General features: G+C 65.4%; 89 protein-coding genes and 1 pseudogene. 58 read left to right on the forward strand and 32 right to left on the reverse strand.

The genetic code is table 11. The features are described from left to right. A pseudogene (locus GOSPT_RS12300) lies at nucleotides 1-1167 on the forward strand (DNA-directed RNA polymerase subunit beta'); the annotation flags it as partial. A gap of 130 nt (nucleotides 1168-1297) precedes the next feature. Here GOSPT_RS12300 and GOSPT_RS12305 read toward each other — a convergent pair. Together GOSPT_RS12305 and GOSPT_RS12310 are read right to left on the reverse strand one after the other, a co-directional pair. Next, on the reverse strand, nucleotides 1298-1669 hold the full coding sequence (locus GOSPT_RS12305) for a VOC family protein (protein WP_005206516.1): 372 nt from the start codon (nucleotides 1667-1669) through the stop codon (nucleotides 1298-1300). A 185-nt stretch (nucleotides 1670-1854) separates the two neighbouring features. Continuing rightward, entirely contained in the window at nucleotides 1855-2508 is a 654-nt protein-coding gene (locus tag GOSPT_RS12310) for a TetR/AcrR family transcriptional regulator (RefSeq protein WP_231894684.1), read from the reverse strand. 234 nt (nucleotides 2509-2742) lie between these two features. Here GOSPT_RS12310 and GOSPT_RS12315 point away from each other — a divergent pair, with 234 nt between their 5' ends. From GOSPT_RS12315 to GOSPT_RS12350, 8 genes are read left to right on the forward strand one after another with little or no spacing between them, the layout of a single operon-like run. Then, a complete protein-coding gene (locus GOSPT_RS12315) occupies nucleotides 2743-3522 on the forward strand; it encodes an ABC transporter permease (protein WP_005206518.1) in 780 nt (259 codons plus the stop codon). Between the two features lie 17 nt (nucleotides 3523-3539). After that, nucleotides 3540-4403, forward strand: coding sequence for an MlaE family ABC transporter permease (locus GOSPT_RS12320; protein ID WP_005206519.1), 864 nt, complete (start codon nucleotides 3540-3542; stop codon nucleotides 4401-4403). Continuing rightward, a complete protein-coding gene (locus tag GOSPT_RS12325) occupies nucleotides 4400-5422 on the forward strand; it encodes an MlaD family protein (protein ID WP_005206520.1) in 1023 nt (340 codons plus the stop codon). The genes GOSPT_RS12320 and GOSPT_RS12325 overlap by 4 nt, the downstream gene beginning before the upstream one ends. Further along, on the forward strand, nucleotides 5419-6531 hold the full coding sequence (locus tag GOSPT_RS12330; protein WP_005206521.1) for an MlaD family protein: 1113 nt from the start codon (nucleotides 5419-5421) through the stop codon (nucleotides 6529-6531). The genes GOSPT_RS12325 and GOSPT_RS12330 overlap by 4 nt, the downstream gene beginning before the upstream one ends. Further along, complete coding sequence (locus tag GOSPT_RS12335; RefSeq protein WP_005206522.1) at nucleotides 6519-7535, forward strand: MlaD family protein; 1017 nt, start codon at nucleotides 6519-6521, stop codon at nucleotides 7533-7535. Before GOSPT_RS12330 ends, GOSPT_RS12335 begins: the two co-directional genes overlap by 13 nt. Then, a complete protein-coding gene (locus GOSPT_RS12340; protein ID WP_005206523.1) occupies nucleotides 7529-8653 on the forward strand; it encodes an MlaD family protein in 1125 nt (374 codons plus the stop codon). Before GOSPT_RS12335 ends, GOSPT_RS12340 begins: the two co-directional genes overlap by 7 nt. Then, a complete protein-coding gene (locus GOSPT_RS12345) occupies nucleotides 8650-9681 on the forward strand; it encodes an MlaD family protein (protein ID WP_005206524.1) in 1032 nt (343 codons plus the stop codon). The genes GOSPT_RS12340 and GOSPT_RS12345 overlap by 4 nt, the downstream gene beginning before the upstream one ends. After that, complete coding sequence (locus GOSPT_RS12350; RefSeq protein ID WP_005206525.1) at nucleotides 9678-10637, forward strand: MlaD family protein; 960 nt, start codon at nucleotides 9678-9680, stop codon at nucleotides 10635-10637. Before GOSPT_RS12345 ends, GOSPT_RS12350 begins: the two co-directional genes overlap by 4 nt. Nucleotides 10638-10984: 347 nt before the next feature. Here the strand turns inward: GOSPT_RS12350 and GOSPT_RS23905 are convergent, their stop codons facing one another. Continuing rightward, nucleotides 10985-11158, reverse strand: a complete 174-nt coding sequence (locus GOSPT_RS23905) for a hypothetical protein (RefSeq protein WP_156527498.1) — start codon at nucleotides 11156-11158, stop codon at nucleotides 10985-10987. Nucleotides 11159-11538: 380 nt separating this feature from the next. Here GOSPT_RS23905 and GOSPT_RS23910 point away from each other — a divergent pair, with 380 nt between their 5' ends. Next, complete coding sequence (locus GOSPT_RS23910) at nucleotides 11539-12138, forward strand: hypothetical protein (RefSeq protein ID WP_064905557.1); 600 nt, start codon at nucleotides 11539-11541, stop codon at nucleotides 12136-12138. On the opposite strand, the gene GOSPT_RS12365 is transcribed toward GOSPT_RS23910, so the two are convergent. Continuing rightward, complete coding sequence (locus tag GOSPT_RS12365) at nucleotides 12128-12874, reverse strand: DUF5134 domain-containing protein (RefSeq protein ID WP_005206527.1); 747 nt, start codon at nucleotides 12872-12874, stop codon at nucleotides 12128-12130. The two genes, GOSPT_RS23910 and GOSPT_RS12365, sit on opposite strands and share 11 nt — an antisense overlap. Beyond that, nucleotides 12871-14412 carry a PepSY-associated TM helix domain-containing protein gene (locus GOSPT_RS12370; protein WP_141630879.1) on the reverse strand — a complete coding sequence of 514 codons (1542 nt, stop codon included), beginning with the start codon at nucleotides 14410-14412 and terminating at the stop codon, nucleotides 12871-12873. The genes GOSPT_RS12365 and GOSPT_RS12370 overlap by 4 nt, the downstream gene beginning before the upstream one ends. A gap of 241 nt (nucleotides 14413-14653) precedes the next feature. Here GOSPT_RS12370 and GOSPT_RS12375 point away from each other — a divergent pair, with 241 nt between their 5' ends. The 5 genes from GOSPT_RS12375 (at nucleotide 14654) to GOSPT_RS12395 (ending at nucleotide 20586) form a co-directional block, all read left to right on the forward strand. Continuing rightward, entirely contained in the window at nucleotides 14654-16315 is a 1662-nt protein-coding gene (locus GOSPT_RS12375; RefSeq protein ID WP_005206529.1) for a flavin monoamine oxidase family protein, read from the forward strand. Between the two features lie 48 nt (nucleotides 16316-16363). Further along, nucleotides 16364-17161, forward strand: coding sequence for a carbon-nitrogen hydrolase family protein (locus GOSPT_RS12380; protein ID WP_005206530.1), 798 nt, complete (start codon nucleotides 16364-16366; stop codon nucleotides 17159-17161). Between the two features lie 430 nt (nucleotides 17162-17591). Next, on the forward strand, nucleotides 17592-18287 hold the full coding sequence (locus GOSPT_RS12385) for a hypothetical protein (RefSeq protein ID WP_245548715.1): 696 nt from the start codon (nucleotides 17592-17594) through the stop codon (nucleotides 18285-18287). Nucleotides 18288-18361: 74 nt separating this feature from the next. Beyond that, nucleotides 18362-19618 carry a DNA polymerase IV gene (locus GOSPT_RS12390; protein WP_005206532.1) on the forward strand — a complete coding sequence of 419 codons (1257 nt, stop codon included), beginning with the start codon at nucleotides 18362-18364 and terminating at the stop codon, nucleotides 19616-19618. Then, on the forward strand, nucleotides 19618-20586 hold the full coding sequence (locus tag GOSPT_RS12395) for an esterase/lipase family protein (protein WP_005206533.1): 969 nt from the start codon (nucleotides 19618-19620) through the stop codon (nucleotides 20584-20586). Before GOSPT_RS12390 ends, GOSPT_RS12395 begins: the two co-directional genes overlap by 1 nt. On the opposite strand, the gene GOSPT_RS12400 is transcribed toward GOSPT_RS12395, so the two are convergent. The 4 genes from GOSPT_RS12400 to GOSPT_RS12415 form a co-directional block, all read right to left on the reverse strand. Continuing rightward, nucleotides 20583-22226, reverse strand: coding sequence for a SulP family inorganic anion transporter (locus GOSPT_RS12400; protein WP_005206534.1), 1644 nt, complete (start codon nucleotides 22224-22226; stop codon nucleotides 20583-20585). The two genes, GOSPT_RS12395 and GOSPT_RS12400, sit on opposite strands and share 4 nt — an antisense overlap. 65 nt (nucleotides 22227-22291) lie before the next feature. Further along, the gene (locus GOSPT_RS12405) at nucleotides 22292-22654 is read right to left on the reverse strand and encodes an ArsR/SmtB family transcription factor (RefSeq protein ID WP_005206535.1); all 363 of its coding nucleotides are present in this window, start codon (nucleotides 22652-22654) and stop codon (nucleotides 22292-22294) included. Nucleotides 22655-22767: 113 nt separating this feature from the next. Next, nucleotides 22768-23268 (reverse strand): SixA phosphatase family protein, encoded by a 501-nt coding sequence (locus GOSPT_RS12410; protein ID WP_005206536.1) that lies wholly within the window; start codon nucleotides 23266-23268, stop codon nucleotides 22768-22770. Then, nucleotides 23265-23615, reverse strand: coding sequence for a hypothetical protein (locus GOSPT_RS12415; RefSeq protein WP_005206537.1), 351 nt, complete (start codon nucleotides 23613-23615; stop codon nucleotides 23265-23267). Before GOSPT_RS12415 ends, GOSPT_RS12410 begins: the two co-directional genes overlap by 4 nt. Before the next feature lie 61 nt (nucleotides 23616-23676). On the opposite strand from GOSPT_RS12415, the gene GOSPT_RS12420 reads away from it, so the two are divergent. Beyond that, a complete protein-coding gene (locus tag GOSPT_RS12420; RefSeq protein WP_005206538.1) occupies nucleotides 23677-24546 on the forward strand; it encodes a DMT family transporter in 870 nt (289 codons plus the stop codon). 35 nt (nucleotides 24547-24581) lie between these two features. Here the strand turns inward: GOSPT_RS12420 and GOSPT_RS12425 are convergent, their stop codons facing one another. After that, nucleotides 24582-25040, reverse strand: coding sequence for a flavodoxin domain-containing protein (locus tag GOSPT_RS12425; protein WP_039855877.1), 459 nt, complete (start codon nucleotides 25038-25040; stop codon nucleotides 24582-24584). A 251-nt stretch (nucleotides 25041-25291) separates the two neighbouring features. On the opposite strand from GOSPT_RS12425, the gene GOSPT_RS12430 reads away from it, so the two are divergent. The 3 genes from GOSPT_RS12430 to mmsB are packed head-to-tail and all read left to right on the forward strand — an operon-like array spanning nucleotide 25292 to nucleotide 28926. Then, on the forward strand, nucleotides 25292-26827 hold the full coding sequence (locus GOSPT_RS12430) for a CoA-acylating methylmalonate-semialdehyde dehydrogenase (RefSeq protein ID WP_005206540.1): 1536 nt from the start codon (nucleotides 25292-25294) through the stop codon (nucleotides 26825-26827). A gap of 5 nt (nucleotides 26828-26832) precedes the next feature. Beyond that, nucleotides 26833-28011: an acyl-CoA dehydrogenase family protein gene (locus GOSPT_RS12435; protein WP_005206541.1), complete on the forward strand. Its 1179-nt coding sequence runs from the start codon at nucleotides 26833-26835 to the stop codon at nucleotides 28009-28011. Nucleotides 28012-28056: 45 nt separating this feature from the next. Continuing rightward, entirely contained in the window at nucleotides 28057-28926 is an 870-nt protein-coding gene (mmsB, locus tag GOSPT_RS12440; RefSeq protein ID WP_005206542.1) for a 3-hydroxyisobutyrate dehydrogenase, read from the forward strand. Between the two features lie 506 nt (nucleotides 28927-29432). Here the strand turns inward: mmsB and GOSPT_RS12445 are convergent. Together GOSPT_RS12445 and GOSPT_RS12450 are read right to left on the reverse strand one after the other, a co-directional pair. Further along, entirely contained in the window at nucleotides 29433-29936 is a 504-nt protein-coding gene (locus GOSPT_RS12445; protein WP_005206543.1) for a MarR family winged helix-turn-helix transcriptional regulator, read from the reverse strand. 70 nt (nucleotides 29937-30006) lie between these two features. Further along, entirely contained in the window at nucleotides 30007-30654 is a 648-nt protein-coding gene (locus GOSPT_RS12450) for a TetR/AcrR family transcriptional regulator (RefSeq protein WP_005206544.1), read from the reverse strand. 262 nt (nucleotides 30655-30916) lie between these two features. Here GOSPT_RS12450 and GOSPT_RS12455 point away from each other — a divergent pair, with 262 nt between their 5' ends. The 12 genes from GOSPT_RS12455 to GOSPT_RS12510 all read left to right on the forward strand — a co-directional run bounded on the left by GOSPT_RS12455 (nucleotide 30917) and on the right by GOSPT_RS12510 (nucleotide 43850). Beyond that, the gene (locus GOSPT_RS12455; protein ID WP_051993878.1) at nucleotides 30917-32482 is read left to right on the forward strand and encodes an amino acid permease; all 1566 of its coding nucleotides are present in this window, start codon (nucleotides 30917-30919) and stop codon (nucleotides 32480-32482) included. Nucleotides 32483-32615: 133 nt separating this feature from the next. Continuing rightward, entirely contained in the window at nucleotides 32616-33467 is an 852-nt protein-coding gene (locus GOSPT_RS12460) for an urea amidolyase associated protein UAAP1 (RefSeq protein WP_005206546.1), read from the forward strand. 384 nt (nucleotides 33468-33851) lie between these two features. Beyond that, the gene (locus GOSPT_RS12465; protein ID WP_005206547.1) at nucleotides 33852-34520 is read left to right on the forward strand and encodes an urea amidolyase associated protein UAAP2; all 669 of its coding nucleotides are present in this window, start codon (nucleotides 33852-33854) and stop codon (nucleotides 34518-34520) included. A gap of 26 nt (nucleotides 34521-34546) precedes the next feature. Continuing rightward, complete coding sequence (locus GOSPT_RS12470) at nucleotides 34547-36601, forward strand: 5-oxoprolinase/urea amidolyase family protein (protein WP_039855866.1); 2055 nt, start codon at nucleotides 34547-34549, stop codon at nucleotides 36599-36601. Further along, nucleotides 36598-38283 (forward strand): allophanate hydrolase, encoded by a 1686-nt coding sequence (gene atzF / locus GOSPT_RS12475; RefSeq protein ID WP_005206549.1) that lies wholly within the window; start codon nucleotides 36598-36600, stop codon nucleotides 38281-38283. The genes GOSPT_RS12470 and atzF overlap by 4 nt, the downstream gene beginning before the upstream one ends. Before the next feature lie 219 nt (nucleotides 38284-38502). Further along, a complete protein-coding gene (locus GOSPT_RS12480; RefSeq protein ID WP_005206550.1) occupies nucleotides 38503-40209 on the forward strand; it encodes a hypothetical protein in 1707 nt (568 codons plus the stop codon). Nucleotides 40210-40310: 101 nt separating this feature from the next. Next, complete coding sequence (locus tag GOSPT_RS12485; protein ID WP_005206551.1) at nucleotides 40311-40538, forward strand: hypothetical protein; 228 nt, start codon at nucleotides 40311-40313, stop codon at nucleotides 40536-40538. Nucleotides 40539-40673: 135 nt separating this feature from the next. Continuing rightward, nucleotides 40674-40868 (forward strand): hypothetical protein, encoded by a 195-nt coding sequence (locus tag GOSPT_RS12490; protein ID WP_005206552.1) that lies wholly within the window; start codon nucleotides 40674-40676, stop codon nucleotides 40866-40868. A 71-nt stretch (nucleotides 40869-40939) separates the two neighbouring features. Beyond that, nucleotides 40940-41842 (forward strand): DUF3558 family protein, encoded by a 903-nt coding sequence (locus GOSPT_RS12495; protein ID WP_005206553.1) that lies wholly within the window; start codon nucleotides 40940-40942, stop codon nucleotides 41840-41842. Continuing rightward, complete coding sequence (locus GOSPT_RS12500) at nucleotides 41839-42393, forward strand: DUF3558 domain-containing protein (protein ID WP_005206554.1); 555 nt, start codon at nucleotides 41839-41841, stop codon at nucleotides 42391-42393. Before GOSPT_RS12495 ends, GOSPT_RS12500 begins: the two co-directional genes overlap by 4 nt. 95 nt (nucleotides 42394-42488) lie before the next feature. Next, nucleotides 42489-43439, forward strand: coding sequence for an SMP-30/gluconolactonase/LRE family protein (locus GOSPT_RS12505; protein ID WP_005206555.1), 951 nt, complete (start codon nucleotides 42489-42491; stop codon nucleotides 43437-43439). A 54-nt stretch (nucleotides 43440-43493) separates the two neighbouring features. Then, nucleotides 43494-43850 carry a VOC family protein gene (locus GOSPT_RS12510; RefSeq protein ID WP_005206556.1) on the forward strand — a complete coding sequence of 119 codons (357 nt, stop codon included), beginning with the start codon at nucleotides 43494-43496 and terminating at the stop codon, nucleotides 43848-43850. Here GOSPT_RS12510 and GOSPT_RS12515 read toward each other — a convergent pair. Then, entirely contained in the window at nucleotides 43836-44726 is an 891-nt protein-coding gene (locus GOSPT_RS12515) for an acyl-[acyl-carrier-protein] thioesterase (protein ID WP_245548716.1), read from the reverse strand. The genes GOSPT_RS12510 and GOSPT_RS12515 overlap by 15 nt on opposite strands. 136 nt (nucleotides 44727-44862) lie before the next feature. Here GOSPT_RS12515 and GOSPT_RS12520 point away from each other — a divergent pair, with 136 nt between their 5' ends. The 5 genes from GOSPT_RS12520 (at nucleotide 44863) to GOSPT_RS12540 (ending at nucleotide 50695) form a co-directional block, all read left to right on the forward strand. After that, nucleotides 44863-46548, forward strand: coding sequence for an FAD-dependent oxidoreductase (locus GOSPT_RS12520; RefSeq protein WP_039855868.1), 1686 nt, complete (start codon nucleotides 44863-44865; stop codon nucleotides 46546-46548). A 114-nt stretch (nucleotides 46549-46662) separates the two neighbouring features. Further along, nucleotides 46663-47973 (forward strand): glycosyltransferase family 4 protein, encoded by a 1311-nt coding sequence (locus GOSPT_RS12525; protein ID WP_039855884.1) that lies wholly within the window; start codon nucleotides 46663-46665, stop codon nucleotides 47971-47973. Next, nucleotides 47960-48685 (forward strand): class I SAM-dependent methyltransferase, encoded by a 726-nt coding sequence (locus GOSPT_RS12530; RefSeq protein ID WP_005206560.1) that lies wholly within the window; start codon nucleotides 47960-47962, stop codon nucleotides 48683-48685. The genes GOSPT_RS12525 and GOSPT_RS12530 overlap by 14 nt, the downstream gene beginning before the upstream one ends. A gap of 37 nt (nucleotides 48686-48722) precedes the next feature. Next, nucleotides 48723-49760, forward strand: a complete 1038-nt coding sequence (locus GOSPT_RS12535) for a prenyltransferase/squalene oxidase repeat-containing protein (RefSeq protein ID WP_005206561.1) — start codon at nucleotides 48723-48725, stop codon at nucleotides 49758-49760. 74 nt (nucleotides 49761-49834) lie between these two features. Continuing rightward, nucleotides 49835-50695 carry an LLM class F420-dependent oxidoreductase gene (locus GOSPT_RS12540; RefSeq protein WP_005206562.1) on the forward strand — a complete coding sequence of 287 codons (861 nt, stop codon included), beginning with the start codon at nucleotides 49835-49837 and terminating at the stop codon, nucleotides 50693-50695. Nucleotides 50696-51109: 414 nt separating this feature from the next. Here the strand turns inward: GOSPT_RS12540 and GOSPT_RS12545 are convergent, their stop codons facing one another. The 3 genes from GOSPT_RS12545 to GOSPT_RS12555 all read right to left on the reverse strand — a co-directional run bounded on the left by GOSPT_RS12545 (nucleotide 51110) and on the right by GOSPT_RS12555 (nucleotide 53235). Continuing rightward, the gene (locus tag GOSPT_RS12545; RefSeq protein WP_005206563.1) at nucleotides 51110-51694 is read right to left on the reverse strand and encodes a peroxidase-related enzyme; all 585 of its coding nucleotides are present in this window, start codon (nucleotides 51692-51694) and stop codon (nucleotides 51110-51112) included. 57 nt (nucleotides 51695-51751) lie between these two features. Beyond that, nucleotides 51752-52318: a TetR/AcrR family transcriptional regulator gene (locus tag GOSPT_RS12550; RefSeq protein ID WP_051993880.1), complete on the reverse strand. Its 567-nt coding sequence runs from the start codon at nucleotides 52316-52318 to the stop codon at nucleotides 51752-51754. A 71-nt stretch (nucleotides 52319-52389) separates the two neighbouring features. Next, nucleotides 52390-53235, reverse strand: coding sequence for an SDR family oxidoreductase (locus GOSPT_RS12555; protein WP_005206565.1), 846 nt, complete (start codon nucleotides 53233-53235; stop codon nucleotides 52390-52392). A 210-nt stretch (nucleotides 53236-53445) separates the two neighbouring features. Here GOSPT_RS12555 and GOSPT_RS12560 point away from each other — a divergent pair, with 210 nt between their 5' ends. Both GOSPT_RS12560 and GOSPT_RS12565 read left to right on the forward strand, forming a co-directional pair. After that, nucleotides 53446-54885, forward strand: a complete 1440-nt coding sequence (locus GOSPT_RS12560) for a flavin-containing monooxygenase (protein WP_005206566.1) — start codon at nucleotides 53446-53448, stop codon at nucleotides 54883-54885. Continuing rightward, nucleotides 54882-55841 (forward strand): alpha/beta hydrolase, encoded by a 960-nt coding sequence (locus tag GOSPT_RS12565; protein WP_005206567.1) that lies wholly within the window; start codon nucleotides 54882-54884, stop codon nucleotides 55839-55841. Before GOSPT_RS12560 ends, GOSPT_RS12565 begins: the two co-directional genes overlap by 4 nt. Here the strand turns inward: GOSPT_RS12565 and GOSPT_RS12570 are convergent. Continuing rightward, nucleotides 55838-57364 carry a TLP1 C-terminal extension domain-containing protein gene (locus tag GOSPT_RS12570; RefSeq protein ID WP_005206568.1) on the reverse strand — a complete coding sequence of 509 codons (1527 nt, stop codon included), beginning with the start codon at nucleotides 57362-57364 and terminating at the stop codon, nucleotides 55838-55840. The two genes, GOSPT_RS12565 and GOSPT_RS12570, sit on opposite strands and share 4 nt — an antisense overlap. After that, entirely contained in the window at nucleotides 57364-58059 is a 696-nt protein-coding gene (locus tag GOSPT_RS12575; RefSeq protein ID WP_005206569.1) for a class I SAM-dependent methyltransferase, read from the reverse strand. The genes GOSPT_RS12570 and GOSPT_RS12575 overlap by 1 nt, the downstream gene beginning before the upstream one ends. Before the next feature lie 49 nt (nucleotides 58060-58108). Here GOSPT_RS12575 and GOSPT_RS12580 point away from each other — a divergent pair, with 49 nt between their 5' ends. Both GOSPT_RS12580 and GOSPT_RS12585 read left to right on the forward strand, forming a co-directional pair. After that, entirely contained in the window at nucleotides 58109-59077 is a 969-nt protein-coding gene (locus GOSPT_RS12580; protein ID WP_039855869.1) for an NADPH:quinone oxidoreductase family protein, read from the forward strand. A gap of 407 nt (nucleotides 59078-59484) precedes the next feature. After that, a complete protein-coding gene (locus GOSPT_RS12585; RefSeq protein WP_005206571.1) occupies nucleotides 59485-59760 on the forward strand; it encodes a DUF2277 domain-containing protein in 276 nt (91 codons plus the stop codon). Between the two features lie 14 nt (nucleotides 59761-59774). Here GOSPT_RS12585 and GOSPT_RS12590 read toward each other — a convergent pair whose 3' ends face one another. From GOSPT_RS12590 to GOSPT_RS12620, 7 genes are all read right to left on the reverse strand, one after another. Then, entirely contained in the window at nucleotides 59775-60725 is a 951-nt protein-coding gene (locus GOSPT_RS12590; RefSeq protein WP_005206572.1) for an amidohydrolase family protein, read from the reverse strand. Between the two features lie 33 nt (nucleotides 60726-60758). Further along, complete coding sequence (locus GOSPT_RS12595) at nucleotides 60759-61379, reverse strand: PaaI family thioesterase (RefSeq protein ID WP_005206573.1); 621 nt, start codon at nucleotides 61377-61379, stop codon at nucleotides 60759-60761. A 47-nt stretch (nucleotides 61380-61426) separates the two neighbouring features. Then, nucleotides 61427-62800, reverse strand: coding sequence for an alpha/beta hydrolase domain-containing protein (locus GOSPT_RS12600; protein WP_005206574.1), 1374 nt, complete (start codon nucleotides 62798-62800; stop codon nucleotides 61427-61429). Between the two features lie 9 nt (nucleotides 62801-62809). Further along, complete coding sequence (locus GOSPT_RS12605) at nucleotides 62810-63214, reverse strand: carboxymuconolactone decarboxylase family protein (RefSeq protein ID WP_005206575.1); 405 nt, start codon at nucleotides 63212-63214, stop codon at nucleotides 62810-62812. Then, nucleotides 63211-64080, reverse strand: coding sequence for an NAD(P)-dependent oxidoreductase (locus tag GOSPT_RS12610; protein WP_005206576.1), 870 nt, complete (start codon nucleotides 64078-64080; stop codon nucleotides 63211-63213). Before GOSPT_RS12610 ends, GOSPT_RS12605 begins: the two co-directional genes overlap by 4 nt. Beyond that, nucleotides 64077-64814, reverse strand: coding sequence for an SDR family oxidoreductase (locus GOSPT_RS12615; RefSeq protein ID WP_005206577.1), 738 nt, complete (start codon nucleotides 64812-64814; stop codon nucleotides 64077-64079). Before GOSPT_RS12615 ends, GOSPT_RS12610 begins: the two co-directional genes overlap by 4 nt. Before the next feature lie 223 nt (nucleotides 64815-65037). Beyond that, nucleotides 65038-66504 carry an aldehyde dehydrogenase gene (locus GOSPT_RS12620; protein WP_005206578.1) on the reverse strand — a complete coding sequence of 489 codons (1467 nt, stop codon included), beginning with the start codon at nucleotides 66502-66504 and terminating at the stop codon, nucleotides 65038-65040. A gap of 81 nt (nucleotides 66505-66585) precedes the next feature. Between GOSPT_RS12620 and GOSPT_RS12625 the strand changes: the two genes are divergently transcribed. The 8 genes from GOSPT_RS12625 to GOSPT_RS12660 all read left to right on the forward strand — a co-directional run bounded on the left by GOSPT_RS12625 (nucleotide 66586) and on the right by GOSPT_RS12660 (nucleotide 73702). Beyond that, nucleotides 66586-67173: a TetR/AcrR family transcriptional regulator gene (locus GOSPT_RS12625; RefSeq protein WP_005206579.1), complete on the forward strand. Its 588-nt coding sequence runs from the start codon at nucleotides 66586-66588 to the stop codon at nucleotides 67171-67173. A 77-nt stretch (nucleotides 67174-67250) separates the two neighbouring features. Then, nucleotides 67251-68489: a cytochrome P450 gene (locus GOSPT_RS12630; protein ID WP_005206580.1), complete on the forward strand. Its 1239-nt coding sequence runs from the start codon at nucleotides 67251-67253 to the stop codon at nucleotides 68487-68489. Next, a complete protein-coding gene (locus tag GOSPT_RS12635; protein ID WP_005206581.1) occupies nucleotides 68489-69319 on the forward strand; it encodes an SDR family oxidoreductase in 831 nt (276 codons plus the stop codon). Before GOSPT_RS12630 ends, GOSPT_RS12635 begins: the two co-directional genes overlap by 1 nt. After that, nucleotides 69316-70665: a cytochrome P450 gene (locus GOSPT_RS12640; RefSeq protein WP_005206582.1), complete on the forward strand. Its 1350-nt coding sequence runs from the start codon at nucleotides 69316-69318 to the stop codon at nucleotides 70663-70665. Before GOSPT_RS12635 ends, GOSPT_RS12640 begins: the two co-directional genes overlap by 4 nt. Before the next feature lie 9 nt (nucleotides 70666-70674). Next, entirely contained in the window at nucleotides 70675-70875 is a 201-nt protein-coding gene (locus tag GOSPT_RS12645) for a ferredoxin (protein ID WP_005206583.1), read from the forward strand. Between the two features lie 94 nt (nucleotides 70876-70969). Further along, nucleotides 70970-71512, forward strand: coding sequence for a Cif family virulence factor (locus GOSPT_RS12650; protein ID WP_005206584.1), 543 nt, complete (start codon nucleotides 70970-70972; stop codon nucleotides 71510-71512). Between the two features lie 8 nt (nucleotides 71513-71520). Further along, a complete protein-coding gene (locus GOSPT_RS12655) occupies nucleotides 71521-72786 on the forward strand; it encodes a hypothetical protein (protein WP_005206585.1) in 1266 nt (421 codons plus the stop codon). A 28-nt stretch (nucleotides 72787-72814) separates the two neighbouring features. Beyond that, complete coding sequence (locus GOSPT_RS12660) at nucleotides 72815-73702, forward strand: SDR family NAD(P)-dependent oxidoreductase (protein WP_005206586.1); 888 nt, start codon at nucleotides 72815-72817, stop codon at nucleotides 73700-73702. 74 nt (nucleotides 73703-73776) lie between these two features. On the opposite strand, the gene pgfA is transcribed toward GOSPT_RS12660, so the two are convergent. Beyond that, nucleotides 73777-74847 carry a cell envelope lipid trafficking protein PgfA gene (gene pgfA / locus GOSPT_RS22835; protein WP_005206587.1) on the reverse strand — a complete coding sequence of 357 codons (1071 nt, stop codon included), beginning with the start codon at nucleotides 74845-74847 and terminating at the stop codon, nucleotides 73777-73779. Between the two features lie 213 nt (nucleotides 74848-75060). Between pgfA and GOSPT_RS12670 the strand changes: the two genes are divergently transcribed. Beyond that, nucleotides 75061-75675 carry a TetR/AcrR family transcriptional regulator gene (locus GOSPT_RS12670; RefSeq protein ID WP_005206588.1) on the forward strand — a complete coding sequence of 205 codons (615 nt, stop codon included), beginning with the start codon at nucleotides 75061-75063 and terminating at the stop codon, nucleotides 75673-75675. 20 nt (nucleotides 75676-75695) lie between these two features. On the opposite strand, the gene GOSPT_RS12675 is transcribed toward GOSPT_RS12670, so the two are convergent. From GOSPT_RS12675 to GOSPT_RS12695, 5 genes are all read right to left on the reverse strand, one after another. Beyond that, a complete protein-coding gene (locus GOSPT_RS12675; protein WP_005206589.1) occupies nucleotides 75696-76721 on the reverse strand; it encodes an NAD-dependent epimerase/dehydratase family protein in 1026 nt (341 codons plus the stop codon). Further along, on the reverse strand, nucleotides 76718-77809 hold the full coding sequence (locus tag GOSPT_RS12680) for a phosphotransferase family protein (RefSeq protein WP_005206590.1): 1092 nt from the start codon (nucleotides 77807-77809) through the stop codon (nucleotides 76718-76720). The genes GOSPT_RS12675 and GOSPT_RS12680 overlap by 4 nt, the downstream gene beginning before the upstream one ends. Continuing rightward, a complete protein-coding gene (locus GOSPT_RS12685) occupies nucleotides 77806-78936 on the reverse strand; it encodes a TIGR03857 family LLM class F420-dependent oxidoreductase (protein ID WP_005206591.1) in 1131 nt (376 codons plus the stop codon). The genes GOSPT_RS12680 and GOSPT_RS12685 overlap by 4 nt, the downstream gene beginning before the upstream one ends. A 19-nt stretch (nucleotides 78937-78955) precedes the next feature. Then, the gene (gene fadD1 / locus GOSPT_RS12690) at nucleotides 78956-80545 is read right to left on the reverse strand and encodes a fatty-acid--CoA ligase FadD1 (RefSeq protein ID WP_005206592.1); all 1590 of its coding nucleotides are present in this window, start codon (nucleotides 80543-80545) and stop codon (nucleotides 78956-78958) included. Nucleotides 80546-80633: 88 nt separating this feature from the next. Beyond that, complete coding sequence (locus tag GOSPT_RS12695) at nucleotides 80634-81119, reverse strand: hypothetical protein (protein ID WP_210734262.1); 486 nt, start codon at nucleotides 81117-81119, stop codon at nucleotides 80634-80636. A gap of 912 nt (nucleotides 81120-82031) precedes the next feature. Between GOSPT_RS12695 and car the strand changes: the two genes are divergently transcribed. From car to GOSPT_RS12705, 3 genes are all read left to right on the forward strand, one after another. Beyond that, the gene (gene car / locus GOSPT_RS12700; RefSeq protein WP_005206594.1) at nucleotides 82032-85478 is read left to right on the forward strand and encodes a carboxylic acid reductase; all 3447 of its coding nucleotides are present in this window, start codon (nucleotides 82032-82034) and stop codon (nucleotides 85476-85478) included. A 69-nt stretch (nucleotides 85479-85547) separates the two neighbouring features. Continuing rightward, complete coding sequence (locus GOSPT_RS24320; protein WP_005206595.1) at nucleotides 85548-85874, forward strand: hypothetical protein; 327 nt, start codon at nucleotides 85548-85550, stop codon at nucleotides 85872-85874. Continuing rightward, nucleotides 85796-86488, forward strand: a complete 693-nt coding sequence (locus tag GOSPT_RS12705; protein ID WP_245548717.1) for a PaaI family thioesterase — start codon at nucleotides 85796-85798, stop codon at nucleotides 86486-86488. Before GOSPT_RS24320 ends, GOSPT_RS12705 begins: the two co-directional genes overlap by 79 nt. Nucleotides 86489-86495: 7 nt before the next feature. On the opposite strand, the gene GOSPT_RS12710 is transcribed toward GOSPT_RS12705, so the two are convergent. Then, a complete protein-coding gene (locus tag GOSPT_RS12710) occupies nucleotides 86496-87143 on the reverse strand; it encodes a pentapeptide repeat-containing protein (protein ID WP_039855871.1) in 648 nt (215 codons plus the stop codon). 106 nt (nucleotides 87144-87249) lie between these two features. Here GOSPT_RS12710 and GOSPT_RS12715 point away from each other — a divergent pair, with 106 nt between their 5' ends. From GOSPT_RS12715 to GOSPT_RS12740, 6 genes are read left to right on the forward strand one after another with little or no spacing between them, the layout of a single operon-like run. Then, complete coding sequence (locus GOSPT_RS12715; RefSeq protein WP_039855872.1) at nucleotides 87250-88056, forward strand: TIGR03084 family metal-binding protein; 807 nt, start codon at nucleotides 87250-87252, stop codon at nucleotides 88054-88056. Nucleotides 88057-88109: 53 nt separating this feature from the next. Continuing rightward, nucleotides 88110-89894 (forward strand): acyclic terpene utilization AtuA family protein, encoded by a 1785-nt coding sequence (locus GOSPT_RS12720; protein ID WP_005206599.1) that lies wholly within the window; start codon nucleotides 88110-88112, stop codon nucleotides 89892-89894. A 3-nt stretch (nucleotides 89895-89897) separates the two neighbouring features. Next, nucleotides 89898-91073, forward strand: coding sequence for an acyl-CoA dehydrogenase family protein (locus GOSPT_RS12725; protein ID WP_005206600.1), 1176 nt, complete (start codon nucleotides 89898-89900; stop codon nucleotides 91071-91073). Beyond that, nucleotides 91070-92668, forward strand: coding sequence for an acyl-CoA carboxylase subunit beta (locus tag GOSPT_RS12730; protein WP_005206601.1), 1599 nt, complete (start codon nucleotides 91070-91072; stop codon nucleotides 92666-92668). The genes GOSPT_RS12725 and GOSPT_RS12730 overlap by 4 nt, the downstream gene beginning before the upstream one ends. 8 nt (nucleotides 92669-92676) lie before the next feature. After that, entirely contained in the window at nucleotides 92677-94722 is a 2046-nt protein-coding gene (locus tag GOSPT_RS12735; protein WP_005206602.1) for an acetyl/propionyl/methylcrotonyl-CoA carboxylase subunit alpha, read from the forward strand. Beyond that, the gene (locus tag GOSPT_RS12740) at nucleotides 94719-95876 is read left to right on the forward strand and encodes an acyl-CoA dehydrogenase family protein (RefSeq protein ID WP_005206603.1); all 1158 of its coding nucleotides are present in this window, start codon (nucleotides 94719-94721) and stop codon (nucleotides 95874-95876) included. Before GOSPT_RS12735 ends, GOSPT_RS12740 begins: the two co-directional genes overlap by 4 nt. Nucleotides 95877-95979: the final 103 nt, after the last annotated feature.

A 95979-nucleotide genomic window follows, 5' to 3' on the forward strand; every position in this document is an offset into this window, starting at 1 on the left:
GAGAACGGCAACGTCATCGTCGAGCGCGGTCACGACCTCGGCGATCCGGCGATCGAGGCTCTGCTCGCAGCAGGCATCAACCAGGTCAAGGTCCGTTCGGTCCTGACCTGCGCGACCGGCACCGGCGTCTGCGCCATGTGCTACGGCCGTTCGATGGCGACCGGCAAGCTCGTCGACATCGGCGAGGCCGTCGGTATCATCGCCGCACAGTCGATCGGTGAGCCCGGTACCCAGCTGACGATGCGTACGTTCCACCAGGGTGGCGTCGGTGACGACATCACCGGTGGTCTGCCGCGTGTCCAGGAGCTCTTCGAGGCGCGTGTACCCAAGGGTGTCGCACCGATCGCGGAGGTCTCCGGACGGATTCGCCTGGAGGACGACGACCGCTTCTACAAGATCACGATCATCCCCGATGACGGATCGGAAGAGGTTGTCTACGACAAGATCTCGAAGCGTCAGCGTCTGCGTGTCTTCAAGCACGACGACGGCTCCGAGCGTCTTCTCGCCGACGGCGACCACGTCGAGGTGGGCCAGCAGCTCATGGAGGGTTCGGCGAACCCGCACGAGGTGCTGCGCGTGATGGGTCCGCGTCAGGTGCAGGTGCACCTGGTCAACGAGGTCCAGGAGGTCTACCGGAGCCAGGGTGTGTCGATCCACGACAAGCACATCGAGACCATCGTGCGTCAGATGCTGCGTCGCGTGACGATCATCGACTCGGGTTCGACGGAGTTCCTGCCCGGCTCGCTCACCGAGCGTGCCGAGTTCGAGGCCGCGAACCGTCAGGTCGTGTCCGAGGGTGGCGAGCCCGCCGCCGGACGTCCGGTCCTCATGGGTATCACCAAGGCCTCGCTGGCGACCGAGTCCTGGCTGTCGGCGGCGTCGTTCCAGGAGACCACGCGTGTCCTGACCGATGCGGCCATCAACAGCCGCAGCGACAAGCTGATCGGTCTGAAGGAGAACGTGATCATCGGTAAGTTGATCCCGGCCGGTACGGGTATCAACCGGTACCGCAACATCGAGGTTCAGCCGACCGAGGAGGCCCGCGCGGCCGCCTACGCGGTGCCGTCCTACGACGACACCTACTACAGCCCGGACGGCACCTTCGGTGCTCCCGCCGGCGCTGCGGTTCCGCTGGACGACTACGGGTTCGGCAGCGACTACCGCTGACGGTTACCCGCTGATCGAGCGGTGACCCGCCGATCGAGCAGCCGCTGATCGAGCTCGTCGAGATCACCGAAACGGCTCCGCACCTTACGAGGTGCGGAGCCGTTTCGCGTCGTGACGATGTGTCGGGAGCTCACTCGTACCGGTAGGGCAAATACTGAACATTCCAGTGGTTGCCGTCGGGATCGTTGAAGTAGACGAAGTGGCCCCACGACTGGACGTCAACCTCGCTGGCGTCGACGCCAGCGTCGAGCAGCTGCTTACGAGCAGCCTCGATGTCGGAGACGCAGAGCATCAGTGTCCCGGCGTTGGGCGGTGCGGCGTCGACGATGCCCTTGCCGAAAGCGATAGAGCAGTGCGAGCCGGGCGGTGTCATCTGCACGAACCTGATCTCGTCGGTGGGGGACGAGTCGTGGTCGGGATAGAACCCGATCCTGGTGTAGAAGTCTTTTGCTCGATCGACGTCGGAGACGGGCAGAAACGCGACTTCGAGTGTCCAATCCATGACTGTGACCTTTCGGATGGGGCGGCTTTTAGATAGGGCGTCGTTCAGGTGGGGCGCTGTTGGGTAGGGCGCTTCGAGGTTCGAGCCGAGTGCCGATCACCTGACAGACCGAGCATCGCAGCCATTGCGGCCATATCTGGTCCGCAATAGAAAGCCGACGCCGCCCAGCCGGCGCGATAAAGCGATCACCAGAACATCGGCGCGAGGAACTTCGACGCGTAGTCGCGCAGCGCGTCGGCGTCGTCGATGTCGACGGTGTGTGAGTCCGTGAGCGCGAACGACATGATCAGCCGGAACAGCGTCTCCGACGCGAGTCGCAGGTCGGCGTCGGGCATATTGGCGCCCGCGGCGCGCAGGGAGTCGACGATGCTCTGACTGAACTGGCCGACCATTTCCACCACGTAAGGGCCGTCGAATCCGATGATCAGGTCGGCGGCGCCCGGTTCGTCGGCGAGAATGCGGGTGACGAGTTCGTTGCTGCGTGCGCGCGTGATGGACACCTGAAACCCCTCGACCACCGCCTCGCGCGGGTCGAGGTCGCGCACGGCTTGCTGCATCTCGGAGAAGAAGTCTCGGCGCAGTTGCAGCACGACCTCGGCCAGCAACGCGTCCTTGCTGGGGAAACGCCGATACAGCGTGCTGCGGCTGACGCCCGCGTCGCGTGCGATGCGATCGATGTTGGCTCGACGGACCCCGGAGCGCACGAACTCCGACGACGCCGCGTCGATGATCCGACGCTCCTGTTCCTCGGCGCGTCGACGACGCGACGCACCGAGCATCGTCATCGCCGAACCCGCGTGGGTCGACGCCGCGGTCGAGGCTGAGCCTACTTCTGGCACTCGTGAACCATAACTCACTGCAACGTTTCACGATCGCAAACACTCGACACCGACGGTATCGAGCATCGAGCGAGCACCGAGCTTGTGTTTCCGCAGTTGAAAGCGCGCTCGTGGATAGGGGTGTGACAGCGGACACATGGATGTGTGATACTCGGCTCGGCGCGAAGAATGAAACCGGGATGTCTCATGCGTTCCAAAACCAAACAAATGCTTGATTGAGTATGGGGGTTGCGCGTGCCGATGGCGCAGAGTGTGCAGGGCTTCGGCCGCACGGTGAGGCTGGGCGTGCGCACCTCTGTCATCGCAACGACAGACATCGTTGGCGGCAGGTTCCCGATCCGCGAAGCGACCGTTCAGGCGTGGTTCCTGCTCAGCATCACTGTCTTGCCGGCCCTGCTGATGGCCGTACCGTTCGGAGTGATCATCGCCGTGCAGATCGGCGGCCTCACCAGCAACCTCGGTGCCACCTCCATGGCCGGAGCCGTCGGCGGTATGGGTGTCATCCAGCAGGGTGCGCCGATGGCCGCGGCCCTTCTGCTCGGCGGCGCAGGGGCGTCGGCGATCACTGCGGATCTGGGAGCACGAACGGTCCGCGAAGAAATCGACGCGATGCGAGTCCTCGGCATCGACCCCACGCGCCGGCTCGTCGCACCCCGCATGGTCGCGATGGTGCTGGTCGCTCCGGTTCTCTCGATCCTGATCATCGTGATCGCGGTGGCCGCGAGCTTCATCGTGGCGATCGTCGGACAGGGGGTCATCGCGGGGTCGTACTGGCAGTCGTTCGGCAGCTACGCGTCGACCACGGACCTGTGGATCTGTCTGGGTAAGTCAGTCATCTTCGGTTTTGTCGTCGTGGTCATCGCGAGTAGACGAGGGCTCGAGGCCGCCGGCGGTGCGCGCGGCGTCGCCGACGCGGTCAACGCGGCCGTCGTACTCGGCATCGTCGCGTCGATGGTGATCAACGTGATCATCACCCAGGTCACGACGCTCTTCATCCCGCCGCAGGTGATCTGAGATGGCGGTGATCTGAGATGGCGCAGCGCGCCGGGAGTTACATCCCGAGCACCAAGTTCCCGCGGTTGGAGAGGGCCGTCGACAACGCGGGCCGACCCTTCGAGCACATCGGCCGCCAGGTGACGTTCGTGCTCGACACCATCGCGGGTCTGCCGCACACGGTGCGCGCGTATCGCAACCAGATGCTCGCGGCGTTCGCCGAGACCACCTGGGGCAACGGCTCGATCCTCGTTGGCGGCGGGATCGCGAGTGTGCTTGCGATCCTTGGTGTTTCGGTCGGCGGCATGATCGGCATCCTCGGTGTCACCTCGCTCTCGTCGCTCAACCTGTCGCCGATGGCAGGCCTCATCACTGGGTACGCCGCCACGCGTGAGATGGCCCCGATCGTCGCGGCTGTGGGTTTCGCGGCCCAGGCGGGATGCCGGATGACCGCCGAGATCGGATCGATGCGCATCTCGGAGGAGATCGACGCACTCGAGGCGCAGGCGATCCGGCCGATCCCGTTCGTGGTGGGCACGCGCGTCATCGCGGGCGTCCTCGCCATCGTGCCGTTCTATCTGATCTCGCTCTGCCTGGCCTACCTCTCGTCGCGGCTCGTCGTCAGCGTCGTCTACGGCAATTCCGCAGGCGCCTACGATCGCTACGTCGAGGCGTTCGTGAGTCCGGTCGACGTCGTCTACTCGACGATCAAGGTCGTCGTCTTCGCGGTCCTGGTGATCATCGCGCACACCTACTACGGCTTCTTCGCGAGCGGCGGTCCCGAGGGCGTCGGCATCGCTTCCGGGCGGGCGATCCGCGCCAGTCTCGTGCTGATCGTCGCGGCCGACATGGTGATGTCGCTGATGTTCTGGGGCCTGAACTCGGGGCTGAACTTCGCATGAGCAGGGCACGCGAACTCTCCCCGGCCGCGCTGCGCAAGCGAGGCATCTTCGCCGTGCTCGTAGCCGCCGCAGTTGTCGCGCTCGTCGTCATCAAACCCTTCAGCGGAGGCGACGACGCCGTACGCTTCGCCATCGACGCACCGTCGCTTCCCGACGGCGTGCAGGAGGGCGTCCCGGTCGATATCCGCGGCGAGACCGTCGGACAGGTCTGCGGCCTCGACATTTCGCGCCGCGACGTCACGCGCATGGAGGTCTGCGTCAACCGTGATGCCGTGGGCGAGCTCACCGACAACACGGCGGTCAGCTTCGTGTCGCGCAACCTCTTCGGCTCCGACGCCGTGCGCCTGCATCCGACGGGTTCGGGCTCGTCGGTCACCAGTGGCAGCACCATCACGCTTGCACAGCCCCCGTCGGACTACACCGTGACGGCGACCGTGCGCAGTGCGGGCTCCTTCACCCTGCCCGTGCTGTCCCCACAACTCAGTGACCTGCTCAAGCAGGTGAGCGATACGACGATTCGTCTGTCACCGTTTCTGACTGCGGCAACCGTCACCCTGCAAACGGTGCAGCAGGGGCAGCGCACACGTCTGAATGCACTGTTGCCCACTGCCGCAGACGCTTTCAGCGGTGTCGGTGCCGCTGCGGCAGGTGGAATCAAGGGGCTCAACATCTTCAACTCCAACCCGCTCTTGCTCGACCACGGCTATGTGCTTCAGGTGGCGCAGATGATCGGCGACATCGGAGATCTGTTCGGCGGCATGGGATCACTGTTCAACGGCCTCGCGCCGTTCGGTGCGTTCATGGACCTCACCAACGCATTCACGACGCCGCTCGGGCAGGGGCTTTCGGGCGTCACCCCCGCCCAGGTCGGCACGCTGATCGATCATTTCGGCAATGCGTTCCACACCGATCCGACGACGGGCCGGACCACCCTGTCGGTAACGGCGCACCTCGACGTCGTGCCCGGCGCATCGGCGCCGCTGAACCAACTGCTGTCGAGAGTGGGTGGCGGTTCGTGAGAAACGCGTCGTCGGCGACGAAACGACTGCTGCTCGTGGCGGCCGTCGTGATCCTCGCCCTCTATGCGATCGTGCAGGCGATCAATCGGCCCGTCGGCGGCGACGTCGAGACCTACCGCGCTGAATTCTCCGACGTGTTCGGGCTGCACAAGAACGCCGACGTCCGCGTGCGCGGCGTCCAGGTGGGCAAGGTGACCGACATCGATCTCCAGCCCACCGGCGTCGCATTGGTGACTTTCACTGTGCGCGAGGAGAATCGACTCACCAATCGCGATCAGCTCGCGATTCGATTTCAGAACCTCGTCGGACAGCGCTACCTCGCGGTCACCAAAGCAGAAGTTGCCGAGAAGTCCGAAGTCACCGAGAAGTCAGAAGTCCCCGAGAAGTCAGACGACAGCGAGGAGTCAGGGGTCGCCGGCGCCGCCAGCTCGAGCGCGCCAACGGATGTGACGCCACTCGACCCCGATCAGGTGATCCCCGCGGCCAAGACGAGTGGCTCCTTCGACATCACCAAGCTGTTCAACGGATTACGGCCGCTGCTGCAGGGCGCCGACCCCGAGGTGTTCAACACCTTCGCGACCAACATGCTCCATCTGCTCCAGGGCGAGGATGGCGTGGGCCTCGGCGACGTCCTCGCCGACGTCGAACGTCTCACCCGTTTCGCCACCGACAAGAAGGCGCTGATCGCCACGATCGTCAACAACCTCGGCGTTGTCTCCGCCGCGTTGCAGGGCAAGTCAGAGATCATCGGGGTGCTGATGAAAGGCCTCGGCGTACTCTTCGACACTCTCGAGACCAAGCTCGATCTGCTGAAATCCGCATTCGGCAACGGCGCCAAGGTGTTTCCGCCGATCGTCGACCTGCTCTCGAACCTGTTCGACCTCACACTCGGCGGCCACGACAACGTCTCTGCGCGCATCATGCAACTCGTTCCCGACACCAACCAGTTCGCCGAGGTGCTCGGCGCATTGCCGACATTCCTGGCAACGGTGAACGCGTCGATGAGTCACCTGGGCTTCGACGCGACGTGCTCGCGCGGCGAGGTGTCGCTGCCGGAGATGGGGCAGGTCCTGCTCGGCGGAGGGAAGGTGACGTTGTGCAAGGCCTGAGCCGAGTGTCCGACTTCGCTGTCCGCGACCAGGTCTCCCGTAGAGCCGAGATCTCGTGGGCCGTCGGAGTTGTCGCCGTCGTGGCTGTGCTCGTGGTCGTCGTCGGCTTCCTCTACATGTCGCCTCCCGGGCGCGCGACCGTGCACGCGGTGATGTCGGAGAGCGGCGGCATCAAGGGCGGCACCGAGGTACGCATCGCAGGCGTGACAGTTGGCAAGGTCACCGACGTCGCATTGTCCGACGACAAAGTCGACGTCTCGCTCTCCGTCGACCGCAAGGTGTTCCTCGGCGACCAGACCTCCCTCGACGTCCGGATGCTGACGGTGGTCGGCGGAGCATACGTCGCACTGCTGCCCGCAGGAGATAAACCGTTGGGCGACTCAGTGATTCCCGTCTCGCGTACCTCCGTGCCCTACTCGATCTCCGAGGTGCTCGACTCCGCCGCCAAGACCACGTCGGGCATCGACGCGCCGACGATGCGCGGCACCGCGGTGGCGCTGACCAACAGCCTCGACGCCGCGCCAGGCGCCATCCGCGGCATCATGTCCGACGTCGACACCCTCACGGGCTTGCTCGACAAGCAGCAGGATCAGATCAAGAGCGTCGCCGACATCGGCGGCGAATACAGCACAGCCATGGCGGCACAACGAGCCACGCTCGTCGAGATGATCAAACGCATTCACGCCGTACTGCCGCTCATCATCGGCTACAAGGATCGCGGCATCATCACCTACGACGCCCTCGCGTCGCTCGTGCTCTACGTCGGCGACGTCCTCGGCGAGCCGTATCAGGCGCGCATCAAGCCGCCCCTGCGCAAGATCATCGCCTCCGCGGGCGAGACCAAAGACGTCGCGGCAAAGATGAGTGTCGCGATCACACAGTTGCGCGGCATCGCCGACAAGCTCAGTCGCACACTGCATCCCAATGGCGTGGCACTCGACTTCGGTGATCAGGTGATCGACGACTCGTCGATCTGTATACCCATCGCGGGCCGCACATGTTGACCGCACGGGCACGCCGAATCGACAGCAGGCTGATCGCACTGGTCGCCGCGATCCTCGTCGTCGCGCTGCTTGTCGGTGCGGTGGTCGTCTACCTGAGGTCGACGTCGAACAACGTGCGTGCACTCTGCGCCCAGCTACCCGACTCGGCCGGCCTCTATGCGGGAAATGCGGTCAACATCCGGGGCGTCAAGGTCGGAACAGTGACCTCGCTGAACCCCGAAAACGGTTTCGTGACAGTGCACATGAAGGTCGACGACCGGCCGCTCTCCTCCGAACTCAAAGTGGTCGCGATCAACAATTCCGTACTCGCCGACCGTCGTCTCGAACTCGTGGGCACCGACGCACGCGGCGGCGCCCAACTCGGCGCGCAGACATGCGTTCCGCTCTCTCGAACGTTCACTCCCATCTCGGTCAGCGATGCGTTCCAGTCGTTCACGACGATGTTCAATGAGGTCGGGGGAGTCGGTACCGATACGAAAAAACCGGTGGGCGAGCTGATCTCGGTCACCTCGAGGGAGATCAACGGGACCGGCGGCGATATCAACAAGTCCATCAAGAACATGTCGAGTCTGATGGCAGCACCCGACGAGTTTCTCGCGCAGATGCGTTCGATCTTCGACAATCTGGCGACGCTCACCGACGTCACCACGCAGAACTGGGATGATCTGCGCGATATCGGGACCAACTCGGCGTCGTTGACGTTCATGATGGGCAGGCTGATCGAAGACTTCGTCTACATCTTCAACGGATTGTCGGAGGCCGCCCCCGCGATCGACGACCTTCTCGGCGACCTCCTCCCGCCGCTGCTCGACCCGGCCGACGTCGCGAAACCGCTGATCGATCTCGGTGTCGCCAAAACCCCTGATCTACTTGTCCTTCTCCGCGAGATCCCGGGGATAGCGACGTCGGCGTCGGCCATGATGAGCCGGTCCGCGCACGGGGTTCCGGTGTCGGTGTCGGGGCCGAAGGTACTCACCAGGACTCCGAGTAGCGCGGCACTGTGCGGACTCCTCGACCGCAGCGGTGCCGGGCGCTGCGACGTCCGCACCGGACAGACGGCCGTCGTTGACCTCACCGGTCTGGTGGGCGCTGCGATCCAGGGAGGTCTCGGCCGATGATGCGTCGCGGAGTTTCGTTTGTCCTGTGTGTGCTGGCCGTCGTGGCAGCGCTCGTCGTCGTCGCGGTCGGACGTGGAACCAATCCCGCGAATCTGTTGCCGAGACTGACCTCGTCGTCGTCGAATTCGACGACGCTCTACGTCGACTTCGCGTCGGTCGTCAATCTCCCGCTGGGTGCACGGGTGCTCTCGCGCGGTACCCAGATCGGCACCCTGGAATCCATCGAACTCGTCCCCAACGCCGCGCGGCTGACCCTCGGCATCACTCCGGAAGCCCAGGTGTTGCGCGGATCGAAAGCCGAACTGCGACAGTCGACGATGCTCGGCGACATCTACGTCGCGTTGATACCGCCCGCCTCGCCGAGCGCGCCGCTCCTGCATGACGGCGACGTCATCGGCCTGCGCGACACAGACCCCGGCCCCCAGATCGAAGACATCATCACCAATCTCGCCGACTTCATGGCGGGTGGCTCGGTGATGCGGGTGCAGGATTCGATTCGAAAGGTCAACGAGTCCGTCGACATCAAGAACGGAGACCTCCCCGCGGGATCCCGGGTAGGCGCTCACGATATCCAGGATCTCGCACGCGGCACCGACGAGTTGAACTCGATGATCGACACACTCGACACAACAAGCCGCGAGATAGCCTCTGACCCAACTCTTCTCGCGATGTCGATGGGTCCACAGGGCCAGTTCACCCTGGGGTCTGTCATGGACGCGATCAGTGAGGGATTCAAACTCGTCGCGGGATCCAGTGCGCTCGCTATCGGCCTGAGCTGGCTCACGCCGAGGCTGGTCGAGCTCAACCCGTTCCTGGAGAAGATCACGCCCCTGCTGCGCAGCTACTCCGCGACGTCGACCGAATTCAACGGCAACATCGGCAAGGTCGTCGACGTGACGCAGACAAAGCTCCTCCCGTTCGCCAAGAACGGTGGGGTCTCCGTCGACAAGATCACCGTGGGTGCAGACCGTCGGGAAGCAACCCGATCGGTGACGGCGGTGCTGCGCATGATCGGAGCGGTCCGATGAAGGCGCGCTACATGTTCTCCATCGTGGCGACCATTGCGGTGCTCATCCTCGCGGTCGCCTACCTCTCGGTGGGCGTCCTGAAGATGCGGGTCATCTCCGACCAGACGACCGTCACCATCACCGCACCCAAATCCAACGGCCTGCATGCCGGTTCGGCTGTCTTGCTCCGCGGAGTGTCGATCGGGAGTGTGTCGTCGGTGACCTACACCGGCGGCAACGACATCGAGATCGAGATCTCCTACGACGCCGCGCATCAGATACCGTCGAACAGCAAACTCGTCATCGAGAACCAATCGATGATCGGGGAGTCGGGACTCTTCCTCATTCCCCCGAAAGACGATGCGGCCCAGACCATTCGTAGTGGTCAGACCCTGACCGCGACCGTGGTCGACGTCCCGGCGTCGGTGCCGGAGCTCCTCGGCTCGACGCAGACGTTGCTCGATCAGGTCGACCCGACGCTCGTCAACGATCTCGTCGACACTCTCGCGGCAGCACTCGCCGGAACCGAGTCCGACGTCGAACGCCTCACCCCGGCCGCGCAGGTACTTGCGGCGACGATGATCTACTCGCAGCCGGCCATCGAGAAGATCATCGGAAACTCGACGACGATGCTGCAGGACGGCGCCTGGATCGGCCCCTCGCTTCGTCCGACTGCTCCCCAACTTGTGTACGCGGGTACCAGCGTCCGCGACGTCGTGACCGCGGTCAAGCCGTTCGCCGTCTCCACCGACGGCGGAAAGAAGATCCGGGATCGCTGGAAACCGTCGTTGAATCGGTCCGCTGAGTTCGTGAACACCATCGCACCCCCATTGGGCAGCATCGCCGACACACTGCTCCCGGCCGCACGGCAGTCGGGTTCGGTGCTGGCCCAGATCAACATCGCGACGCTGCTGGAGCAGGCAATGAAGGTCCTGCCCGGCGACAGCCTGCAACTAACCGTGACACCGCCGAGATGACAGCCCGAGCCAATGAGGAGCCAGCCCATGACAACCGACCTGCACACCACGACCAACGACGTCGAGCCGGAGAACGATGGTACCGGCGCGACTGACACCACGAATCCGCCCGCCGAGAAAGCTGCTGCCGAGAAGGCTTCCGCGGAGAAAGCTGCCGCCGCAAAGACCCCTGTCGAAGAGCCAGCTGCCGAGAAGCCTTCTGCGCGAGCTCAGTTGACCGAGTACCTGTCGGTGCGTCGCCACCCGGTTGTCGCGGCGGTCAGCATGTTGTGCGTGGCCGCGCTGGTCGCGGTCGCCGTGCTCGCCTACCTCCTCGTGCAGCGATCCGACGACCTCGCTGCCGAACGTCAACTGACCGCCGACAAGCAGACGGCCGAGACCGTCGCCGGTAGGTACGCGGTCGGCGCGGCGACGTTCGACTTCAACAATCTGCAACCGTGGTCGGCGGCACTGAAGAATGGCACTGCGCCGGAACTCAATTCGCGCTTCGACGTCGCGGTGAATACGCTGACACCACTCATCCAGGAGGTCCAATGGGTGCAGACCGCGAAGCTGATAGCAGCGAAAACCGTTGACATCAGGGCTGATCGGCAGTTCATCGTGCAGGTCTTCGTCTCCACACACATGACGAGCACGCAGAATCCGAAGGGACTCAACACCGTCACCCCCTACACCATCACGCTCGACCGCGACAGCAACTGGCTGATCACCGACGTCGCCGGGATCGCAGGCGCGGCACAGGACGGCTCGTCGGGCAGCGGTACCCCGAATCTCACGCAGAGCGACGCGGGGTCTGGAAGCCAGGGCAGCAGTACTCAGGGAAACAGCAACCAGGGCAACAGCAACCAGGGGAGTGACGGCACGGGCGGTCAGGCCCCGGCCGCCCCGCGCAGCCGACACCATGACCACAGCCACCCCGGGCGGACACCGCTGGTCGGTAGTGCTGCTCGTCGTGGCAACGGTCGGAGGCGTTGCCACGACGATGACGTGGGTTCGGGCGCAGGGGTCGGTCATTCCGGCGTCGACCGATCTGACCGACCAGACCGTCACACGGTCGGGAGCACCCGAAGAGCTCGCCGCCCGCGGCGTCGTCGGTCTGGCCGGAGCAGTCGCACTGGTCGCAGCATCCCTCCTCGCCGCGTTCGCGCTGTGGGCCGTCAGCCCCGGCTATCGGCACGCCCGCGCGGGCTACGCCACGATCGGGGTGTCGGCGGTCGGTATCGCGGCGGTGGTGTGGTTCCTCATGGATGCGGCGGCCCGTTCGTCCGTCTTCGGCGCGGCCGTCGACGTCCAGACAGACACCGTCGAGGTGTCCGCGTGGCCCCCGATCACGCTGTACTGCTTCGTGATCACCTGTCTCGTTGGTGTGATGCTGGTGCCGCGAGCGGATCGAGACGATCACACTCCAGCCAACGACCGCGCACCAGCCAACGACGTTCCAGCAGAGCCCTCCACGCCGCCGCCTCACCCGAATTCTGGGAGCATGACGCTCAGAGCATGACGCCGAACATGATCGACATTCCCGCGGCCATGCAGATCTGCGAGATATCGCCCGCGAAGGCGAGTACGTCCGACGTCGTGCCCGCGCGTCGTCGTCGATCGAGGTAGCGGTACAACCACACCAGGGCGGCGATGGCGAAACCGATCGTGAGTATCCAGTTCACCGGGGTGACGTACGCAGGTTCGCTGCTGCCGATCATGTTCATTCCCGGCATGTCCATGCCGCCGGAACCGTGGTCGTGGGCGAGCACGAGCTCACCGAGCGCCGACGTGTATTCGACTGCGCCCGAAGCATTTGCCGAGGTGCTTTGCGGGAGCAGGCTCCCATTCATCACGGCGTACATCCACGCCATCGCGCCCATCATGACCGCGTGATACACGGCGACGGACCGCCCGAACACCGAATCGGTCGCAGGGACGCAACCACAGTTCGCGCCGCAGGTGCAGACATCGCCACACCCGCATTCCGGTTCGGCGAGAACAGAACTCGGGAGTGCGAGAGTCGCCAGAAACCAGAGGGCAGCGACAATGAAGAAGACTATCGGGCCTGTGGTCGGCCAGCTCATCGAGAAGGGCCACGCCATCACGATCATGGCGACCGCCATGATCAGGTGCAGCACGTGTCCGACGTAGGCGGGCCAGCGAAGCGGTTGGCGCACCATCGCGTACACGGTCAACGCCGCGGAGATCGCGAACAGGATCGTCACGACCGAGCGGAGTGCGAGATTGTCGATCATCGGGCACTCTCGGCTGCTGCACAAGGCTGTTGCTCATCGGAAGGGCCGTGCTCGTGTCCGTGCGGAGGGGTCCCCGAACCGCGGCGCGCAGCAACGATGCCCCACGCGGCGTCGACGATCACAAACAGCGCCAACGGAATTCCGAACCACGGCGCGAACCACCCGAGTACTGCGACCACGACGATGAGCGCCACCGCCTCGCCCGGCAGGAGCGAACTCAGCGATCCTCGCCCGGGCGCCTTGGGCAGGCCGCCACCAGTGGGCCGCCTCCGCCACCACATCAGGTAGCCGCGGATGATCACGCTTATCAGACCGATTCCCAAGAGCGCCAGGATGATCTGGTTGAGAATGCCGAAGAGTCCCATGTGCGCGCTGATGGCCCAGTCGGTCAACTTCGCCATGAACGGCCACTGCGCGAAGTTCACCCGATCGGTGACAGCAAATGTCTTGGGGTCCACCGCGATCGCGTCGTACCGGGTGGGAAACCCGCGGTTGTTCTCATTCACCAACCACGCCGCACCCTCCGCGGACGGCGGCGTGATGACCATCGGTGCGCGCAGACCCGCTCGCGTGGCGGTGTTGTCGACGGCGGTGAAATCCGACGGCGTGATCGTCGGCGGTGCGTCGACCATCGCGTTGCCGCCGTGGTGATGACCTTCGTTCGACGACGCGGGCGACGTCGAGACCGCGGGCGTCGTCCACGACAGTTCGGTGCGCAACTCACCGATGCTCGCGCCCGCATACCGCGACCAACTCAGTCCCGACGCCGACAGCGCGACGAGCCCGATGATGATCCACGTGCCGACGGCCCCGTGCCAGGTCAATGTTCGACGCCGCTTCGGCGCATCGCGATCGGGTACGAGGACGCGGTTCAGCTTGTGGGTCCGTCGTCGATAACCGATCCAGAGCACCAGCCCGCCCAGCGCCGTCACCCACAGCCAGCTCGCGGCGATCTCGCCGTAATTGCGACCGACGACACCCAGATGCAGGTTGCGGTGCAGGTCGTCGAACCATGTACGTACCGGCAACCATTCGCCCATCGTGGTCAGCGATCCGCGCACCTCGCCGGTGTAGGGATCGACGAAGACGGTGCGCGTTCGGTCCGACGGCAGGTCGTCGACACTCAGCGTGACCCGCGTGGTCGAGTCCGCCTTCGGCGCAGGCGTCACCGACGCGATGGTTCCCTCCGGATGAGCTCGACGCGCCGCAGCGACCTGATCGCCCAGCGGTAGCCGCTGTGCGCCGACATTGTCAACGGTGAGTTCATGGCTGTATACAGCCCGGTCGATCTGCGGGATCAGCGCGTACAGGGTGCCTGTCACGGCCGCGACCAGCAGGAACGGGCCGATCAGGATTCCCGCGTAAAAGTGCCAGCGCAGTAGGAGCGGACGCCACCGCTGCGCCGCCGACGGGGCGGTCCGTGCGACCCGCGGGCCGCGATCTGGTTCGTCGGTCTCGGACTCGGCCGGCTCGTCGGTCTCGGACTCGGCCGGCTTGTCGGTCTCGGACTCGGCTGGCTTGTCGGGCGCGGAATCCACGGGTGGAGTGCTGACCACGGCTTCGGTGACTTCCTTCTCGGGAGGCTGCACGGCTGCCGGTTCTCCGACAGCACTGTGAGGAGTAGTCGCCTGTGCCCCGCATACGGTTCCCGCGGATTTCAGGCGAGCTGGGTCACATCGCCTGCGCGCACGCGACCGCCGACTGTGCGCTCGAGCCAGTCGACCGTGCGCGCCACGCCGAAGTCACGCACGTCAGCGCGCCAGACCATAGGGTTGACACGTGCAGCCAGACGCACCTGTCACCATCTTCGGCCCCGACTTCCCGTTCGCATACGACGACTGGATCAGCAACCCCGCGGGTCTCGGTCGCGTGCCCGACGACGCGCTGGGCGCGGAGGTCGCGGTCATCGGTGCGGGGATGGCGGGTATGGTCGCCGCGTACGAGTTGATGCGGGTCGGTCTGCGGCCCGTCGTGTACGAGCCCGATCGCATCGGCGGACGACTGCGCTCCGAGCAGTTCGTGCCGGGCGAGCCCGAGGTCGCAGAGCTCGGCGGCATGCGGTTCCCCGTCTCGTCGAGCGCCTTCTTCCATTACGTCGACGCACTCGGTCTGCGTTCGCGCCCGTTCCCCAACCCGCTGACCGAGGCCGCGGGCAGCACCGTCATCGATCTCGGTGGTGAGACGTTCTACGCCAAGACGCTCGACGACCTGCCGCCGATCTACCGCGAGATCTCCGACGCCTGGGAATCGGCGCTCGAACGCATCGCGGGATTCTCGGCGCTGCAGGATGCGATCCGAGCTCGCGACACCGCGACGCTGAAATCGATGTGGAACGAACTCGTCCGTGAGTGGGACGACCGCAGCTTCTACGACTTCCTCGCGACGTCGAAGGAGTTCGGTAACGCGACCTTCCGGCATCGGGAGTTGTTCGGGCAGGTCGGATTCGGCACTGGTGGTTGGGATTCGGATTTCAGCAACTCGATGCTCGAGATCTTGCGCGTCGTCGTGACGAACTGCGACACCGACCAGAGGTTGATCGTCGGTGGGGCAGAACAGGTTCCGCATCGACTGTGGTCTGCAACGCCGCACCGCATCGCGCACTGGCCGGTCGGGACGAGTCTGTCGTCGCTGCACAGCGGCGCGCCACGCGCGGGTGTTGCCGCGATCCGACGACTCGGCCCCGATCGCATCGAGGTCACCGACCGCTGGGGTGACTCGCGGGTGTTCTCCGCCGTGGTCGCCACCTGCCAGGCGTGGCTGTTGTCGACCGAGATCGAGTGCGACGAATCGTTGTTCAGCCAGGACCTCTGGATGGCGCTCGACCGCACCCGCTACATGCAGTCGTCGAAGACGTTCGTCATGGTCGACCGTCCCTTCTGGACCGACACCGATCCGACGACCGGCCGTGACGTCTTGAGTATGACGCTCACCGATCGCCTCACCCGCGGCACCTACCTCTTCGACAACGGCCCCGACCGTCCCGGCGTCATCTGCCTCTCGTACACGTGGATGAGCGACGCGCTGAAAGTGCTGCCGCATCCGGTCGACCGACGCGTCGAACTCTCGCTCGCGGCACTGAAGAAGATCTACCCCGACCTCGACATCGCGTCGCACATCGTCGGCCGCCCGATCACCGTCTCGTGGGAGGACGATCCGAACTTTCTCGGCGCATTCAAGGGCGCGCTGCCCGGGCACTATCGCTACAACACCAGGATGTACAACCACTTTCACGGTCAAGAGCATCTGCCCGACGCCGAGCGCGGCATCTTCATCGCGGGCGACGACGTCTCGTTCACGCCCGCGTGGGTCGAAGGTGCGGTGCAGACCGGACTCAACGCGGTCTGGGGAGTGATCGCACACTTCGCCGGCGCCTCTCACCCGTCCAACCCTGGGCCCGGGGATGTGTTCGCCGAGCTCGGACCCATCGACATAGGCCCGTGACCCCTTTCCCACTCCTGGAGGACGTCCTGCCGCAGAAAGAGGATTCAGATGCCCGCTGATCGACTACGAATTGCGTTGTGGCAGTGTCGCTCTGTCGCCGATGACGTCGAGGGGAATCTCGACCGACTCGAGCAAGCGGCCTCCGAGGCGGCGGAGGCCGACGCCGACCTGTTGATCACGCCGGAGATGTACCTGACCGGCTACAACATCGCGCCGAGCACCGCACGACGCCTGGCCGACCCGGTTGACGGCAAACTCGGCGACGCCGTCGGCAACATCGCTCGACGCACCGGGATCGCGATCCTGTACGGATGCGCCGAACTCGACGGCTCGGGCGTCTACAACACCGTCAGACTCGTCGACGCCGACGGTATTTCCCTCGCTTCACACCGGAAGACGCATCTGTTCGGCGAGATCGATCGCGACGCCGTGGCCGTAGGTGTCTCACCACCTCCCGTGATCGACGTCGGCGGTTGGAGTCTCGGTCTGCTCATCTGCTACGAGGTCGAGTTCCCGGAGCTTGTGCGCGATCTCGCCGTCCGGGGCGCCGAGGTGATCTGCGTTCCCACCGCCAACATGCCCGAGTACGACGCCGTCCAGACGGTGCTGCTCCCGGCGCGTGCGTTGGAGAACACCGTGTACGTGGCCTACGCGAACTACTGCGGCGTCGAGGGCGATCTCGCGTACGGCGGCCTCAGCGAAGGCATCGGGCCGACTGGCCGGGTGCTCGCGCGTGCCGCGCGCGAACCAATACTGCTGATCGTCGACGTCGAGCGAAAAGTACTCGACGACGCTCGCGAGCGATTCACCTACCTCGCCGACCGTCGCACAGATTTGTTGTCGTAAACACGGGTTCGTGCGAACGTAACACACTATCCGCTGAAATCAATATGAAGTTTGGTTCAGCAACATAAAACTGTCGCATCGGTGCAGGTCGAAGGTACTTCCCGAGACGCATTGGCGAATGTGTCGACAGTCACGTTGGGGTGTGGACATGACGTGGGCACGTGTTCTACCGTTACCTACGGGTCAGTAAGCTACCGGCTGGTAGTCATGCTTTTTGGGGTCACTTTCACCACGATGGTGTTCGCGGGAGCGTGCGCTCAGTTCGGCGGTAGTGACCCCTTTTCGTGCTGATCTGTCATCCGATCAAGTGTCGACAAAGGGGGGCGGGTTCATGACCGAGGCGGCTACGGATATCGGAGTGTCCACGCATAGAGGACAAGCGCGTTCGAGGGGTTCGCGCTCGTCCGAATCGCAGCGGCAGGGGCGAGGTGTGCGGCGACAACAACGCGCGCGGACCTTCCTGCGGCCTGCGGTGTTGATCGAGGCGATCGAGGTCGAGAAGCTCATCGTCATACCGGGACTCGACGTCCTGCTCGCTGAGCCGGAACGCTTCGGCCTGATCGACGAGACGTCGGCAGCGCTGCGTCAGGCGGTCACTCGGCACGAGACCGCGGTGGACGTGCTGATCGGAATGCTGATCGATTCGATCGGCGAGGACGCGAGTGCCGCAGACCAGCTCAACAATGCTCCCGCAGTATTGCCGGTTCGGGCACTGCAGAGCATCGTCGAGGATTATCGGGACGGCAACGACGTCGCGAAGGTCGACATGGTGCGCCTGGCGTTCCTCTTCGTTGCGGTTCACGCACTCACCGATCCGACGAACTGCGCGACAGCCTCGCGCAACCTCAACCTCGTGCCGCCGCCGCTGCACCGCGACCGTGCTGTGCTCGGCAGGGTATTGGCGCACGCCCTGCCGACCTTCACCGCGCGCGACCGCGACCTGTTCGCCGTCTACGTCAGCAAAACGAGCGCGTTTTTCGCCGTTCCCGCACCGGCGTCGCAGACGCCCGAGGACGACGGTGCCACCGACCTCGCGATCGTTCGCTACAACCCGCACGCGCTGCGCACCAGTTGCCAGCACATCGGGTTGGGCGGCAGCGCCGTCCGCGTCGCCGGCCTGGGCTGACCAGCAGCGACCGCAAACCGCGTCGACGGTGGTTCTTGCGGCGCGGAGCGGCGCGCGACCGTAGGCTTTGACACGTGAGCACGGATCGGCCGCAACACTTCCGGTGGCTCCTGCACATCGATCTCGACCAATTCCAGGTCTCGGTCGAGCGTCTGCGGAGTCCCGAGCTCGCCGACGTCGCGCTCATCGTCGGTGGCAACGGCGATCCGGCCGAGCCACGCAAAGTCGTGACGTGCGCGTCCTACGAGGCTCGCGCACATGGCGTTCGCGCGGGCATGCCGCTGCGCGCCGCCCACCGCAAGCTTCCCGACGCCGTCTTCGTCCCCCTCGACACCGAGGCATACGACGCAGCGTCGGCAGAGGTCATGGACACGATCCGCGGACTCGGGTATCCGGTCGAGGTCTGGGGCTGGGACGAGGCATACGTGGGGGTCGAAAAAGAGGGCGTCGAACCAGTGGGCCCCGAAGCAGTTGGCCCCGAAACTCTGCACGACGCCGCATCCGTCGCGAACAACGCCGTCGACGACGCGGAGATCACCGAGATCGCGGCCCGCATGCGCACCGCGGTTCTCGGCGCAACCGGCCTCGATTCGTCGGTCGGGATCAGCGACAACAAGCAGCGCGCCAAGATGGCCACCGAGTTCGCCAAGAAGCCCGACAGGCTCCCACCACGAGACCCCGAAGCGGCCTCGGAGTCGTCGACCTTTCTGCCGGTGCAACCGTTGCCCGACAAGGTCTTTCTGCTCGACGACCGCAACTGGATAGAACTCATGGGGCAGCGTCCCACCAGAGAGCTGTGGAGCGTCGGACCCAAGACTGCGCAGAAACTCAGCGCCAACGACATCGACACCGTCGACGATCTGATCGCCACGCCGCGCGACGACCTCATCGCGACATTCGGTCCGCACCAGGGCAATTGGCTCTATGTGCTGTGCCGGGGCCACGGCGACTCGACGATCACCGCGGAACCGTGGGAGGCGCGCTCGCATTCGAAGTCGCGGACCTTCCCCGCTGATCTGACATCGGTGTCCGAGAAGCACTCCGCGGCAAAACAATTGACGATGGAACTGCTCGACCAGGTGATTGACGAGGACCGCGTGCCCTTCCGGGTTGCGGTCACAGTGCGCACGTCGTCCTTCTACACCAGGACCAAATCGCGCAAGCTCGCCGCGCCAACTGTCGACATCGCAGAGCTCACGCCGGTCGTCCTCGATCTCCTCGACCGATTCGACGCCGACCGCCCCGTGCGACTACTCGGAGTACGCATGGATCTCGTACCCCTCGACGCAGAGACGACCGCCGACACCGATCTGGACCTCGAGGTGACCTGATGCAGCAGAACAGAATTCGCGCAGTGTGGCCGGCGATCACGGTGACCATGGCGGCCGTGCTCGCACTCGCACTCGGCCCAGCATCGGCCGACGCTGCGCCCCGGCTCCCCGTCACCTACAACTTTCTCGACGGCGCACGCGCAGAACTCGCGCATCCGGGCGGCTCCCTGCCGGGCACCAACGACTTCTCCTGCCGTCCGACGCCGCGTCACCCTCGACCCGTCGTCCTCGTGCACGGCAGTGGCGGTGGACAGCAGACGAATTGGGCAACGCTCGCACCCGTGTTGGCCAACGAGGGCTACTGCGTCTTCGCGCCTACGTACGGAGCCCTGTCGACGCAGTGGCCCGCGTCGGCACTCGGTGGGCTCGGCCCCAAAGAAGACAGCGCATGGCAACTCGCGTCGTTCATGTCGAAGGTCATGGCTGCGACGCACACCGACCAGGTCGACGTCGTCGGGCATTCACTCGGTACCGAGATCCCCACCTATTGGATGAAGTACCTCGGTGGCCGCGGCCATGTTGCGCACTACATCTCACTCGCGCCGTACTGGCGCCAGGGACCCGACGACGACGATGCGCGCGGTGAGGCTGTCGCGGAATACCGACGCGCGCTGGGTGTTCCGACACCGAAACGCCCGAGCTGCCCGGACTGCGTTGCACCGCCGCGCGATCTGGACTTCAACCACGCTGTGCGACAGCCGACTCCTTACCTTCCCGGGGTGAGCTACACGAACATCGTCACCCGATTCGACGACATCGTCACGCCCTACTGGGTCGGTATTTTGCCCGGCAGTCCGGGAACGTCGGTGCGCAACATCGAGTTACAAGACGGATGCAACCACGACTTCGCCGACCATCTGTCGATCGTGGCCGACCGTCGAGCGGTCGCACACGTCCTCAACGCGCTCGACCCCGAACATCCGCGACCGGTGCCGTGCGTGTTCGTGCCGCCTGTCACAGGTGGTTAGCAGCCCGCAGGGGAGACGCTCTCGTTCGAGACATGTTCGCGGGCATGGGTGATCGCGTCGTCGAGGTTGGTCATCAAATGATTCTCGTGACGGAGTTCGTCGATCACTCCGACGCCTTCGAGCAGCTTGAGATGGTCGTCCTGCACACCCTTGATGATGACGGTGATGCCGCGGCCCTCGAGGTCGGAGACGATCTCAGCGAGCGTGTGCGCCCCCGTCGCGTCGAGCATCCCGAGGTGCGACATCCGGATGATCACAACACGCACCGTGGTGTCGGAGTGTGCGCCGGACGAGATCGCCGTCGAGATGCGTTCTGCCGCAACGAAGAACATCGCTCCGTCGAGTCGGAGCAGTGCGATCGCGTCGTCGCCCGGTTGTGCTGGACCGGGTAGCTCCTCACGCGTCACACTCGACCGCTTCGCGACCTGCCGCAGTGCGAAGAACGCTGCCACGACGATCCCGATCTGCACCGCCTCGATGAGGTCGAAGCAGACGGTGATGACTGCTGTCACCACGAAGATCACAGCGTCGGATCGTGTGGAACGCATGATCTTTCGGACGGTCGACGACGAGACCATCCGGAAGCAGGTCACCATCAGCACGCCCGACAGCGCAGCCAGCGGTATCTGTGAGACCGGGCCCGTCGCCAGGTAGACCACTCCGAGCAGGAAGATCGAGTGCACGATCGCGGACACGCGTGTGCGTGCTCCCGAGCGTACGTTGACCGCCGTCCGCGCGATCGCTCCGGTTGCGGGCATACCGCCGAACATCCCCGACGCCACGGACGCGAGTCCCTGGCCGGTGAGTTCGCGGTCGGGATCGTACGGTCCCGACCGCGACATCGTTGCGGCGACCCGCGCAGACAGCAGCGACTCGATTGCCGCGAGCGCAGCGATGGCAACAGCAGCTCCCGCAAGGGATTTCATGGTCGCGACGTCGAGGTGCGGTAGTGCGGGTGCAGGCAGGTGCGAGGGGAGTTCGCCGATTCGACGCACCCCGAGGTGTATGAACCCGACGACCACGGTCACGAGGATGACCGCGGTCAATGACTCGGGAATGCTCCGATGGATGCGCGGCAACCCGACCATCAGCACGGCGATCACGGCGACGATGCCGAGTGTCTGCAGCGCAACGCTCCAGTCGGCGTGTGTGACAACGTGAATGGCTGCCGGAAGGGTGCGTTCGCCCCTCGGGGCATCCGCGCCGAACGCGGCGGGAACCTGCTGCAGAAAGATGATGACGGCGATGCCGAGTGTGAACCCCTCGATCACCGGCCAGGGGATGAACGTGACGGCTCGTCCGAGACCTACGACTCCCGCGATCAGCACGATGATCCCGGCCATCACGGTGACCAACGCGATCGACGAGATCCCGTGCGCCGCAACGATGGGCGCGAGGATCACGGCCATCGCACCCGTCGGGCCGGAGACCTGTACGTGCGACCCGCCGAAGATCGCGGCGACGAGGCCCGCGACGACAGCGGTGATCAGACCGGCGGCTGCCCCGACACCCGAGCTGATGCCGAAGGCCAGTGCGAGCGGGAGGGCGACAACGCCCACGGTGACGCCTGCGATGATGTCGGCCTTCCACGACCGACGCAGCCCGGCGTAGTCGCCGGTGGTGGGGATGAGTCGCAGCATGCGGCGCGGGGTGATCGCATGCAGCCACGCTGAGCCTCGACGCCTCGACCCCGTGGCCGTTGCGCTCACTGTGCGACGACGGGCGGGAGCGCAGCCATCGAGTCGAGTTGGTCGCGTTCGGCACCCAGCGTGTCGGCGAGGAAACCGCGCGCGGTCACGAGAAGGTCCGCGACCTTCGGGTTCGCCAGGCTGTAGAAGACAGCGTTGCCGACGCGTTCGCTGTGCACCACACGGTGCCGCTTCAGAACCGCGAGGTGCTGCGACATCGTCGTCGGTTCGAGACCGGTGATCGTCAGCAGTTCGCTGACCGGCGTCGGCCCACCGTTGGAGCTGAGCACCTCGAGCACGCGGATCCGAACCGGGTGTGCGAGCCCCTTGAACAGGTTCGCCTTGATCTCGTAGAGCGGTTGCGGCCAGCTGGTCGTCATGTGCCCGACCTCCTCGGTGGTTGCTTTACGCGGGCGGTGAAATGATGGATTACGCAATTGCGCAATCCATTGATAGCACTTCTGCCCACGGGGGTCGAGTCGGGTGTGACGAACTACGCTTCGGCGCGCGGCACTCGCACGCCGAGGAGTTCGGCGTCGGGATCGGCGTCGAGGCCGAGGCGATCCCAGTCGAGGGTCACCGCCGCGACGGCGTATGCCGAGGTCGGGAACCGATCGATGTATCCATCCGGGTCGAGGGTGAGCGCCGTTTCCGGCATGCCCGGTTCGTGTCCGACGACCAGAACGGTCGACGCATCTGCCGGTGCATACACCCTTACGACCTCCAAGATGTCGAGAGGTGAGCCGCCGTAGATCTCGTCGAGGAAGGTCGTCGGTGCGCTGATCCCGCTGCGTTCGAGCGTTTCGCGTGTGCGTGTCGCAGTCGAGCAGAGCACGGCGTCGACGCGGAGATCTTCGGAGCGAATCCACTCGCCGGCGAGGGCCGCTTCTCGACGTCCCCGCTCGGCGAGCGGTCGGTCGTGGTCGGCGACGCCCGGCGGGTAGCCCGACTTACCGTGCCGCATCAGTACCAGTGTTCGGGGCGCTGCGCTCATGCGATGTTCCGTGAGCGGCCCGCGCGGTGATCGCCGCACTTGCGGGCGTCGGCGATACGCAGCACGGTGACGGTCGCCCGCCACGCCGCGGACTCCTGCCGGCAGAACTGCGCGTGGTCGTCATTGCCTGCCGCCGACGCCTCGTCGGCCTGGGCGTCGAACTCGTAGGCCTCGTCGAGGCAGTCGGCGATGATCGACAGCACAGTCGAATGGTCGGTGTGCGCCGTGTCGAGGACCTTGGTGATCGTCGCTGCGTCGAGGGTTGCGAGTTGTTCGAGTTCAGTCCGAAACCACGCGATGGCGCGTGCGTCGTCGTGCCCGGAAGTGCTGTGTTGTGTGCCCCGCATCTCTTCAGATTAGTGCGGCGGACCGACGCAAAGCCGCTGCGACACCATTAGCCTGGTTCCCGTGCACTCCTGGCTTCCCGCGCTGCTGGCTACTCTCGCAGCACTGTTGATCGCTGGAGGCACGGTGCTTCGGCAGCGTGCCTCCAGCGCATCGGGGGCCATCACTCCTGGCTGGTGGCTCGGTGCGGTGATCGCGATCATCGGGTTCGTGCTCCAGGCGTCGGCGCTCGGACTGGGTTCCATCCTGTTGGTCCAGCCCCTCGTAGTGCTCGCAGTGTTGTTCGCGTTGCCGCTCGAAGCGTGGGCCGACCACCGGCATCCGCAGCTCAAGGAATGGGCGTGGGGTGTGATCCTGGTCGGCTGTGTCGCGACATTCCTGCTGATCTCTCGCCCTGAGCCGTCGCTTCGACGACCCAACGACATGGTGGTGTGGGGGACCGTCGCGGTGGTCGCGGCTGTCGTCGTCGCGTGTGTCGTCCTTGCCGAGCGGTCGACCCCGCACTACCGGGCGCTGTTCTACGGACTGGCAGCGGGCACGCTGTTCGGAGTGTCGGCGCTTCTGGTCAAGACGGTCGTGTACCAGGCGACACACCACGGCATCCACACCTTCGCGAGGCCCGAGATCTACCTGCTGGTTCTGGTGGCGGCGGGAGCCGTGCTGGCCCAGCAGAGGGGGTTCGGCGCGGGCGACCTGCAGACGTCGTTCCCGGCCATGAACGTGATGGAGCCCGCCGTGGCGATGGCGCTCGGTGTGGTGCTCCTCGGTGAGAATCTCAAGGTGTCGGTGCCCACCGCGCTGTTCCTCGGGATCGTGCTCGCCGCGATGGTCCGCTCGGTCGTCGAACTCGCGAAGTCCTCGGCGGTGCGCGGCGAAGAACGCGACGCGCAACTGCATGAGTCGACGGTCTCACCGATCCGCAGGGTCGCCTGACGGAGTGTTCGACGCCGAGTGTCGTACGGGTGCGCTCAGGCGTCGACGCGCTCGATCACGTTCGCGATGCCGTGCGCCCATTCGGCAGCAGCCTTCGCCGGCTTGATCGCCGACGAGTTGTCGTGACGGAAATGCTCGCCGACCTGGGTTGCTCCGTGGCGGGTCAGGAGTTCGGCCATGAGCTCGCCGCCGCGGTTGAAGGTCTCGCCGTAGATGGTGTCGCCGAGTCCGAATACGCCGAATCGCACGCCGGAGAGATCTGGGGTGGTCTCGGTGATCTCCTCGGCGAACGGCTCGGCACCCGTCGGGAGTTCGCCCTCGCCGTAGGTAGAGCAGACGACGACGAGGAAGTCGTCGGGATCGAGATCCTCGACGGCGAACTCGCTCATGTCGTAGATCGACGGATCGTGCTCGGCAGCCAGGACATCGGCGATGGCGTCGGCCACGAGCTCTCCGTTGCCGGTCTCGGTGCCGTAGAGGATGACGACGGACACGATCTGCTCCCTTGTTCTCGCTTGATGGTTGCGCTTGGGTGGGTTCATGAGTGCGGTCGACACACGACCGCAACCAAACGAAGGCTACCCTAACTGGCTTCTGGGGTGCATCAGAGCCTTTGTCGGAGGCGTTTACGAAATTACTTGGATGTCCTAGTATGTGTGGGACAGGGGCCGATGGCTCACAACTCCGGGGCCCCGCAAACCTCCACGACTCTCGACAACCCACAACCCAGAACAGGTGATCACCGGTGACCGCTGCTGCATCCGTACCGTCCATTCCGCACTATCTCAACGGTGCGCGTGTCGAGGTGACAGACGGACGTCACGCCGACGTGTTCAACCCCAGCACCGGCGCGGTCCAGTCGTCCGTCCCACTCGCGAGCACCGACGACGTCGCCGCCGCTGTCGCAACCGCCGTCGAGGCGCAGAAGGAGTGGGCCGCGTGGAACCCGCAGCGTCGCGCCCGCGTGTTGATGCGCTTCGTCGACCTGGTCAATCAGAACGCCGACGAGATCGCGACGACGCTGTCGCTCGAACACGGCAAGACGCACGCCGACGCCCTCGGTGACATCCAGCGCGGCGTCGAGGTCATCGAGTTCGCCATCGGCATACCGCATTTGATCAAGGGTGAGTTCACCGAGGGCGCGGGCTCGGGCATCGACGTGCACTCGATCCGCCAGCCACTCGGCGTGGTCGCGGGCATCACCCCGTTCAACTTCCCGGCCATGATCCCGTTGTGGAAGGCCGGACCGGCACTCGCATGCGGCAACGCCTTCATCCTCAAGCCGAGCGAGCGCGACCCGTCGGTTCCGGTGCGTCTCGCCGAATTGTTCACGCAGGCAGGGCTTCCCGACGGCGTGTTCCAGGTGGTGCACGGCGACAAGGAGGCCGTCGACGCGCTGCTCAACCACCCGGAGGTGAAGGCGCTCGGCTTTGTCGGTAGCTCCGACATCGCGCAGTACATCTACTCGACCGCCGCGGCGAACGGCAAGCGCTCGCAGTGTTTCGGCGGCGCCAAGAACCACATGATCATCATGCCCGACGCCAATCTCGACCAAGCGGCCGACGCGCTGATCGGAGCAGGCTACGGCAGCGCAGGCGAGCGATGCATGGCGATCAGCGTCGCCGTACCGGTCGGGGAGCAGACCGCAGAACGGTTGCGCGCCAAGCTGATCGACAAGGTCAACGCGCTGCGCGTCGGCCACAGCCTCGATCCCAAGGCCGACTACGGCCCGCTGGTCACGGCCGCGGCACTCGAGCGCGTCAAGGGCTACATCGGCAAGGGCGTCGAGGAGGGTGCAGAGCTCGTCATCGACGGCCGTGACCGCAGCAGCGATGAACAGACGTATGGCGACGACGATCTGTCGAACGGCTTCTTCATCGGCCCGACGCTCTTCGATCACGTCACCAAGGACATGTCGATCTACACCGACGAGATCTTCGGGCCGGTGCTCTCGATCGTGCGCGCCGGTGACTACGAGGAGGCACTCGCTCTCGCGTCGGATCACCAGTACGGCAACGGTGTTGCGATCTTCACCCAGGACGGCGACGCCGCCCGCGACTTCACCGCGCGTGTCGACGTCGGCATGGTCGGCGTTAATGTGCCGATCCCGGTTCCGGTGGCCTACTACACCTTTGGCGGTTGGAAGCGTTCCGGATTCGGTGACCTCAACCAGCACGGACCGAGCTCGATCCAGTTCTACACCAAGACCAAGACGGTCACGTCGCGCTGGCCGTCGGGCGTCAAGGACGGGGCCGAGTTCGTCATCCCGACGATGGACTGAGGGCGATGACCACCACTGCTCCGGCCGGAACCGCGGGCGGTCTCGACGACGACGAGCGCGTCATCGTCGAGACCGCCGCGGCGTTCGCGGCCAAAAGGCTTGCGCCACATGCCCTCGAGTGGGACTCGACCAATCACTTCCCGGTCGAGGAGTTGCGTGAGGCGGCTCAACTCGGGATGGGCGCCATCTACTGCTCCGAGGATGTCGGCGGAAGCGGGCTGCGTCGACTCGACGGCGTGCGGATCTTCGAGCAGCTCGCCTACGCCGACCCCGCGGTCGCCGCATTCCTCTCGATCCACAACATGTGCACGTGGATGGTCGACAGCTATGGCACCGATGAGCAACGCGCGCACTGGATTCCGCGCCTGGCTAGCATGGAGACCATTGCGAGCTACTGTCTGACAGAGCCGGGCGCCGGTTCCGACGCCGCGGCGCTGTCGACCCGCGCGGAGAAGGTCGGCGACCATTATGTGCTGTCCGGTGTCAAGCAGTTCATCTCGGGAGCAGGGTCGTCGGATCTGTACGTAGTCATGGCGCGCACGGGTGGCGACGGTCCGAAGGGCATCTCGACGTTCCTCGTCGAAAAGGGTTCCGACGGGCTGAGTTTCGGCGCGCAGGAACACAAGATGGGGTGGCACGCGCAGCCGACGGCGCAGGTCATTCTCGACGAGGTGCGCGTGCCCGCCGGCAACCTGCTCGGTGAGCAGGAGGGCATCGGCTTCGGCATCGCGATGAACGGGCTCAACGGTGGAAGGCTCAACATCGCGGCGTCGTCTCTCGGTGGGGCCCAGGCTGCCTTCGACAAAGCGGCGTCGTACGTCGCGTCGCGAAAGGCGTTCGGGAACAACCTGATCGACGAGCCGACGATCCGCTTCACCCTTGCCGACATGGCCACCTCGCTGCAGACCTCCCGCCTGATGCTCTGGCACGCGGCGTCGTCTCTCGACGCGAATGCGCCGGACAAGGTGGAGCGGTGCGCAATGGCGAAGCGATATGTCACCGACGCCTGTTACACCGTCGCCGACCAGGCGCTGCAGCTCCACGGCGGCTACGGCTACCTCACCGAATACGGCATCGAGAAAATCGTCCGCGATCTGCGCGTGCACCGCATACTCGAGGGGACCAACGAGATCATGCGCGTCGTCGTGGGTCGGTCGGTGGCCGCACGGTTCCGCGAGGCCTGACCAATCCACTCGACCACACACACTTCAACACAGGGAGAATCGACAATGACGACGATCGCCTTTCTCGGACTCGGCAACATGGGCGGCCCCATGGCCGCCAACCTCGTCAAGGCCGGACACACGGTGCACGGGTACGACCCCGTCCCCGAAGCGGTCAAGACCGCCGAAGCCGCAGGTGTGCAGACCTTTCCGACGGCGGTCGAAGCGGTCGCCATCGCCGAGGTTGTGATCACGATGCTCCCGAGCGGAGCCATCGTCAAAAAGCTCTACGACGAGATCTTGCCCGCGACCGCCACGGGCGCGCTGCTCATCGACAGCTCGACGATCTCCGTCGCCGATGCACGCGAGATCAATTCGCGCGCAGCAGATCACGGTTTCGCACAGGTCGACGCCCCGGTCTCGGGCGGCGTGAAGGGCGCGGTCGCCGGCACGCTGGCGTTCATGGTCGGCGGCACCGAGGAAGCGTTCGTCGCCGCACGGCCGACGCTGGAACCGATGGCGGGCAAGATCATTCATTGCGGCGACTCCGGAGCGGGTCAGGCGGCCAAGGTGTGCAACAACATGCTGCTCGCCGTCCAGCAGATCGCGGTCGGCGAGGCGTTCGTGCTCGCGGAGAAGCTTGGCTTGTCCGACGACGCGCTCTACGACGTGGTCACCGGCGCGACCGGGAACTGCTGGGCGATCGAGACGAACTGCCCGGTCCCGGGCCCGCAGCCGACGTCGCCCGCGAACAACGACTTCAAGCCGGGCTTCGCCACCGCGCTGATGAACAAGGACCTCGGCCTCGCGCTCGACGCCATCGCCGACACCGGTTCGCGCGCGCCCCTGGGCGAGCACGCCGCCGCCCTCTACCGCGCCTTCGCCGAACAGCACTCCGACCAGGACTTCTCGGCGATCATCACGACGCTGCGCTGACCACCCTCGCTGGTCGAGCTGAACCCGCTGGTCGAGCTTGTCGAGACCACTCGCCGCCCGAGCCCTACCCGCTGGTCGAGCTGACCCTCGCTGGTCGAGCTGACCCTCGCTGGTCGAGCTAACCCGCTGGTCGAGCTTGTCGAGACCACGCCGTCGGCGGCGCAACCCGCTACGGCCGCGGATCAGTATGACGCGCAGCCCGAAATTTGTGTCGTATCGGAAGATGTGGGTGCTGCAGCACACAGATCCTTCGGTTCGACACATATCTAGCCTGGCCGGGCTGCTGCTGTGTATACGGGTCGCAAGGTCTAGCTGGAGCCGGGGTGCGTACACAATCGTGACGTGAGCGGGGGGCCGAGGAGATTATTGTCTTGGCGTCGCGCTGACGACCGAGTTGTGTACGCGCGCTGCGGGTGTGGTGGTTTGGTGGGCGTCGGGCAAGGTGTCGCGGGCCCCGAGGCGGCCGATCCAGTTCGGTCGGGCGCCCGGTCCGGGTCAATCCAGGCTCAGAAGTCGCCGGCGTTGTGGCGCAGTTCGTGGATCGCGTCGACGAGTCCTGCGATGTGTTCAGGGGGCATCCCGACGTCGGCGAACACCTCGCGATTGAGGGTCGACGTCGCGTCCTCGACCGTCGAGCGGCCCAGGTCGGTGATCTCGACGAGCGTGGTGCGACCGTCGGTGGGGTGGGGGAGGCGTCGAACGAGCTGTGCCTCCTCGAGGCGTCGGATCGCATGGGTGACGCTGGTGACGTGCACCTGCAGGCGGTCGCTGGCTTTGGTGATGGGCAGCGCGCCGTTGCGCGAAAAGGCAAGCAGCCGAAGCAATTCGTAGCGCGAGAAGGTGAGATCGTATGGGCGGAGCGCTGATTCGACGCGGGCCAGCAGGATCTGGTGGGCTCGCATCACGGACGTCACCGCGACCATCCCGTCTGCGACGTCGCCCCAGCCCGCCGACGTCCAATTGGCCTTCGCCTCGGCGATCGGGTCGAACTCCATGCTGTGCCCTGCCATGGATGTCAGCCTATCTGCCGCCGACAACCTCGGAAGCTGCCCGGTGTCCGCGCGGCGACACTTTCAAACCTCAGGCGCGGCTCTCGTGCGTGAGCAGCATCTCGATCGCGCCAACAATTGTGTCGACGAGGTCGGCGGCGGTGCGGCCGTCGAGTTCGTCGCGCTGTTCGTCGGAGCGGAGCATGATCATCGATTCGACGAGGCGGAAGGGGAGCAGGCTGCGGGTGTCTGCGGGGTCGTCGAGCACGGCGGCGGCAAGGGTTTCGTAGGCGGCGGCGAGTTCGCTTCGCGCTGTGCGGAATTGGGCGTAGCGGTCGTCGCCCACCTCCGGAAGTAGGTACAGCGAACCGAGGTTCCAGCGCTCGTCGACGAGTTGCGCGGCGTCGAACCGGGCAAGGTCGAGGAGTCGGTCGAGGGGGGCGCGGTCGTCGTCGAGCAGTTCTCTTGCGCGCTCGAGAGATCCGACGACGGTGGCGTCGAGCAGCGCGGCGAGGATGTCGTCCTTGTTCTTGAAGTAGTGATACATCGACGCCTGGCGGATGCCGACGGCCTCGGCGATCATGCGCGTCGACGTCCCCGTGTAACCGTGGCGGCAGAAGAGTTCGGCTGCGGCGTCGAGGATTTCCTCACGCGCGGTGGCTCCTCGTCTGCGTTGTTCGACGAGGCGCGGTCGGCCGGGGCCTGCCGCCACTCGGCCCGACCGGGACGCAGTACTCATTCGGAAGCTCTTTCATTCGTGCTGGGGCGTGGGTTGCGGCAAGTTCATCATCGAGTCTAGTCCGCCCAAATCGCCGGAATCTCGCGGTCAAAAGCGATCCGCGCTGCGCGGAAGTGGAGTGACCTGGGCTGCGTAACACGCTCGTAGCGTGAGTTTCCATCCCGGCAACATATCTGTCACTCGATAGAAAAAGCGCAGGCGTTATCTATCAACTGGCAGATAAACCCGCTCAATGTGGAGCCTCACCACGAAGGAACTGACGATGACCTCCACCGCACAACCCGACTCAAAGGCTCCCGACGGCACCTCGCCGACGAGCGACGTCGACGACGCCGACTCGCTCGCCCAACTCGGTTACAAGCAGGAGTTGCACCGCGGCATCGGAGGATATGCCGCCTTCGCCTCCGGCTTCTCGTTCGTCTCCATCCTCACCACCGTGTTCGCGCTCTTCGCGCTCGGCTTCGGTCTGGGCGGACCCGCGTTCTTCTGGACCTGGCCGATTGTCTTCGTATGCCAATTCTGCGTGTGCCTCGTCTTCGCGGAACTCTCCGGGAAGTTCCCCGTCGCCGGTGCCGTCTACCAATGGTCTCGACGCCTCGCCGGTGACGGAGTCGGCTGGTTTGCCGGCTGGTTCATGCTCGTCGGTTACATCGTGAGTGTGGCGGCACTGGCCATCGCGATGCAGAGCGTGCTTCCCGAGATCTGGTCGGGCTTCCAGTTCGTCGGCGACGACACGAGCCTCACGTCGGTCTCGGGTGCAACCAACGCGATCATCCTCGGCACCATCACGATCATCGGCTGCACGATCATCAGCGGCGTCGGGGTGAGCTTCATGGGCAAGATCACCGTCACCGGCGTGACCATCGAGATCATCGGCGTCGTGGCGCTCGTCGTTGCGATGTTCATCAAGGCGGAACGCTCCCCGGCGGCGGCGATCGCGAACACCGGTGAACACGGACACGGCTTCGGTTACTTCCCGGCCTTCCTCGCCTCGATGCTCATGGCCTGCTACGTGATGTACGGATTCGACAGCGCCGCAGAGCTTTCCGAGGAGACCAAAGATCCTCGACGCACCGCGCCGAAGGCGATCATCAACGCGCTACTCGTCTCGTTCGTCGGCGGAGGTCTGATGATCATCGGTGCGCTCATGGCCGCTCCGTCGCTCGGTGCGCCGGAACTCTCCGCTCAGGGAATCGCCTGGGTCATCACCTCGCAACTCAACACCGTCCTCGGTAAGGCGCTGCTGATCATCGTCGCGATCTCGATCTTCTCCGCGACTCTCGCCATTCAGGCGTCGGCATCCCGAGTGATGTTCTCGATGGCACGCGACAATCGCCTCCCGTTCGGCTCGGCACTGGCAAAGGTCAACCCGCGCACCGGAACTCCCGTCATCACCGGCATCGTCGTCTCGGCGTTGGCGATTCTGATCTTGCTCGTCAACCTCGGGCAGGCAGGCGTCTTCGCCGCGATCACCAGCGTGTCGGTGGTCATCGTCTACCTCGCCTACCTGATGGTCACCGTGCCCGCACTCATCCATCGCCTGCGCGGAACCGAATTGAGCCACGGCCGACCGGTTTTCGGCCTCGGTAAGTGGGGCATCCCGGTCAACATCGTCGCCGTCGTCATGGGCGGTCTGTTGATGGTGAATATCGCCTGGCCTCGCGCGGAGGTCTACGACCCCGACGGCGGCAACTGGGTACTCCAGTACTTCGCGATCCTCTTCGTCGCAGCGACGCTGATCGTCGGATTCCTCGCGTACCTCAAGGTCAAGGGCCAGCCGGGAGCGCCGGAACCCGAAGACGCACTCGTCGGACGCAAGCGCTCGTAGCGATTGCCGCACTACCGATCAACTGATAGATTTGTCAACCGAGCGACGACGCCCTGCCGGACTCTTCGAATCCGTGCAGCCGACCACCGGGACGACCCGGAACCTCGCCAGCTCATTCTCGAAGGACGTCGACATGACCACCTCGACCACCACCTCTACATCCTCCACCGCCGGTGCCCGTGCGCATGCTCGTGCACAGGCGGGAGCGATCACCGACTCCATGCCCGTGGTGCCCGCCACCGACTGGCCGACGACGATCACCGACGTCGACTCGTCGACGCTCACCTGGGCCGAGACGGTTCCCGGCGGCAGGTACACCACCAAGGTGCTCGCCCGCGGGAACCGAATCCGATTGCGCGACATCACCGGTGACGCGTGCGCGCACCTGCTCCTGTGGCGCGTCGACGCCCCGTGGGAGCGCCTGAACGTCGCCGACACCGTCAAGGTGCCCTGGCAGGCCTACCTCACCACCGGCCACCCCCTGCTGAGCGATCAGGGCAGGGTGCTCGCCACCATCGTCGACGACACCAGTGCGCGCCACGACGCGCTCACGGGCACAACCACACTCGCCGACAATGCCGCCAAATACGGCCACGGAGAGGCATATTCGACGACTCCCGCGGGGCGTGAGCTTCTCAAACTGGCCGCCGCCAAGAACGGCTTGACGCCCACCGATGTGGCGCCGTCGCTCTCGCTCTTCGAGGGAGTGAAGGTCGACGAGGAGGGATCGTTCGAGTTCCAAGGGAGCGCGGGCGCGGACAAGAGCGTCGACCTGCTTCTGCACCTGCCGTGCATCGTGGCGATCGCCAACACCGCGCACCCGCTCGACCCAAGCGCGGAGTTCCGCTCGGGGCCCCTCGAGGTGCTCGCCTGGCGTGCGACCGACGACCTCGACGCGCTGCTCGCCGACGTCGCCGACCGTGACCCCGAATACCAGCGAGCCGTGGCCAACAGCGAAGACGTCTACGGCGCAACACGCTTCTGACGCCAAGTGGTTTCGACTCGGGTGCTCGCTTCGCTCGCGCCCGGCTCAACCAGCGGAATGCCAGTGGTTTCGACTCGGGTGCTCGCTGCGCTCGTGCCCGGCTCAACCAGCGGAACCGTTGAGCAGCCGCGAGGACGAGCCGTCTCCCCGCTGGTTGAGCAGCCGCGAGGACGAGCCGGTCTCCCCGCTGGTTGAGCAGCCGCGAGGACGAGCCGGTCTCCCCGCTGGTTGAGCAGCCGCGAGGAACGAGCGGTGTGTCGAAACCACCTCACCCCGCGAGGACGCGCCGTATCCCCGCTGGTTGAGCAGCCGCGAGGTACGAGCGGCGTGTCGAAACCACCACCCCACCCCCTAACTACACACATCCGAACGCAAGGACCACTCATGACCACCACGATCAACCCCACCACCGCCCCGGCGGCCGACCTCGCGCTCGTGCCCGGCGACGTCATCTACGACGGCATCGTCGCAGAGCGCGCTCCCTGGTCGGAAGTCGTTGCGGCAGGCGATGTCGCGACCATCGTCGACCTCCACGGCAACCAGGCCGTCGACACGCTGTTCTTCGGCGGCCACGACCACTCGATCCGCTACTCCGCACAGACAACCATTGCCGCGCAGGGGAACATCTTCCTGACCACCGGCACGGTGATCCGCGACCAGGAGTCGCAGCCGATGATGACGATCGTTGCCGACGAGGTCGGCAATCACGACACCCTCGGCGGTGCGTGCTCGCAGGAGTCCAACACGCTGCGGTATGGCCACCACACCAAGCATCAGCACGCGTGCGTCGAGAACTTCCTCATCGGCGGCTCACGACACGGCCTCGGCAAGCGAGATCTCGTCGGAAACGTCAACTTCTTCATGAACGTGCCCGTCGACCCCGACGGCGCACTCGGGATCGTCGACGGCCTGTCCGCTCCCGGCAAGCGCCTCGCGCTGCGGGCCGAAGTCGACACCCTCGTGTTCGTGTCCAACTGCCCCCAGATCAACAACCCCTGCAACGGATTCGACCCGACTGCCGTCCGCGTGATCGTCACGCGGCCGCGGGGCTGACCGAGTACCGACCGCCAGGAGACGAGATGAACAGCCAGACAACACAGTTCGACGGCATCGAGGTGCTGCGGGCCGGACCCATGACCACCATCCAGGATTGGCCCGGCCGCGTCGGCTACTGGAAGGTCGGTGTCCCGCCGTCGGGTCCGATGGACGACCTGTCCTTCCGGTTGGCCAATATGGCCGTCGGAAATCCGGTCGACGCCGCGGGACTCGAGGTGACGATGCTCGGACCGTGCCTGCGTTTCTCGACGTCGGCAATGGTTGCCGTGACCGGCGCCCCTGTCCAGTTGACGCTCGACGGAGTCGGTGTGCCCCAATGGGTCCCACTCACGGTGCCTGCGGGCGGCGTGCTCGACGTCGGAGCTGTGGGTTCCCTGGGACTGCGCGTGTACATCGCGATCTCCGGAGGTGTCGAGGCAGAGGAGTACCTCGGCAGCCGTTCGACCTTCACGATGGGCAAGTTCGGCGGACTCGACGGACGCGTCCTCGCTGACGGTGACGTTCTGGCGCGCGCGGATCTCCCGACCGGGAATTCGACGCGGATTCTCACCGAGGAGCAGCCCGCGTTCACGAACGCATGGCAGCTCGGGGTGACGGTCGGACCGCACTCGGCCCCGGAGTTCTTCACTCCCAACGACATCGCCGAGATCATGGGCACCGACTATCAGGTGCACTTCAACTCCGACCGCACGGGTATCCGCCTGGTCGGTCCCAAACCGCAGTGGGCGCGGACCGACGGGGGCGAGGCCGGGCTGCATCCGTCGAACATCCACGACAACGCGTATTCGGTTGGAGCACTGGACTTCACCGGCGACACCCCGATCCTGCTCGGCCCCGATGGTCCCAGCCTCGGCGGATTCGTCTGCCCGGTGACGGTGACGGCGGCGGAGCGGTGGAAGCTGGGGCAGCTCAAGCCCGGTGACACGGTGCGGTTCGTCGCGGTCAAGGCGACGGAGGCGGCGTCGCCCGCAGAACTGGGCCTCGCACGCAGAGCGAGCTTCGTCGATGTCCTCTCTCGCGGAGGCGATCCCGACAGTGGAATCCTGGGAACCACGACGACGGCCGACGGCACCACGTCGGTGACCTACCGTCGCAGCGGCGACGACAACATCCTCGTCGAGTACGGCGACATGCGCCTCGACCTCGCACTTCGTGCCCGCGTGCATGCGCTCGCCGAGCGGATCGAAGCGGAGAGCCCCGCGGGCCTCGTCGACCTGACACCCGGAATCAGATCGCTTCAGGTGAAAGCAGATCCGACGAAGTGGTCGCAGCACGCCATGCGGGACTGGCTCATCGAGTGCGAGAGTCAGCTGCCTGCGGCGTCGGAACTCGTAGTCCCCAGCCGCACAGTGCATCTGCCGCTGTCGTGGGACGACCCGGCCACGCGCGAGGCGATCGAGCGGTACATGCTCGGCGTCCGCTCCGATGCTCCCTGGTGTCCGTGGAACATCGAGTTCATCCGACGCATGAATGGTCTCGACTCGGTCGACGATGTGCACCGGATCGTGTTCGACGCCGACTATCTCGTGCTCGGTCTCGGAGACGTGTATCTCGGTGCGCCCGTGGCGGTTCCGCTCGATCCGCGGCATCGACTGGTCACGACGAAGTACAACCCGGCACGTACCTGGACCCCCGAGAACGCTGTCGGCATCGGGGGTGCGTACCTCTGCATCTACGGAATGGAGGGGCCTGGCGGCTATCAGTTCGTCGGCCGCACGACGCAGGTCTGGAACCATCGCTATCCGCAGCAGGCTCCGGGATTCGATCCCGAACATCCCTGGCTGCTGCGCTTCTTCGACCGCATCAAGTGGTACCCGGTCGGCGCTGACGAACTGCTGGACATGCGGGCCGACGTCGCGGCGGGCCGCGGCGACAGCGTGCGCATCACCGAAGGCACCTTCTCGCTGGCAGAGCACGAGCGTTTCCTCGCCGACAACGCCGACGCCATCGCCGCATCCCGCACGACGATGGAGTACGCGCGAGCCGAAGAGCGTGAACGATGGTCTCTGGCAGGAGAGTTCACGACGACCGAGCAGAACCAGACCGGCAACTCGGATCCCAAGGGGGAGGTCGCATGACGAAAATCGACGATATCTACGCCGCGATCCGCGACGCCGACCGGCCGGAAGTGTTCATCACCCTTCGTCCGCAGGCCGACGTCGCACGCGACTACCAGCAGTCTCTGGCGAGCGGTGGACCACTGGCCGGAGTGACTCTCGCCGTCAAGGACAACGTCGACGTCGCGGGATTGCCCACGACGGCAGCGTGTCCCGGCTACGCCTACGTGCCCGACGCGGATGCGCCCACGGTTGCCGCGCTGCGCAAGGCAGGCGCTGTCGTCATCGGAAAGACCAACCTCGACCAGTTCGCCACCGGCCTCGTCGGAACCCGCAGTCCCTATGGCGCCGTGCGTGATTCGCGGCGACCCGATCGGATCTCCGGCGGGTCGAGTTCCGGGTCGGCGGTTGCCGTCGCGCTCGGTTTCGCCGACATCGCGATCGGTACCGACACCGCCGGGTCGGGTCGTGTCCCGGCGGGTCTGCAGGGGATCGTCGGCGTGAAGCCGACCGTGGGGGCGCTCTCCACCGTCGGAGTCGTGCCCGCGTGTGCCGACTACGACGTCCCGACTATCTTTGCCGCCGACCTCGACCTTGCGAACCTCGCCACCGGAGTGATGGCAGAGGCAACTGGTGAGCGACCATTCGACAGAGCGACCCGATTCGCGGCACCCGAGGCCCCGGTCATCGCGGTGCCCGCCGAACTCCCCGAACTCGACGATCGCTGGCGTGGCGCCTTCAGTGACGCGGTGGCCGCGGCCGAGGCTGCCGGCTTCACGATCAAGACCGTCGACCTCACGCCCTTCCTCGCCGCGGCACGACTGCTCTACGACGACGCTCTCGTCTCTGAACGATACGACGCTGTCGGTGAGTTCATCGACAGCGCAGCAGATTCCGACGACGTCGGTCTCGATCCCGTTGTGGCGCAGATCGTGTCGAAGGCATCCGGTTACACCGCGGTGGATCTGCTCCGTGCTCGACGTCGACTCGCAGAACTCAGGGCGCTGGCGATGGACCAGTGGGGTGATGCGACAGCACTGATGGTGCCGACGGCGCCGTTTCATCCACGAATCGACGAGGTCGTCGCAGACCCGATCGGCGTCAACAGTCGGATGGGTACCTACACCAACTTTTGCAATCTGTTCGATCTGTGCGGGTTGGCGGTCCCGGCAGGCGTCGTCGACGAGGCCGACGGAACCCGATCCCAGTTCGGCATCACGCTCCTCGCGGGTGCACACGAGGACGCCGTTCTCATCGATCTTGCTCGGCGACTGCGGGTTTCGCCGACCAACTCCCGTGATAGCGCATCCTTGACCATGCCGACGTGGCCCGAACGTGTCGCGCCATCGGTCGAGTTGGCCGTATTCGGTGCACATATGGCGGGTGGACCGCTGACGCACGAGCTCAGCGGTCGTGGCGCGCGCTGGAGTAGGGAAGTACGCACAGCGCCGTCGTATCGCCTTGTCGCACTGGACACGACGCCGCCCAAGCCGGGATTGATCCGCGACGTCGGTGCGGGTTGTGTCATCGAGGGGGAGAGCTGGGTGCTGTCGCCGGCCGCTCTCGGGGAGTTCCTCGCCGCACTGCCGCAGCCGATGATGCTCGGCAAGGTCGAGCTCGCCGACGGCGACTGGGTGGTCGGATTCGGATGTGACGCGCAGGCCGGGGAGTCGGGCCGCCCGCTCGAGCGCACGCGGTGGTGAGCCGCCGACGAGCAGACGTTTGCGGCGCTAAATTGTGAACGGTCGTGCGCTGAAAGATGTTCTCTCCCGGCGCATTCTGGCAAGTCGTTGAACGGACTCCTCAACGCAGTCAGCATTCGAGCGTTTTCCTGAAATCGTCCGCTCTGGGTGAACTGTGGTGATTCAATCCTCCTAGCTCGGGGACAGTACTCGGGCGGATGTCTCGGAGGGGTAAGCCACATGGCTCAATCGGCGGTGAACGGTGCGCGGCGCGGTGGAGTTCGTCGAGCGGAGAAACAGGATCGACGCCGCAAGCGCAAGGCCGGTCAGCGCGCCGCGGCAGGCGCCGTGGCGGTCGCAGCCGCAACCACGCTCGGCTTCGGGCAGACGGTCGGGGCGGGGCACGCGGAGGCAGTCACCATCCCGAACGCAGTCGGATCAGTCGGTGACGTCATCGGTGCCCTTGCGAACAACGGCGTTACCCAGGGCCTCGCCGACCAATGGCGGTTGAACCTGTGTTCGTCAGACTCCGACGGTGGGCCGGTCAACGGCGGTGCCGATTGCTCCAGGTCGACGGGCGTTGGTGTCGCAGTGGTGCTTCCGACGACGATCGATCTCGTGCCGGATGCTGCGTACAGTCCGGCGCAGGGCTTGTTCAATGCAGCCAAGGCGGCCGGCCTTGATTTCGGTACCGGAAAGATTCTAGGAATAACTGTGCCGGTTCCGGACGCCGCGTTGCCCGAGGGATCGGCGACGGTCATTGGTGACGGTTTTCAGTTTGCGCTCGCGTCAGGTGGAGGCAAAGCGACCGCCATCTCGTACCTCCCGCTGAGCCTGGCGACGGCCGGGGCGAGTGACGGCAACACCGCCTTCGCCTTCGCGATCATCGGTATGGCGAATGCGTGGAACACAAGCGACATCCCGGTCGAGATCTTCACTGTTCCGACCGGAATATCCGTGCCGGGCGCGAAGCATGTCAGTTGCTACGGAGTGCTCACCGCGGGGTACGCGAGCAATGTCGGTGCATGCGCGAACGTGGCGGGCACATTCGACGCCCGCCTTGATCTCCAGCAGTCCATCCCCGAGTTCCAGACTGCGTTGACCGACCCCACGGCAATTCTCGTCAACCCTGCCGAGGTGCTGTCCGACGTCCTTGGGCAGTTGTTCTCAGGCCAGCCCTTCTCGCTCAGCAAAGACTTCACCCGGCTCACCGTCGGAGGTGACCGGACGGATGCTTACGGTCTGCCCGTCTTGTTCACCCTCACAAGCGATTACGGAACCCAGGCGCCCATCGTGGTGCACTGGCTTGGCTCGTCGGTGACGTTCAATCCGACGGTGACGGTCAACGGCGAGGTCAAGCCGAACCATCTGGGACTTCCCGTGGTCACCCTCGGCGACGTCGACACCGCGCAGCTGCTGCCGACAGTCGACATCCCCGAGATCGCGTTCCCGTTCGGCGTGCCGTCGGTGGGCCCGTTCGGCGGGTCGAGCAGCGCCGTCAGCAGGTCGACGGCCTCGTCGTCGGTCAGCGCCCTGCGTGCCGACGCCAGCGAGGCCATCGCTCCCGCGGACACGCCCACAGAGACAGACACCGACACCGACACGACCGCGGCGTCGAGCACCGCTGACGCACCGACCGCAACGACCGAAACCGACACGGCGACAGAACAAGTCGACGCTCCGTCAGTACCGAAATCGACAGCCGGTGCCGCGCAGAGAGATTCGCGCGATTCCAGCGCGTCAGGGTACGTGGGCAAACATCGGTCGCTCGACGACTATGTCGGTAAGCATCGTTCGACGGATGGCACCGGGAGCACCGCCGGCGCGGCGTCGAACGGCGTCGCGAGTGCCGAGGGCGCAACCGACACCACCGATACCCACACCCACGACACCGGGACGTCGTCGGAGTCAGCGCACTCGACCGATAACGCCGCGAGCAGTCAGTAGTACCGGCCGCCTCCGCGCCACGAGATCGGCCTGTTCCTTCCGCACGAACTGACTGTTTGTTACAACGGAAGAGGCCGATCACTCGACGCGAGGAGACGACGATGAGCGAACCGATCTCAGGCGAAGACCTGCCCGAGGGCGTCGTCGACCCCGAAGCGCCACTCGACGACGAGCCGGGCGAATCGCTTGCCGACGATGCGCCGCTCGACGAATTCGTCGATCCCCTCGCAGGCGTCGAACCGCCACAATCCGACGACGTTCCGAGCGCGGACTACGTCGACCAGCACCTCGACGTCGACGAGGTGGAACCACCTCGGCGCGACGACTGACCGCAAAACGCCGGCAGCCCTCAGGGCCCCGTTGGCTAGAGTGGAGCCACCGACGCAGGTTCGCCCCAATGGTGTCGCCGACCGCTCGCTCATCGGAGTCAAGCGGCCGACGGCGGCGCGCGCTAGGAGGAAGTCATGGCGATCGATCCCGCAAAGAGCAAGGCAGTCTCACAGGTGGTGCGCGAGCATCCGGGGATGAGCCTCGTGGCGATCTCGCCAGGCATCGTGGTCTTCCTCCTGGTGGGGTTCTTCGCCAACTGGTTCCTGGCGATCGTGCTCGGCGTCGTCATGGTGGCGGGCGGGTACTACATGCTGACGCGACAGAAGTGAGCAGGGCATAAACCGGTGCGAGATCGACTGCGGACGGGTGACGCTCACTCGTGGGCAACGAGGCCCCGACGGTGAGCGCACGCGTCGACGCCTACATCTGGGCCATCCGGCTCACAAAAACACGTTCGGCTGCGGGTGACGCATACCGAGGCGGCCATGTTCGGGTCAACGGAGCGACCGCGAAGCCCGCGCAACACGTCAGCATCGGCGACGAGGTGCGGCTGCGGTTGGGTGGTCGGGAGCGCATCGTCGAGGTGACCCAGGTGATCACCAAGCGAGTGTCGCCCTCCGCGGCGTCGGCCTGCTACATCGACAAGAGTCCACCGCCGCCGGCCAAGGAGATCCTGGCGAGTCAGCCACGACGCGATCGTGGTGCCGGTCGGCCGACGAAACGCGAGCGACGCGAGATCGACAAGCTGATGCGCGGGGGCTTCCTCGTGTCGCTGGCGGTGGTGATCGCGCTGATCGGCAGTGCGTGCTCGTCGGATTCCGACGATTCGGGAGGCAACAGCAACAGCAACGGCAGCGCCGCGGCGCCGCCGGCCAAAGCGGGGTCGGGCCCGTTCTTCGGTGAATGCGGAGGCGTGACCACAGAGGAGGTCAACAACCTCGCAAAGCTGGGAACGCTGACCAACACGGTGAACAATTCGTCGGTGTGTGAGTGGTCGTCGAGCGTCGATCGCACCGGACCGGTGGCATCGTTCAACTGGTATCGCGGATCACCGATCGGACGTGAGCGTGCCACCGAGCAACTCTCCCGCGAGTCGACCAAAGACATAGAGATCAACGGCCACAAGGGATTCGTCGCCTCCGACACGGGCATCTGCGAGATCGGCATCGCTTTCGGCGCCGACTTCTTCGAGTGGTCGGTGAGCGCCGGGACCTCATCACTGAACGCGCAGGGTCCCGACACCGAACAGATCTGCGACGCCACGCGCCAACTGTCCACGATGTCGATCGAGCGTGCATCATGAGGCGCCTGCGACGCGTCGTCGTGCCACTGCTTGTCGCTCTGGCCCTGCTTGTCGGAGCGCTGTCGGGCTGCACCATCGACGGTCAGGCGGTCTCGTCCGAGCAGGCCAACGCCGATCAACCAGGCAACGTCGACACCGACCGGTTCGACAAACTGACCCTCGAATGCCAGGTGCTCTCAACTGCTCAGCTCGCCAAGGCGGTCGGCGGGACGTCGGCACGGGGCACCTTCAACGGCGCGATCTGCCGGTGGATCGTCGACGGCCCGGTCACCGCGAATGTCACGTTCAACTGGTTCGAATGGGGCGACTTCAACGTCGAGAAGGACACCGCCAAGCGGCTCGGCTACACCACCGAGAACGTCCGGATCGTGAGTCAGGCGGCCTTCACCCAGCGCGACCCCAAGCGGCCGGCGGTGTGCGGTGTGACCACTCGCGCGCCGACCCGCGGCGTCTACACGTTCTGGGTCGAACCGATCGGCGGCGCAGCAGCGGCAGACCCGTGCGCCGCTCCGACAAAGCTGATGGAGCTGCTCCTCAACGGTGGTCAATAGTCGCTGCCGCGACGGTGGTCAATAGTCGCTGCCGCGACGGTGGGCAGTAGTCGCTGCCGGGCGCCGCCGCGCGCGCCGGGGCATGATCTATGCCCATGGGACACTCCGGGTTTCGATTCCACCCTCGAATCCTCCGTGCGCTGCTGGCGTCGTGCGTGGCGGCACTGGCGATCGTGGGTGTCGGGTCGGTTGCCGACGCGGCCCTGAGCAACCGATGTGCCGGCGCGACAGTCACCACCAGAACTGCCTCGCCGTCTCCGGCGGGTTGGGCTGAGAACCTCACGTTCGATCACTCGGGCAACCTGTGGGTCTCACGTCTCTACGGGAATTCGGTGGAGCGCTATGACCGGTCCGGCCGACGCACCGCGACCGTCCCGGTGTGGGCGCCGGGCGCGCTGCGCATGGGTCCTGGCGGCGACCTGTATGTGAACTCGGGCGACCAGTTGTCGTTCGGCGCCGAACGCAACGGCGTCGTCGTGAAGTTTGATCCGCATGCGCCGCAACCGAATCCGACGATCTACGCACGAGGGTTCGCGATGCCCAATGGTCTGGCTTTCGATGCGCGCGGGTTCGGATATGTCGTCGACAGTTCGCGCGGCGTGGTCCGGATCGCGCCGGGTGGCGCCATCGACCAGCGGTGGACGGATAGAGCCCGAGCCGCGCTCGCCGCGTCGTCGGCCGTCAACGGGATCAGCCCCAATGGCGCGGTGGTCATCGGCAACGACCTCTACCTGACCTTCACGGCAAGTCGAACGGGCCGTGTCGTCGCACTACCGCTCGACGATCCCGGCTCGATTCGGGTCGTCACCGACCTCACGGCTCCGCTGCCCGGCCTGCTCGATGACCTCACCGCACTGGATCCGCACACGCTGGCCGTCACGTCGACGCTCGGCTCGCTCGCCCTCGTCGATGTGCGGACGGGCGCGCGGTGCACCATTGCACTCGGCGCGCCGGCCACGGCCGTCGCTGTGCAACCCTCGGACTCGCGTGCGCTGGTGGTCGCGTCGGAGACCGGCGCCCTGCTCGACGTACGCCTCGCCGGGTGAACACAAGGCAAACATATGTTCGACTATCGCGCGAATCGTGGCTAAGGTGAGTCCATGACTCTCTCGGTAGCCATGATCACGGTCGACACACTCGAACCAATTACACTCGCCAACTGGTGGGCGACCAATCTCGGCGGCACGATCGTCGCGGAGAATGACGGATTCTTCGTCGTCGTCGCGCTCCGTGACGGCGGGCCCGCGATCGGCTTCCAGAAAGTCGACGACCCGACGCCCGGCAAGAATCGCATCCACCTCGACCTCGCGTCGCCCGACTATCCGGCCATCGTCGACACTCTCGTCGCGAACGGAGCCACCAAGCTCGGCGACCGGGAGATCCCTGGTGGCGGGTTCGGGTGGACCACGCTGACCGATCCCGCGGGCAACGAGTTCTGCGTGTCAGGCGGTCACTGACTCATCGGCCACGGCCTGACCGCCGACTTCCTGATCGCCTGCTACCTGGTCTGCTGAGCGCTTCGTCACCGATACGGTTGCCGCGACCTGGTGCTCGCCGTCGTCGCCGGGAATGAGCATCCACAGCAGAAGTCGCTGAGGCTCCCGGACGCGCCGCAACGTGATCGGCGTGCCGGGGACGATCGGACGCAGGTACTCGATCACCAGCCGGTGTGGTCCGTCGATCAGGTCGAGGTGCTCGACGAGTTCGTCCTCGACGGCCTCGAGGTACGCGGCGTTGTTGAGGTGCTTGAACGGGTCGAAGTCGGTGCTGCGCAACACGTGTTCGCGGTCGTCGGCCGACGCCCCCTCGGCGTCGGGAGCCTTCTCCGGGTTCATTGACTTCCAGCGCAGGCGGTGCTCGTCGGTCATCGACGACAACAGCTCAAACGCGTCGTCGGAGATTCGTGACGGCATCCCTTGGTCGTTGACGTTGATCCAGAACGCCTCGGTCTCGATCAATCCCGACTCGCGTGGTTCGGGGTTGAACCGGTTGGTCTCGTGCTCGGCGGTCAGCCGCACGCGCATATTGGTCCACCGTGTCGAGAGCGACCCGCACCACCGCTGTGCCGTGACGGTCGCAGGCCACGAGATCGGCTCGATGACGTCGACGACGGTTCGCCGCACGATCCAGAACGGGTCTGAGTCGCCGAGATCGGTCGCTTCGATGTTGTCGTTGGCAATGTCCTGCAGGTATCGTGCGACGGCGTCGAGCCGCACGCGCATGTCCTGGTCGACGTCGCCGGTGCGTACGCGGTAGGTCGCCTCGAAGAAACGCGCACCGTCCTTGCGCTCGGGGAGGGCTGTGCCGGTGGCCTGGCTGTTGTCGCGGGTCAATAGATGTCCTCTGTTGGCGGTGTCGGCTGGCTCACACGCTGTGGTTACGATCGGGTAGCTCACGGACCGGTCGTTAAGATACAGTCACCACAAAACTAGAACACGTTCTACGTGTTGAACTTCGAGGACAGCGCCGATGGCCCATGTGATCACACGCCCCTGTTGTAACGATGCGAGCTGCGTCGCGGTGTGCCCGGTCAACTGTATCCACCCGACGCCCGACGAGCCCACCTTCTTCACCGCCGAGAGCCTCTACATCGACCCGGACACCTGCATCGACTGCGGAGCATGTATCGACGAATGCCCCGTCGAGGCGATCAGCCCCGACGATCAGCTCGACGAGCGCGATGAGCCCTACCTGCAGATCAACGCCGACTACTACAAGGATCACGACGTCGAAGGTGGTCTGGTCCCCCCGAAGAAGGCCCCCAAGCTGCCCGAAGGAGACGTCCGCGTCGCCATCGTCGGCGCCGGACCTGCCGCGTTCTATGCCGCGGAGGAACTGGTCCGCAAACCGCAGATCTCGGTCGACATGTTCGACCGTCTGCCCACGCCATACGGATTGGTGCGCGCGGGGGTCGCCCCCGACCACGCGGCAACCAAGGGCGTCGAGTCGACCTTCGCGGCGACCTCGGCCAAGCGTAATTTCCGCTACTTCCTCAACGTCGAAGTCGGCAAGCACATCAGCCACGACGAACTGACCGCCCGCTACAACGCGGTCATCTACGCCGTCGGGGCGCCCACCGACAAGCGACTCGGCATCCCCGGCGAGGAGCTGTCCGGTTCGGTGTCGGCCACCGAATTCGTCGCCTGGTACAACGGCCACCCCGACTTCGCCGACCTCACCTTCGACCTGTCCGGGGAGCGCGCGGTCGTCGTCGGCAACGGCAACGTCGCGCTCGACGTCGCACGCATCCTGGTGACCGATCCCGACGATCTCGCGAAGACCGACATCGCCGATCACGCCCTCGCCGCGTTGCGCGAGTCGAACATCCGGGAGGTTGTGCTCCTCGCGCGACGTGGCATCGCACAGGCCGCCTACACCAACAGCGAGTTCCTCGCGCTGGGTGAGGTCGACGGTGTGGACGTGATCATCGATCCGGCAGAGCTCACGCTCGACCCGGTGTCGGAGGCCGCACAATCCGACGATGAGTTGGATTCGACGATCGCGACAAAACTGCGGCTCGCACAGGAATTCGCGGAACGCCCGACCACCGACGGCAACAAGCGGATCGTCTTCCGCTTCCTGACGTCACCGACCGAGCTGACCGGCGACGGGAAGGTCGAGGCACTGCACGCCGTGCGCAACGTGTACACAGAGGCCGGTGAGAACGTCGCGATCGTGCCAACCGACAACGGCTTCGACCTCGAGACCGGGCTCGTATTGCGTGCGATCGGCTATCGCGGCGTGCCCATCAACGACGTCCCGTTCGACGAGGTGCGCTGCGTGGTGCCCAACGTCGAGGGTCGGGTGCAGTCGAGCGTCGACGGCGCGATCGTCAGGGGTCTGTACGTGACCGGATGGATCAAGCGCGGTGCCACGGGCGGCATCGGACGTAACCGACTGTGCGGGCAGGAGACCGCGGAATCGGTGATCGCCGACTTTGTCGCAGGCGTCCTGCCGCAGTCCTCTACCTCGGCGGATGACGTCGCCGATCTGGTGGCCGACCACGGCGCACATCGCATCGACCTTGCCGGATGGAAGAATATCGACGCCACCGAACGCAGCGCAGGCAAGTCGGCTGGGCGTCGTCGTGTGAAACTGGTGCATATCGGTGATCTCGAGTCGGCGTCTCGAGAGGCCGCGGAATCGAGATCGTGAGGGCGGTGTCGATTCGGCCCGTGTCGTCAGACCACTCGGTCGTCGATTGGCCGGCGAGCCGTGCAGCAGCATCGGGCCGTCGAAGGTCCGTGAATGGAGAGGTGGAACCACAAGGTGCGCGTGGCATTACTGTCGTATCGCAGCAAGCCGCATTGCGGTGGGCAAGGCGTCTATGTACGCCATCTCAGCAGGGAATTGGCGCTGCTGGGGCATCAGGTCGAGATCTTCTCGGGACAGCCGTATCCCGAGCTCGACCAGTCGGCGATAGACGCAGGCGTCACGCTCACCAAGGTCCCGAGCCTCGGTCTCTACGACGAACCCGACCCGTTCCGTACTCCGCGGCCCAGTGAGTTCCGCGACTGGATCGACGCCCTCGAAGTGGGCGCGATGTGGACGGCGAGCTTCGGCGAGCCGCTGACGTTCAGCCTTCGTGTCGCGCGGCTGCTCGCCGACCGACGCGACGACTTCGACATCGTGCACGACAACCAGTGCCTCGGCTACGGCCTGCTGCAGATCCAGAAGCAGGGCTATCCGTTGATCGCGACGATCCACCATCCGATCACGCGTGATCGTTCGTTGGCGGTCAAGGCGGCCAAGGGATGGCGAAAGGTCAGCGCATGGCGGTGGCATTCGTTCCTGCGGATGCAGGGTCGGGTCTCGCGTCGTATTCCGGAGTTGTTGACGGTCTCGCGGAGCAGTGAGGTCGACATCCGGAAGGCCTTCGACATCGAGGCCGGTCGGATCACGACCATCCCGCTCGGCGTCGACACCGCGATCTTCCGTCCCGAGGCCGCGCAGGCGCGCGTGCCAGGGCGCGTGGTCTGCGTCGCCAGCGCCGACGCCCCTCTCAAGGGTGTGTCGTATCTGCTGGAGGCGATCGCCAAGCTGAGTGCGGAGCGCGACGTCGAGCTCACACTGGTCTCCAAGCTCGACCCCGACGGACCGTCGGCGAAGATGATCGACGACCTCGCCATCTCGTCGCGAGTACGCGTGGTGTCCGGTCTCGAGGATTCGGAGATGGCGGAGCTGCTCGCGTCGGCTGAGGTCGCCTGCGTGCCGTCGCTGTACGAGGGATTCTCGCTGCCGGCCGTGGAGGCCATGAGCTGCGGCACGCCGCTCGTCGCCACGCACGCGGGCGCGATCCCCGAGGTCGTCGGAACCGACGGCCGGTCGGCTACGCTGGTGCCTCCACGCGATTCCGAGCGACTCGCGCAGGCCATCGGAGCTTTGCTCGACGACGAATCCGCCCGTGCCGCAATGGGTGTGGCCGCGCGTGAGCGAGTCGAAGATCGCTATAGCTGGGCTGCCGTCGCGGCGAAGACTGCGGCGCATTACGAGACGGTGCTCGCGCGGGTGGATCGTGAGGGCGCGAAACCGCGTGGGGTAACGATGGATTCGGAGAAGGGGAGTCATGCTCACAGTTGATTTCGACCGATTGGGTGTCGGGTCGCACACGAAGGTGATCGACATCGGTGCGGGGCAGGGCAGGCACTCGTTCGAGATGTTCCGTCGTGGTGCAGATGTCATCGCGTTCGACCAGTCCGAGAGCGACATGGCCGACGTGGCCGAGATGTTCGACGCGATGATGGCAGAGGGTCAGGTCCCCGCCGACGCCAAGGCGCGCGCGGAGGTCGGCGACGCTCTGCGACTTCCCTACGCAGACAACAGCTTCGACGTTGTGCTGATGTCGGAGATCCTGGAGCACATCCCGTCCGACGAGGCCGCCATCGCCGAGATGGCACGCATTCTCAAGCCGGGTGGCATCGGCGCTGTGACGGTGCCGCGGTACTGGCCCGAGAAGGTGTGCTGGGCGCTCTCGGATGCTTATCACGAGGTCGAGGGTGGTCACGTCCGGATCTACAAGGCGTCGGAGCTGGCCGACAAACTGCGTTCGGCGGGCCTCGAGGTGACCGGAACCGACCACGCACACGCTCTGCATGCCCCCTACTGGTGGCTCAAATGCGCTGTGGGCGTTGAGAACAACAAGAACCCGCTGGTACAGGCGTACCACAAGCTGTTGGTGTGGGACATGATGTCTGCGCCGGCCCTCACCCGCGTGGGTGAGCAGGTTCTCAACCCCGTGATCGGCAAGTCGGTCGCGTTGTACCTGCGAAAGCCGGAGAACGCAGCGTCGTGACCCCGACGTCGAGCGTCGTCGACCCATCTTCAGGTCGATGACCGCACAGGCGCACGTCGGTGCGCTCGCCATCGCCGGTGTGGTCACCGGTGAGCAGATGCGTGCCACCGGCGCCGCCATCGCCGCCATGCAGGAGGATTCCGGAGCGCTGCCGTGGTTCCCCGGCGGACGCACCGATCCCTGGGACCACATCGAATCGGCAATGGCATTGAGCGTCACCGGGTTTCATGCAGAAGCCGAGGCAGCGTACGCCTGGAGTCTGCACACGCAACGCGACGACGGATCGTGGCCGCTGCGCTTCGATTCGGGTGTTGTGACCGACCACGGCACCGACTCCAATTTCTGCGCCTACATCGCCGTCGGTGTGTGGCATCACTATCAGATCACCGGCGATGTCGTGTTCCTCGAACGCATGTGGCCGGTCGTCTGGTCGGCGATCAACCTCGTCCTGCGTTTCCAGCGTCCCGACGGCGCCTTCCGCTGGGCGGGCGACCACGCGACCGGCGCCATGTTCGACAAAGCGCTGATCACGGGGAATGCCAGCATCTTTCAGGCGCTCGACTGTGCCGTCCGCATCGCGACCGAGGTGGAGCAACCCGACGACGAGTGGGTGCGTGCACGTGCCGCGCTGCGCGACACATTTCGTTGTCGGCCAGAGGTTTTCGAGAAGCCGTCCGAGCATTCGATGGACTGGTACTACCCGGTGCTCGGCGGCGCGGTGCGCGGCCGTGCCGGTCAGGAGATGATCGCTCGACGCTGGGACGAGTTCGTCGTACCCGGTCTCGGCGCGCGGTGCGTCGACCACCGACCCTGGGTGACCGGTGCCGAAACCTGCGAATTGGCAATCGCACTCGACGCGCTGGGCGACACCGCGGACGCCGTGAAGCTCATCGCGTCGATCCAACACCTGCGCGACCCCGACGGCTCGTACTGGACCGGACTCGTCTTCGACGACGGCAAGCGCTGGCCGGTCGAGAAGAGTTGCTGGACGTCGGCGGCGGTTGTCCTCGCCGTCGACGCGGTCACGAGAAGCAGTGAGGCCAACGGGATCTTCCGCGAGGCCGGGGTGCTCTGAGCGCCGGTTCCCGGTGCCGGAGAAATTAGAACATGTTCTAGACAGGTGTCCAGTGGTCTGCCTATTCTTGCGGTATGGATTTCGGGATCGTTCAGTTCACCAGTGATCGTGGGCTCAAGCCGCAGGTGCTCGCGCCGCTCATCGAGGAGGCGGGGTTTGCCTCCTACTTCGTTCCCGAGCACGGTCACATCCCCACCCGACGCGACGCCGCGCACCCGCAGACCGGCGATTCGTCACTGCCCGACGACCGCTACATGCGCACCCTCGACCCGTGGACGACGCTGGCTGCCGCTGCCGCGGTCACCTCGCGTATCAAGCTCGCCACGGCCGTTGCATTGCCGGTGCAGTCCGATCCCATCACGCTCGCGAAAACGCTTGCCACACTTGACCACATCTCCGACGGCCGGCTGACGCTCGGCGTCGGTTTCGGATGGAACCTCGACGAGCTCGCCGATCACGGCGTTCCGTCGAAGCGTCGTCGAACGATGCTCCGGGAGTACCTCGAGGCGATGCGCGAGCTGTGGACGGCCGACGAGGCCGAATATCATGGCGAGTTCGTCGATTTCGGCACGAGCTGGGCGTGGCCCAAGCCTCCGCAGGGAGCGATCCCGACGCTCGTCGGCGCCGCAGGCAACGAGAAGAACTTCAAATGGATCGCGCGCAGCGCCGACGGATGGATCACGACGCCCGGCGAGGACGACATCGCCGGTTCCGTCGCACTGCTCCGACGGCTCTGGGCCGACGCCGGACGCTCCGGCGAACCGCAGATCGTCGTCCTGGACTTCAAGCCGATCCCCGAACGTCTCGAGGAGTTCCGCGACCTCGGCGTCACTACGGTGCTCTACGGACTGCCCGACGACAGCGTCGAACGTGCCACGGCCTACCTGGCCAAGCTGGCGGGCAAAGTAGGCCGCGCCCCCGCCGCGGCCCGCTGACCGGCCGCGCCGTCCGCTGATCGAGCCGCCCCGACCGCTGATCGAGCTTGTCGAGATCACTCGCCCCGCGGTGGGGTGGTCTCGACTCGGGTGCTCGCTGCGCTCGCGCCCGCTCGACCAGCGGTGAGACCCCCGCTGATTGAGCTGCCTACCGCTGATCGAGCTTGTCGAGATCACCCGCTGATCGAGCCACCCACCGCTGATCGAGCTGCCCACCGCTGATCGAGCCGCCTACCGCTGATCGAGCTTGTCGAGATCACTCGCCCAACGGTGGGTGGTCTCGACTCGGGTGCTCGCTGCGCTCGCGCCCGCTCGACCAGCGGTGGGGGTTGCGCCCGCTCGCCCGGCGCTTGGTGGTCTCGACTTGGGTGCTCGCTGCGCTCGCGCCCGCTCGACCAGCGGTGGGTGTCGAGATCACCCCTCAGCGGCGGCGGGTCCCCGGTCGAGGGAGTGGTACTCGACGTTCGGCACGATGCCCAGTGCAGAGGAGATCCGGTTGGTGAAGTTGTACATCGCCGTCAACTCGACGACGTCCCAGATGTCGTCGGGACCCAAACCTGCGGCCGCGAGAGCATCGACGTCAGAACGTTCGACGGTCGCGGGCGCGCTCGTCAGCTTCTCGACAAAGACGCAGATGGCGCGCTGCCGGTCGGTCAGATCGGCGTGACGCCAGTTGAACGTGATCCGGTCGGCATTGGCGTCGTCGTGCAGCTCATGCCGTAACGCCTGACCATGCGACACCAGGCAGTACGTGCATCGGTTGATCCCCGACGCCACCACCGCGATCATCTCGCGATCCGCGCCCGAGAGCGTCTCCGACGGCTCGGTGACCTGTCGAAAGTGGTTGAACCACGCGGAGAATCGCTCCGGGCGGTGTGCATACGCCGTGAAGACGTTGGGCACGAAGCCGAGTTGCTCGGATGCCTTGCCGAAGAGTTTCTGTAGCTGCGGCGACAGCTCGTCGACCTCGGCGTCGGGGAAATATGATCCGCTGCTCACGGGACACGCTCCTGAAGGGGGTAATGACGGCCGGTCAGCGGCCGCATGGTCACTCGATCACGCACGCGGCTGCGCGCGAAGCCCTGGCATCACGAAATTGAGGATGTACACCGCGACGGATCGCGGGTCGTCGGGGTCGATCGTGGTGCCGGGCACGGTGCCCAGGCTGATGAGGATGCGCGCGATCCATTCCGATGTCGTGTCGAGATCGTGTCCTGCGTCGACCTCGCCGGTGCGGATCGCGGCCTTCACATACGGCCTCCAGAAGTCTGCGAGGTCGGGGACGAGGCCCGCGACACCCGCACCCGCGCAGGCCGCGAACTCGTCGGGCTCGGCGGTGCGCAGGCGGAGAAGCAACGCGCCCGGGTCGTCGTAAGCTCCGCGGCCGATTCGCACGCCGGAGATGAGTTGTTCGGCGAAGCCGCTGATCGCGTCGAGCTCGCTGCGGGCGTTGGTCCAGAATGCCTCGTTGAGTCGGACGATGGTTGCGCCGACCATGGTCTGCTTGTCGGGGAAGTGCCGGTACAGCCAGGCGCGGGACACGCCCGCGACATCGGCGACCTGCTGCATGGTGGTGGCGCGGATTCCCTTGTCCGCCAACAAGCTTTCTGCGGCGTCGAGCATGCGGTCGGTGGCGGACGCCTCGACGGCGCGGGGCGCTCCGGTGGTCTCTGCCTGCACGATGCCTCCCTGACTCATGTCAATTGGATGCGGCCGCTGCGTACGCCGGCGACGACACCGCCATCGACCAGGATATCGGTCCCGGTGATGAAGCCGGAGCGCACCGGGTCGAGGAGAAACTCGACGGCCGACGCGATGTCTTCGGCCGTGCCGAACCGGCCCGCGGCGCACTTGTCGATCATGGCCTGGTAACTCGAATGCGCGAACTCGGCGTTGAACTCACGCCATCCCATCTCCGTCGCGGTGACGCCGGGGCACACCGAGTTGATGCGCGCCCCGCGGTCACCCCAGATCGGCGCAGCGGACTGTACTCGAAAAACGTTGCCGCGCTTGCTGTATCCGTAGGCTAGACCGCAGGCGAACTCAGGTTGCATGTCGGGAAAAGCGAACATCGGCAACCCGGCCAACTCGCTGGCCGGAAGCGTCGAGAGTGCCGCGCCCTGTTCGGGGGTGACCGCGTCGGCGAAGATGTGTGCTGCGACGCTGGCGATGACGACGCCTGCGCCGCCGTCGGCGATGACCCGCCCGAACTCCTCTATGACGTATGCGGTGCCGACCAGATTGACCTCGACGATCCGCTCCGGAGTGGCCTGTGCCGGTGACACGCCCGCGGTGTGCACCAGAGAGGTGACCTCGCCGAGCGAGGCTGCTCGATCGGCGAGTGCGGCGACCTGATCGCGGTCGGCGACGTCGATCGCCTGCGCGGTGACGTCGAAGCCGCTGCGACGCAGCGCGGACTCGACCTCCGTCAGGTGCTCGGTGTCGTAGTCGGCGATCAGCAGCGGCCGACCCGAGCCGAGGCGACGCGCCACGGCCTCACCCATTCCGCCGACGCCGATGACCGTCAGCACTGATGTCATGGTTTCTCCGCTCGATCGTCGGAACGCGCCGAGGCGCGGGCTCTGCGCCGAACTCTATCAACGAAAGTAGACATTTTTGCCAAAGTGTTCACCGAGTGCGGGCGTGAGGAGTAGACACAATTGTGAATCTGTCAACCAGACCACCTTGTCGACGCGATTTCCGTCGCTTCGTCATCATCGTCGCTTCGTCACCACTACCGAGAGGCAAATATGAGCGCACGTCCACCGCAGACGGCTGTGATCGGCGCGGGCATCAGCGGACTGACCGCGAGCAAGATGCTGGCCGACTACGGCGTGCCGTTCGCCACGTTCGAGTCGTCGGATCGAGTCGGGGGCAACTGGGCCTTCGGCAACCCGAACGGCCACAGCAGCGCGTATCGGTCACTGCACATCGATACGTCCAAGCACCAGTTGTCTTTTCGTGATTTCCCGATGCCCGACGACTACCCGGACTTCCCGCACCACACCCTGATCAAGCAGTACCTCGACGACTACACCGACGCCTTCGGCCTTCGCGAGAAGATCGAATTCGGCAACGGAATCACCCACGCGCAACGCCTCGACGGCGGAGGCTGGGAACTCTCGACGCAGCGGGGCGAGACGCGCTACGCAGACCTTCTCGTCGTCGCCAATGGACACCACTGGGATCCACGACTGCCCGACTTCCCCGGCGACTTCGCGGGTGTCGAGATGCACGCCCACTCCTACATCGATCCGCGTACGCCGCTCGACCTCTACGGCAAGCGCATCCTCGTCGTCGGGCTGGGCAACAGCGCTGCCGACATCGCGGTCGAACTATCCTCGCGCACACTTGAGAACACGGTCACCATCTCGACCCGCTCGAGTGCGTGGATCGTCCCGAAGTACCTGGGCGGCAAGCCTGCCGACAAGTACTACCGCACCTCGCCACACATCCCGTTCGCCTGGCAACGCAAGATCGCCCAGGTCTTCCAACCACTCACCGCGGGCCGTCCCGAGAACTACGGACTCCCCGCGCCCAATCACAAGTTCTTCGAGGCGCATCCGACGCAATCGGTCGAGCTGCCGTTCCGTCTCGGCGCGGGCGACGTCACGGCGAAGGGCGACATATCGCGTCTCGACGGCGACACCGTGCATTTCGTCGACGGGACGTCGGCCGACTTCGACGTGATCATCTACGCGACCGGCTACAACATCACGTTCCCGTTCTTCGATCCCGATTTCATCAGTGCCCCGGGCAATCAGATCGATCTCTACAAGCGAATGATCTACCCGGGTGTCGACGACGCGTTGTTCGTCGGCTTCGCGCAGGCCACACCGACGCTCTTCCCATTCGTCGAATGTCAGGCGCGGCTCGTCGGCGCGTACGCCGTGGGCCAGTATCAGCCACCGCCCGTCGACGAGATGCGCAGGGTCATCGCAGAAGATCAAGAGTTCTACACCGGCCACATGGTGCACAGCGCGCGGCACACCCAGCAGCTCGACTACTTCCTGTACGAACACGACATGCGCACCAAGGAATTACCCGCAGGCCGACGACGCGCCGCCGAGATCGGTGCACCGGGTTGGGCGGGTGTTGCGGAGCGTCTTGCGCACAGTGGTGAGCCCTTGGCGGAATCGGCGCACACCGCAACAGAATTGGTGACCGCAAGCGACGGGGGAGCACGATGAGTCAGAACATCGGAGAAGACGTCACCTTCGACAGCGACGGAACCGACTGCCACGCCTGGTTCTTCCCGCCCGCGGCACCTTCGCCCTTCGCGATGGCCGACGGTGTTCCCGTCGTGGTGATGGCGCACGGTTTCGGCGGCACCAAGGATTCGGGACTCGAACCCTTCGCTCGACGCCTCGCCGACGCAGGGCTCGCGGTGTTCGCCTTCGACTACCGGGGCTTCGGTCTGTCGGGAGGCTCACCCCGCCAACGGGTCTCGATGGCGGGTCAGATCGCCGACTACCACGCCGCGGCCGACGCCGCGGCACGTCAAACCGGTGTGGACGCAGGTCGCGTGGTGCTGTGGGGGCTGTCGCAGTCGGGTGGACACGTCCTCTTGGCCGCCGCGGACCGCACCGACGTGGCCGCGGTGATCTCGGCGGTACCCATGGTCAGTGGCCTGGCCGCCGGGCGTCACCACCTCCCGCATGTCGGCGTGTTCTCGATGCTGCGACAGAGCATCGACGGCATCGCGAGCGCGGCGTCGTCGAAAGTCGGTGGCGCGCCACATATGTTGCCGATCGTTGGTCGGCCGGGTCAGCAGGCGGCTCTCACCAGCTCCGGCTTCTACGAGAGCTACAAGGCTATTGCCGGACCGTCGTGGCTCAACGAGGTCGATGCGTCGGTGTCGCTCGAACTCGGGTCCTACCGGGCGGACAAGTACGTCGATCGGATCGACGCGCCCAAGCTCGTGCAGATCGCCGACTTCGATCGGGGGGCACCTCCGCACGCCGCCGCCAAGGCCGCGTTCAAGGCGCGTGCGGAGGTACGGCACTACCCGTGCGATCATTTCGGCATCTTCGCCGAGGTCGACCCGGCAACCTTCGAACGCGTCGTCGAGCATCAGATTGCCTTCCTGACAAGGCATTTGGCTACTCCGGTCGATCTCCGCGAGCTCGACGCCGCGGTGAGCTAGGCCAGGCGGGCGCTGTTGGCACCCTCGGTCGCCTCGATCGTCAGCTCGGCGCCGAACGGATCACCCGTCTCGAGTAGCTCGAGAAGTGCGTCGTCGGAGGTCAGTGCGGCCACTCGGGTGTGGTCGTCGTGCGTTGTCGCGACGACCACGCCCACCGGCCCGCGCTTGCCGTGATCGACGGTGTAGGTGTCGAGAGTTGCTGAGCCCGTGAAGAACTCGGCGACGGGTAGCGGGGCCGTATCGTCGATACGGGCCTGCAACGCGCGATCTGACCGAGGTGTCCAGGTGGTCGGCGTCGTCGAATAGACGCCGACCGACGTCTTGCTCATGATGCCGCCGTTGGCGACGACGAGGCCGAACGCGTCGGGTTGGCGTCGCAGTCGCTCGACGGTCTCGACGATCGCGTGGCTCGAGTAGTTGTGTCCCGGTCCGCCGAAGAAGGGCAGTCCACCGGTCACCGTCAGGCCGATCGGGGTGTCGACGTCGAATCTCAGTGCGTCGCAAACGTTGAAGACGGGGATGGGAAAGCAACTGTAGAGGTCGACGGTGGCAAGATCGGCGACGCCGACCCCCGCCATCTCGAGCGCTCCGGACGTCGCGATGGCGGCCGCGGGGCTCGTGCCGATATCGGGTCTGGCGAGCAGTGCGTGTTCACGAAGGCCGGTATGCCCGTGGAGAAACACCCATTTTTCGCGTGGTACTCCCATCTCCGTGGCCTTGGCTGCCGAGGTGAGAATGATGGCGGAGCCGACGTTCACCAGATCGCGTGCCACGACGAGGCGCGGATACGGCTGTGCGATAACGCGATTGGCGTCGGTGATCGTCGCCAACTCGTCCGCGCTGCGGATCACGGGCGATGCCGCAAAGGGGTTGGCCGCCGCCACCTCGGTGAACGGAGCAAACAGGCGGCCCATCGCGCGTCGATGATCGTCGACGCCCACACCGAGCCTGTTGCGTCGTGCATTCTCGGCGAGCGCATACGCCACCGGCATCGACGTCAGCCGGTGCCGGACCATCGTCATGTCGATGAAGTCTTCGAAATATGGTCCGCGATCGTCGAGTTGACCGTCGATCTCTTCGCCGAAGTCGGGTTTGTCGTCGCGGTCGGCGAAGTGCCGAGCCGTCGATGTGGCTTCAGCGCCGACGATGAGCACGCAGTCGGCGCTGCCCTTTGCGATCGCCTCCGCATGTTCGGTGACCAGCGACTGCGGCGACTGCCCGCCGACGACCTCGACGAGAACTCGCTCGGGCGTTAAGCCGACGCGCCGCGCGACCGACCGCGGATAGTTGTTCGAGCGCCCCAGCGGGCTGGGCACATGCGGCATGTTCTCCATCTCGCGAACCGCGGCGATCACGTCGATCGATCCGGCCACGCCTGCGGCAACGCCGGTGTCGGCCAGGGCATTTCGAGTCGCGGCGGCACCGAGATCGATGCTCGACCACGCCTGGTAGTCGGGAGTGTCGATGCGGTCGCCGGACTGCCCGACGCCGATGATGACCGGCGTGGTAGGGTCGCTGCGCATCAGCGCGGCAGCATTTTCCCGGCGATGCCGGTGTCGCGACGCAGCACGCGCAGCGAGCCCTCTACGCGCACCTCGGTGAACTGGCCCGTCGCGAGTGCCTGACAGTAGATTTCGTACGGCGGCCTTCCACCGTCGGCGGGGTCGGGGAACACGTCGTGGATCAGCAACGCGCCACCGATCCGAACCCACGGCGCCCAACCGTCGAGGTCGTTCTGCGCGGCCTCCATCGAATGACCGCCGTCGATGAACACGAAGTCGGCGGGCGAACCCCAGATGCGTGAGGCGACGGTCGACGGTGCGAGCACACCGATCACCGTCTTCTCCAGATCGGCGTCGAACATTGTGCGACGGAAGCGTGCCGAGGTGTCGAGGGTGCCGGTGTGCGGGTCGACGAGCGTCGTGTCGTGGTACTCCCAGCCGGGTTGGTGTTCTTCGGAACCGCGGTGGTGGTCGACGGTGACGATGGTCGCGCCGAGGGGTTCGGCTGCGGCGCCGAGGAACACCGTCGACTTTCCGCAGTAGGTGCCGATCTCGATGCCGAGTTTTGTCGAATCCGGTTGGGAGAGATACTCTCCGGCGATCTCGAAGAGTGTCTGCGCCTCGTCGAGCGGCATGAAGCCGGGCGCGTCATCTGCGACCTTGCGTCGGATGGCCGAGGGGGCTGACTTCGGCTGCGAGGCCGAGGGTGCACTCATGTCCCAGATCCTAACCGTGCGAGCGTTCGCTCCGCGTAGGGTTGGCTGCATGAAAGCACAGGTGCTCACCGCAGAGTCCGGACCAGACGGTTTGCAGTTGACCGAGGTCGACGATCCGACACCCGGCGCGGGCCAGGTACTCGTCGACATCAAGTCGTGTGGCGTGTGTTTCCCCGACCTCCTGATGAGCCAGGGCAAATATCAGTTGAGGACTCCCGTGCCGTATACCCCGGGGACCGAGGTCGCAGGCGTGGTGCGCGAGGCGCCCGCCGACTCCGAATTCAGCGCGGGCGACCGCGTGCTGGTCGCGTCGATCGTCGGCGGGTTCGCCGAACAGGTCACCGCGGCACCGGAGCAGTTGCTGCGACTGCCCGACGAGCTCTCGTTCGACGAGGGCGCCGCCATGGGTATCAACTTCCAGACCGCGCTGTTCGCGCTGAAACTGCGCGCACAGACTGCGCCGGGTGAGATCGTCGGTGTCCTCGGCGCCGCCGGTGGCGTTGGCGTGGCGTCGATTCTGGTCGCCAAGGCGATGGGCGCGACGGTCGTCGCGATCGTGCATCGCACCGGGGCCGAGCAGATGCTGCGCGATCTGGGCGCCGACCACGTGGTGCAACTGTCCGACGGCTGGGGAGACCGGCTCAAGGAGGTCGCGCCCGAGGGTGTCGACGTCATGATCGATCCGGTCGGCGGCGATGTTTTCGACGAGGCGCTGCGCCAGGTGGCGCCCGACGGTCGGTATGTGGTGATCGGCTTCGCCGCGGGCGGCATCCCGTCCGTCAAGCTCAACCGTGTGCTGTTCCGCAACATCGCCGTCGTCGGTGCCGCCTGGGGCGAGTACGTGCGCACCCATCCCGACGTGCCCGCGCTGCTGCACGACGAGCTGACGGAGATGATCGAGGCGGGGCTCCGGCCGCCGGTGAACGTCCGCTACCCGCTCGCCGACCTCCCACAGGCGTTGACGGATCTCGCGGAGGGGCGGATCCTGGGCAAAGCGGTCGTGCACGTGGCGGACTGAGGTTGCCCCGCTGGTCGAGCCTGGCCCGCGGGAGTGGTTTCGACTCGGGTGCTCGCTGCGCTCGCGCCCGCTCAACCAGCGGGAAGGCCAGGTCGAGTCTTGCCCACCGCTGGTCGAGTTGAACCCGCTGGTCGAGCTTGTCGAGACCACCGCTGGCCGAGCTTTGCCCGCGGGAGTGGTTTCGACTCGGGTGCTCGCTGCGCTCGCGCCCGCTCAACCAGCGGGAAGGCCTGGTCGGTCTTGCCCACCGCTGGTCGAGCTTGTCGAGACCACCAACCAGCGGGAGGCTGGTCGAGTCTTGCCCACCGCTGGTCGAGCTTGTCGAGACCACCAACCAGCGGGAAGGCCTGGTCGAGCCGAACCCGCTGGTCGAGCTTGTCGAGACCACCAACCGAAGAGGAGCCACCATGTGCCGCAACATCACCGAGCTGCGCGGGCTCGAGCCGCCCGCGACCGACGACGAGGTCGAGGCCGCCGCGCGGCAGTACGTCCGCAAAGTCAGCGGAATCCGGCACCCGTCGGCGGCGAACACCGAGGCGTTCGAGGCCGCGGTCGCGGCGGTGACGGCGGCGACCGAAACCCTGCTCGACTCGCTCCCGGAGCGTCGACAACCACCTAAAACAGTGCCGCCGCTACGGCGGCCCGAGGTGCAGGCCCGCATCGCGGCGTCGCAGTCGCGCTGAGCGCGCCGGTCATCTCACGCGCCGACGCCGAAGAGCGACGCCGCGTTGTCGTAGAACACCCGACGCAGCCAGTCGTCGCCGAGGTCGAGTCGCACCAGTGCGTCGAGCGCCTCGGTGTAGCGATAGGGGATATTCGGGTAGTCGCTGCCGAACAGGATCTTGTCGCCGAGATCGAGTAGGCGTGGCCGGAGCCCGACCGGGAACGGCGCACCTTCCTCGGAAAAGTCGGTGAACGACATCGTCGTGTCGAGCCGGACGTTCTCGTAGGTGTCGGCCAAATCGAGGAATGCCTCGTACTCCGGCGTGCCCATGTGCGCGACGATCAGCGGAAGCGACGGGAACTGTCGCAGCAGCGCAGCGATCGGTTCGGGTCCGGTGAAACGACCGGGCGTCGGCCCCGAACCGCAATGGATCACCACCGGCACCCCGACGTCGGCGATCTGCGCCCAGACGCTCGTGAGGCTCGGGTCGAGCGGGGAGTAGTCGCCGACCTGGATGTGCGACTTGAAGACTCGCGTTCCGCGCTCGATCGCCTTCGAGACGTACGACGCCGCGTCCGGCTCCGGATAGAACGTCGACGTGTGCAGGCAGTCGGGGTGGTGCGCGGCGAAATCGGCGCCCCAGCCGTTGAGCCACTCGGCCATGTCGGCTTTGTGTGGGTAGATCATCGACGTATAGACACGAACTCCGAAGGCCTGCAACGCCGAAACCCGCACGTCCTCGTCGGCGCGATAAGTGATCGGCCATTCCCGACCGATCATCGGCCCGACCGAATCGAAATACGCCCACACCTTGTCCATCACCCGACGCGGCATGAAGTGGGTGTGTACATCGATGATCCCGGGTAGTCCCAGGTCTCGCCAAAACTTTCGCACCTGCGCGGCTTCCGCAGCCGTGAACGGTGCCGGCGGCGTGTCGTGGTTGTGGGCGGCCGTGTCTGCTGTTCCGGTTTCTGGGTCGGTCACAAAATCACCGTACGCCGCGAGCGCCGTCGCGAACTACAGCTCGGGCACGTCCTTCGGAACGATGAAGAGTCCCTCGGCTTCGACGGTGATCCCGCGAGCGTCCGAAAGCGTGCCGCGCACTGTCTTCTTCCGGCCTGCTCGTTCGACGATCTCGGCCCGAGCGACCAACTGTCCCAACGGAGTCGGTCGCACGTAACGGAATTCGATCGTGCCGGTGTAACTCGCCTTGTTGTCGGCGGCAGCGGCTTCACCGAGGACCTGGTCGAGGACGAGTGCGCACACTCCGCCATGAACGTGCCCCGGTGGACCCTCGTAGGCGGCACCGAGGGTGAACTCGGCGCGTACGCCGCCTCCGTCGGGCGTCGAATGTACGGGCGGCGCGATCGCGTTGCGCATCCCCATCACTGCGTTGCCCCAGGCCATGCCGACCAGGTTGCTCGTGTAGCGCACGCCGTAGGCGCCGTCCATCTGTTGGGCACGCAGAGCGTCGACGACGCCCGAGACCGTGCGCTGGGCGTCGACGATCACCTCGTCGTCGACCTCGGTACGGATGACGGCGTCGACGAGGTCACGCACCGACGCGACCAGCGGCTCGAAAACCGCTCGGCGTCGGGCGATCTCGTCGTCGGAGATGTCTTCGAGCGTGAAGTCCACAGGCGGCTCTCTTCGGTCGGAAACGACACAGGATGGGGACGGTCGGGTCAGGGTGACAGTGGTCCGGGTCGGGCGTCGGCCAGCACTTCGTCCCGGTCGGCGGGGCTGATCACTCCGCGTGCGATCGCGTCGTCGGTCGATGCCTCATATGTGCGCAGATAGTCGGCGTGTGTCGGATAGCGCGTCGCGAGTTCGTCGTCGGGTAGCGGTGTGGTGGAGCCGAAGAGCACGCAGATGCGCGGTACATCGCCGGTGACGACGCCGCTGAGTACCTCGGTCGGCGCATCGACGCACGGTGTACGCACGCCCCCGAGGACGTTGCCGACGTCGTCGCGCGCATAACGGGGAGGAGTGGCGGTGACGTCGACGTCGAGCGGCGCGGAAGTCGGTGGCGGCGTTCCGTTCTCGATCCACTCGCGCAGATGCGCCACCGCTGCGCGCAGCACAAACACCTGCTGGCCACGGTTGACCGGCTGCGGGCATCCGAGGAGATCTTCGTACTCGCCGATCTGTACGAGATCCGCGTGCGACGTCCCGGCGACCTCCCACGCGCGGAAGACGTCCGTATCCGGTTGTCGCGCTTCAATATAGCGAAAATCGGTGAGTACATCGGTCTCCGTCTGCACGACGAACACAGGGGTTGTGGCGTCGGAGCGGATCGGATGCGGTGGGCCCGCGTAGGCGGGGGAGATGTCGATCGGCTTGCCCGGCTCGCCGAGCGGGAGTTGTCCGAGTGGGCGTGAGTGGATCAGTGCAGCATCGATCGCGCCGTGTTTCGGCGCGATCCGATTCACGTAGGTGGTCAACGCCATGGCCGATTGCGATTCGCCTGCCGCGATGACCCAGCGCACGTCGAGGCCGGCGAGGGGATGGCGTTCGGAGTCGTTGTCGCGCAGGGCTTGTGCGATCGACCCGAACATGTCGTAGCTGTACCCGTCGCCCGGATGATGCAGCCCCGCATAGCGTTCCGGGTCTTTTGCCTCCAGCGAATCACCCTGCACGCCGGCTGTTCCCGCGCCCGTCGTTTCGAGGTCGACGGAATCACGGCCACCCGCGATGCCCGTGTACTGCGCCGAGATGCCGACATACGCTGTTCCTGAGCGCACCAATTCCTGTGCGACGTAGGTGTATTCGGGTGCGGAGTCGGCGCCGCTGCTGACGTTGAACCATTCGACGACGACGTGACCGTTGAACCTGTCCTCGTCGGGGCGACGTACGAGAATACGTGTGGTGAACGGCGCAGGATCGACACCGTCGAGTTCACCGTCCGGCCTTTCGACGAAGCGTCGGGCAATCCCGCTGGCGGCGAACTCGAGTTCGGAATATCCATGCCCGGCGAGGTCGGGACCGGGGGACGCAGACATCACGCTGGTCTGTCCCGCCCCGCCGGTCAACTCACGGAAAGCGATCGTCGCAGTCATCCCTCGAGGCTAGCCCTGCTTACTCTGCGACTTGCGATACTTGCTGATCACCTGGCCGAACATCATGTTCATCTTGGTGCCCAGCGGCCAACCGACGTAGTAGCAGAGGAACAGCGCAATCTCTTCGAGCTGCTCGGGCGTCAGTTCCTCGTTGCCCAGCGCGGCGCCCGCCTGGATCTCGGCAACGTCGACCTGTCCGCTCGCGGCGAGAGCGCCAAGCAGGATGAGCCGTCGATCGCGGATACTCAGCGCCGGTCGTGACCAGACCTCGGCGAAGAGCTGATCGGCAGTGTGCGCGAAGTGCAGCCCGGGGCCGTCGGACATCTCCCACCCGTAGACCTGCGACATCAGATCCAGTCCGCGTTTGCGTTGCTCGGTCTGGGTGTCGGCGTCTGCGGTTGCGTCGTCGGTCATTTCTCTCCTTCGCTGTGTGGCACGCCGAGACCCGTGGCGAGATCGGCGAGTGCCTGTGTCCCCAAGGGCAATTCGACGTCGAGACTCTCGCCGAGGGTGAGTGCGAGCGAGAGATCCTTCTCTCCGAGCTCGCGGACGTGAGTGAAGACGCCGTACCAGAAGTCGTCGGGTTCGATCGGTGCCGTGGTGTCGCGCAGCATGATTGCACCCGCACCGCCGGTGATGGCGTCGGTGTGGCGGACCACCTTGCCCAGTTTGGCGACGTCGATGCCTGCCGCCTGTGCCAATCGTGACGCCTCTGCGGTCGCCGCGAACGAGATGAAGTGCAGCAGGTTGCGCGCGAGCTTCATCTTGGTGCCCGCACCCACGTCGTCTCCCGCGTGGACGAGCATGTCAGAGGTCAGCGCGAAGGGTTTCTTCAGGCGTACGTAGGCATCTCGCGGGCCGCCGACCATCACGGCGAGACGTCCTTGCTCAGCGCCGGGTGCACCACCGGAGATCGGGGCGTCGAGCAGCGTCACTTCACGTTCGGCGCAGACGGCGGCGAGGTCGACGGCCGTCTCGGGACCGATCGTCGAGTGGACCGTGAGGATGGTGCCGGGCGCCGCGCTTTCGAGCAGGCCCGTCACGACCGTGCGGACCTGCGCGTCGTCGCGCACACAGATGCCGATGATGTCCGACGACGCCGCGAGCTCCGACAACGACGCCGCCGCGCGTGCGCCCTGATCGACGACTTTGGCGACTGCGTCGGGAGCGAGATCGAAAACTGTCAGTCCGCCAGGCCATTTCGCCAACCGGCCAGCCATCGGGCCTCCGATGTTGCCGAGCCCGACATAGCCGAGACGGGACACCGTGTCGGGAGTCATGACCGGATGACCTGTCCGCCGTCGACGTTGAAGATCTGTCCGGTGACCCAACTGGCCTCGTCGGAGAGCAGGAACAAACACATGCCGACCAGATCTTCTGGTTGACCGAAACGCTTGAGCGGCAGACGGTTGACGATGTCGGCGACCATCTCCTTGGGCGTCGTCACGCGTGTTGCCTCGGTGTCGATCGGGCCGGGAGCGATCGCGTTGACGCGGATGTTCTGGCCACCGAGTTCGGTCGCCAACTGCTGCGTCAGACCGTTGATCCCGACCTTGGCGAGGCCGTAGAAGCCGCTGTAGAGCCATGCGGCGGTGGAGGATTGGTTGACGATGGCCCCGCCGTCGCGCATGTGTCCGTACACCGCGCGGGTGACGTTGAGCGCACCGTCGAGGTTGACGCTCATGAACTTCTTGTAGTAGTCCCACGGCACGGTGATGAGGAAGTCGAGCTTCATGCCGCCGTAGATTGCCGCGTTGTTGACCAGGCCGTCGATGGAGCCGTAGGCGTCGACGGTCGCGGCAGCGAGGGCCTGCGCGGAGTCGGGGTCGGAGACGTCGGTGTGGACGTACCGTCCGCCGATATCGGCGGCGACCTTCTCGCCTGCGTCGTCGTTGAGGTCGGCGATCACGACGTTTGCGCCCTCGGCGGCGAGGCCGCGGGCGTACGCCTCGCCGATGCCGCCCGCGGCTCCGGTGACGATGTAGGTGCGATCAGTGAATCGTGCGGAAGTCATTGTGCTGCTGTCTCCTTCGGGTTGGGGTGGGGGGTGGGTGGTCTCGACTCGGGTGCTCGCTGCGCTCGCGCCCGCTCGACCAGCGGTGGTGTCGTGCCCGCTCGACCAGCGGTGGTGTCGCGCCCGCTCGACCAGCGGTGGGACCCGCTGATCGAGCTTGTCGAGATCACGCCTGGATCAGCGGTGGGCGTCGCGCCCGCTCGACCAGCGTTCAGGGCCGAGATCACGTGGGCTCCGCGATGGCCTTGGTCTCGAGGTACTCCTCGAAGCCCGCGACGCCCATCTCGCGGCCGATGCCCGACTGTTTGTAGCCGCCGAACGGGACGTCGGCCGAGTACCAGATGCCGCCGTTGATCGACATCGTTCCGGTGCGGACGCCGTCGACGACCCTGTTGATGCGGCCGCGGTCGGTTCCCCAGACGGCCCCCGAGAGGCCATACGGGGAGTCGTTGGCGATGCGGATGGCGTCGTCGTCGCCGTCGTAGCCGAGGATGACGAGCACCGGGCCGAAGATCTCCTCCTGTGCCGTGCGTGACGAGTTGTCGAGGCCGGAGATCAGGGTCGGCGACACGAAGAAGCCCTTCTCCTTGTCGGCGGGCCGGGTGCCGCCGATCTCGATCGTGCCGCCTTCGGTCTTTGCGAGCTCGATGTACGACTCCACACGCTCGCGCTGCGTCGCCGAGATCACCGGGCCGCAGATCGTGCCGGGATCGGTGGGGTCGGCCGCTGCGAACCCGGCAAGCGAGTCGCGCGCCAATGCTGTTGCCTCCGCGAGCTTCTCACTTGGGACGACGAGTCGGGTGGTGATCGCGCAGCCCTGACCCGCATGCGTCACGACGGCAAACGCGGCCATTGAGACCGCGGACGCAAGGTCGGCGTCGTCGAGCACAATGAATGCCGACTTGCCGCCCAGCTCGAGGAAGACCTTCTTGAGTGTTTCGGCCGCCGAGGCCATCACCTTCTTGCCGGTGGCCGTCGAGCCGGTGAACGAGACGATGTCGACGCGCGGATCGGTCGACAACTGTGCCCCGAGTGCGTTATCACTCGACGTCACGATGTTGACGACGCCCGGCGGAAAGTCAGTCTCTTCTGCGATCACCTTGCCGACCAGAGCAGCGCACCAGGGTGTATCAGGTGCCGGCTTCAGCACGACGGTGCAGCCCGCTGCCAGCGCCGGTCCGATCTTGGCGAAGTTGATCTGATGCGGGAAGTTCCACGGTGTGATTGCTCCGACGACGCCGACCGCCTCTTTTCGGATCTCGCGGGTGTTCCTGATTCCCATGGGCTTTGCCTCGCCGAGGTCGTGGGTCCACTCGTAGCTCTCCGCCAGATCGGCGAAGTATCCGAGGTCGCGGATCGGCCCCTCCAGCTGCGGTCCGTGAGTGAGGAACACTGGGCAACCGACCTCGGCGACGGTGAGCTCGCGCAGTTCGTCTGTGTGGGCGAGCAGTGCGTCGCGCAGTTGTCGCAGGCAGTGTGCGCGGAATGTGGCGTCGCGCGACCAGTTGGTCGTGTCGAAGGCGTGGCGGGCGGCGGCGATGGCCGAGTCCATATCGTCGAGGGTTGCGTCGGCCGCCTGGCCGATGACCTCCTCGGTTGCCGGATTCACGACGTCGAAGACGCCGCCGCTGCCGGGAATGAGCTTGCCGTCGATCAGTAGATCCGACGCTGATGCTGGACGAAGTGACATGAACTGGGCTCCAACGCTGACTGGAAGACTATCTGGACAGGTGTCTGGACTTGAGTTCAAACCTAGTGTAGCGTCGGTCACATGTCCAGCCCCGTGTCGCAGGAATCCACGCGCCGCCGACTGACCGCACAGCAAGCCGAGACGGTTGCGCGGCTGACAGATGCCGCGGTCGATGTACTCAATTCAGACGGTTTTGACGGCCTGACGGTGAGGGTGGTCGCCAAGCGTGCAGGGGTCGCGCCCGCGACGGCGTACACCTACTTCTCGTCGAAGAGTCACCTTGTGGCAGAGGTCTTTTGGCGTCGGCTGGCCGAGGGAGTGCCAGAGGCCGACGCCTCGCTCTCGCGCGAGGATCGGGTTGCCGAGATCCTGCGCAACGTGTCGCTTGTGGTCGCGGGTGAGGGGCAACTCGGCGGCGCCGTCACGGTCGCACTGCTCGGTACCGACCCCGACGTCGAGCACCTGAGGTTGCGTATCGGTGGCTTCATCCGGACGCGACTCGCGCAGGCGCTCGAGGTCGACGTCGAACATCCCGGTCTGGTTGTCGACGCACTCGAGATGCTCTACGCGGGCGGTCTCGTCCACGCCGGCATGGGACATCTGACCTACGAACAGACGTCCGAGCGGCTCGTCGCCGCAGCACGCCTGATCCTGTCGGCGCAGCCCTAGGTGGGTAACGCCAGGTGCGCGACCCCGCCCCGAAGGCACGCCTTCGACATGCACATACCGTCAATGGAGGTTCATCGATGACCGAGACCGCAATGGTCGCGGGGATGCAGCAACAGATTCCTTTCGACCCCTATGCCTACGACTTCCACGAGGATCCGTACCCGACCTACGCGCGACTGCGCGATCAGGCGCCGGTGTATTACAACTCGGATCTGGATTTCTGGGCGCTCGCCGGTCACGACGATGTGCGAAACGCGTTCCGCGACAGTGTGAATCTGTCGAATGCGTGGGGCGTGTCGATGGACCCGTCGTCGTACGGACCCGACGCGCACAAGTCGATGTCGTTTCTCGCCATGGACGATCCCAAGCACATGAGAATCCGCAAGCTCGTCTCGAAGGGCTTCACTCCGCGTCGGGTCAACGACCTCGCCGGTCGGATCACCGCACTGACACACCATCATTGGAGTTCGTGCCTCGATAAAGGCGAGTTCGATTACGTCGCCGACTTCGCCGGCCTGCTCCCGATGGACGTCGTATCGGAAATGCTCGGTGTGCCCGAATCCGACCGCGCGTATCTGCGGAAGCAGTCGGACCTGTTGCTGCACCGCGAGGAGGGTGTTCTCGACATCCCCGAGGCAGCCGTCTACGCCTACCTCGAACTGCACAAGTACTACTCCGCACTCATCGACGAACGCCGTAGCAACCTCGGCGACGACCTCGTATCCGCACTCATCACCGCGGAAATCGACGACGACGAGACGGGCGAGAAGACCACACTGACCGAGGACGAGATCGTCGGATTCATGGTCCTCATGGTGGTCGCCGGCAACGAGACGACCACCAAACTGCTTGCCAACGCGCTGTACTGGGGCTGGCGCAATCCCGATGAGCTCGCCAAGGTGCTCGCCGATCCCGAAGCGGTGTCGCAGTGGACCGAAGAGACACTGCGCTACGACAATTCGACACAGATGGTGCTGCGCAGAGTGGCCGGAGACGTCACCTACGGTGAGCATGTCATTCCGGAAGGTCAGCGGGTACTACTTCTCGTCGGCTCGGCGAACCGCGACGAGAATGTATTCGACGACGCGTCGTCGTATCGCATCGGTCGCGACTGCAGCCAGGCATTGATGAGTTTCGGTATGGGAGCACACTTCTGCCTCGGCGCGCATCTCGCGCGGCTCGAGGCGAACATCGGTCTCGCCGAGGTGGTTCGGTCGATTCGCTCAGTCGACATCGACATCGCCAACGCAGAACGGGTGCACTCGGTGAACGTGCGCGGATTCGCGTCACTCCCGGTGAAGGTGACGGTGCGCTGATGGCATACATACCTCATCCGGAGCGTCGGCCCGTACTGGTTGCGGGAGCGTCGTCGGGAATCGGGGCCGCGACGGCCGAATACCTCGCCGCCGCAGGCTATCCCGTCGCACTGGCCGCCCGACGTGTCGACAAGCTGCAGGAGCTCGCCGACAAGATCGCTGGTGCTGGAGGCGAGGCGGTCGCCGTCCCACTCGATGTCACCGACGACGTGTCGGTGCGCGACTGCGTCGCGAAAGCCCAAGCCGCGCTGGGGCCAATCGAGATCGCGGTTGCCGGAGCCGGCGACCTCGACGTCGGGCTCTCCTATGAGATGAGCGAAACGGATTTCGCGTCTCAGGTCGACATCCACCTCGTGGGTGCACATCGGCTCTACCGCAACATCGTCCCCGGGATGATCGACCGCGGTCGTGGCGATTTCGTGTTCATCGGGTCCGACGTCGCGGTGCGTCCACGACCATGGTCGTCGGCCTATGTCGCGGCGAAGACGGGCGTCGACGGCTTGGTTGCCACAGCGCAACTCGAACTCGAGGGCACGGGCGTCCGCGCCAGCATCGTCCGTCCGGGCCAGACCATCACCGGCATGGGTTTCAACCTCGCACCCGAGGTGATGGAGAAGATGCTCAACTCGTGGATCACCCACGGACTTGCCAGACACGGCAATTTCCTTGCACCAGAACATATTGCCCAGGCGATCTCGGCGATCGTCGGCATGCCACGCGGTGCGCACATGCGCGTCGTCGAGGTCGAGGCCGAGGGCGCCATCCCACGCGACAAGAGCGGTGGGGGAGCAGACATGACCGGAGACGAGACGACCGGAGGCACGAAATGAGCACACTGACGACGCCGAAACGAGTGTCCGGTGGCGACGGAGAGCACGGACACCTCGACGAACTGGCAGCCGACCCGATCGGACTGTTCTGGCGCGTGCGCGACGAGTGTGGAGACGTCGGGCAGTTCCAGCTCGCCGACCGGGAGGTGGTGCTGGTGTCGGGTGCCGCGGCCAACGAGGACTTCTTCCGCGCACCGGAGGAGGATCTCGATCAAGCGGCGGCATATCCCTTCATGACACCGGTTTTCGGTGAGGGAGTCGTCTTCGACGCGAGTCCGGAAGAGCGATCCAAGGCGATCCACAACGCCGCGCTCAAGGGGCCGCACATGAAGCAGCACGCGGTGACGATTCCCAACGAGGTCGAACGCATCATCGCCCGGTGGGGTGACGAAGGCGAGATCGACCTCCTCGAATTCTTCGGCGAACTGACGCTCTATACCTCGTCGGCGTGTCTGATCGGCCGCAAGTTCCGTGAACAACTCGACAAGCGGGTCTCCGAGTTGTTCCACGACCTCGAGAAGGGCACCGATCCGATTGCGTACGTGGACATGTACGCCGACATCGACAGTTTCCGCAAACGCGACGCGGCGCGGGCCGAACTCGTCGACTTCATCCAGGGTGTGATGAACGAACGCATCGCGCATCCCACCGAGGACAAAGAGGATCGCGACCTCACGGATGTGCTCATCCAGGTCGGATTCGACGCGAACACCATCACCGGGATGTTCATCTCCATGATGTTCGCCGGCCACCACACCACCCAGGGCACAGCGGCCTGGACCCTGATCGAGTTGCTGCGCAATCCCGACTACATGAGGCGGGTGTACGACGAACTCGACGAGATCTACGGCGACACACCCGCGGGCGAGCGACCCGAGTACACATTTGCCCACACCCGGCAGATGCCGCAGTTGGAGAACGCCTTGAAAGAGGCGCTGCGGCTACATCCACCCCTGATCATCCTGATGCGTCTCGTGCAGCAGGATTTCCAGATCGAGGACTTCGAGGTGCGGAAGGGTCAGACGATCGCGGTGTCGCCTGCCGTCTCCAACCGGCTACCCGACGACTTCCCGAATCCCGACGTCTTCGACCCCGACCGGTACGAGAAGCCGCGTCAGGAAGACCTCGCGAATCGGTGGACGTGGATCCCCTTCGGGGCAGGCAGACACCGTTGCGTAGGAGCGCAATTCGCGATCATGCAACTCAAGGCGATCTTCTCGGTGCTGTTTCAGAACTACGAGTTCGAGATGTCCCAGCCGTCGGATTCCTACCGCAACGACCACTCGAAGATGGTGGTGCAACTCGCACAGCCGTGCCGGGTGCGCTACCGCAGACGGCGGAAGTAGGAGGGCGACATGCGAATCGAGGTCGATCTCGACATCTGCCAGGGACACGGCATGTGTCAGATGGAAGCACCGGACGTGTTCGAGGCCGAGGTCGATCATGTCGACATCCTCGAACCGCAGCCCGACGAGAGCAAACGCGCCGAGGTGGAGGCCGCCGTGCAGTACTGCCCCACCCAGGCCCTGCGGATCGTCGAAGACAGCAGTGCGTGAGAAGCGCAGCAGAGCTTGAGAACACAGCGCGACCCGTGAACACCGACCCGAGACCACAGAAGTGCCTGAAGAACAGCGAACGAGAGGTGACGGCATGGCATTCGATCGTGCAGAACTAGAAGAGATGAAGGAACGGTGGCTCGAGGCGAACATCGTCGCCGAGCAGGCCGGTGACTGGAAGCCGCTGGCCGACTTCTACACCGAGGACGCCACATACGGGTGGAACTACGGTCCCGACAAGGACTTCATGGCGGTCGGCCGTGACGAGATCCGCGACATCGCGCTCGGGCAGGAGATGGAGGGACTCGAGGGGTGGACCTATCCGTATCAGGAGTGGGTGATCGACGACCGGACGGGTTCGATGATCGGTTTCTGGAAACAGGTCTACGAGCGCAAGCGTGACGACGGGACCCCGTACGCTTTCGAAGGTATTCAGGGAAGCTGGTTCAAGTACGGTGGCAACTTCCAATTCCGTTGGCAGCGTGACTTCTTCGATTACGGCAACGTGTCGGCCCTGTTCATCGAACTGCTGAAGGACAATGCGATGAGCGACGGGATGCTCAAGCGGATCGAAAAGGCCACCGGCGACCAGCCCGGCTGGTATCCGTTCGGCAAGGCGCCCGTCGAGTTCTGGTGATTCACGAGATGCCCACAGCCCGGACGTACTCGGATCTCACCGGTCGTCAACTGGCGACGATCGTGCCTGAACTGCTGCTGTCGGGTCAGTTGATCGATCGCAGCGGAATGGCCCACCTCATCAGCGCTTTCGGCCGGGAGACGATGGCGCAGATAGCCATCGAGGAGTGGATGGCCGCGAGCCCCGTCTACACCCACCGCATGCGCGACGCGCTCGGCGTCGACGGCGACGGTGTGGCCGACATGTTTAAATGCTTGCAGCTCGATATCGGGGCACCACCGCAGTTCATGGACTTCCGCTACGAGATCGATGACGAGTACCACGGCTCCTTCGTGCTCAATCACTGTGGAGCACTGATGGATGTCGAGCCACTCGGCGACGACTACGTGACCGCGATGTGCCACGACATCGAGGATCCGACATTCGACGCCACCGCGATCGCGACGAATCGGCGAGCGCGCATCAGACCCATTCACCGGCCGCCCCGCAGACCAACCGACCAACACCCGCACTGCGCATGGACCGTGACGATCGAACCCGACCGCGACGAGCTACCACTGCCGCCCGACGCCGAGGAGATGTTCACCAGACACGCGGCATCGGTCCAGTTGAGCACGATCGACACGACCGCGACGGACGGGCGCGTCGACTATCGCGGAGACCTGTGTGACGACCTCCAGTTCCGCGAATGGTCGCACACCGCACTCGTCCGGATCGCGGAAGAGGTTGCGCTGCAGCATCAGTTGCTCGCCCTCGGCTTCCTCGTGTCACTGCGACGCCATGCCGACAGCCCCGAACAGGTTGACGAGATCTATCGCAAACAGTTGATCGGTATCGCGGGCCTTGCGGCAGATCGACTGCGCAGCGCGTTGGCGCTCGCCCCCGACGCGCAGGGATTGGCCACCGTGATATCGCTGATCCCCGTACTCGGGCCCGTGCAGTACACCGGCGTGACGGCGCGAGTCGTCGAGGATGGCGTCGTGCTGGCTATTCCGCACAGCTCCGATGCACGATCCGACGGTGGTTGGCTCACACTGTTCGACGCCGAGCACGTCGAACCGTTGCAGGCGATCGCCACAGGTGTCGACGCGCACTGGAACGTCGAGACGGTCACCGACACCGGCGAAGCCCTCGAGGTCACGTTCGCGCTCACCGACGTCGAGAGGTCGGAGTCCGGCGAGGTCGCTATCGCACGATTCAGTTCCGGTGCCGCATGGGAGTTCGTCGATCGTGGGCGATCGCTACCCATCACGCCGATCGGCAGTCCGGTCTGATGGTCGCGCACTGCGCTGTCGAGATCTGATGGCGGCCGACGTCCCGATCGACGCGCACCTGTCCGGGCGCGTCGCGATCATCGCGGGGTCGACGCGGGGGATCGGTCTGAACGTCGCGTATGCCCTCGCCGGACACGGGGTCTCGCTCGTGGTCAATGGCCGTGACGCGAGGGCCGTCGACGACACGGTCGCCGAGATCACAGGCGGCGGTGGCTACGCGGTGGGCGTCTGCGGGTCGGCGGGCGACGAGGGCGTCGCCGAGAAAATGGTCATGACTGCGCTCGACACGTTCGGCGCACTCGACGTCGCCGTGAACTGTGCCGGAATAGCCGAACCCCCTGGGTCGACGGTCCTGACAATCACGCCCGCCGAATTCCGCGAGCAACTCGACGCACATCTGATGAGCGCCTTCTTCCTCACCCAGTCCGCTGCGAGGGTTTTCGTCGGACAGCGGTCGGGCTCGATCGTGTTGACAGGGTCGGCCGCGTCGTTGGGAACGTTCGGTGGGAGTGGCTATCCCGCGGCGAAGGGCGGGGTGAACGCTCTCGCGCTCGCCGCGTCGGGCGATCTGAAGAGTTCCGGGGTGCGCGTCAATGTCGTGATGCCCGGCGCGAAGTCGAGGCTGTCGTCGGGGCCGGACTACGTCAGACACATCGAAAGCCTGCATGCGAGAGGGATACTGGACGACTTCACCCGCGACGCGGCGCTCGCTCCCGCACCGCCCGAATACGTTGCCCAGCTCTACACATTCCTTGCGAGCGATGCCGCCGCCAGGATCACCGGCCAGATCTTCACGGCGTCGGGGGGTTTCATCGGTCGATACGATCCGCACCAACCGACGTTCGTGGCCTACCGCGACCATAAAGACACGGAGCCATACAGTTTGGCGGAGTTGGCAGGGCTGCTCTCAGAGTGAGTTGTCGAGAAGATCGGTATGGGGTTTGCACGTGATTGCGGCACAAACCCCATACCAAATCGGCATCTATGAGATCAGTTCGCGGAGCCGCCCAGCGGCGGTTCGGTCGCGGTGGGACCGTGCGTGTGCGGATCGTCGTGTGTCCTGCGTGGGCGACGCAGATACACCACGGCCGCGAGGACGAGAAGAAGGAGACCGACGATCCCCAGTGCGATCGGCGTCCAGAAGAACGTCGCGCGCAGAGTCTGACGCGCGTCCCTGGCGTCGTTGGCGAGCGCCGTCAGTGTGGCGTCGTCGAATCGTAGGTCGGCGTTGATCGCGTCGACCTTGAACGAATCATCCGCTGACCGTGCGTAATACGCGTGCGGAGTGGTGTGTGTGTCGACGGTGGTGCCGCTCGTCGGCTCGACCCACATGTCGCGGGTGTTGCTGTAGAAGAGCTTCATGGTGACCGGCTCCATTGCTCCGCCGGGGATGCCCCACTTGAATGCGGGCATGGTGATCTGGGTCTGTTGGTTGACGCCTTGCGTCTTTGTGGTGTCGACTGCGTTGACCTCACCGTGGAAGTGATAGGTCTTGACGCCGTTGACCTCTCGGGTGTCGTCGACGTACTTCATGGTGATCGGAGTGTGTCCGCGCAGTTCGTAGAGCGTGTGGTCGGACTTGTCCGTTCCGATGGGAAAGGTGAACAGTGTTCCGGCATAACTGGACTCGTTCGACGGTGTTGTCGCAGGCGCGGTGATCAGCGTCGGCTCCGGGTTCGAGGCGACCTCGTATGTCGTGCGGTCGATGGTGCCCGCCAACGTGTCGAGTCCGAACACCCCCGCTTGGCCTGGGACGTCGGACCGGCGACTGGTCACCGTTGTCGTGGTGGCCGCCGTGTCGTCGGTTGCGCCGGGCGAAGATTGGTTGCGCGTGATGATCTCGATCGGCACATCGGCGGTGGTGGCGACCGGCGTTGCCGTGGTGAACGACGCCCTGTCGATGAGTGTGCCCCGACCGGCCAGTACCGCGGTGCGGTCGAGATCGGTGGGGAACAGCGCGGTGTTGCTGCGGATGACGGTCGGCAGAAGTGCTGCGACGACGAGACAGACGACGCCGAGCAGGCCGAGGATCGCGGTCAGGAGAGTCCGCTTCTTACTCATGTGATTTCCTCATCTCGAGGTGGGCTGAGCCGGCGGATCACCGCAGAAGGCCCATGTGACTAACGAAGTGCAATGTGGCCGAGGTCACATTGAGCGAATAGTGTCATACAGGGCTCTATGAGGTGTGGTGAATAGATAAAAGACATAGATAGTTCTATGCGGTTGTGATCTCGCGGACGAGGTGAGGCCGTCCAATTCGCTAGTATTCGAAAGATGGTTGTCAGTGCCAAAGGGACGCGGCTGAACAAGCGGGGTATCGAGACCCGCAGGCAGGTGATCGACGCCGCGATCGACACGCTCGCCGCGGCCCGCGGTGGCGACCCGGTGAGCGCGAATCTCGTTGCGAGACAAGCGGGTGTCACCTGGGGGACAATGCAGCACCAATTCGGGGACGTCGACGGACTGTGGGCCGCGGTGCTCGACCACATCGTCGACGTCTGGCAGCCCGCACCCGATTCGCTCGACGCCACGATGTCGGCGCCCGAGCGGATCGAGATCATGGTCGAGCGGTTCTGGCGCGCACTCGCGGCAAGGGAAGGCCGCGCGGTGGAAAATCTGAGACAGATGCTTCCTGGCGATCCGTCGGCGCTCGAAAGTTCCTACCCCGCAACGGCGGCGGCTATGGCGGCTTGGGAGCAGCGGTGGGCGGCGGCGTATGCGCGTTTCTTCGACGGACTCGACGTCGACGAGACCAAATCGCAACGGGTGCAGTCATTTCTGCCGGGTGCCTTGCGAGGATTGTGGTCGGAGTCGAATCTGTCGACCTACACCGACGTCGAGGCGGGGCGTCGCGGACTCGTCGAGGCGATCGTCGCGTACCTGTGCTGAGTGTCGACGACACCTGGCGCTCAGCCCGACCGCTGAGAGGGTGTGTCGGTGCGGCGTCGGCGCTGCTCTGCCCGCTCGACCCAGTACCGTGCGCCTTCGGCAATCGCCTCGGTGACCGGCCTTGGTTGCCATCCGAGTTCGCGAACAGCCTTGTCGTGGCTCATCTCTGGAATGCAGTGCATCAGACGCACCGTGCCGATGCGTAGCTTGCCCGGTGTACGCGTAAGTGTGGACTTCGCCGAACCGACCGCGCCGGCGGCATAGAGCGCGGCACGGCCAAGCACGGGTCTGGGTGCGGCACGGCCTGCGGTTGCGGCGGCGGTGCGGATGACTTCGCCGAGATCGATGGACCGTTCCGAGACGATGTAGCGTTCGCCATTGCGTCCGCGTTCCGCGGCGAGGACGAGCGCATCTGCGGCGTCGTCGATACCGACTGATTCGCAACGCATCCCGCGCACGCCGAAGGGCAGTTTGCCGAGTGCGGCCCCCGCGACGAACGACCCATGCGGAGTGGGTACCGCATCTCCGGCGCCGTAGGTATTCGAGACACACATCGCAACGAGCGGTACAGCGTGCTCGCGTGCGTAGCCGAGCGCGAGTCGTTCCGCTGCGACCCGCGATCGCACATAGTCTGTTGCCCGGCGGTCCCAGTTGAACTCGGTGTTTTCGTCTGCGAGACCCGATTTCGGAATGCCGATGGTCGCCATGGTGCTGGTGAAGACGAAGCGGCGCAGTGGAATACGTGCAGCAACCTCCAACACGGAGCGCAGAAGCTCGACGTTGGTTTCGTACAACGGTGCGGGGTCGAGGAGCCACGCACGCGTGTCGACGGCGCAGTGGTAGACATCGGTACACCCCGACATCGCGTCGGCGAGTGTGTCTGCGTGAGTCAACTCGCCGACGTGCCGGTCGACGTCGAGGTCGTCGATCGTGCGTGTGTCGCTACTGGGGCGCACCAGGATTCGTACGTCTTCGCCCGAGTCGACGAGTCGACGTGTCAGCGTCGAACCGAGGAATCCGCTCGCCCCGATCACCAGGCTGGTCATCTCAGGCGCTCCGGGGCGAGATCGGCCACTGCCGCAGCCGTACGCTCGAGCATCACGCTGAACATCGCGTCACCTCTTTCTGTGGGTTGTGCAGCCGCGGCGCCGAAGACGATGATCAGCGGAGCCTGGATGAGGTTGTCGATGTAGTCGCGCCAGCAGTCGTCGAAGGTGTAGTCGAGGACGCTCGACGGCGTGCCGGGTGTCGACAGCGCAGCGCCCCATGCGCGCACCGCGTGGTGGTAGTCGGTGACGATGCTTTTCTCATGCATCCTGCGGTCGTCTGGGGTGAGACTCGTCGCGAGCAGAAACGCTATGTCACGCAGGGGATTCCCGGTGGTGATCGTCTGCCAGTCGAGTATGGACAGCGAGCCGTCGTCGCGAAACATGACGTTGTCGGCCCGAAGGTCGCCGTGGATGAGGGCGAAGTGCTCGGCAGGTGTCCGTATCCACGGGCCTGCGTCTCGGACCAACCAGTCGACGACGGACGACTGCGCGTCGCTCAATGCGAGACGCGCACGAAACACCTCGGCCATCGGGTCGAGCAGTGACTCCAACACGTCGCAATCGCTCGGCGTCGGGAGAGGGAAATCGTCGAGGAGTGTGGTGTCGTCCCACCGTGGGCCGTGCAGTCCTGCGGCCGCAACCGCGACCGCACGCACCTCTGCGGGACTGCACCCGGCGATCTGATCGCCTTGGCGGCCGTCGGCGATGTCTTCGAGGAGTAGGACGAACTCGCTCCCCGAATCGGAACTGACGGCAGCGAACATCGCGGGTGTCGGTACCCGGAAGGTCGAGGCGAGTTCCCGGTAGAAGCGGATCTCGTTTCGGAAAGCGCCTGAGCCGAACTCGCGCTGGGCGGCAGGGCCGGTTGCGAGCTTGGCGACCACCGTGTCGGGAAGGCGGCACGGCGCGGCGTGGCGCAGCGCAAGCCGATACGAACTCGCCATCTGGCCGGTTCCGACGGGCGTTGCGTCGACCTCGACGACGTGGGCGTCGTCGAAGCCGCTTGCGCAGAGGAGATCGGTGAGCCAGTCAGGTGTGACATCGCTGATGTCCGTGGGTATTTCGGCGCCTGGGTGAGTGGTCACAGCTCGGCTCCTCGCGGTGTTTTAGGCTCGGCTCCTCGCGGTGTCATCAGACCTGGATTCGCGGGCAGATTGCGTACGGTGGGGGAGCGCTTAGCGCGGTACGCGTCGACCACCGGCGCCAGCTCGGTCGGAGTAGCGCCGTGCAGGATGACAGAGTCGACGCCGAGATCGAATTGCCTCGCCACCGCGGTGGCGCGGTCAGACGCCGAACCGACGGCGCTGTCGGCGACCCAGTGTTGCGGAATCGCCTGTGTGAGTTCGTCGAGTTGTTCGGCCGTTGCGGTGGCGTCGATGGGGCCGGTGGCGTCGGAGAATGCAGACGTTGCGCGAACACGATCGAGATCGGCTGTGCTCCAGCGGTTCGCACGCATGAGTGCATCCGGGTAGCCCTGCAGGTAGGTGGCGAGACGGCCGTAGAGTCTGCGCAGACGGTCCTCGTACGCAAGCTCGTCGCCGACTGTTGCCAGCACCGACCAGATCCGAATCATGTCCGGATCACGGCCTGCGCGGACGGCTGAATCGCGAACGGTAGCCACTGCTTTCGACGTCGCCGCGTCGTCGAGAAAGGTGTGGAGGACGACGCCGTCGGCGATTCGTCCCGCCAGTTCCAGAGTTCTTTCACTCATGGTCACCAGCAGAATGGGCACGGGTGCAACGGCCACACCGAGATTCAGCAGTGGATACGAGCCCGCGGGGCCGTCGTGGCCGCCGATCATCTCACCGCGCCACAGTCGACGCAGCACGTCGCTGATGTCGGCCAACTGTGCACTGGTCACATCGTCGATGCCGAGGATCTGCCACTGTGCGGAGATGCCCCTGCCCAAGCCGAGCGCGAACCGGTCGTTCGTCAGCTCGGCGAGGGTTGCCGCCACCGTGGCGGTGACGATGGGATGCCTGGTGTTGTGATTTGTTGCGGCAGTGGCGATTCCCATGCGACTCGTTGCGGCACCGAGGGCTCCGCTGAGCACGGCTGCGTCTTTGATGTTGAACCGTTCGGACACGAACGCGGTGCCGAGTCCGATGCGCTCCGCCAACCTCGCCTCGTCGACGAGGTTGGCAGGGCTGACCGGATGCCGCGAGAGTGCGTAGTAGCCGAGCTCGGGGAGCATCGATTTTCCCGCGTGCATCGGTGTCACCGTCGAGATGTCACACGCTCGCGGGCGACGCCGCGCGGTATTCGGTGCCGCGTGGTTCGCGTACCCACAGGGTGTCGTCGCCTGCGCTCACGCCCTCGTGTTTGAGCTGACGTTTGACGATCTTGTTTGTCGCCGTCGTCGGCAGGTCGTCGGCGATGCGGACGTACCGTGGCCATGCTTTCGGCGACAGATCTGGCTGCGCCGCAAGGAATTGCGCGAACTCGCCTGGGGTCAAGGAACTGTCGTCGGTGAGGATGACGGCCGCCATCACCGCGTCGCCCACCTGATCGTCGGGAACCGCGTAGACGGCGACCTGACTGATGTCGGGGAGGCGCGACAGGATTCGCTCGATGGGCCCTGCCGTCATGTTCTCGCCGTCGACGCGCATCCAGTCGCCGGTTCGGCCCGCGAGGTAGAGCCATCCGTCGACGTCCTTGTAGGCGAGGTCGCCCGACCAGTACATGCCGTCGCGCAGCCTTTCCGACGTGGTCGCGGGGTCGTTGTAGTAGCCGGTGAACATGCCCGCGCCGGAGGTGTTGACGATCTCGCCGATCGCGTCGTCGGCGTTGACGAGTGCACCGGTGTCGTCGAATTGCGCTGGTGGACAATCGGTCCCGGTTGCGGGGTTGTAGACGGCGACGCCTGGGAATCCCTTCCCGACGGAGCCGCGTGGAGTTCCTGGTTCGCGGGTGATGATGATCGCCAACTCGGTGGAGCCGAAGCCATCCCAGACCTGGCAGTCGAAACGTCGTGCGAAGTCGTCGATGTCGCGGTCGGTGGCTTCGTTGCCGAACGCGGCGCGCAATGTGTTGTCTGCGTCGTCGGGTTGCTCGGGAGTCGCGAGGATGTAGGCGAGAGGTTTGCCGACGTAGTTCATGTAGGTGACGCCGTAGCGCCGAACGTCGTCGAGGAATCGTGACGCAGAGAATCTGGCGGGCACCATCGCCGCGCCGGAAACGGCAGCGACGCAATAGCCTCCGAGGAGCGCCGCGGAGTGGAAGAGCGGCATCGAGAGATAGCAGATGTCGTCGGAGGTGATGCCGAAGCGCTCGGCCAGGGGCGGCCCGGCGAACGGAACGAGCATGTGCGCCAACTGAACCGGCTTCGGGTTGCCGCTCGTGCCCGAGGTGAAGATCAGCATGAAGGGGTCGGTCGCGGTCGGTACCGAGTGCGGGGTCAGCTCTCCCGCGTCGGCGAGAAGTCGGGGCCACTCGGCGGATGATGTGTTGATGACCTCGACTCCGGGGAGCTCGAGGCCGTCGAGGAGTGGAAGGTGCTCGGCGTCGGTGAGCAGGATCTGGCAGTCGCCGCGCACGATGTCGTTGGCGAGAGCCTCGCCGCGTCGAGTGTTGTTGATCCCGACCGTCACGTACCCGCCGAGCGCGCCTGCGGCGAGCGCGATGAGCATCGCGGGACTGTTGTCGAGCAGGACGCCGATGTGCATCGGGCGCTCGGTGTCGGCGCGGCCGAGGACGGTGGCCGCGGTGCGCCGCGCGTCGTCGAGGTATTCGCGCCATGTCCAGCGACTGTCGTCGTACAGGATCGCGAGGGAGTCGTCGTTGTCACGGTCGATCAGGAGTTCAGTCACGGTCTGCGCCATGCGCCAAATCTAGAACCCGTTCTACGACGAGGTGTACAGATTCGAGAAATTGTCTACTAGTGCGTGGCGACGCCGCTCGACGTGGCGTTCAGTGAGAGATGGTGCCGCTTCCGGGACTCAGGGTGAACGTCGCGCCACCGCGTCCGACGACGCTCGTGGTGAACGAGATCGGTCCCGGCCCGGTCTGCAGTGCGGGGCTGAGCGCGGGCTTGCCCTCCTTGCATGCCGGGAACGTGGTGGTCCCGGACTTCTTGGTGGCGGTGTTGTGCCACTCGAACCCGACGACCGCCGAGCGCAGCGCCGCGGCGCAGGCGTTGCCCGGCATCGGCTCGAGCCACACGCGCAGTGTGTTCGGGTCGGGCGACGCCGCCGCGATCGGAGCGACGAACGCAGCAAAGGGGATATCGCCGCTGGTCGCGATGCCCGCATTCGGAGTCTGCGAGATCGACGACGCAGGGATCTGCGGGTCGGCGGCCGGCGCGGCGTGCGCGGACCCGGCCGTCGCCAGGAGCGTCGACGTGGCCGTCAGTCCGGTAGCAGCCGCGAGCGCAGCGCGCTGAAGTGTTCGTCCCATTGGTATCACCAGCCCCTTCTGTCACAGTTGGGGTTCACGGTACCAGCGTGGGCGTGGGCGCGCTCGGTCGCTGGGGTGGGGGTGGGGGGCGGGGGTGTCTGGCCGCTTCCGGCTGCGCCCGGGGCGCGGGAAGTAGGGGAAAGAACCTTTACGCGGGTTGTGTGCGTTTTCTCGAGATGTTGCGCGGGGAAGGTCGGGGAGTGGGGAAGGGTTCGACGGTGCGCGGGGAGCGTCGGGAGGGTGCTGCTGGCGCTGGCGGTGTGGGCCGCGCGGTGCGGCCCGCACGGGGTGCAAGAACTAGGGGAAGGAACCTTTCCGTGGGTTGTGTGCGTTTTCTCGAGAACTTGCGCGGGGAAGCGTCGGAGAGTGGGGGAAGGGTTCGACGGCGCGCGGGGAGCGTCGAAGAGGCTGTTGCTGGCACCGTCGGGCCGGTCGGTGTCGGCCGTGCGGGGTGCAGCAACTAGGGGAAAGAATTCTTCCGCGGGTTGTGTGCGTTTTCTCGAGAACTTGCGCGGGGAAGCGTCGGAGAGTGGGGGAAGAGTTCGACGACGCGCGGTGAGCGTCGAAGAGGCCGTTGCTGGCGCCGGCGCGCCGGTCGGAGTCGCCCGCGCGGGGTGCAGAAACTAGGGGAAGGAAACCCTTCCGCGGGTTTCGTACCTTTTCTCGGGAAGTTGCGCGGGGAAACGTCGACAAGTCGGGGAAAGAATCCTTCCCCTACTTTCGGCCGCGTGGGGTGGGGCTGTCGGCGAGGTGCGACGCGGCATACGCGCACACGGCGCGCGGAAGTGTCGGGTTCGTCGTATCTGCGGGTGAGATGGCTCACCGATCGTGGCGCAGCGGCGATTCAGGGGAGAACAGTGGAGATGTATTAGTTCGCATCCCTAATAATTGTCTATTGTTCGGAGGTTGTTGATGTCCACCCATCTTTCCGCCGATCCTGCTGCCGCGGTGTCCGCACGGCACCCCGACTCCGACGTTGCTGCCCGCCTGCGGGAGGAAACGTCGGTGGAGGGTGCACTTCGAGTTCTCTTCGAGGGGTACGCCGACCGTCCTGCGCTCGGGTTCCGTGACGCCGAGCACGAATCACGTTGGTCCACATCGAGTTTCCGTGAAGTCGGTAATCGGGTCGCGGCCTTCGCATCGCTCCTGCGCGACGCGGCGGGCGTCCGGCCCGGCGATCGGATCGCCACGCTGGGGTTCACCAGCGCCGACTACACGGCCGTGAGCCTCGCAATTCTCGGTCCCCTTCACGCGGTTGAGGTGCCGCTGCAGTCAGGGGCTGCGGATTCCGTGTTCGCTGATATCCTCGACGAGACCGAGGCCAAAGTCCTTGCGGTGTCGACGAACTCGTTGTCCAGGGTCACCACACTCATCGAGAACGGGACGCGCGCCGACCTTGCGCACCTCGTCGTCTTCGACGTCTCCGAAGCCGCACTCGACGCCGTCGAACGTGCGCGCGCTCTGTTGGAACCGCTCGGAATCACGGTCCACCACGCGCACTTCGACGCCGAGTCGTCGATCACCGACGACGCCGAAGAGGCACTGCAAGTCAGCGGCGACGCGCAACCCGACGACCTCGCGCTGCTGATCTACACCTCCGGCAGTACCGGCGCGCCGAAGGGGGCCATGTACACTCAGGACGCAGTGCTTCGGTTGATCAGACAGGGATTCGGACTCGAAACAGACTGTGCCACAGGGGAAGACGACGCGAGCGAAGACCACGCCTGGGTCACCCTGAACTTCTTGCCGATGAGTCACGTGATGGGCAGAGCGACGCTCATGCGAACGCTCGGCAACGGTGGAACCGCCTACTTCACCGCGCGGCCGGACCTGTCGGAACTCCTCGACGACCTCGCGGCCGTCGCGCCGACCGAACTGCACTTCGTGCCGCGTATCTGGGAGATGCTGCACCAGCAGTATCTGTCCGAAATCGAAGGCGTCGAGAGTGATTCGCACGCCGACGCCCTCGCCGCGATGCGGCGCCGCTACTTCGAGCGCGCACAACTCGCCGTGACCGGGTCGGCGCCGATCTCGCCCGAGGTCGTCGACTTCGTCGAGAGCATGCTCGACGCCCCACTCGTGGAGGGCTACGGATCGACGGAGGCGGGCGGGGTCATCCGCGACGGGGCGGTGATCCGACCGCCGGTCGTCGACTACAAGCTCGTCGACGTCCCCGAACTCGGTTATCGCACAACAGATACCCCGCACCCGCGCGGCGAGCTGCTCGTCAAGACCACCGACATCTTTGCCGGCTACTATCGGCGACCGGAGCTCACCGCGGAGATGTTCGACGACGACGGCTTCTATCGAACTGGCGACGTCATGGCAGAAACCGGACCCGATCAGCTCGTCTACCTCGACCGTCGGAACAACGTGTTGAAGTTGTCGCAGGGTGAGTTCGTGACGGTTGCGCGCGTCGAGAGCGCGTTGACCTCACCGCCGATCCGTCAGATCTACGTGTACGGCAACAGTGCACGCCCGTACCTGCTGGCCGTCGTCGTGCCAACCGATGACGCCGTCGACGGTGCTTCCGACGACGGGGAACTACACGCGACGCTGCTGCGAGCCGTCCGCGACATCGGCGAGCGCAACGGCCTTGCGCCGGTGGAGATCCCGCGCGACATCATCGTCGAACGCACCGCGTTCTCTGAGGCCAACGGCTTGTTGACCGGGATTCGCAAGCTCGCACGACCTCGCCTCAAGGAGGCGTACGGTCCCGCGCTCGAAGACCTGTACCTACACCTCGCGAATGCCCGCGCCGATCGACTTCGCGATGCTCGGGTATCCGCAGCGAGTCGGCCGACGCTCGACGTACTGATCGACATCGTCTCGGCCACACTCGATCTCGCCGGGAACGAGGTGACTGCGCACTCGAGGTTCACTGATCTCGGCGGTGACTCGCTGACGGCCGTCACCCTCGGGAACACGCTTCGCGATGTCTTCGACGCACAGGTCTCGGTGGGTGTGCTGACGAGTCCGTCCTCGGACCTCGCGGCCATCGCTGACTACATCGACGGACGGGAGGGCGAAGCACGCCCCACGGCAGACACCGTGCACGCCGACCAGCAGCACCTGCGTGCCGACGAACTCACCGTCGACGCCTTTCTCGACGAGGCAACACTGGCTGGAGCGTCGACCGTGCCGCCTGCCGCCGAGACGGTGCGTGAGGTATTGCTCACCGGGGCAACAGGATTCCTCGGTCGATACCTCACCGTCGAGTGGCTACGGCGCGTTGCCTGCGTCGATGGCCACGTCACCTGTCTGGTCCGAGCGTCCGATGACGACACCGCCCGGCGACGCCTCGACGCGGTCTTCGATGTCGGCGACGGTCCGCTGCGGTCCGACTACTTGCGGCTGGCGCCAGATCACCTGACGGTGCTCGCGGGTGACAAGGACTCGCCGAGTCTCGGACTCGACGACGCGGTGTGGAACCGGCTCGCTGCCGACGTCGACCTCATCGTCGACCCCGCGGCACTGGTCAATCATCTGTTGCCCTATCGGGAGTTGTTCGGCCCGAACGTTTCTGGGACAGCAGAACTCATCCGCCTCGCGCTGACGACGACCCGTAAGCCCTACGTCTACATCTCGACCGTCGGAGTAGCTGACCAGGTGGGCTCCGCGGAACTGGTGGAGGACAAAGACATTCGTGAGCTCAACGCGACGCGCGAGGTACACGAGGGCTACGCGAACGGCTACGGCAACAGCAAGTGGGCGGGGGAGGTGCTGTTGGCAGACGCCCACGACCGTTTCGGGCTGCCCGTCAGCGTGTTCCGCTGCGACATGATCGTGGCCGACGACAGCGACCTCGGTCAGCTGAACCTGCCGGACATGTTCACGCGCCTGCTGATGAGCGTCCTGGCGACGGGCCTCGCACCACAGTCGTTCTACCGACTCGACGCCGACGGTGGTCGGGGAACAGCGCACTACGACGCGCTTCCTGTCGACTTCCTGGCCGCGGCCATCTCGACTCTCGCGGTCAGCGACGGTCACGTCACGTACAACGCGGTCAATCCGCACTCCGACGGCATCGACCTCGACACGTTCGTCGGCTGGCTCATCGAGTCCGGCGAAGAGATCGCACTCGTCGACGAGTACGACCACTGGTACCGGCTCTTCTCCGACGCCCTGGTCGATCTGCCGGAGAAGCAACGTCGACACTCATTGATCCCGCTGCTGCACAATTACGTGCGCCCGGTCGAACCTGTCGACGCCGGTGTGGTGAACGCGCCGCTCTTCGCCGAGGCGGTTCGTTCGGGACAGGTGACCACAGCGACGGCCGAGTACGCCGACATCCCGCACATCACCTCGCAGGTGATCGCCAACTACGCGCGTAGGCTGCGAACCCTCGGGGTCGTCTGAGTGTGATCGGACTCCCTGCGCCCCGGGGTCGGACTCCGGCCCCGGGACGTGGGGTGATGAAGTGAACCCATGAACGACAACAACCACGACGACAAGCACGACGACGCCGGTGGCGTGCCGACGACAGATGCGTTGCGGGATCCGGTCGCGGCGTTCGGTGTCGGAGCACTGCGTATCGACGACGGTGTGGTCTTTGCGGAGCAGCAACTCGGCCCGCGTTTCGCCGATCATCGCGGACTCATCGCCTCCCCGCATACGCGGTCCTTTTCGACCACATCGGCGGCATCCCGTATCACCGCGCCACTGACTCGCCGTGCATGCAGGCTCGCCTGGCGTTGTCGACGGTCGGCCGGGCAGGACTCACCGACCACCTCACCGGCACGGCGCAACTGCTGATGCACGACGCCAAGGTCGGTGTCACCGAGATCCGCGTCGGCGACGGCACCGAGGACTTCTGCGTCGGCACCGCGCGCAACGTCGCCGTGGGACGGGCCGTTCCGGACGATTTCGACAACGCAGAGTTGGCGCACGACATCCCCGACGCCGCGTCGCTCGATGCTGTTCTTGCACAACCGATTCCGGTTGATCTCGACGGCGAGGCCATCGTCGAACAGATCGCTCGGGGAGAGCGTGACCGTGGTCCGCTCGCCGAGTTGCTCAACGCCACCATTGATGTCGACGGCGCGCCGTCGAATGCCCTGCGACTCGTTGTCGACACGGAGGCATGGATGGGCAACATGTTCGGGACCATGCACGGTGGCGTGATCGGCACCATCGTCGGTGCGGCGTGCTCGCTCGCGGGGCAGCAGAGGGCTCGTGCCGGCCAGGAGTATCGCGTCGGTGATCTCTCGGTGGCGTACTTCCGCTCACCGCCGGTCGACGGTAGTCGTGTGATCGTCGACGTCGAGCCGTTGAAGGTGGGGCGTCGAATCGCGACGTTCTCGACGCGCATGACCGGCCCCGACGGCACGCTGCTCGCCGACGGCGCCGCGGACATCCACTTCCGCTGAAAACGCGCTACTCGACGGCGATACCGAGGTGGGCAGCGAACTGCTCGGCCAGCCCGACGGCCTGATGGGCGGTGATCGTCGCGCCGGCAAGCCCTCCGAGATTGCGTACGTTGCCAACTCGGAGGTTGCGGAGATCGACGTCGGTCAGCGTGGCGCGATGGACGTCGAGCGAGGTGACGGTGGTGTCGTCGAAGGCGACGCGCATCAACGTGGCCTCCGAGACGTCGAGTTCGTCGATGACGCACGACCGGAAGATCACGTCGCGAGCCTCGTTGCCGCTGAGGTTGACCAGACCGAGCTTGCAGTCGGAGATGATCACCGAACGCATCTTTCCGCCGAAGAGGTCGAGCGCGCCGATTCGGCTGTTCTCGATGCGCACGTTGTGCAGCATCGAGCGCGGCGCGAACACTCGTGCGCTGCTCACCTCGTCGAGTCTGCTGTCGACGATGCGGACGCCGGTGAGGTCGGCATCGTCGAGCGACGTGCGCACCACGGCGCACGTCGTGAGCGAGACGTCGCCGAAATCGACGCCCGCGAGGTCGGTGTCGGCGATCAGGGAAGCCTCGATCACGTCACCGACGACGACATCCCGCGCGTTCAACGGTTCGAGGTGGGGAGTTGGTAGCCGACTGATGCGGGGCGGTCGAAAACTCATCGTCGACAAGCCTACGTGGGTGCTATGACAGGCCTCCGAACTGGGCGGATGGAAAAAACAAGCAAGCGTGATTGCTTTTTACGGTCGACTGTGTGACGCTGCTTACATGTCGATCGTGAGTGATCTCGTGGCTGATCTCGCCGCCGCAGGAGATGAACTGGACGCGCTGGTGTCGTCGCTCGACGATGCTTCGTGGCACGCCGATACTCCGGCGCCGGGGTGGACGGTCGCGCACCAGATCGCGCACCTGTACTGGACGGACAAGGTGGCGCTCCTCGCGGCCACCGACCCCGAAGCCTTCGCCGAGGTCGTCGCAGAGGCGATGCGCAACATCGACGGCTTCACCGATGTGACCGCCGAAGAAGGCGCCGCACGCCCCAAGGGCGAGTTGCTCGACGACTGGCGCGCCGCGCGCGCCGCACTGGGGCAGGCACTCGTCGACGTCCCGGATGGCGCGAAGATCCCGTGGTTCGGACCGCCGATGTCTGCGGCGTCGATGGCCACCGCACGGATCATGGAGACCTGGGCGCACGGACTCGACATAGCCGACGCGCTCGGCGTCGAACTCGAACCGACCGACAGCATCCGGCACGTCGCTCACATCGGTGTCCGCACGCGCGATTTCGCGTATGCGGTCAACGGGATGACACCGCCGCAGCGGCCTTTCCGGATCGAACTGGTCGCGCCGTCGGGCGAGCTGTGGACGTGGGGACCCGATGATCCCGACGCCGTCGACGGCACGGTGCGCGGGCCCGCCGTCGACTTCTGTCAGCTCGTCACCCAGCGACGTGCACTCGCAGACCTCGACCTGCAACTCGACGGCGAGCGCGCCCGCGAATGGGCCGCGATCGCACAGTGTTTCGCTGGTCCTCCCGGAGCGGGCCGTGCCCCGCGTAACGCCGCAACCTTCTGAACGCCCGAGCACAAGAACTGTCCGCACAGTCGACCATCCGAATCGGAGTAGCGATGACTTCAACCACAAGTCGCACCAACACCAGCCGATCGAACCGCCCCGTCCGAATCGGCAACGCCTCGGGCTTCTATGGCGATCGCTTCAGCGCGATGCGCGAGATGCTCGAGGGTGGTGAACTCGACTATCTGACAGGCGATTATCTCGCCGAGCTGACCATGCTCATCCTCGGCCGCGATCGGTTGAAGGACCCGAAAACGGGTTACGCCAAGACATTTCTGCGTCAAATGGAGGAGTGCCTCGGGCTCGCCGTCGACAAGGGCGTGCGGATCGTGAGCAACGCGGGCGGCCTCAACCCGCACGGCCTCGCGGTTGCGCTGCGCGAACTGGCGGACAAGCTCGGCGTCGACGCATCGATCGCGTTCGTCGACGGCGACGACATCCTCGACCGCGCAGACGATCTCGGACTCGGCACACCGCTGACGGCAAACGCATACCTCGGGGCCTTCGGCATCAAGTCGGCGCTCGATTCGGGTGCTGACGTCGTCGTCACCGGGCGGATCACCGATGCCTCGTTGACCGTCGGGCCAGCTGCGAGCGCATTCGATTGGGAGTACGGCGATCTCGACGCTCTGGCGGGCGCTGTCGTCGCGGGTCACGTGATCGAATGCGGCGCGCAGGCGACAGGCGGCAACTATTCGTTCTTCACGGAGCTGCCCCGGATGGGACACCTCGGATTCCCTATCGCGGAGATCGCCTCCGACGGCACGTCGGTGATCACCAAACACCCCAACACCGGCGGTGCGGTGACCGTGGGAACCGTGACGGCACAACTGCTTTACGAGGTCGGTGGTCCTCGCTACCTCGGCCCGGACGTGACCACCCGGCTCGACACCATCTCGCTGCGTTCCGACGGTGAGGATCGGGTGGCGATCAGTGGTGTCAAGGGCGAGGCGCCGCCCGAGACGGTCAAGGTCTCGCTCAACCATCTCGCAGGCATCCGCAACGAGATCACCGTCGCGATCACCGGACTCGATATCGAGGACAAGGCCGAACTGTTCCGCGATCAGTTCCGCGCGGAACTGTCGTCGGTGCCCGAGCAGATGACGTGGGAGTTGGTACGACTCGATCGACCCGACGCGCAGACAGAGGAACAGGCGACGGCGCTGCTGCGCTGCGTTGCCCGAGATACCGACCCCGAGAAGGTCGGCCGTGCATTCAGCAACACCGCTGTTGAACTGGCGCTGGCGACCTTTCCCGGATTCACGATGCTCGCACCCCCCGGAAAGGGCGCTCCCTTCGGCGTTTTCGAGCCGGGATACGTCGACGCGAAGCTCGTCGATCATCGTGTGTCCTTCGCAGACGGCGTGAGCGAGAGCATCGAACCGAGTCCACTGCGTACCCAGGTTCCCGCTGACGAGTCCGAACCGCGCAGCGTCGTCGACGTCGACGATCCCGGGCCCACCGCGGCGTCGCCACTCGGTCTGGTGGCCGGAGCGCGCAGCGGCGACAAGGGAGGCAGCGCCAATATCGGTGTGTGGGTACGTAATCCAGACCACTTCGACTGGCTCGACGCGACGCTCGACGTCGACCTGATCAAGAAGCTCCTGCCGGAGATCGCCGACCTCGAGGTCAAGCGTTTTCGGCTGCCCAACCTGTCGGCGCTGAACTTCGTCATCGAGGGAGTGCTCGGGCGCGGCGTCGCCGACAATGTGCGCTTCGACCCGCAGGCCAAGGGGATGGGCGAGTGGCTGCGTTCACGACCTGTGCCCATACCGCTGAGCTTCGTCGCCGAGACGGCCTCTGCCGCGCCATCATCCGAGTCTTCGGAAAGGAACTGAGCTGTGCCACTTGTAGATCCGCAGTGGGAGACGCCGGAACGACGCGCCCTGCGTGACGCGGTTCGCGGATTCGTCGAACGTCATGTGCTGCCTAATCAGGACGAGTGGGAACGCGACGGCCTGATTCCCCGCGAGTTGCACTCCGAGGCAGCCAAACTCGGTCTCTTCGGACTGGGCATCGACGAGTCCGTCGGTGGCAGTGGTGGCGACCTCATCGATGCGTCGATTCTGGGCGAAGAGTTCCACTACGCGGGTGGTGCCGCGGGCGTCTTCGCGTCGCTGTTCACGCACGGAATCGCGTTGCCGCACTTGATCGCCGCAGGCGATCCCGACCAGATCGACCGATGGGTGCGGCCGACGCTCGCAGGCGAGAAGATCGGCAGCCTTGCGATCACCGAGCCGGGCGGCGGAAGCGACGTCGGGCATCTGACGACGCGGGCACAGCGCGATGGCGACGACTTCATCGTCAACGGCGCCAAAACCTACATCACCTCCGCGGTGCGCGCCGACTTCGTCGTCACCGCGGTACGTAAAGGCGGACCGGGAGCGTCCGGGGTCTCGCTTCTCGTGATCGAGAAGGACACACCGGGTTTCACGGTGACGCGCAAGCTCGACAAGATGGGGTGGCGCAGTTCGGACACCGCGGAGTTGGCCTTTGTCGACGTACGCGTTCCGGCGACGAACCTCGTCGGCGCCGAGAACAGCGGATTCGCCCAGATCGCCGCGGCGTTCGTGACCGAACGGTCCGGACTCGCCGTGCAGGCCTACGCCAGTGCGCAACGCTGCCTCGACCTCACTCTCGACTGGACCCGCGAACGCGAGACCTTCGGCAAGCCGCTCGCCGCCCGACAGTCGGTGCAGGACACGCTGACCGAGATGGCTCGACGCATCGACGTTGCGCGGACCTACGCGCGTGGGGTCGTCAACCGCAAGGTGACGTCCGACGACGACCTGATCGCCGAGGTGTGTTTCGCGAAGAACACCGCGGTGCAGACCGGGGAGTGGGTGGCCGACAAGGCTGTTCAGCTCTTCGGTGGCCTCGGCTACATGACGGGCACCGAGGTCGAGCGTCAGTATCGGGACATGCGAATCCTGGGGATCGGTGGGGGAACCACCGAGATCCTGAGCGGGCTCGCGGCAAAACGACTCGGCTACATCGCACAGGGGAGCACACGATGACCGCATTGCGTTCGACGATCGACTCGACGAGTGACGACTTCACCGCCGCACGCGATTCGATGCTGGAGAAGCTCGACCAGATACACGGTGAACTCGACAAGGCCCTCGCGGGTGGCGGTGACAAGTACGTCGAGCGGCATCGCAAGCGCGGCAAGATGACCGCGCGTGAGCGCATCGAGATGCTGCTCGACGAGGATTCGGACTTTCTCGAACTGTGCCCGCTCGCGGCGTATGGGTCGGACTTCCACGTCGGAGCGTCGGTCGTCGTGGGGATCGGCGTCGTCGAGGGGGTCGAATGTCTCGTCGTTGCCAGTGACCCGACGGTCAAGGGCGGGACGTCGAATCCGTGGACGCTGCGTAAGACACTGCGCGCCAACGATATCGCCATGCAGAACAGACTCCCGGTGATCTCGCTCGTCGAGTCGGGTGGTGCCGATCTGCCGACGCAGAAGGAGGTGTTCGTCCCCGGCGGGCGGATGTTCCGCGATCTGACGCGGCTGTCGGCGGCGGGTATCCCGACCATCGCATTGGTCTTCGGTAACTCGACGGCCGGCGGAGCGTACATCCCGGGCATGAGCGATCACGTCGTGATGATCGACGGACGCTCCAAGGTGTTCCTCGGCGGACCGCCGCTGGTGAAGATGGCCACCGGCGAGGAAAGCGACGACGAGTCCCTTGGCGGCGCTCAGATGCACGCGCGCACGTCGGGTCTTGCCGACTACTACGCCGCCGACGAACAGGATGCGATCCGGATCGGGCGTCGGATCGTGTCGCGGCTCAACTGGACCAAGGCGGGCGGACAACCGCGCGCGCAGGTGCGGGAACCGCGCTACGACCCCGAGGAACTCCTCGGCATCGTCCCGCCAGATCTCAAGATCCCGTTCAACCCGCGCGACGTGATCGCGCGCGTCGTCGACGACAGCGATTTCGACGAGTTCAAGCCCGAGTACGGCAACTCGCTGTGCACGGGATGGGCCGACATCCACGGCTATCCCGTCGGCATCCTGGCCAACGCGCAAGGTGTGTTGTTCAGCCAGGAGGCGCAGAAGGCCACGCAGTTCATCGAGCTCGCCAATCGCTCCAACACGCCGCTGCTGTTCCTGCACAACACAACCGGTTACATGGTCGGTAAGGAGTACGAACAGAACGGCATCATCAAGCACGGCGCGATGATGATCAACGCGGTGTCGAATTCGAAGGTGCCGCACCTGTCGGTGCTGATGGGTGCCAGCTACGGCGCGGGTCACTACGGAATGTGCGGGCGGGCATACGATCCGCGATTCTTGTTCGCCTGGCCGAGCGCGAAGTCGGCGGTGATGGGAGCCGCGCAACTGGCAGGCGTCATCTCGATCGTCTCGCGCGCGGCGACCGAGGCTCGTGGCGGCACTGTCGACGAGGCGGCAGACGCGGGGATGCGGCAGATGATCGAGGCGCAGATCGAGGCCGAATCGGTGCCCGCGTTCTTGTCGGGCATGCTCTACGACGACGGTGTGATCGACCCGCGTGACACGAGAACCGTTCTGGGGCTGTGCTTGTCGGCGATCCATAACGGTCCGGTCGAGGGGACGTCGAGTTTCGGCGTCTTCCGGATGTGAGGTGTGAGATGACAGAACAACATTCAACGATCACCTCGGTGCTTGTCGCCAATCGCGGCGAGATCGCGCGACGTGTGTTCGTGACCTGTCGTCAGATGGGCCTCGGGACCGTTGCGGTCTACTCCGATCCGGACGCCGATGCGCCGCACGTCGCCGCAGCCGATGTCGCTGTGGCACTTCCCGGCTCGACGTCGGCAGAGACCTATCTGCGCGGTGACAAGATCATCGAGGCCGCCAAGCTCGCGGGCGCGGATGCGATTCATCCCGGCTACGGATTCCTCTCGGAAAACGCGGAGTTCGCGCAATCGGTGATAGACGCGGGACTGACGTGGATCGGGCCCCCACCCGGGGCGATCGACGCGATGGGGTCAAAGGTCAACGCCAAGAAGCTGATGGCCGACGCAGGCGTACCCGTCCTGGGCGACATCGACCCTGCCGGAGTCACCGAGAGCGACCTCCCACTGCTGATCAAGGCGTCTGCGGGCGGCGGTGGACGCGGCATGCGGATCGTGCGGTCGGTCGACGAGTTGGCCGAGCAGGTTGCCGCTGCCGAACGCGAAGCGGCGTCGGCCTTCGGTGATCCGACGGTCTTCTGCGAGCCGTATGTCGAACGGGGACACCACATTGAGGTGCAGGTGCTCGCCGACGAGCACGGCGCCGTCTGGGCCGTCGGAGAGCGTGAATGCTCGATCCAGCGTCGTCACCAGAAGGTGATCGAGGAGGCCCCTGCGCCTCTCGTCGAACGGATCGGCGGAGATCTCCGTGAACGCCTCTACGACGCCGCCAGGAAGGCCGTGTCGGCGATCGGCTACACGGGTGCGGGAACCGTGGAATTCCTCGCCGACGAGACCGGTCGCTTCTACTTCCTGGAGACCAATACGCGTCTGCAGGTGGAACATCCGGTCACGGAACTCACGACGGGGACCGACCTCGTTGCCTGGCAACTGCGTGTCGCGATGGGCGAGCACCTCGACGTCGAGGAGCCCGGTACTCGCGGCCACGCGATCGAGGTCCGCCTCTACGCCGAGGATCCGTCTGCGGGATGGCAACCGCAGTCGGGAACCATGCACCGCATCGAGATCGACGCGCAGACGCATTTCGGTCCGCTCGACCGTCCGGGCGTGCGTGTGGACGCGGGTATCGAATCAGGCTCGGAGATCTCGACGTTCTACGATCCGATGTTGGCCAAGGTCATCAGTTGGGCGCCGACACGTGCTCGTGCCGCTGCGATTCTCGCCAGAGCGCTGTCCGACGCGGCGCTCCACGGCCCGACAACCAACCGCGACATGCTGGTGAACACGCTGCGGGAGCCGACGTTCCTCAGCGGCGATACCGACACCGGATATCTCGACCAGATCGGCCTCGACGTCTTGTCGGCGCCGCTGGCCGACGAGTCGACGGTGACACTCGCCGCCGTTGCCGCAACGCTGGCGGAGGTGGCCGTCAACCGGGAACGCGCTCGCGTCCAGCGAAGTCTGCCCGCAGGCTGGCGGAACATGCCGTCGCAGTACTCGCACAAGACGTTCCGTACCGACGACGACGTCGAACACGAGGTTCGATACCGGTGCACCCGAGGCGGGAGCGTCGAGCTTCCCGACGTCGCCGACACCAAGGTCGTATCCACGACGACAGAGCAGGTCGTACTCTCCCACAACGGCATTCGACGGACCTTCGACGTCGCGCGATACTGCGACGACGTCTACGTCGACACCGCAGGCGCGTCGGTGCACTTCCGTCGGCCGCCGCGATTCGTCGATCCCAGTGCCGTTGCGCGACCGGGTTCGCTCCTCGCGCCGATGCCGGGTTCGGTGATCCGCGTTGCGGTTTCCGAAGGCGACCGTGTGACCGCCGGTCAGCCGTTGATCTGGCTCGAGGCGATGAAGATGGAGCACACCGTCGCGGCTCCCGCCGACGGTGTGGTCAGCACGCTCGCCGTCGAAGCGGGACGCCAACTCGCCGTCGGCGATGTGCTTGCGATCATCACCGATGAGGCCGACAACGACAGCGAGACAGAGCATTCCGACGCACCAACACCTCAGGAGACATCCGCATGAGCTTCGTCGAAACGGCTGAACGGGCCGATCTGCGTGCATCGGTGGCCGCGCTGGCCACCAAGTACGGGCAGGACTACTTCCGCGAATGCGCCCGTGAGGGTCGCAAGACCGACGAATTGTGGTCGGAGGCGGGCAAACTGGGCTTCATCGGGGTGAATCTTCCCGAGGAGTACGGCGGTGGCGGCGCAGGAATGTACGAGTTGTCGATCGTGATGGAGGAGATCGCGGCGGCGGGCACCGGCCTGCTGATGCTCGTTGTCTCGCCGGCCATCTGCGGCAACATCATTGCGCGCTTCGGCACCGACGAGCAGCGCGACCGGTGGCTGCCAGGGCTTGCGGACGGATCGATCACCATGGCCTTCGGTATCACCGAACCCGACGCCGGATCGAATTCGCATCAGATCACCACCACGGCATCGCGCGACGGATCGGACTGGGTCCTCAACGGGCGCAAGGTGTACATCTCCGGTGTCGATCAGGCCGATGCCGTTCTCATCGTGGGTCGGAGCGAGGATGCGAAGACCGGCAAGTTGCGGCCCGCGCTGTTCATCGTGCCCACGGACGCACCGGGGTTCGAATACAAGATGATCGACATGGAATTGGTGAACCCGGAAAAGCAGTTCGGGCTCTACCTCGACGATGTGCGCCTGCCTGCTGACGCACTCGTCGGCTCCCCGGACGCGGCACTGAGCCAACTCTTCGCCGGTCTGAATCCAGAACGCATCATGGCTGCGGCGTCGGCGGTGGGGATGGGTCGTTTCGCGCTGGGCAAAGCCGTCGACTACGTGAAGGAGCGCACGGTCTGGAAGACCCCGATCGGAGCGCACCAGGCCATCGCACATCCGCTGGCGCAGGGCAAGATCGAACTCGAGATGGCCAAGCTCATGATGCAGAAGGCCGCCACCCTCTACGACGCGGGAGACGACTGGGGCGCTGCCGAACCGGCGAACATGGCGAAGTATGCGGCCGCCGAGGCGTGCGTCAAGATCGTCGACCAAGCCGTTCAGTCCATGGGTGGCAACGGACTGACAACCGAATACGGTGTGGCGCCGCTGCTTTCGCTCGCTCGAATTGCGCGTGTGGCACCGGTCAGCCGCGAGATGGTGCTGAACTTCGTCGCGCAGACCAGTCTTGGACTGCCGAAGTCGTACTGATTCGTCCCGGCACCGCCGTTTCCGATTCGCCATTCATCCCAGACCAACCACAGCAGACCAACTCTGACCGAGGACCACAGGAAGGCGCAGGTCGATGACCACC

This window comes from Gordonia sputi NBRC 100414 (genome assembly GCF_000248055.1).
GTDB classification, from domain to species: Bacteria; Actinomycetota; Actinomycetes; order Mycobacteriales; family Mycobacteriaceae; genus Gordonia; species Gordonia sputi.

Coding starts and splice junctions, on each gene's coding strand:
- GOSPT_RS12670 (WP_005206588.1), top strand. CDS start 75,061: ATGGTTGTCAGTGCCAAAGGGACGCGGCTGAACAAGCGGGGTATCGAG.
- GOSPT_RS12605 (WP_005206575.1), bottom strand. CDS start 63,214: ATGACCGACGACGCAACCGCAGACGCCGACACCCAGACCGAGCAACGC.
- GOSPT_RS12510 (WP_005206556.1), top strand. CDS start 43,494: ATGACTCTCTCGGTAGCCATGATCACGGTCGACACACTCGAACCAATT.
- GOSPT_RS12660 (WP_005206586.1), top strand. CDS start 72,815: ATGGCGGCCGACGTCCCGATCGACGCGCACCTGTCCGGGCGCGTCGCG.
- GOSPT_RS12465 (WP_005206547.1), top strand. CDS start 33,852: ATGACCACCACGATCAACCCCACCACCGCCCCGGCGGCCGACCTCGCG.
- GOSPT_RS12350 (WP_005206525.1), top strand. CDS start 9,678: ATGAAGGCGCGCTACATGTTCTCCATCGTGGCGACCATTGCGGTGCTC.
- GOSPT_RS12710 (WP_039855871.1), bottom strand. CDS start 87,143: ATGAGTTTTCGACCGCCCCGCATCAGTCGGCTACCAACTCCCCACCTC.
- GOSPT_RS12570 (WP_005206568.1), bottom strand. CDS start 57,364: ATGCGCAGCGACCCTACCACGCCGGTCATCATCGGCGTCGGGCAGTCC.
- GOSPT_RS12365 (WP_005206527.1), bottom strand. CDS start 12,874: ATGATCGACAATCTCGCACTCCGCTCGGTCGTGACGATCCTGTTCGCG.
- GOSPT_RS12640 (WP_005206582.1), top strand. CDS start 69,316: ATGAGCACACTGACGACGCCGAAACGAGTGTCCGGTGGCGACGGAGAG.
- GOSPT_RS12540 (WP_005206562.1), top strand. CDS start 49,835: ATGGATTTCGGGATCGTTCAGTTCACCAGTGATCGTGGGCTCAAGCCG.
- GOSPT_RS12730 (WP_005206601.1), top strand. CDS start 91,070: ATGACCGCATTGCGTTCGACGATCGACTCGACGAGTGACGACTTCACC.
- GOSPT_RS12695 (WP_210734262.1), bottom strand. CDS start 81,119: ATGGGACGAACACTTCAGCGCGCTGCGCTCGCGGCTGCTACCGGACTG.
- GOSPT_RS12705 (WP_245548717.1), top strand. CDS start 85,796: ATGCAGGCTCGCCTGGCGTTGTCGACGGTCGGCCGGGCAGGACTCACC.
- GOSPT_RS12455 (WP_051993878.1), top strand. CDS start 30,917: ATGACCTCCACCGCACAACCCGACTCAAAGGCTCCCGACGGCACCTCG.
- GOSPT_RS12480 (WP_005206550.1), top strand. CDS start 38,503: ATGGCTCAATCGGCGGTGAACGGTGCGCGGCGCGGTGGAGTTCGTCGA.
- GOSPT_RS12530 (WP_005206560.1), top strand. CDS start 47,960: ATGCTCACAGTTGATTTCGACCGATTGGGTGTCGGGTCGCACACGAAG.
- GOSPT_RS12380 (WP_005206530.1), top strand. CDS start 16,364: ATGCCCGCTGATCGACTACGAATTGCGTTGTGGCAGTGTCGCTCTGTC.
- GOSPT_RS12635 (WP_005206581.1), top strand. CDS start 68,489: ATGGCATACATACCTCATCCGGAGCGTCGGCCCGTACTGGTTGCGGGA.
- GOSPT_RS12445 (WP_005206543.1), bottom strand. CDS start 29,936: ATGGCAGGGCACAGCATGGAGTTCGACCCGATCGCCGAGGCGAAGGCC.
- GOSPT_RS12325 (WP_005206520.1), top strand. CDS start 4,400: ATGAGCAGGGCACGCGAACTCTCCCCGGCCGCGCTGCGCAAGCGAGGC.
- GOSPT_RS12675 (WP_005206589.1), bottom strand. CDS start 76,721: ATGACCAGCCTGGTGATCGGGGCGAGCGGATTCCTCGGTTCGACGCTG.
- GOSPT_RS12555 (WP_005206565.1), bottom strand. CDS start 53,235: ATGACATCAGTGCTGACGGTCATCGGCGTCGGCGGAATGGGTGAGGCC.
- GOSPT_RS12580 (WP_039855869.1), top strand. CDS start 58,109: ATGAAAGCACAGGTGCTCACCGCAGAGTCCGGACCAGACGGTTTGCAG.
- GOSPT_RS12560 (WP_005206566.1), top strand. CDS start 53,446: ATGAGCGCACGTCCACCGCAGACGGCTGTGATCGGCGCGGGCATCAGC.
- GOSPT_RS23910 (WP_064905557.1), top strand. CDS start 11,539: ATGACCACAGCCACCCCGGGCGGACACCGCTGGTCGGTAGTGCTGCTC.
- GOSPT_RS12520 (WP_039855868.1), top strand. CDS start 44,863: ATGGCCCATGTGATCACACGCCCCTGTTGTAACGATGCGAGCTGCGTC.
- GOSPT_RS12435 (WP_005206541.1), top strand. CDS start 26,833: ATGACCACCACTGCTCCGGCCGGAACCGCGGGCGGTCTCGACGACGAC.
- pgfA (WP_005206587.1), bottom strand. CDS start 74,847: ATGAGTAAGAAGCGGACTCTCCTGACCGCGATCCTCGGCCTGCTCGGC.
- GOSPT_RS12620 (WP_005206578.1), bottom strand. CDS start 66,504: ATGTCACTTCGTCCAGCATCAGCGTCGGATCTACTGATCGACGGCAAG.
- GOSPT_RS12535 (WP_005206561.1), top strand. CDS start 48,723: ATGACCGCACAGGCGCACGTCGGTGCGCTCGCCATCGCCGGTGTGGTC.
- GOSPT_RS12720 (WP_005206599.1), top strand. CDS start 88,110: ATGACTTCAACCACAAGTCGCACCAACACCAGCCGATCGAACCGCCCC.
- GOSPT_RS12645 (WP_005206583.1), top strand. CDS start 70,675: ATGCGAATCGAGGTCGATCTCGACATCTGCCAGGGACACGGCATGTGT.
- GOSPT_RS12630 (WP_005206580.1), top strand. CDS start 67,251: ATGACCGAGACCGCAATGGTCGCGGGGATGCAGCAACAGATTCCTTTC.
- GOSPT_RS12450 (WP_005206544.1), bottom strand. CDS start 30,654: ATGAGTACTGCGTCCCGGTCGGGCCGAGTGGCGGCAGGCCCCGGCCGA.
- GOSPT_RS12345 (WP_005206524.1), top strand. CDS start 8,650: ATGATGCGTCGCGGAGTTTCGTTTGTCCTGTGTGTGCTGGCCGTCGTG.
- GOSPT_RS12685 (WP_005206591.1), bottom strand. CDS start 78,936: ATGCACGCGGGAAAATCGATGCTCCCCGAGCTCGGCTACTACGCACTC.
- GOSPT_RS12625 (WP_005206579.1), top strand. CDS start 66,586: ATGTCCAGCCCCGTGTCGCAGGAATCCACGCGCCGCCGACTGACCGCA.
- GOSPT_RS12740 (WP_005206603.1), top strand. CDS start 94,719: ATGAGCTTCGTCGAAACGGCTGAACGGGCCGATCTGCGTGCATCGGTG.
- GOSPT_RS12395 (WP_005206533.1), top strand. CDS start 19,618: ATGCAGCAGAACAGAATTCGCGCAGTGTGGCCGGCGATCACGGTGACC.
- GOSPT_RS12610 (WP_005206576.1), bottom strand. CDS start 64,080: ATGACTCCCGACACGGTGTCCCGTCTCGGCTATGTCGGGCTCGGCAAC.
- GOSPT_RS12715 (WP_039855872.1), top strand. CDS start 87,250: ATGTCGATCGTGAGTGATCTCGTGGCTGATCTCGCCGCCGCAGGAGAT.
- GOSPT_RS24320 (WP_005206595.1), top strand. CDS start 85,548: ATGAACGACAACAACCACGACGACAAGCACGACGACGCCGGTGGCGTG.
- GOSPT_RS12585 (WP_005206571.1), top strand. CDS start 59,485: ATGTGCCGCAACATCACCGAGCTGCGCGGGCTCGAGCCGCCCGCGACC.
- GOSPT_RS12470 (WP_039855866.1), top strand. CDS start 34,547: ATGAACAGCCAGACAACACAGTTCGACGGCATCGAGGTGCTGCGGGCC.
- GOSPT_RS12415 (WP_005206537.1), bottom strand. CDS start 23,615: ATGCGGGGCACACAACACAGCACTTCCGGGCACGACGACGCACGCGCC.
- mmsB (WP_005206542.1), top strand. CDS start 28,057: ATGACGACGATCGCCTTTCTCGGACTCGGCAACATGGGCGGCCCCATG.
- GOSPT_RS12615 (WP_005206577.1), bottom strand. CDS start 64,814: ATGACTTCCGCACGATTCACTGATCGCACCTACATCGTCACCGGAGCC.
- GOSPT_RS12410 (WP_005206536.1), bottom strand. CDS start 23,268: ATGAGCGCAGCGCCCCGAACACTGGTACTGATGCGGCACGGTAAGTCG.
- GOSPT_RS12320 (WP_005206519.1), top strand. CDS start 3,540: ATGGCGCAGCGCGCCGGGAGTTACATCCCGAGCACCAAGTTCCCGCGG.
- GOSPT_RS12460 (WP_005206546.1), top strand. CDS start 32,616: ATGACCACCTCGACCACCACCTCTACATCCTCCACCGCCGGTGCCCGT.
- GOSPT_RS12400 (WP_005206534.1), bottom strand. CDS start 22,226: ATGCTGCGACTCATCCCCACCACCGGCGACTACGCCGGGCTGCGTCGG.
- atzF (WP_005206549.1), top strand. CDS start 36,598: ATGACGAAAATCGACGATATCTACGCCGCGATCCGCGACGCCGACCGG.
- GOSPT_RS12575 (WP_005206569.1), bottom strand. CDS start 58,059: ATGAGTGCACCCTCGGCCTCGCAGCCGAAGTCAGCCCCCTCGGCCATC.
- GOSPT_RS12500 (WP_005206554.1), top strand. CDS start 41,839: ATGAGGCGCCTGCGACGCGTCGTCGTGCCACTGCTTGTCGCTCTGGCC.
- GOSPT_RS12490 (WP_005206552.1), top strand. CDS start 40,674: ATGGCGATCGATCCCGCAAAGAGCAAGGCAGTCTCACAGGTGGTGCGC.
- GOSPT_RS12565 (WP_005206567.1), top strand. CDS start 54,882: ATGAGTCAGAACATCGGAGAAGACGTCACCTTCGACAGCGACGGAACC.
- GOSPT_RS12405 (WP_005206535.1), bottom strand. CDS start 22,654: ATGACGACCAGCTGGCCGCAACCGCTCTACGAGATCAAGGCGAACCTG.
- GOSPT_RS12655 (WP_005206585.1), top strand. CDS start 71,521: ATGCCCACAGCCCGGACGTACTCGGATCTCACCGGTCGTCAACTGGCG.
- fadD1 (WP_005206592.1), bottom strand. CDS start 80,545: ATGGCGCAGACCGTGACTGAACTCCTGATCGACCGTGACAACGACGAC.
- GOSPT_RS12735 (WP_005206602.1), top strand. CDS start 92,677: ATGACAGAACAACATTCAACGATCACCTCGGTGCTTGTCGCCAATCGC.
- GOSPT_RS12550 (WP_051993880.1), bottom strand. CDS start 52,318: ATGCTCGACGCCGCAGAAAGCTTGTTGGCGGACAAGGGAATCCGCGCC.
- GOSPT_RS12340 (WP_005206523.1), top strand. CDS start 7,529: ATGTTGACCGCACGGGCACGCCGAATCGACAGCAGGCTGATCGCACTG.
- GOSPT_RS12485 (WP_005206551.1), top strand. CDS start 40,311: ATGAGCGAACCGATCTCAGGCGAAGACCTGCCCGAGGGCGTCGTCGAC.
- GOSPT_RS23905 (WP_156527498.1), bottom strand. CDS start 11,158: ATGAGTGGTGTCAGCGTATTCACCGCGACGTCGAAGCGCGAATTGAGT.
- GOSPT_RS12650 (WP_005206584.1), top strand. CDS start 70,970: ATGGCATTCGATCGTGCAGAACTAGAAGAGATGAAGGAACGGTGGCTC.
- GOSPT_RS12600 (WP_005206574.1), bottom strand. CDS start 62,800: ATGACTGCGACGATCGCTTTCCGTGAGTTGACCGGCGGGGCGGGACAG.
- GOSPT_RS12505 (WP_005206555.1), top strand. CDS start 42,489: ATGGGACACTCCGGGTTTCGATTCCACCCTCGAATCCTCCGTGCGCTG.
- car (WP_005206594.1), top strand. CDS start 82,032: ATGTCCACCCATCTTTCCGCCGATCCTGCTGCCGCGGTGTCCGCACGG.
- GOSPT_RS12305 (WP_005206516.1), bottom strand. CDS start 1,669: ATGGATTGGACACTCGAAGTCGCGTTTCTGCCCGTCTCCGACGTCGAT.